111 protein-coding genes, 2 tRNA genes and 1 pseudogene are annotated in these 110,201 nt (G+C 62.3%); 65 read left to right on the top strand and 49 right to left on the bottom strand.

Translation table 11 applies throughout. The features are described from left to right. The first annotated feature begins 424 nt into the window (after positions 1–424). The 10 genes from AC1DZE_RS21480 (at position 425) to AC1DZE_RS21435 (ending at position 8,033) form a co-directional block, all read left to right on the top strand. Positions 425–1,504: a pilus assembly protein PilP gene (locus AC1DZE_RS21480; protein ID WP_477700520.1), complete on the top strand. Its 1,080-nt coding sequence runs from the start codon at positions 425–427 to the stop codon at positions 1,502–1,504. 33 nt (positions 1,505–1,537) lie between these two features. Beyond that, the gene (locus tag AC1DZE_RS21475; protein ID WP_477673533.1) at positions 1,538–2,287 is read left to right on the top strand and encodes a 2-keto-4-pentenoate hydratase; all 750 of its coding nucleotides are present in this window, start codon (positions 1,538–1,540) and stop codon (positions 2,285–2,287) included. Positions 2,288–2,331: 44 nt separating this feature from the next. Next, a complete protein-coding gene (locus AC1DZE_RS21470) occupies positions 2,332–2,541 on the top strand; it encodes a hypothetical protein (RefSeq protein ID WP_477673534.1) in 210 nt (69 codons plus the stop codon). Positions 2,542–2,612: 71 nt separating this feature from the next. Next, positions 2,613–2,870: a hypothetical protein gene (locus AC1DZE_RS21465; protein ID WP_477673535.1), complete on the top strand. Its 258-nt coding sequence runs from the start codon at positions 2,613–2,615 to the stop codon at positions 2,868–2,870. A 127-nt stretch (positions 2,871–2,997) separates the two neighbouring features. Then, positions 2,998–3,270, top strand: coding sequence for a YkvA family protein (locus tag AC1DZE_RS21460; protein ID WP_477669462.1), 273 nt, complete (start codon positions 2,998–3,000; stop codon positions 3,268–3,270). Positions 3,271–3,334: 64 nt separating this feature from the next. Then, positions 3,335–4,021, top strand: coding sequence for an alpha/beta hydrolase family protein (locus AC1DZE_RS21455; protein WP_477673536.1), 687 nt, complete (start codon positions 3,335–3,337; stop codon positions 4,019–4,021). 158 nt (positions 4,022–4,179) lie between these two features. After that, positions 4,180–5,241: a L,D-transpeptidase family protein gene (locus AC1DZE_RS21450; RefSeq protein WP_477673537.1), complete on the top strand. Its 1,062-nt coding sequence runs from the start codon at positions 4,180–4,182 to the stop codon at positions 5,239–5,241. After that, positions 5,241–5,963 carry a M23 family metallopeptidase gene (locus tag AC1DZE_RS21445; RefSeq protein WP_477669459.1) on the top strand — a complete coding sequence of 241 codons (723 nt, stop codon included), beginning with the start codon at positions 5,241–5,243 and terminating at the stop codon, positions 5,961–5,963. Before AC1DZE_RS21450 ends, AC1DZE_RS21445 begins: the two co-directional genes overlap by 1 nt. A gap of 27 nt (positions 5,964–5,990) precedes the next feature. Then, positions 5,991–6,179 carry a hypothetical protein gene (locus AC1DZE_RS21440; RefSeq protein ID WP_477669458.1) on the top strand — a complete coding sequence of 63 codons (189 nt, stop codon included), beginning with the start codon at positions 5,991–5,993 and terminating at the stop codon, positions 6,177–6,179. A 252-nt stretch (positions 6,180–6,431) separates the two neighbouring features. Continuing rightward, entirely contained in the window at positions 6,432–8,033 is a 1,602-nt protein-coding gene (locus AC1DZE_RS21435) for a hypothetical protein (RefSeq protein ID WP_477700519.1), read from the top strand. A 60-nt stretch (positions 8,034–8,093) separates the two neighbouring features. On the opposite strand, the gene AC1DZE_RS21430 is transcribed toward AC1DZE_RS21435, so the two are convergent. After that, positions 8,094–9,515, bottom strand: a complete 1,422-nt coding sequence (locus tag AC1DZE_RS21430; protein WP_477673566.1) for a DUF2867 domain-containing protein — start codon at positions 9,513–9,515, stop codon at positions 8,094–8,096. A 17-nt stretch (positions 9,516–9,532) separates the two neighbouring features. Further along, positions 9,533–9,856 (bottom strand): metalloregulator ArsR/SmtB family transcription factor, encoded by a 324-nt coding sequence (locus tag AC1DZE_RS21425; protein WP_477700518.1) that lies wholly within the window; start codon positions 9,854–9,856, stop codon positions 9,533–9,535. Positions 9,857–10,000: 144 nt separating this feature from the next. On the opposite strand from AC1DZE_RS21425, the gene AC1DZE_RS21420 reads away from it, so the two are divergent. Further along, on the top strand, positions 10,001–10,459 hold the full coding sequence (locus tag AC1DZE_RS21420; protein ID WP_477673786.1) for an EVE domain-containing protein: 459 nt from the start codon (positions 10,001–10,003) through the stop codon (positions 10,457–10,459). A gap of 8 nt (positions 10,460–10,467) precedes the next feature. Here the strand turns inward: AC1DZE_RS21420 and AC1DZE_RS21415 are convergent, their stop codons facing one another. The 6 genes from AC1DZE_RS21415 to AC1DZE_RS21390 all read right to left on the bottom strand — a co-directional run bounded on the left by AC1DZE_RS21415 (position 10,468) and on the right by AC1DZE_RS21390 (position 15,561). Next, entirely contained in the window at positions 10,468–11,202 is a 735-nt protein-coding gene (locus AC1DZE_RS21415) for a Crp/Fnr family transcriptional regulator (protein ID WP_477669453.1), read from the bottom strand. Continuing rightward, the gene (locus AC1DZE_RS21410) at positions 11,177–11,926 is read right to left on the bottom strand and encodes a cupin domain-containing protein (RefSeq protein ID WP_477700517.1); all 750 of its coding nucleotides are present in this window, start codon (positions 11,924–11,926) and stop codon (positions 11,177–11,179) included. Before AC1DZE_RS21410 ends, AC1DZE_RS21415 begins: the two co-directional genes overlap by 26 nt. After that, positions 11,881–12,528, bottom strand: a complete 648-nt coding sequence (locus tag AC1DZE_RS21405; protein ID WP_477673789.1) for an SDR family NAD(P)-dependent oxidoreductase — start codon at positions 12,526–12,528, stop codon at positions 11,881–11,883. The genes AC1DZE_RS21410 and AC1DZE_RS21405 overlap by 46 nt, the downstream gene beginning before the upstream one ends. Then, positions 12,525–12,923, bottom strand: a complete 399-nt coding sequence (locus AC1DZE_RS21400) for an MAPEG family protein (protein WP_477673790.1) — start codon at positions 12,921–12,923, stop codon at positions 12,525–12,527. The genes AC1DZE_RS21405 and AC1DZE_RS21400 overlap by 4 nt, the downstream gene beginning before the upstream one ends. Before the next feature lie 211 nt (positions 12,924–13,134). Continuing rightward, positions 13,135–14,574 carry an N-acyl-D-amino-acid deacylase family protein gene (locus tag AC1DZE_RS21395; RefSeq protein WP_477700516.1) on the bottom strand — a complete coding sequence of 480 codons (1,440 nt, stop codon included), beginning with the start codon at positions 14,572–14,574 and terminating at the stop codon, positions 13,135–13,137. Positions 14,575–14,580: 6 nt separating this feature from the next. After that, the gene (locus AC1DZE_RS21390; protein ID WP_477674163.1) at positions 14,581–15,561 is read right to left on the bottom strand and encodes a Bug family tripartite tricarboxylate transporter substrate binding protein; all 981 of its coding nucleotides are present in this window, start codon (positions 15,559–15,561) and stop codon (positions 14,581–14,583) included. Between the two features lie 107 nt (positions 15,562–15,668). Between AC1DZE_RS21390 and AC1DZE_RS21385 the strand changes: the two genes are divergently transcribed. After that, positions 15,669–16,565, top strand: coding sequence for a LysR substrate-binding domain-containing protein (locus AC1DZE_RS21385; protein WP_477669448.1), 897 nt, complete (start codon positions 15,669–15,671; stop codon positions 16,563–16,565). A 20-nt stretch (positions 16,566–16,585) separates the two neighbouring features. Here AC1DZE_RS21385 and AC1DZE_RS21380 read toward each other — a convergent pair whose 3' ends face one another. Then, positions 16,586–18,331, bottom strand: coding sequence for a bifunctional protein-serine/threonine kinase/phosphatase (locus AC1DZE_RS21380; RefSeq protein WP_477673857.1), 1,746 nt, complete (start codon positions 18,329–18,331; stop codon positions 16,586–16,588). A 71-nt stretch (positions 18,332–18,402) separates the two neighbouring features. Continuing rightward, positions 18,403–19,215 carry a formate/nitrite transporter family protein gene (locus AC1DZE_RS21375; RefSeq protein WP_477669446.1) on the bottom strand — a complete coding sequence of 271 codons (813 nt, stop codon included), beginning with the start codon at positions 19,213–19,215 and terminating at the stop codon, positions 18,403–18,405. A gap of 439 nt (positions 19,216–19,654) precedes the next feature. Between AC1DZE_RS21375 and AC1DZE_RS21370 the strand changes: the two genes are divergently transcribed. Continuing rightward, entirely contained in the window at positions 19,655–21,250 is a 1,596-nt protein-coding gene (locus AC1DZE_RS21370) for an alkaline phosphatase D family protein (RefSeq protein ID WP_477669445.1), read from the top strand. Between the two features lie 98 nt (positions 21,251–21,348). On the opposite strand, the gene AC1DZE_RS21365 is transcribed toward AC1DZE_RS21370, so the two are convergent. Next, positions 21,349–22,251 (bottom strand): ketopantoate reductase family protein, encoded by a 903-nt coding sequence (locus AC1DZE_RS21365; RefSeq protein ID WP_477669444.1) that lies wholly within the window; start codon positions 22,249–22,251, stop codon positions 21,349–21,351. Between the two features lie 96 nt (positions 22,252–22,347). Next, on the bottom strand, positions 22,348–23,277 hold the full coding sequence (locus tag AC1DZE_RS21360) for a LysR family transcriptional regulator (protein ID WP_477673773.1): 930 nt from the start codon (positions 23,275–23,277) through the stop codon (positions 22,348–22,350). A 106-nt stretch (positions 23,278–23,383) separates the two neighbouring features. On the opposite strand from AC1DZE_RS21360, the gene AC1DZE_RS21355 reads away from it, so the two are divergent. Continuing rightward, positions 23,384–24,013 carry an NADPH-dependent F420 reductase gene (locus AC1DZE_RS21355; protein WP_477673774.1) on the top strand — a complete coding sequence of 210 codons (630 nt, stop codon included), beginning with the start codon at positions 23,384–23,386 and terminating at the stop codon, positions 24,011–24,013. 109 nt (positions 24,014–24,122) lie between these two features. Here the strand turns inward: AC1DZE_RS21355 and AC1DZE_RS21350 are convergent, their stop codons facing one another. Together AC1DZE_RS21350 and ompR are read right to left on the bottom strand one after the other, a co-directional pair. Beyond that, the gene (locus tag AC1DZE_RS21350) at positions 24,123–25,457 is read right to left on the bottom strand and encodes an ATP-binding protein (RefSeq protein ID WP_477700515.1); all 1,335 of its coding nucleotides are present in this window, start codon (positions 25,455–25,457) and stop codon (positions 24,123–24,125) included. Positions 25,458–25,467: 10 nt separating this feature from the next. Next, the gene (gene ompR / locus AC1DZE_RS21345) at positions 25,468–26,217 is read right to left on the bottom strand and encodes an osmolarity response regulator transcription factor OmpR (RefSeq protein ID WP_477674002.1); all 750 of its coding nucleotides are present in this window, start codon (positions 26,215–26,217) and stop codon (positions 25,468–25,470) included. A 280-nt stretch (positions 26,218–26,497) separates the two neighbouring features. On the opposite strand from ompR, the gene AC1DZE_RS21340 reads away from it, so the two are divergent. The 3 genes from AC1DZE_RS21340 to AC1DZE_RS21330 all read left to right on the top strand — a co-directional run bounded on the left by AC1DZE_RS21340 (position 26,498) and on the right by AC1DZE_RS21330 (position 28,430). Continuing rightward, a complete protein-coding gene (locus AC1DZE_RS21340) occupies positions 26,498–27,037 on the top strand; it encodes a hypothetical protein (RefSeq protein ID WP_477674001.1) in 540 nt (179 codons plus the stop codon). Between the two features lie 64 nt (positions 27,038–27,101). After that, positions 27,102–27,407, top strand: a complete 306-nt coding sequence (locus tag AC1DZE_RS21335) for an EF-hand domain-containing protein (RefSeq protein ID WP_477674000.1) — start codon at positions 27,102–27,104, stop codon at positions 27,405–27,407. 111 nt (positions 27,408–27,518) lie between these two features. Then, complete coding sequence (locus tag AC1DZE_RS21330) at positions 27,519–28,430, top strand: alpha/beta hydrolase (RefSeq protein ID WP_477700514.1); 912 nt, start codon at positions 27,519–27,521, stop codon at positions 28,428–28,430. A gap of 79 nt (positions 28,431–28,509) precedes the next feature. Here AC1DZE_RS21330 and AC1DZE_RS21325 read toward each other — a convergent pair whose 3' ends face one another. Beyond that, the gene (locus AC1DZE_RS21325) at positions 28,510–29,757 is read right to left on the bottom strand and encodes an extracellular catalytic domain type 1 short-chain-length polyhydroxyalkanoate depolymerase (RefSeq protein WP_477700513.1); all 1,248 of its coding nucleotides are present in this window, start codon (positions 29,755–29,757) and stop codon (positions 28,510–28,512) included. Between the two features lie 369 nt (positions 29,758–30,126). Here AC1DZE_RS21325 and trhO point away from each other — a divergent pair, with 369 nt between their 5' ends. The 3 genes from trhO (at position 30,127) to AC1DZE_RS21310 (ending at position 32,528) form a co-directional block, all read left to right on the top strand. After that, positions 30,127–31,074, top strand: a complete 948-nt coding sequence (gene trhO, locus AC1DZE_RS21320; RefSeq protein ID WP_477700512.1) for an oxygen-dependent tRNA uridine(34) hydroxylase TrhO — start codon at positions 30,127–30,129, stop codon at positions 31,072–31,074. 20 nt (positions 31,075–31,094) lie between these two features. Further along, positions 31,095–31,748, top strand: a complete 654-nt coding sequence (locus tag AC1DZE_RS21315; RefSeq protein WP_477700511.1) for a glutathione S-transferase — start codon at positions 31,095–31,097, stop codon at positions 31,746–31,748. A 300-nt stretch (positions 31,749–32,048) separates the two neighbouring features. Then, a complete protein-coding gene (locus tag AC1DZE_RS21310; RefSeq protein ID WP_477674743.1) occupies positions 32,049–32,528 on the top strand; it encodes a GNAT family N-acetyltransferase in 480 nt (159 codons plus the stop codon). Here the strand turns inward: AC1DZE_RS21310 and AC1DZE_RS21305 are convergent. Then, positions 32,525–32,956 carry an Lrp/AsnC family transcriptional regulator gene (locus tag AC1DZE_RS21305; RefSeq protein WP_477669432.1) on the bottom strand — a complete coding sequence of 144 codons (432 nt, stop codon included), beginning with the start codon at positions 32,954–32,956 and terminating at the stop codon, positions 32,525–32,527. The two genes, AC1DZE_RS21310 and AC1DZE_RS21305, sit on opposite strands and share 4 nt — an antisense overlap. Before the next feature lie 176 nt (positions 32,957–33,132). On the opposite strand from AC1DZE_RS21305, the gene AC1DZE_RS21300 reads away from it, so the two are divergent. Beyond that, positions 33,133–34,230: a saccharopine dehydrogenase family protein gene (locus AC1DZE_RS21300; protein ID WP_477674494.1), complete on the top strand. Its 1,098-nt coding sequence runs from the start codon at positions 33,133–33,135 to the stop codon at positions 34,228–34,230. Positions 34,231–34,968: 738 nt separating this feature from the next. Here the strand turns inward: AC1DZE_RS21300 and sbcB are convergent. From sbcB to icd, 5 genes are all read right to left on the bottom strand, one after another. After that, the gene (gene sbcB / locus AC1DZE_RS21295) at positions 34,969–36,438 is read right to left on the bottom strand and encodes an exodeoxyribonuclease I (RefSeq protein WP_477672652.1); all 1,470 of its coding nucleotides are present in this window, start codon (positions 36,436–36,438) and stop codon (positions 34,969–34,971) included. 20 nt (positions 36,439–36,458) lie between these two features. Next, on the bottom strand, positions 36,459–37,916 hold the full coding sequence (gene cls / locus AC1DZE_RS21290) for a cardiolipin synthase (protein WP_477669429.1): 1,458 nt from the start codon (positions 37,914–37,916) through the stop codon (positions 36,459–36,461). A 125-nt stretch (positions 37,917–38,041) separates the two neighbouring features. Continuing rightward, positions 38,042–40,378, bottom strand: coding sequence for an ATP-dependent Clp protease ATP-binding subunit ClpA (clpA, locus tag AC1DZE_RS21285; protein ID WP_477669428.1), 2,337 nt, complete (start codon positions 40,376–40,378; stop codon positions 38,042–38,044). Between the two features lie 69 nt (positions 40,379–40,447). Next, a complete protein-coding gene (clpS, locus tag AC1DZE_RS21280; protein WP_457280765.1) occupies positions 40,448–40,825 on the bottom strand; it encodes an ATP-dependent Clp protease adapter ClpS in 378 nt (125 codons plus the stop codon). A 162-nt stretch (positions 40,826–40,987) separates the two neighbouring features. Then, positions 40,988–42,247, bottom strand: a complete 1,260-nt coding sequence (gene icd, locus AC1DZE_RS21275; protein ID WP_457280764.1) for an NADP-dependent isocitrate dehydrogenase — start codon at positions 42,245–42,247, stop codon at positions 40,988–40,990. Between the two features lie 199 nt (positions 42,248–42,446). Here icd and AC1DZE_RS21270 point away from each other — a divergent pair, with 199 nt between their 5' ends. Continuing rightward, positions 42,447–42,752, top strand: coding sequence for a hypothetical protein (locus tag AC1DZE_RS21270; RefSeq protein WP_457280763.1), 306 nt, complete (start codon positions 42,447–42,449; stop codon positions 42,750–42,752). Between the two features lie 94 nt (positions 42,753–42,846). Continuing rightward, the gene (locus tag AC1DZE_RS21265; protein ID WP_477669427.1) at positions 42,847–43,341 is read left to right on the top strand and encodes a DUF192 domain-containing protein; all 495 of its coding nucleotides are present in this window, start codon (positions 42,847–42,849) and stop codon (positions 43,339–43,341) included. A 65-nt stretch (positions 43,342–43,406) separates the two neighbouring features. Here the strand turns inward: AC1DZE_RS21265 and AC1DZE_RS21260 are convergent, their stop codons facing one another. Further along, positions 43,407–43,988: a Fe-Mn family superoxide dismutase gene (locus AC1DZE_RS21260; protein ID WP_431096247.1), complete on the bottom strand. Its 582-nt coding sequence runs from the start codon at positions 43,986–43,988 to the stop codon at positions 43,407–43,409. Between the two features lie 54 nt (positions 43,989–44,042). Beyond that, positions 44,043–45,362: an exodeoxyribonuclease VII large subunit gene (gene xseA / locus AC1DZE_RS21255; protein ID WP_477669426.1), complete on the bottom strand. Its 1,320-nt coding sequence runs from the start codon at positions 45,360–45,362 to the stop codon at positions 44,043–44,045. A gap of 340 nt (positions 45,363–45,702) precedes the next feature. Between xseA and AC1DZE_RS21250 the strand changes: the two genes are divergently transcribed. From AC1DZE_RS21250 to adk, 6 genes are all read left to right on the top strand, one after another. Beyond that, positions 45,703–46,341, top strand: coding sequence for a MotA/TolQ/ExbB proton channel family protein (locus AC1DZE_RS21250; protein ID WP_477648746.1), 639 nt, complete (start codon positions 45,703–45,705; stop codon positions 46,339–46,341). After that, positions 46,338–46,766 carry an ExbD/TolR family protein gene (locus AC1DZE_RS21245; protein WP_457280760.1) on the top strand — a complete coding sequence of 143 codons (429 nt, stop codon included), beginning with the start codon at positions 46,338–46,340 and terminating at the stop codon, positions 46,764–46,766. The genes AC1DZE_RS21250 and AC1DZE_RS21245 overlap by 4 nt, the downstream gene beginning before the upstream one ends. A 22-nt stretch (positions 46,767–46,788) precedes the next feature. Next, positions 46,789–47,859 carry a tetraacyldisaccharide 4'-kinase gene (gene lpxK / locus AC1DZE_RS21240; RefSeq protein ID WP_477669425.1) on the top strand — a complete coding sequence of 357 codons (1,071 nt, stop codon included), beginning with the start codon at positions 46,789–46,791 and terminating at the stop codon, positions 47,857–47,859. Beyond that, positions 47,840–48,022, top strand: a complete 183-nt coding sequence (locus tag AC1DZE_RS21235) for a Trm112 family protein (RefSeq protein WP_122956562.1) — start codon at positions 47,840–47,842, stop codon at positions 48,020–48,022. The genes lpxK and AC1DZE_RS21235 overlap by 20 nt, the downstream gene beginning before the upstream one ends. 37 nt (positions 48,023–48,059) lie before the next feature. Next, the gene (gene kdsB / locus AC1DZE_RS21230) at positions 48,060–48,818 is read left to right on the top strand and encodes a 3-deoxy-manno-octulosonate cytidylyltransferase (RefSeq protein ID WP_477669424.1); all 759 of its coding nucleotides are present in this window, start codon (positions 48,060–48,062) and stop codon (positions 48,816–48,818) included. 186 nt (positions 48,819–49,004) lie between these two features. Beyond that, complete coding sequence (adk, locus tag AC1DZE_RS21225) at positions 49,005–49,661, top strand: adenylate kinase (RefSeq protein ID WP_477648743.1); 657 nt, start codon at positions 49,005–49,007, stop codon at positions 49,659–49,661. A 102-nt stretch (positions 49,662–49,763) separates the two neighbouring features. Here the strand turns inward: adk and AC1DZE_RS21220 are convergent, their stop codons facing one another. Then, complete coding sequence (locus AC1DZE_RS21220) at positions 49,764–50,720, bottom strand: asparaginase (RefSeq protein ID WP_477673916.1); 957 nt, start codon at positions 50,718–50,720, stop codon at positions 49,764–49,766. Positions 50,721–50,860: 140 nt separating this feature from the next. Here AC1DZE_RS21220 and lexA point away from each other — a divergent pair, with 140 nt between their 5' ends. Both lexA and AC1DZE_RS21210 read left to right on the top strand, forming a co-directional pair. Then, a complete protein-coding gene (gene lexA / locus AC1DZE_RS21215; protein WP_477669422.1) occupies positions 50,861–51,565 on the top strand; it encodes a transcriptional repressor LexA in 705 nt (234 codons plus the stop codon). Between the two features lie 675 nt (positions 51,566–52,240). Then, positions 52,241–53,248 carry a D-2-hydroxyacid dehydrogenase family protein gene (locus tag AC1DZE_RS21210; RefSeq protein ID WP_457280754.1) on the top strand — a complete coding sequence of 336 codons (1,008 nt, stop codon included), beginning with the start codon at positions 52,241–52,243 and terminating at the stop codon, positions 53,246–53,248. A 69-nt stretch (positions 53,249–53,317) separates the two neighbouring features. Here AC1DZE_RS21210 and AC1DZE_RS21205 read toward each other — a convergent pair whose 3' ends face one another. Continuing rightward, a complete protein-coding gene (locus tag AC1DZE_RS21205; protein WP_477700510.1) occupies positions 53,318–55,453 on the bottom strand; it encodes a type IV pilus assembly protein FimV in 2,136 nt (711 codons plus the stop codon). A gap of 56 nt (positions 55,454–55,509) precedes the next feature. Here AC1DZE_RS21205 and AC1DZE_RS21200 point away from each other — a divergent pair, with 56 nt between their 5' ends. From AC1DZE_RS21200 to AC1DZE_RS21180, 5 genes are all read left to right on the top strand, one after another. Continuing rightward, complete coding sequence (locus AC1DZE_RS21200) at positions 55,510–57,030, top strand: 3-hydroxyacyl-CoA dehydrogenase (RefSeq protein ID WP_477673615.1); 1,521 nt, start codon at positions 55,510–55,512, stop codon at positions 57,028–57,030. A 160-nt stretch (positions 57,031–57,190) separates the two neighbouring features. After that, positions 57,191–57,970 (top strand): oxepin-CoA hydrolase, alternative type, encoded by a 780-nt coding sequence (locus AC1DZE_RS21195; RefSeq protein ID WP_477669418.1) that lies wholly within the window; start codon positions 57,191–57,193, stop codon positions 57,968–57,970. 139 nt (positions 57,971–58,109) lie between these two features. Then, a complete protein-coding gene (locus AC1DZE_RS21190) occupies positions 58,110–58,835 on the top strand; it encodes a Crp/Fnr family transcriptional regulator (RefSeq protein WP_477669417.1) in 726 nt (241 codons plus the stop codon). 21 nt (positions 58,836–58,856) lie between these two features. Beyond that, positions 58,857–59,948: a phosphotransferase gene (locus AC1DZE_RS21185; protein ID WP_477669416.1), complete on the top strand. Its 1,092-nt coding sequence runs from the start codon at positions 58,857–58,859 to the stop codon at positions 59,946–59,948. A 49-nt stretch (positions 59,949–59,997) separates the two neighbouring features. Further along, positions 59,998–61,257 carry an acyl-CoA dehydrogenase family protein gene (locus tag AC1DZE_RS21180; protein WP_477669415.1) on the top strand — a complete coding sequence of 420 codons (1,260 nt, stop codon included), beginning with the start codon at positions 59,998–60,000 and terminating at the stop codon, positions 61,255–61,257. A gap of 90 nt (positions 61,258–61,347) precedes the next feature. On the opposite strand, the gene AC1DZE_RS21175 is transcribed toward AC1DZE_RS21180, so the two are convergent. Further along, a complete protein-coding gene (locus AC1DZE_RS21175) occupies positions 61,348–62,034 on the bottom strand; it encodes a hypothetical protein (RefSeq protein ID WP_457280747.1) in 687 nt (228 codons plus the stop codon). Positions 62,035–62,090: 56 nt separating this feature from the next. Between AC1DZE_RS21175 and AC1DZE_RS21170 the strand changes: the two genes are divergently transcribed. After that, positions 62,091–62,795 (top strand): glutathione binding-like protein, encoded by a 705-nt coding sequence (locus AC1DZE_RS21170; protein WP_477669414.1) that lies wholly within the window; start codon positions 62,091–62,093, stop codon positions 62,793–62,795. A 293-nt stretch (positions 62,796–63,088) separates the two neighbouring features. Here AC1DZE_RS21170 and AC1DZE_RS21165 read toward each other — a convergent pair. Continuing rightward, positions 63,089–63,165: transfer RNA gene (locus AC1DZE_RS21165), tRNA-Arg, on the bottom strand. A 239-nt stretch (positions 63,166–63,404) separates the two neighbouring features. On the opposite strand from AC1DZE_RS21165, the gene AC1DZE_RS21160 reads away from it, so the two are divergent. Further along, a complete protein-coding gene (locus AC1DZE_RS21160; RefSeq protein WP_477648732.1) occupies positions 63,405–63,848 on the top strand; it encodes a response regulator in 444 nt (147 codons plus the stop codon). Positions 63,849–63,956: 108 nt separating this feature from the next. Here AC1DZE_RS21160 and AC1DZE_RS21155 read toward each other — a convergent pair. Further along, positions 63,957–64,033, bottom strand: a tRNA-Pro gene (locus tag AC1DZE_RS21155). A 152-nt stretch (positions 64,034–64,185) separates the two neighbouring features. Here AC1DZE_RS21155 and AC1DZE_RS21150 point away from each other — a divergent pair. Genes AC1DZE_RS21150 through AC1DZE_RS21140 form a run of 3 tightly spaced genes read left to right on the top strand, consistent with a single transcriptional unit; the run spans position 64,186 to position 66,588 of the window. Further along, the gene (locus AC1DZE_RS21150) at positions 64,186–64,689 is read left to right on the top strand and encodes a C4-dicarboxylate ABC transporter substrate-binding protein (RefSeq protein WP_477673837.1); all 504 of its coding nucleotides are present in this window, start codon (positions 64,186–64,188) and stop codon (positions 64,687–64,689) included. After that, positions 64,686–66,152 carry a TRAP transporter large permease subunit gene (locus AC1DZE_RS21145; protein WP_477700509.1) on the top strand — a complete coding sequence of 489 codons (1,467 nt, stop codon included), beginning with the start codon at positions 64,686–64,688 and terminating at the stop codon, positions 66,150–66,152. Before AC1DZE_RS21150 ends, AC1DZE_RS21145 begins: the two co-directional genes overlap by 4 nt. A 49-nt stretch (positions 66,153–66,201) precedes the next feature. Further along, positions 66,202–66,588, top strand: coding sequence for a DUF488 domain-containing protein (locus AC1DZE_RS21140; RefSeq protein ID WP_477669411.1), 387 nt, complete (start codon positions 66,202–66,204; stop codon positions 66,586–66,588). 123 nt (positions 66,589–66,711) lie between these two features. Here AC1DZE_RS21140 and boxB read toward each other — a convergent pair whose 3' ends face one another. The 3 genes from boxB to AC1DZE_RS21125 all read right to left on the bottom strand — a co-directional run bounded on the left by boxB (position 66,712) and on the right by AC1DZE_RS21125 (position 70,878). After that, positions 66,712–68,136 carry a benzoyl-CoA 2,3-epoxidase subunit BoxB gene (gene boxB, locus AC1DZE_RS21135; protein WP_477669410.1) on the bottom strand — a complete coding sequence of 475 codons (1,425 nt, stop codon included), beginning with the start codon at positions 68,134–68,136 and terminating at the stop codon, positions 66,712–66,714. A 128-nt stretch (positions 68,137–68,264) separates the two neighbouring features. Beyond that, positions 68,265–69,959 (bottom strand): 2,3-epoxybenzoyl-CoA dihydrolase, encoded by a 1,695-nt coding sequence (boxC, locus tag AC1DZE_RS21130; RefSeq protein ID WP_477669622.1) that lies wholly within the window; start codon positions 69,957–69,959, stop codon positions 68,265–68,267. 22 nt (positions 69,960–69,981) lie between these two features. Beyond that, positions 69,982–70,878, bottom strand: a complete 897-nt coding sequence (locus AC1DZE_RS21125; RefSeq protein ID WP_477665943.1) for a helix-turn-helix transcriptional regulator — start codon at positions 70,876–70,878, stop codon at positions 69,982–69,984. Between the two features lie 134 nt (positions 70,879–71,012). Here AC1DZE_RS21125 and AC1DZE_RS21120 point away from each other — a divergent pair, with 134 nt between their 5' ends. The 10 genes and pseudogenes from AC1DZE_RS21120 (at position 71,013) to AC1DZE_RS21075 (ending at position 79,910) form a co-directional block, all read left to right on the top strand. Next, positions 71,013–71,504 (top strand): flavodoxin domain-containing protein, encoded by a 492-nt coding sequence (locus AC1DZE_RS21120; protein WP_477673302.1) that lies wholly within the window; start codon positions 71,013–71,015, stop codon positions 71,502–71,504. A gap of 96 nt (positions 71,505–71,600) precedes the next feature. Continuing rightward, positions 71,601–73,178 carry a benzoate-CoA ligase family protein gene (locus tag AC1DZE_RS21115; protein ID WP_477673303.1) on the top strand — a complete coding sequence of 526 codons (1,578 nt, stop codon included), beginning with the start codon at positions 71,601–71,603 and terminating at the stop codon, positions 73,176–73,178. A 196-nt stretch (positions 73,179–73,374) separates the two neighbouring features. Continuing rightward, positions 73,375–74,562 carry an ABC transporter substrate-binding protein gene (locus AC1DZE_RS21110; protein ID WP_477700508.1) on the top strand — a complete coding sequence of 396 codons (1,188 nt, stop codon included), beginning with the start codon at positions 73,375–73,377 and terminating at the stop codon, positions 74,560–74,562. A gap of 182 nt (positions 74,563–74,744) precedes the next feature. Next, positions 74,745–75,371 carry a LysE family translocator gene (locus AC1DZE_RS21105; RefSeq protein ID WP_457280737.1) on the top strand — a complete coding sequence of 209 codons (627 nt, stop codon included), beginning with the start codon at positions 74,745–74,747 and terminating at the stop codon, positions 75,369–75,371. Positions 75,372–75,379: 8 nt separating this feature from the next. Then, entirely contained in the window at positions 75,380–76,243 is an 864-nt protein-coding gene (locus AC1DZE_RS21100) for a branched-chain amino acid ABC transporter permease (RefSeq protein ID WP_477669408.1), read from the top strand. Further along, positions 76,240–77,262 carry a branched-chain amino acid ABC transporter permease gene (locus AC1DZE_RS21095; RefSeq protein WP_477669407.1) on the top strand — a complete coding sequence of 341 codons (1,023 nt, stop codon included), beginning with the start codon at positions 76,240–76,242 and terminating at the stop codon, positions 77,260–77,262. The genes AC1DZE_RS21100 and AC1DZE_RS21095 overlap by 4 nt, the downstream gene beginning before the upstream one ends. Beyond that, positions 77,255–77,773: pseudogene (locus tag AC1DZE_RS21090) on the top strand (ABC transporter ATP-binding protein); the annotation flags it as partial. The gene AC1DZE_RS21095 and the pseudogene AC1DZE_RS21090, both read left to right, overlap by 8 nt. Positions 77,774–77,788: 15 nt before the next feature. Continuing rightward, positions 77,789–78,004, top strand: coding sequence for an ABC transporter ATP-binding protein C-terminal domain-containing protein (locus AC1DZE_RS21085; RefSeq protein WP_477673711.1), 216 nt, complete (start codon positions 77,789–77,791; stop codon positions 78,002–78,004). Positions 78,005–78,118: 114 nt separating this feature from the next. Beyond that, positions 78,119–78,874: an ABC transporter ATP-binding protein gene (locus AC1DZE_RS21080; protein WP_477669405.1), complete on the top strand. Its 756-nt coding sequence runs from the start codon at positions 78,119–78,121 to the stop codon at positions 78,872–78,874. A gap of 187 nt (positions 78,875–79,061) precedes the next feature. Further along, positions 79,062–79,910: a DMT family transporter gene (locus AC1DZE_RS21075; protein ID WP_477700507.1), complete on the top strand. Its 849-nt coding sequence runs from the start codon at positions 79,062–79,064 to the stop codon at positions 79,908–79,910. Here AC1DZE_RS21075 and AC1DZE_RS21070 read toward each other — a convergent pair. Beyond that, positions 79,907–80,752, bottom strand: coding sequence for an IclR family transcriptional regulator domain-containing protein (locus AC1DZE_RS21070; RefSeq protein WP_477673730.1), 846 nt, complete (start codon positions 80,750–80,752; stop codon positions 79,907–79,909). The two genes, AC1DZE_RS21075 and AC1DZE_RS21070, sit on opposite strands and share 4 nt — an antisense overlap. A 126-nt stretch (positions 80,753–80,878) precedes the next feature. Here AC1DZE_RS21070 and pobA point away from each other — a divergent pair, with 126 nt between their 5' ends. Next, the gene (gene pobA, locus AC1DZE_RS21065) at positions 80,879–82,048 is read left to right on the top strand and encodes a 4-hydroxybenzoate 3-monooxygenase (protein ID WP_477669402.1); all 1,170 of its coding nucleotides are present in this window, start codon (positions 80,879–80,881) and stop codon (positions 82,046–82,048) included. 30 nt (positions 82,049–82,078) lie between these two features. Here the strand turns inward: pobA and AC1DZE_RS21060 are convergent, their stop codons facing one another. From AC1DZE_RS21060 to AC1DZE_RS21045, 4 genes are read right to left on the bottom strand one after another with little or no spacing between them, the layout of a single operon-like run. Beyond that, the gene (locus AC1DZE_RS21060; RefSeq protein WP_477669401.1) at positions 82,079–82,408 is read right to left on the bottom strand and encodes a TfoX/Sxy family protein; all 330 of its coding nucleotides are present in this window, start codon (positions 82,406–82,408) and stop codon (positions 82,079–82,081) included. A gap of 49 nt (positions 82,409–82,457) precedes the next feature. After that, positions 82,458–82,658 (bottom strand): hypothetical protein, encoded by a 201-nt coding sequence (locus AC1DZE_RS21055; RefSeq protein ID WP_477648716.1) that lies wholly within the window; start codon positions 82,656–82,658, stop codon positions 82,458–82,460. A 20-nt stretch (positions 82,659–82,678) separates the two neighbouring features. After that, the gene (locus tag AC1DZE_RS21050; RefSeq protein WP_092127875.1) at positions 82,679–82,894 is read right to left on the bottom strand and encodes a helix-turn-helix domain-containing protein; all 216 of its coding nucleotides are present in this window, start codon (positions 82,892–82,894) and stop codon (positions 82,679–82,681) included. Between the two features lie 33 nt (positions 82,895–82,927). After that, positions 82,928–83,497 carry a DUF2975 domain-containing protein gene (locus AC1DZE_RS21045; protein WP_477665937.1) on the bottom strand — a complete coding sequence of 190 codons (570 nt, stop codon included), beginning with the start codon at positions 83,495–83,497 and terminating at the stop codon, positions 82,928–82,930. Positions 83,498–83,711: 214 nt separating this feature from the next. On the opposite strand from AC1DZE_RS21045, the gene AC1DZE_RS21040 reads away from it, so the two are divergent. After that, complete coding sequence (locus tag AC1DZE_RS21040; protein WP_477669400.1) at positions 83,712–84,644, top strand: CoA transferase; 933 nt, start codon at positions 83,712–83,714, stop codon at positions 84,642–84,644. 76 nt (positions 84,645–84,720) lie between these two features. Here AC1DZE_RS21040 and AC1DZE_RS21035 read toward each other — a convergent pair whose 3' ends face one another. The 4 genes from AC1DZE_RS21035 to AC1DZE_RS21020 form a co-directional block, all read right to left on the bottom strand. Then, the gene (locus tag AC1DZE_RS21035) at positions 84,721–85,563 is read right to left on the bottom strand and encodes a hypothetical protein (protein ID WP_477669399.1); all 843 of its coding nucleotides are present in this window, start codon (positions 85,561–85,563) and stop codon (positions 84,721–84,723) included. A 153-nt stretch (positions 85,564–85,716) separates the two neighbouring features. Further along, entirely contained in the window at positions 85,717–86,262 is a 546-nt protein-coding gene (locus tag AC1DZE_RS21030; RefSeq protein WP_477669621.1) for an RNA polymerase sigma factor, read from the bottom strand. Beyond that, positions 86,262–86,720, bottom strand: a complete 459-nt coding sequence (locus tag AC1DZE_RS21025; RefSeq protein WP_477669398.1) for a YgaP family membrane protein — start codon at positions 86,718–86,720, stop codon at positions 86,262–86,264. The genes AC1DZE_RS21030 and AC1DZE_RS21025 overlap by 1 nt, the downstream gene beginning before the upstream one ends. A gap of 53 nt (positions 86,721–86,773) precedes the next feature. Next, the gene (locus AC1DZE_RS21020) at positions 86,774–89,173 is read right to left on the bottom strand and encodes a YgiQ family radical SAM protein (protein ID WP_477672371.1); all 2,400 of its coding nucleotides are present in this window, start codon (positions 89,171–89,173) and stop codon (positions 86,774–86,776) included. A 176-nt stretch (positions 89,174–89,349) separates the two neighbouring features. Between AC1DZE_RS21020 and AC1DZE_RS21015 the strand changes: the two genes are divergently transcribed. After that, entirely contained in the window at positions 89,350–89,766 is a 417-nt protein-coding gene (locus tag AC1DZE_RS21015; RefSeq protein WP_477700506.1) for a DUF2784 domain-containing protein, read from the top strand. On the opposite strand, the gene AC1DZE_RS21010 is transcribed toward AC1DZE_RS21015, so the two are convergent. The 6 genes from AC1DZE_RS21010 to AC1DZE_RS20985 all read right to left on the bottom strand — a co-directional run bounded on the left by AC1DZE_RS21010 (position 89,763) and on the right by AC1DZE_RS20985 (position 95,234). After that, positions 89,763–90,107 carry an antibiotic biosynthesis monooxygenase family protein gene (locus AC1DZE_RS21010; RefSeq protein WP_477672373.1) on the bottom strand — a complete coding sequence of 115 codons (345 nt, stop codon included), beginning with the start codon at positions 90,105–90,107 and terminating at the stop codon, positions 89,763–89,765. The two genes, AC1DZE_RS21015 and AC1DZE_RS21010, sit on opposite strands and share 4 nt — an antisense overlap. A gap of 22 nt (positions 90,108–90,129) precedes the next feature. After that, positions 90,130–91,296: a cytochrome P450 gene (locus tag AC1DZE_RS21005; RefSeq protein WP_477672374.1), complete on the bottom strand. Its 1,167-nt coding sequence runs from the start codon at positions 91,294–91,296 to the stop codon at positions 90,130–90,132. Positions 91,297–91,562: 266 nt separating this feature from the next. After that, the gene (gene fahA / locus AC1DZE_RS21000; RefSeq protein ID WP_477669393.1) at positions 91,563–92,840 is read right to left on the bottom strand and encodes a fumarylacetoacetase; all 1,278 of its coding nucleotides are present in this window, start codon (positions 92,838–92,840) and stop codon (positions 91,563–91,565) included. 5 nt (positions 92,841–92,845) lie between these two features. Next, the gene (gene hmgA / locus AC1DZE_RS20995) at positions 92,846–94,150 is read right to left on the bottom strand and encodes a homogentisate 1,2-dioxygenase (RefSeq protein WP_477669392.1); all 1,305 of its coding nucleotides are present in this window, start codon (positions 94,148–94,150) and stop codon (positions 92,846–92,848) included. Positions 94,151–94,210: 60 nt separating this feature from the next. Further along, positions 94,211–94,669, bottom strand: a complete 459-nt coding sequence (locus AC1DZE_RS20990; protein ID WP_477700505.1) for a MarR family winged helix-turn-helix transcriptional regulator — start codon at positions 94,667–94,669, stop codon at positions 94,211–94,213. A 103-nt stretch (positions 94,670–94,772) separates the two neighbouring features. Continuing rightward, a complete protein-coding gene (locus AC1DZE_RS20985) occupies positions 94,773–95,234 on the bottom strand; it encodes a CHRD domain-containing protein (protein ID WP_477674181.1) in 462 nt (153 codons plus the stop codon). Between the two features lie 216 nt (positions 95,235–95,450). On the opposite strand from AC1DZE_RS20985, the gene ku reads away from it, so the two are divergent. The 6 genes from ku (at position 95,451) to AC1DZE_RS20955 (ending at position 100,528) form a co-directional block, all read left to right on the top strand. Continuing rightward, entirely contained in the window at positions 95,451–96,392 is a 942-nt protein-coding gene (gene ku, locus AC1DZE_RS20980; RefSeq protein WP_477674182.1) for a non-homologous end joining protein Ku, read from the top strand. Between the two features lie 27 nt (positions 96,393–96,419). Beyond that, positions 96,420–99,095 (top strand): DNA ligase D, encoded by a 2,676-nt coding sequence (gene ligD / locus AC1DZE_RS20975; RefSeq protein ID WP_477700504.1) that lies wholly within the window; start codon positions 96,420–96,422, stop codon positions 99,093–99,095. Positions 99,096–99,272: 177 nt separating this feature from the next. Next, positions 99,273–99,545 carry a hypothetical protein gene (locus AC1DZE_RS20970; RefSeq protein WP_477673186.1) on the top strand — a complete coding sequence of 91 codons (273 nt, stop codon included), beginning with the start codon at positions 99,273–99,275 and terminating at the stop codon, positions 99,543–99,545. Between the two features lie 85 nt (positions 99,546–99,630). Continuing rightward, complete coding sequence (locus tag AC1DZE_RS20965; protein ID WP_477673187.1) at positions 99,631–99,906, top strand: hypothetical protein; 276 nt, start codon at positions 99,631–99,633, stop codon at positions 99,904–99,906. 92 nt (positions 99,907–99,998) lie between these two features. Further along, positions 99,999–100,193, top strand: coding sequence for a hypothetical protein (locus AC1DZE_RS20960; RefSeq protein WP_477700503.1), 195 nt, complete (start codon positions 99,999–100,001; stop codon positions 100,191–100,193). Further along, on the top strand, positions 100,190–100,528 hold the full coding sequence (locus AC1DZE_RS20955; protein ID WP_477673188.1) for a hypothetical protein: 339 nt from the start codon (positions 100,190–100,192) through the stop codon (positions 100,526–100,528). The genes AC1DZE_RS20960 and AC1DZE_RS20955 overlap by 4 nt, the downstream gene beginning before the upstream one ends. A gap of 120 nt (positions 100,529–100,648) precedes the next feature. Here AC1DZE_RS20955 and AC1DZE_RS20950 read toward each other — a convergent pair whose 3' ends face one another. Together AC1DZE_RS20950 and AC1DZE_RS20945 are read right to left on the bottom strand one after the other, a co-directional pair. Next, entirely contained in the window at positions 100,649–101,614 is a 966-nt protein-coding gene (locus tag AC1DZE_RS20950; protein WP_477673189.1) for a ferritin-like domain-containing protein, read from the bottom strand. Between the two features lie 335 nt (positions 101,615–101,949). Beyond that, positions 101,950–102,678, bottom strand: coding sequence for a glutathione S-transferase (locus AC1DZE_RS20945; RefSeq protein ID WP_477673190.1), 729 nt, complete (start codon positions 102,676–102,678; stop codon positions 101,950–101,952). Between the two features lie 218 nt (positions 102,679–102,896). On the opposite strand from AC1DZE_RS20945, the gene AC1DZE_RS20940 reads away from it, so the two are divergent. Further along, a complete protein-coding gene (locus AC1DZE_RS20940) occupies positions 102,897–103,238 on the top strand; it encodes a MoaF N-terminal domain-containing protein (protein WP_477669383.1) in 342 nt (113 codons plus the stop codon). On the opposite strand, the gene AC1DZE_RS20935 is transcribed toward AC1DZE_RS20940, so the two are convergent. Beyond that, positions 103,235–103,903 carry a DsbA family oxidoreductase gene (locus AC1DZE_RS20935; protein WP_477669382.1) on the bottom strand — a complete coding sequence of 223 codons (669 nt, stop codon included), beginning with the start codon at positions 103,901–103,903 and terminating at the stop codon, positions 103,235–103,237. The genes AC1DZE_RS20940 and AC1DZE_RS20935 overlap by 4 nt on opposite strands. A 268-nt stretch (positions 103,904–104,171) precedes the next feature. Between AC1DZE_RS20935 and AC1DZE_RS20930 the strand changes: the two genes are divergently transcribed. From AC1DZE_RS20930 to AC1DZE_RS20915, 4 genes are all read left to right on the top strand, one after another. Continuing rightward, the gene (locus AC1DZE_RS20930; protein ID WP_477700502.1) at positions 104,172–106,130 is read left to right on the top strand and encodes a PhoX family protein; all 1,959 of its coding nucleotides are present in this window, start codon (positions 104,172–104,174) and stop codon (positions 106,128–106,130) included. A 301-nt stretch (positions 106,131–106,431) separates the two neighbouring features. Continuing rightward, positions 106,432–107,481, top strand: a complete 1,050-nt coding sequence (locus AC1DZE_RS20925; protein WP_477669380.1) for an Ldh family oxidoreductase — start codon at positions 106,432–106,434, stop codon at positions 107,479–107,481. Positions 107,482–107,770: 289 nt separating this feature from the next. Then, positions 107,771–108,787, top strand: a complete 1,017-nt coding sequence (xylF, locus tag AC1DZE_RS20920; protein WP_457280705.1) for a D-xylose ABC transporter substrate-binding protein — start codon at positions 107,771–107,773, stop codon at positions 108,785–108,787. Between the two features lie 162 nt (positions 108,788–108,949). Beyond that, a complete protein-coding gene (locus AC1DZE_RS20915; RefSeq protein WP_477669620.1) occupies positions 108,950–110,080 on the top strand; it encodes a sugar ABC transporter permease in 1,131 nt (376 codons plus the stop codon). The last annotated feature ends 121 nt before the right edge of the window (positions 110,081–110,201 follow it).

The raw sequence follows: 110,201 nt of genomic DNA, 5'->3' as shown, positions 1-110,201 counted from the left end.
CTCTTACAGACCCATACAAGTGCAGAGTGTGGGCGTTCCCCACACTACTTGTGGTTTTCTCGCCCCCCGATGCCAATAGTCTGGGTGTGGTTCAAAAATCCTTACCCAATCACGTTGCGTACATTGACAGGAAGTTGCGGCGTTCTGTATCGGCTTGCAGCGCTGTGCGTGACCCGGTGGAGACCATCCGCTTGCGGGCGAACCGGTTGAGGGTGTGGAAGAAGGGCATGCTGTTGGCGGAGACAGCCGAAGTAGTGACAAAGTTGCGCATGAACGGAGACCGGGTGCGGGCGCGTTTTCACAGGCCTGAATCCAGCATCCGTAGATATTTCCCCTGTCTGCGGCGTGCTTTAACTATAAGATCAGCGCGATCACCAAAACAACAAGGTTGCAGCACAAGCCGCCTTCCGCCCGGGGACCAGAAGTGAAAACAGTGAAGAGCCTGACAGCACAAGCTTCGATCGTCAGGGGCCAATTTTCGCGGGTTCTGGTTCTTTGTGCCTTGGCCCTGCTGCCGGCGGCACGCGCATCCGCAGCGCAAAGCGCTGCGGATGCTTCTCGACACCCAGCCCTCTACCAGGTTGTGCAGGAACTTGATCAGGTTGCGCAACAACTACCCGGCTCCAGCAACCTGAAAAAAGCAGAGATACTGGAGGGCACTTTCAGGTTCGAGAGCGGCGTCAGTGCCGCCGACAGCGTCGCTCTGACCGGCAGGCTTGCACCGGATGCCAATCATTGGCTTGGCCCCTATACCCTCAAGCGCTTGCCCGGCGACGCGGACATGGAATTCAAGGCAGCTATCCGTCACGGCCTGCCCATCCCGGTTCCAACCCTGTCCTCACCTCGGCTGGGCGACACCTATATATTGCGCCTCCACGAATATGCAAGCCAGCAGAGCATCCGTTTCGATATCTTTAAAGCGGACCCGGTCGGCTCTCCGAACAGCGGCCTGTTTCGCTTCCATTTCAAGATCACCGCTCCTTACAAGGAAATGCTTGATTTTCTGGTCAACTCGCCTGTGCTCAGCGAAGCGCTGGTTGAGCGAATCAGTTTTGTAAAAAGCAACGCCGCATCCGTCACCGTGGAGGGCTGGGTCTATCTCGGCGACCTGGTGCTGGAGCAGGCGCAGGCCGTTGAATACCGCCAACAACTCGCCAAAGCAAGGCAAAGCGCCTTGGGCGCCAAGAACCCATTCACCGGCACAGACAGCGCCCAAGGCACGCGTGAACCGCTCGAGTCCGCATTGCTGGTGGACCTGGCCGTGGCGGGTGTTTTTGGCCAAGGAAGTGAGAAGTTTGCGCTGGTGATGCACAAAAAAACGCCTCCCCAACTCTACAGGGTGCGGGTCGGAAACTATCTCGGGCCCGAGCGCGGGAAGATCATCTCCATTACAGACAAGGAAATTGTGATCGTCGAGCAGGTTCAAGACGCGGAAGGCAAAAAAACCGAGCGTCGCTCCGCCCTCCCCGTCCCCGCTCTTGGCAAGCCGCCCTGGGCGCAATAGCAGCGGTCAGGTTCAATACGACAATCGGTCTTCATGGCCCCGCAAAACTCCGCGCAACGATTGACAACCGCGCGAACCGGCGGGCCCACCGTGCCTTGGCGCGACATGCTCCCGGCCGACCACGCCGGCGCCTACGCCATCCAGGACGCCACGCTCGCGGCCATTGGCCCCGTCGCCGGCTGGAAGGTAGGCGCCAAAGGCCCGCACGCCGAACCGCGTTGCGCTCCGCTTCCCGCATCAGGCATCCATGCGTCCGGCGTCACGCTCACAGGCCCCGCCTGGCGATGGCGCTGTGTCGAGCTTGAAGTCGCCTTCCGGCTTGGCCGCGACCTGGACCCCAAAGGCAGGCTGCTTGCACCCGCTGAACTGGCCGAAGCCTTTGACGCCGTGCAGCCGGCTATCGAGGTGGTGGAAAGCCGCTTGCTTGATGGCCAGACGGCCGACCCGCTGGCCCAGTTGGCCGACTTGCAATGCCACGGCGCCCTGGTGCTGGGCAGCCCGTCAGCTTTTGCGCCCGCTCGGCTGGACTTACGCACGGTAGAGGCATCACTAGACTTCGGCACAGCATCAGCAGCCCACACGCACGGCGGCAACCCGGCGCAAGACGTCTGGCGCCTGCTGTCGTGGCTTGCACGGCACTGCGCCCGGCGCGGCCAGCCGCTTCGCGCGGGCCAGATCGTGACCACCGGGTCCTGTACCGGCCTGCTGACCGCACCCCTGGACGAGACGGTGCGTGGTGAAATAGCGAGCGTCGGCGCGGTGGAGCTGCGTTTTGAACGCTAGGCGCAGGTAGCCAGTAACGCCAGTCAACCAGTAAGAGGTACCCCGTGAACTCATCCATTGCCCATGCCGAACTTATCGCCACTTTTAGAAGGACGGAAGCAGAGGCTGCCCACAAGTCCGGATTAATCAAGGCGGCTGCAGCCAAAGGCCCCAAGGCGATCCAGATGGCCGTCGAGACAGCAGACAAGGCAGCAAAACGCCGGGATGCGTACGCGAAAAAGCTCGCGGCGCTAGGGGTGGAGCTCAAGGTCTGAGCAATATCCGGCGCCCTCCCCGCGAAGGACAAGGGTTGGTTGCGGATAATCGGGATTTGGAGAGAAACCCGATGCAAACAGACGCACCAGAAGACGCACTGGACGAAGCACCCGACGACGAACCGGAGCCGATCGAGGAATACGTCCCCGGCGTCGCCAACGGCCGGCATTACATGGCCAGGCTGTGCCACCTCCCTGACGGTCCCTGGTACATCGATGTCGTACACGTTGAATCGCTGCCGCCCCTGCACGACAGCGACAGGACCTGGCCCACGCGTGCTGAAGCCGTTGAGGCGGCAGACAAGCTGGTTTCCAATCTGGCGCATTGACGGAAGACCCGGCGCCCCTCCTGGCGCGCAAACGTAACGGCGCGTTAGTGCCCTTGTAGCCCGGGCAAGCACCTCCATTTGAAACTCAGCAGCCCGCCGGGCCTGCATCTGCACCCAAGGAGCTTTCATGTTCAAACGTCTGACCCTGCTTTGGGTTGTGATACGCGGCGATGCCCGGCGGCTGTGGACTGCCCTGCGCCATCCCGAAGCGCCCGTTTGGCTGAAATGGGGTACAGCAGCGATTGCGCTCTACCTGTTCTCCCCCATTGATTTCATCCCCGACTTCCTGCCGGTCATCGGAATTGCTGACGATCTCGTGCTGGTTCCGCTGGCGATCCGGTGGCTGCTCAACCGCCTGCCGCCCGGGATCGCCGATCCGGCGCCGAAGCGTTCGGCCTGAGCACTGGCGATGCTGTAATGGGCATCCCAAGCCAGTTCGCCATTTCAGCTCGCCCTTTCTATTGATGCCCACACGCCCCGTTTCACTGAACATTCCGCTCCCTTCGGGCGGCACCACCTCCGGCCTGCTGCAAAAACCTGCCAGCGCCAAGGCGTGCTATGTGTTCGCCCACGGCGCAGGCGCAGGCATGAACCACGCCTTTATGGAGGCGATTGCTCAGGGCCTCGTGGAACGCGGCATCGCCAGCTTGCGCTTCAATTTTCTGTTCATGGAACAAGGCTCGAAACGATCGGACTCTCCCACCGTTGCCCATGCGGCGATCCGGGCGGCAGTTGCTGAAGCGGCGCGGCAAATGCCTGATGTGCTGCTGTTTGCCGGTGGCAGGTCCTACGGTGGTCGCATGAGCACGCAGGCGCAGGCGGCTGAGCCATTGCCCGGACTGAAGGGCCTTGTGCTGGTGGGCTTTCCATTGCACCCAGCCGGCAAGCCTTCAACCGAACGCGCCGCGCACCTGGACGGCGTGAAGTTACCGATGCTTTTTCTGCAAGGCACGCGCGACGGCCTCGCTGATCTGGACTTGATCACCCAGACCACGGCAAGCCTGGGCAAAAGGGCAAGCCTGCACATCGTGGATGGCGCCGACCACGCCTTCCATGTGCTGGTGCGTTCAGGCCGCACCGATGCGCAGGTGCGCGAGGAATTGCTGGACACCATGGCCACGTGGATGACGAAGCACCCGCGTGCAGCGTGATCATCAGCGCCCTGATGTACCGGGAGAGCCGCTTTGCGCTCTGTATGGTGTGTGAGGCAAGACAAATACCCGCTTAAACCTGACCGCCGCTAGGCATGGCTGCTGACAGGCGATGCGCCTTATGCCCCCCCAGACTGGCCTGACTACGAAAGCCCGTCATGCCGTTCGATACCCCTTCCTCTCTTCGCCCTGTAACCCCACAGCTTTCCCGGCTCTCCCGTCGCACCCTCGTCACTGCCTTGTGCCTCACCGGGCTGGGCCTGGCCGGCAACGGCGCATGGGCGGCCAAGCCCAAAAACACGGCGGCGGGCAACCAGCCCCTTGACACAGAAGCCTTCAACAACGCCACCGACAGTCCCTTGCTGCGCAGTGGCAGCAAAGGCGCAGCGGTAGCGCGCGCACAGATCATGCTGGACCGGGCCTGGTTCTCCTGCGGGGAGATCGATGGGCGCTTTGCCACCAACATGCAGCGCATGGTCAAGGCCTACCAGATCGCGCACGACCTCAAACCCACGGGCACCGTCACTGCGGAAACCTGGGCTTCGTTGCGCAAGGACGGTGCTCCGCTTCTGACAAGCTATACCGTGACAGAGAAGGACGCAGCCGGCCCGTTTGAAAAGACGCCTGTGGCGATGGACGAGCGCGCGAAGATGAAAGCGCTGGTGTATGAATCGGTGGAAGAAGCGCTGGCGGAAAAATTCCACACCAGCACCGGCTACCTCAAGCAGCTCAACGGCGGCATCAACATCGAGGCCGGCAAGCAAATCACCGTGCCATATATCGCGGTCAGCGCCATGCCGGTCAACGCGGTTTCCATCGAAATCGACAAGTCCGAGCGTGTGCTCTACGTGCTGGACACCGCCAAGCGGTTGGTGGCGGGTTTTCCCATCAGCATAGGCAATGAAAAGAACGACCCGCTGCCGCTGGGCATGATGGCCATCAAGAACGAGGTCAAAAATCCCGGCTTCACCTACAACCCTGCGCTGCTGAAAAACGCACCCAAGGATGCGCAAAAGGTCGACATCGCAGCCGGTCCCAACAACCCCGTCGGCACCATCTGGCTGGGCCTGACCAAACCGCACTGGGGCATTCACGGCACACCCAACCCTTCCAATGTGGGCCATTCCGAAACCAATGGCTGCATTCACATGACCAACTGGGACGCAGAGCGCCTCTCGACCCTGGCGAAAGCCGGCTTCAAAGTGAGTGTCAAGGCTTGATGGCATCCACACCCGCCCGCCTCAAGAGAACGGCGTTTGCCATCTGCGCGTTGCTGGCCGTGGCGGCAGGCGTGATGCTGGGCACGCGCAAGGAAGAGGCAGTTACACAAGTCATACAGCCCGCTACACCGCCAGCCCGCCAGGCGCTGGTGCCCGCCGTGCCGGCAAGAGAGGCCGACAAGCCACCGCTTGTGGTTCAGACCATAGAGGCAGCCGCGCCCTCACCTGCCCTGCCGCCCCCACCCGCATCTGTCGCCGATGACACGGACATTTCGCAGTTACGGCTACGCGTCCTGACACTTCCGGTGCAAGGCGTCATGCCCGCCCAGCTCAGCGACACCTACACCCAGGCGCGCGCAGCAGGAGCCCCGCATGAAGCCATAGACATCATGAGCCCACGCGGCACGCCAGTGCTCGCCGTCGAGGACGGCAAAGTGGCCAAGCTGTTCCTGAGCAAGCCAGGCGGCATCACGATTTACCAGTTCGACCCGGCCAGCCAGTACGCGTACTACTACGCACACCTGGACCGCTATGCCGAAGGCCTCAGCGAAGGCGCCAGCCTGCGCAAAGGCCAGGTCATCGGCTATGTCGGCAGCACCGGGAATGCATCTCCCGACGCACCGCACCTGCACTTCGCGATCTTCAAACTGGGGCCGGAGCGCCAGTGGTGGCGCGGCGCACCGCTGAATCCTTATCTTGTCTGGCGCGACGCCAGGCCGTAAACAACCCGGCCGATGACGTGCCGGCTCATGCTGACGCGCTATGCACTTGCCAGCCTGGCAAGCGCCTTCACCCCTGCCTTCCTGAACAGTCGCGCACCTAACCGCAAACCGCCGCAGGGCAGGCGGCTCCTTCACGACCTCAACGACCACGCAAGACCTGAACAACAGATGGTTGTTGTTATCGAGGCCGAGTGCATCACGCTTTCGCGGGTATAAATCCTGCATTGCCACCTATTTCTGCCGATAGTTGGCTTGAATATAAGATCGGCGCGATCACCAAAAACAAGCTTGCTGCGCAAGCCGCCTTTCATCGGAGGGAGACCGATACGTGAAAACAGCAAATACCCACGCAAAAGAGCGTGGCCCTGAAAACCAGAGGGTGGGTTCTGGTTTTTTGTGCCCTGGCCTTGCCGCCGTCGAGAAACAGGCTCACTCGTACCGCCCGGCAGCCCGGGCAGCGATACAGCCATGACACGAACCCTGCGCGCCATTCTCTGCAGCATGCTTCTGCTCCAGAACGGGGCTTTTGCGGCCAATGCCTCGTCCGTGCCGACTCCCTTCACCACTGCGTTGTACGGAACACCGGTAGGCAGCAATGCCGCGCAGGCCTACTTCCTCGTGAATGTCTTGCGCAGTGCCGAAGCGCCCAAGGCGGACTTTGAAGCCTTGCGCAACGAACTGCTGTATGGCTATGTGGCGCAGGTCACCGGCGCGGCGCCACCACCGGCCCTGGCTGTACCCGAGCCCAAGACCAGTGCCTGGAAGTCATTCCTGCGCCGATTGCCGGGCGGTACGAAAGCACCGGCAGACGATGTGGCCGTGGCCATCGCGCGCGGCCGGCAGCGCGACGACGTGATGGGCCCCGCTTTCCGCGCTACCTGGCAGGCGGCCTTCAACCAGGCACTAGCCCTGCGCTGGGAATCCGGCGCCGCGCGCGCGCCGCTCTTCACGCTGGATATGCGCGACATGCAGCCCATCGCGCCCGGCATCTGGGCTGCGCCTTCTGCCGAAGGCCAGGTACGCCTGATGCTGTCGCTGCGCCTGGCCAACACCAGCTCCGTGCCGCTGCCGCTCTACCGCCCCGACATCATCTTGCAAGGCACGCTGCGCTTTACCTGCGACTGGGACCGGGTGCGAGCACCACAAAGCGTCATGCGCGCCAATGAAGTCACCTTGTTGCAGCCCGGCGCCCAGTCCGAACCCCTGGCGTGCGAGGCCCCCCCGGTGGCCGGGTACTGGCGCGAGCAATTGGCTGCGCTGCAGGCGGCCAACGGCAAGGCAGGCCTGCAGACCGTGCTGGTACCGCATGACCTCGACAGTGCCCAGCGCCTGTACCACACAGAACTGGCATTCGCGAATGCATCGCCATTAAGAGTCAGCTGGAGCCAGCGCCAGCTGAAGGCCCGGCACGAGCCGTACCGCCAGTGGTCTCCCGCCAAAAATGCACTGGACCCACCCGAGTCGGGCAGCCTGACGGCTGCGCCGCATCACGGATGGGCGGCAACTGTCTCACTGCTGACGACCTTCCTCGGCGCCACCGTGTTGGCGCTCGGCCTGTTTGCCGGCGGCCGCACGGCGCGCAGCGCGGGCGTGCCGGAGGGCGTGGTTGCCGTGGTGACGGTGCTGGTGGTGGGCGGTGCGTGGATTCTGGCCACCATGAAAATGGGCAGCGGCGGCACGGGTTACGACCATCCCCTGTATCTCGGAATTGCCTTGGGGGCGGGCTTCGTCGGGCCGGTGGTACTGGGAGTGGTGGCCCTGCATGCCCTGCACAAGGTGCTGGACGACGAGGAGATGCAATGGTGGCAAGCCGTAGCCACCGGCTGGCGCCTCGCGCTGAACGTCACCGCGAAAACAAGCCGGGCCGAGTTCTGGGGATTCCTGGCGCATTGCGCCTGGTTATGGGCGCTGGCGCGCGTTTGCCTTATGCCGCTGGACCGCTGGATAGGTCTCGCCTTGCTGGTCCCGGTGGTGACGCTGACGGCCCGCCGCATGCTCAGCATGACGAGTCAGGAATGGCTCGAGATGGGGGTGATCTTGGTGTGCCTGCTACTGCTTGTGCTGATGTGAGGTGCTGCGAGGTGGTGGCGAAGTCGCGGCCGCCAAAAACAACGTTCCTGACTTGATCTCTCAGGCTGTCACCAGTTTGACGGGTACAGCCGACTCTTTCTCCTGAACGACCGCATATTCCACAGCCAGCCGCAGCATCGTGGGTGTGACGTAGTGGCGATGCACATAGTCAATGGCCGCCATGTAAAAGCGGCCAAAGGCATTCTTGCAATGAACCCGCGTACCCAGCATCACATCCACATGATGCTTGTCGACGATTTCCACGCTGACACAGGACCTGAACAGCAGATGTTTGTCATTGGCGCCCAGAATGACCTGCGCCTTGGTATCGGCTGTATTAACGCTTTGGTCAAGCACCGGGTAACGGTTGGCGAACAGGTTGCTGGTGTCCGGTGACAACAGCGAAGACACAGGGCAGCCCAATGGCGATGTACGCAGGCCCAGGGGCTTAACCAGAACATTGCGCAGCGCCATCAGATTGGACACACCGCTGGGCGCATTGAGCAGAAAGCCCTCCAGGACTGCGGCGAGCAGATTTCTGGCGCTGCTGTGCCCGAAGTTGGTACCGGTCACGCGCAGGCGAAAAGTGTCTTCATGATGGACGCGCAGTTCGGTCAGTTGCTGAAGCAACAGCGAATCCACTGGCGGGCTGCTGAGCTCCTTGACGCTTCGGGCGGATCCGCCATGTGACAGAAAGCCCGACGCCCCTTTCCACGAACCCCACAAGCCTCGCATCACGCCTGCGCCGCTGCGCACAGTGTTGCATACCACCCGGTGGAACGTCCCGGGCGGAGCATCCAGCGACAAGGTCGTGGTCGGCACGGTATCAGCTTTGAAGTCCTTGGCCTGAAGCAACGCCTTCACCTCGTCCGGCAGCAACTCCGTCAATGATGGGATGCTCGCCTTATTGGTCAGCACCTCCTGTTTCAATGACTCCGACAAATTCCCGCCCAGTTCATTCGTATGGCAAGACAACGCAAAGAACACAGGGTGCAAGGAATTACGCGAGAGCGGAGAAAACTGGTGCCAGGTTTCACCACCAAAACGCACGGTGAACATGCAGTCAGGCGGTATGTTCACAAAACGCAGGGCGCGGATGAAGTTCTGCGGGTCTTCCTGGATTTGTTGTTCCGACGCGCTGGAAAAGCGCAACTGGGCTCCACCGCTGCCCGATACCGCCGTAAATATGCGGTGCCCCGCATGGCGGTGAAACGGATGGCCTTTAGGCCCCACGACAAATGAATACAGCGACGTTGCGTCACCTTTGGGAAAGTTGGTCCCACCCAGTTTAGCTGATGGCTCATCCAACTCATCGACAAATGCGCTGTGCTGGCGCTGCCTGGATGCCACGCTGGCAAATAAATGGTTGCCTGCACCATGACCGATCTGGGCGATCAAAGACACCTCGACGGCCAAACCGCCCGATTCGGATGGAATGCGAACCGACGGAAACGTTTCAATCACCTGTGTGAGATTCAGCATGGGTCCCTCTCTCCTTGTTACCTGGCTTTTGGTGTTTTGGCCGCAACGCGTTCCCGTTTCAGGGGCCGCGCGACCGGGCATAGTTCGAATGCATAACCCGTGAGGCTGTTGACGAGGCTGTCACCGTTGAGCTTGTAGAGCACAAACTGGCCGCTGCGCTCGCTGGTCACCAAGCCGGCGTTTTCAAGCACCGACAGGTGGCGAGAAACGGCCGGCGTGCTCATGGCAAAGCGCTCGGCCAGCTCAGTGGTGCTGAGTTCTTTCTCGGTGAGGTACGCCAGAATTTGGCGCCTGGGCCTCGAGGCGAGCGCTTCAAATATTTTGTCAAGGGATGCAGGCATTGATGTATTAACTTATTTGTTAATAACTTTATTCAAGATGGTCCGTGCTGTCAAGCGGCTTCTGGCCTGAGGCCGGCGCTTTTCTTTGCCCCATCGATCCGCTAAGCTTTGCTTCGTCCCCACTTCAGGTACCAAGGCCACCCCATGACAAGCTACTGGCTCATGAAATCCGAACCCGAAGAATGCTCGGTCGAAGACGCGCTCGCGGCGAAGGACTCAACAGTCCCCTGGGTCGGCGTTCGCAACTACCAGGCGCGCAACTTCATGCGTGACGGAATGCAAGTCGGCGATGGCGTGCTGTTCTACCACTCAAGCTGCGCCGAGCCGGGCATTGTCGGCATCGGCCGGGTGGCATCTACGGCCTACCCTGACCCTACGCAGTTTGATGCGAAGTCGCCCTACTACGACCCCAAGTCAAAACCTGAAGAACCGCGATGGATGCTGGTGGATGTGCAGGTATTGCGCAAGATACCCAACATCACCCTGCCCGTCCTGCGTGCACGGCCAGAACTGGCAGACCTGCAGGTGCTGCGCAAGGGCAACCGCCTTTCCATCACGCCCGTCGAGCCGCAGCACTGGAAAGCCATCACCAGCAAAAAGTGAGAAACCTGTCAGGCGCCGGACTGCGGCAGGCTTTGCAGGCGGCGCAACCCGAAGAGGTCCTTGATGATGATCTGGCCGCGCTGGCTTTTCAGGAAACCTTCGGCCACCAGCCCCTGCATCAGCCGCGCCACCACTTCACGCGACGTACCCAGATGCCCTGCCAGCTGCTGCTGTGTCGTTTTCAGTACCCCGTCGGACGAGGCGTGCAGCAACACAAAATGCACAAGGCGTTGCCGGTGGTTGAAGGAATGAACGGCATCGAGTTCTGCCATCAACCTGAAAACAAGCGTCGAGAGCGCATGCAGCGTCAGGTCCTGGATGCACGCTTCCTGCTTGAAGAGCTGCCGGTACAACGGACCGGGGATGACGGCGACACGCGTCGCCTTGTCGGCCTGAACCCAGGCGGGATAAAGAAGATCGTTGAACAGGCAGTTGAGCGAGAGCACGCAGGTCTCGCCGGGCTCCACCAGATACAGCGTCGCCTCGGTGCCCGCAGGCGTGATGGTGTACACGCGCAGCCGGCCCGACAGCACGACATAGGCGCCGGAGGCAGGCTGACCCTTGTGAATGATGCCTGTTCCCGCCAGTGCACTCATTGGAACCGCACCCTGGGTTAACAGGTTACGGCCGTCGGCACTCAGGCGGCTGAAAGGCTCGAAAAGGGCAAGTTCACGTAAGACCTGCATATTGCTCCATTCGCGGCAACCTGCCGCACCGTCAAACCATCGGTGCCACGTGGCCACGCTTGATCCATAACAGGGCACCTTCAGAACTGGCCAGGGCGGGCTGCCTGGTGTGTGGATTTCGCAGCCAGCACACCGCGCCGAGGTCCTGCGCACCCGCAGCGCGTGCGTTCGTATCGTCGCCGGCTTCGACACGGACCGAGCCCTCGACGACAAGCATTTCCTGACCGCCATGCGCGTACTGCGCGGCCATGGTACACCCCGGTTCCAGCCGTTCGAGGAATGCGGTTTCCCTGGGGCCCTCGTACAGCAATGCACGCCGATGCCGGGCGATTCCGGCATCCACCCAGGGCCTGTCTGCTGCACGGATGACGACGCGGCGCTGTTCAAGCGGGTCCATCTGCCGCAGCTTGACGAAAATGGTACAGCCCTCGTCGCTGAAGGGCCTGTGGCTGGAGCCCGGCGGGTTGCGCACATAGGTACCGGGGCCGTACGAGCCGTGCTCGTCGGAAAATACGCCGCAAAGCACAAAAAACTCTTCGCCCAGCGCATGCGAATGCGCGTCAAACCGGCTACCAGCCGCATAACGCACGAGTGACGTTGCCAAAGCCACCTCTGCACCGGTACGCTCGAGCATGCGCCGCTCGACCCCGGGTTGCGGCGACGGCAGCCACGGCAGCGACCCGGCCCGTAGGAGGACGGGCTCCGTGCGGTCGGCGTTCACGTGCATCAGCTCCATCAGAACTTCTCCGACGCGGTTCGCAGGTCCAGCTCCTGCGTCCATGCCGTGCACGCCTGTTGCGCCAGCCACAGGAAATTGGCAGCCACGCCGTCGGGCGCCATCACCGGGGCTTCTGCTGCCGCGTAGCGGGATGCGGCAGCAGAGCCGCGAAGCATGCCGTCCAGCACGACGTGGGCCACGTGGATGCCCTGCGGCTGGAACTCTCTTGCCAGTGACTGCACGAGCCCACGAAGGGCAAATTTGCCCGCGGCCATGGCCGCGAAGCGGGCCGAACCGCGCAGCGAAGCCGTGGCGCCGGTGAAGAGCAGGTTGCCGCGCCCCACGGCCAGCATGCCCGGCAGCACGGCCCGGGCGCAGTGCGCCGCCCCGACAGGGCCGGCTTCAAGGCACTCGCGCAGCGCACTCGCCTCCAGTTCAAGAAAAGGAGCAACTGCCAGATGACCCGCGTTGTACAGCAGCGTGTCGATGTGCCCGTGGCGCTCAACCAGGGCCGCGACGGCTTGCGCCACTGCGTCACCATCCGCCAGATCGCAATCTGCGCGCCGCAGGCCCGCCACTTCGTACCCCGCCCCGCTGAACTGCAGCGCGAGCGATTCGCCGAGCACGCCACCGCTTCCCGCGATGAGTGCGAAGGGCCGGCTCACAGCACCCCCAGCAGGCGCCCGATCAACACCAGTGTGGCCGCCCAGCCCGCTGCCCAGGCAAGGGTGCGTGCGCCGGGAACACCAAGCGTGTAAACCAGGTAATGAACGAGCCGCGCAAAAAAGTAGACGGCGCAGGCGATGGCCGTCACCGAATCGGCTCGGCCGCTGGCCTGCACGGCCAGCACGGCCGGCGCAAAAATCACCAGGTTTTCGGTGGCATTGGCCTGGGCCCGCTGTGCGCGCTGGGCCCATTCGACAAGGGGTTTTTCTGTGGCGGTCGGGTTGGCCAGCGTACCGCCCAGCCCGCGCACGGCGATGCGATTGAGGACATAAGGCAAGGCGAACAACGCCGCAGCGGCCAGGGTCAATGCCAGCCAGTAGATTTCCTTGGACATGATGGGTTTTTCCTTCTTCGTGACATGCCGCAATGCGGGCACGAACGCGAAGATAGCCGCGCCGGGAAAAGCGTTCTGTAGCTTTTGCTACAGAGCCACAAAAATCTGGAAGACCTGATCATCCTGCGCAAGGGCAACCGGCTGTCCATCAAGCCGGCGGAGCCAGCGTTGGCGCGTGATTACCAAACTGCTGGCGAAGTAGCCCTCGCAATCAGGGCACGTCGCCCTGCCCGCGCAGCACCTGGCCCGCACCTGCGCATACGGTGTTGCCATCGCGGCAAGCGAGCTGGCCGTTAACAAAAACGGCATCAATACCTGAGCTGACCTCGGTCGGATGCCCATAGCTCGCGTTGGCGTTCACGCGGTCCGGGTCAAAGATGACGATATCGGCGTGATGGCCCGGCGCCAGCGTTCCCCGGCCTGTAAGGCCAAAGCGCCGGGCGCTGAGGCCGGTCATCTTGTAGATGGCTGTCTCGAGCGAAAAGAGCTTTCTCTCGCGCACGTAATGCCCCAGCACGCGGGGGAAAGTGCCCCACAGGCGCGGGTGCGGCCGCACGTCATGCGCCAGGCCGTCGGAGCCGACCATGGCCATCGGGTGGCTCAGGATGCGGCTGACATCGTCTTCACTCATGGCGAAGTAAATGGCCCCCGCCGGCTGCAAGGCACGGGCCACGTCTTCTTCGGTCTGGTTGCGTTCGCGCGCCAGCTCTTTCAGCGAACGGCCGGCCACACCCGGCTCGGGTTGCGACCAGGTCACCAGCACGTCGCTGGACTGCTTCACACGGGACGGCAGCAGCATGGTGGACGAGGCGTTGTAGGGGTAGCAGTCAAGGCACACCGCTTGCCCTTGCGCGGCCTGCTCCAGCAGAGCCAATGTCTGCACAGACCGGCCGTGGTTGGCCGTGCCGACCAGCTTGTGATGGGAGATCACGGTGCCCACACCCAGCTCGCGGCCAATGTGCAGGGCCTCGCGCAGCGCCTCGTCAATGGCGTCGCCTTCGTCGCGAATGTGCATGGCCACGATGCCTCCCGCCGCCTTGAGCTGTGCGCCTACGGCAATCACCTCTTCGGCCGTCGCGGCTTTTGCGGGCGGATAGTACAAACCCGTCGACAAACCAATGGCCCCAGCGTCTAGTGCGGCCGTGAGTTCTGCCGCCATGGCAGCAGCCTCTTCAGGCGTTGCGGCCCTTTCAAGGTCTGCCACGTGCTTGACCCGCAGCGTGGAATGGCCAACAAGGCAAGCCACGTTAACGGCCAGGCTGGACTGGGCCAGCGCGTCGAGGTAGGCCGCAAAACTTCGGTAGACCCAGCCGTCGGTTCCCAGAATGTCCAGCGGCGCTGGCGGGTTGGCGGTTTCCAGCGGGGCCAGGCTGACGCCGCAATTGCCCGCTATGACTGTCGTGACGCCCTGCGACAGCTTGGGGTGCGGGCCCGCCGTGGGCATCAGCAGCAAGCGGTCGTCATGGGTGTGTGTATCAATAAAGCCCGGCGCCACGATGCGCCCAAGCGCACTGACGCGCTCTGTTGCCGGTGCAGATGCCAGGTCGCCGATGGCAGCAATCTTGCCCTGGAATACACCCACGTCGGCACGCAGGCGGGGCGCGCCAGTTCCATCAATCACCTCGCCGCCTTCAATGATGACATCGAACATGCGCGTTCAATCCAGGTGGACGCCGGCGCGCTTGACGACATCCGCCCACATCCGCGTCTCCCGCATGGCGCGGTCAAACAGGCGGTCGGGTGGGCCCATGGTGGTTTCGAAGGAAATGGCGGCATAGCGTTCATTGACGGTGGCATTCCCCAGCACCTTGTTGATTTCGCTGTTGAGCCGCATCACGATGTCCCGCGGTGTACCGGCCGGCGCCACGATGCCGCCCCAGGCCGTCGTTTCATAGCCTTTAACGGACTCCCCGATGGTGGGCACGTCGGGCAACTGCACGCTGCGTGCCCGGCCTGAGACGCCCAGCGCCTTGACGCGGCCGCTCTTGATGTGCGGCGCGATGGACGACAGGTTGTCGAACATCAGGTCGACCTGGCCGCCCATCAGGTCCTGAATCGCCTGCGGGCTGCCGCGGTAAGGCACGTGGGTCATGAAAGTGCCGGTCATGCTTTTGAACAGCTCGCCCCCCAGGTGCCCGGTGGTGCCGTTGCCGGGAGACGCCATGCTGAGCTTGCCGGGCCTGGATTTGGCCAGCGCAATCAAATCGGCCACGTTATTCACGCCAAGGTCGTTGCGCACGACAAGCGCGTTTTGCACATAGCCGATCAACGCCACGGGTACCAGTTGCTTGTCGGGGTCGTACGGGAGTTTGGAGAAAAGGGCTTTGTTGATCGCCAGCGTGACCACGTTGCCGTAGCCCAGGGTGTAGCCGTCCGGTGCGGCCCGCACGATCTCCTGCATGCCGATGTTGCCGCTTGCGCCGGGCTTGTTGTCAATCACAAAAGGCTGCCCCAGCGTCTTCATCAACTCGCCGGTAAGGATGCGGCAAATGTTGTCCGGCGAGCCACCGGCAGAAGACGGCACGATCAACCGGATGGGCCGGTCGGGCCAGGCGGCGCGCGCCAGCAGGGGCGACGCTGCCATCGCCGCGGCACCCAGCGTGAGAAGCGCTCGCCGGCTTGCTTGAAATTCAGTCATGAAGGCCACCTTTAGGGTTGATCAATGAGAAAACTGAATGATGCTTGGACAAATCTTTGGCTACAAACGACAATTTGTCCGTCTTCCATGTTTTTTTCTCATGCACCATGATGCTACGCGCGCCTTCCACGATGTCCCTGCTGTGCCTTGAAGCCAGCGCGCGGCTGCGGTCTTTTACTGCAGCAGCGCAAGAGCTTCACCTGACACAAGGCGCAGTCAGCCGCCAGATCATGGCGCTTGAAAGCCGCCTTGACCTCAAGCTGTTTGTGCGGCGCCGGGATGCGGTGGTCCTGACGGAGGCCGGCCGCTATTACCTGGAAGAAGTCAGCGCCATTCTCCAGCGCCTTGAGCGCGCCACGGCCAATGTGATGGCACTCAAAGGGCGCGGGGGTTCGCTGACGCTGTCGGTCGGCGCATCGCTGGGCAGCTACTGGCTGATTCCGCGCCTGCCGGACTTCACCCGCGCGTACAGCGAAATCACTCTTAACTTCGCCACCCGCGTGGGCTCGGTTGATTTCAAGAGCATGCCGGTAGATGCCTCGCTCGAATTTGGCGACGGGAAACGGCCGGGCCTGCACAACGACTTTGTTTTGCCCCTGGCCATGGCTCCGTATGCCGCACCGGCATGGATAGCCAAAAACGGAAAGTCGCTGACGTCCCGAACGCCTTTATCCGCCCTGGTACACCACACAACGGTATTGGACGCCTGGCAAAAGTGGTTCGACTACGCAGGCATGGAAATCGGCACCGGGCAAGAGGGGCCACGCTATGAGTTGATGTCGATGGCCCTGAATGCCGCGGTGGTGGGCCTGGGCGCAGTGCTGCTGCCTGATTTCATGGCCAAGGATGCGGTCGCCACCGGCCGCTTGCGCCAGCTTTCGAAGAAACAATGGGTGTCTACGCGCGGCTACTACCTGGTATATCCAGAAGAGTCGGCCGGGCTTGAAGCCCTCAAGGTATTTCGCACCTGGCTGCTGGCGGAAGCGACAGCTGGGCAGGTCTGAGACAAGGGCAAGTTGCAGGCCTATCCGCCGGCAGACTTGAGCGCCACCAGCACCACAACGACCACAGCCAGAACCAGCGAAACACCCCGCCAAAACGCCACCGGGTTGCGCTCAAGCAAGGCCGGACGGGTCTTGTCCAGGAATGACTGGTTGGGGTGACGCAGGTCGTACAAGAACTCCGACAGCTCACCATAGCGCTTGGCGGGATCGGGGTGAACGGCCTTGCGCAGCACGCCGTCTATCCATGCGGGTATGTCACGGTCTTCGTACAGCACCGAGTCATAGCGCAGCTTGCTTTGCGCGGCCCGGGTCCGGCATTTGGCCACTTCAGCGCCGTAGGGCAGCTTGCCCGTCAGCATCTGGTAGGTGATGACCCCGAGTGAGAACAGGTCTGAGCGCGTGGTACCGCCCTCGCCCACAAAATACTCCGGCGCCGAATATTGGGCCGTGCCCAGGATGTCGTTGTGCCCGCCGGGCGCATCTGCTTCCACTAGGCTGGCTACGCGGGTTGATCCAAAGTCAATGATTTTCGCCGTACCGGTCTTGTCGATCATGACGTTCTCGGGCCGCAGGTCCTGGTGCAGCATCTCCAGCCGGTGAAACGCGCGCAGGCCTTTGGCGATTTGCTCCACCAGCCCACGCACGGCTTCCAGGCCGGGCCGGGGGTTGTCAATCATCCACTGGCTCAGCGTTTGCCCGTCGATGTATTCGGTGGCCACATACACATAGTGGCGCTTTCGGGTCGGTACATAGGGCTTCAGCACATGTGCGCTGTTGATGCGCCGGGCGATCCACTCTTCTGTCAAAAACCTTTCAAGGTAGGCCGCGTCGCCACCCAGGTCTATCGACGGGGTTTTCAGGATGACAAGCGCACCCGTTTCGTTGTCTGTGGCCAGGTAGATGTGGCTGCGACTGCTGCCGTGCACTTCGCGGATGATGGTGTAGCCGTCAAACTGCGTCCTGGCCTCCAGGATGGGCGGAAGCGGCAGGCCCGACAGCTGCTGGAGCAGCTCGCCGGCCTGCCCGTTGGGCAGCTCATCGACGCGGACAATTTGTGCCGTGAGGTTGTCGCCACTGCCTCGCTCCAGGGCTTTTTCGACGATGGACTTGGCTGCCATATCCAGCCCGCCAGGCTCGTCGGCACAGATGTGGATGAGGCCGGCCATGTCGTATTCGCTGACGTGTTCATACACGCCGTCGGTGGCCAGAAGAAAGATGTCGCCCTGCTCCACCTGCTGGGTCTGGTAGTCGATCTCAAGCTGCGGCTTGAAGCCCAGCGCGCGGCCCAGATAGCTTTGGCCCTGGGAAATCCACACACGGTGGTCGTTGGTCAGTTGTTCCAGCGCCTTGCCGCGCAGGCGGTAAATGCGTGAATCACCGACATGAAAAATATGCGCAGTGGTCGACTTGATGACCATGGCACTCAGGGTGCACACATAGCCTTTGTCCTTGTCGTAGCGGTACTGGCTTTTCTGTGTCTGCGCATGCAGCCAGGAGTTGGTGGCGCTCAGGATCCGCTCGGCCGATGTCTTGACCGACCAGGCTTCCGAGGTGCAGTAATAGTCCTCAAGGAAACCGGTGACGGCGTACTGGCTGGCCACGTCGCTGACGGCACTGCTGCTGATGCCGTCGGCCAATGCAATGGCAATGCCCTTGGCGCTCAGTTGCGGCTCTTTGGGTACATAGATGCCGTGGAAATCCTGGTTGGTTTCCTTGCGGCCCTTGTCCGAATACTGGCCTGCCGATATCTTCAGTTCACTGGACATGTGGGGTACCGGCAAAGCCCCCGCGCATCTTTGTATCTTGCATGCGCGGGAGCTTTTGTTTTGAAAGCAGATTATTTAAAGGAACGTGACGGTCCGGTTTTAATGTGCGTGGCATACAGCGTCAAGCCGGTGAAGGCCAGGCCGCCCACCAGGTTGCCCAGCACCGTCGGAATTTCGTTCCAGATCAGGTAGTCCATGATGGTGAAATGCGCGCCCAGCAGCAGGCCGGACGGGAACAGGAACATGTTCACGATGGAATGCTCGAACACCATGTAGAAGAACAGCATGATGGGCATCCACATCGCGATCACCTTGCCGCTCACCTGGGTGGAGATCATCGCCCCCACCACGCCGGCCGACACCATCCAGTTGCACAGCATGCCGCGCACGAACAATGTGAGCATGCCGTTGGCGCCGTACTTCTGGTAGCCCAGCGTGCGGTTCTCGCCCACAACGCCGATGGCCTTGCCCACGGCGTTGGGCTCGGTCGAAAAGCCGTTGGTGACGTAGATTGCCATCATCACGGCCACCGTGAAGGCACCCAGGAAGTTGCCGGTGAACACCAGGCCCCAATTGCGCAGAACGCCCTTGACCGTGACGCCCGGGCGTTTGTCGATCAGCGCCAGCGGGCACAGCACGAACACGCCGGTGAGCAAGTCGAAGCCGAACAGGTAGAGCATGACAAAACCGACCGGAAACAGCACGGCGCCCAGCAGCGGCTGGCCGGTTTGCACGTTGATGGTGACGGCGAACCAGGCCGCCAGCGCCAGGATGGCGCCGGCCATATAGGCCCGGATCACGGTGTCGCGGGTAGACATGAAGATTTTGGATTCACCCGCATCCACCATCTTGGTCACAAATTCCGAAGGCACTAAATAAGCCATACGATCCCTCTAAATCCTGTTTTGCCAAAAAAAAATCCACTTCGAGATCTTCAAAAAGATTGAAGACCGAAGTGGACGCCGTTATCCATTCAGATCGATTGGGCACCGCGAAGCTCGCTTTACCCTGCGCAGGCCTTCGTCAGCCTGACCTCAGGGATGCAAGCACATACCGTGCCGCTAGCAAAACACCGCGGATCCGGCCTTGCTGGCCCCCGGAGGCACTGCGGAGGCGATTGCGTCGCCCCAAATTTGTGCATTTCAACGCCATTGACAAATATTTTGGTGCCAACCGTTACATCGTCTGGCCACCCAGGCGCTGGCTTGGACGATGCGCACCCGGCAGCACCACAGCTTTTCGACGGGCAGATGATTCATGAAGCTGACATGTCCTGCCAAAAGAATAGGCGCTCCAACGCCACTACTTTTTCTGGAGAAACCCATGGATCGCCGACAATTTGTTAATTCGACTGCTGCCGTGTTGGGAGGCTCGGCCATGGTGCTTCCCCGCCTCGCCAAGGCGCAGTCAGCCCCTGCCCTCATCACGCGCGAAGCCATGCGGCCCCAAATGGCCCACGGGGTTCAAAGTGGCGACCCAAAAGCGGACGGCGCGGTGATATGGACCCGCAGCGACCGGCCTTCACGCCTTTGGCTCGAGTGGGCAACGACCGCCAGTTTTACCAATGCCACGCGCGTGCGGGGCCCTTACCTGATGGACGACACCGACTTCACCGGGCGCGTGGACCTGACGGGCCTGCCGGCGGGCCAGGAAATTTTCTACCGGGTGGTGCTGCAAGACCTGCATAACGAACGTGTGCTGTCTGAAGCCGTGGCCGGCCACCTGCGTCTGCCTGCCGGCGCAGGGGCCAAGGCTGTACGCGACGTGCGCTTCACATGGAGTGGCGATACGGCCGGGCAAGGCTGGGGCATCAACGAGGCATGGGGCGGCATGAAAATCTACGAGCAGATGCGAAAGGTCAACCCTGACTTCTTCCTGCATTGTGGCGACACGATTTACGCCGATGGTCCCATCACGGCGCAGGTCAAGCTTGCTGATGGTTCCCTCTGGAACAACGTGGTCACCGAAGAGGTCAGCAAGGTCGCGGAAACACTCAACGAGTACCGCGGCCGCTATCGCTACAACCTGATGGACACCAATGTGCGCCGCATGGCAGCTGAAGTGCCGCAAATCTGGCAATGGGATGACCACGAGGTGGCCAATAACTGGTCTGACTCCAAAGACTTCGGTGCCGACAAGCGTTACACCGAAAAGAATGTGCCCTTGCTGGTGGCGCGCGCCACCCGGGCCTTTCATGAATTTGCGCCCATACGCCGTACCGCCGACGTGGAGAGTGAGCGTGTGTACCGCCATTTGCCCCAAGGCCCCCTGCTGGACATGTTTGTGGTCGACATGCGCAGCTATCGCGGTCCCAACAGCCATAACCTGCAAACCAGCGAAACCGAAGAAAGCGCCTTTATGGGCCGCCCTCAAGTTGCCTGGCTGCTGGACGGCCTGAAGCGCTCAAAATCGGTCTGGAAAGTGATCGCCGCCGACATGCCCATCAGCCTGCATGTGGACGATGGCAAAGACAGCGACGGCCGCAGCCGCTGGGAAGCCATCGCCAACGGTGACGATGGCGTCCCCCTGGGTCGCGAAATCGAAATTGCGCGCCTGCTGCGCGAGATCAAGCGTGCCGGCATCAAGAATGTGGTGTGGCTGACGGCCGATGTTCACTACACCGCCGCGCATTATTTCGACCCGGCCAAGGCCAGGTTCAATGATTTTTCGCCATTCTGGGAGTTTGTGTCGGGTCCGCTCAACGCCGGTGGATTTGGGCCCAACAAAACCGACGCCACCTTCGGCATGCAGGTGATGTACCAGAAAGCCCCCACCGAAGTGAACGCGCCACCCACCAACGGCATGCAGTTCTTTGGCCAGGTCGACATCGACGCGAAAACCAGGGCCATGACAGTCACCTTGAAAGACCTGGCCGGCGCGTCGCTTTACACCAAGACACTGGCGCCGCAACGCGCCTGACCGGCTGAAACACGAGGCCGCGTCAAAGCCGCGGTAGCGCAGTCAGCTTCGCTGCGTCGGCAGTGCTCTGGTGCACTGGCCGGCAGCAACTGAATGCGTCACTTGCCTTCCATTAACTTCACCAGCGCCCACAACACCCGGTTCGCCGGCGTGGCCACACCCAGCGCTTCACCGCGCCTGACGACCAGCCCGTTGAGGTAGTCGATCTCGGTGGGTTTGCCGCGCGCCAGGTCTTGTGCGGTGGATGACAACTGGTTGGGCATGCTGCCGGCCAGCTTGTCCACGGCCAGGTGCATGTCGCCCTGCACCTGCACGCCTTCGGCCTCTGCCACGGCCAGGCATTCGGCCACCACGTCGCGCATGACGTCTTTCACGCCCTCGCCCTGCACGGTTTTGCCGTACGGCAGCTGCGCGATGGCCGAGACGGCGTTGTAAGCGCAGTTGAGGATGAGTTTGGCCCACAACGCGCCGCGCACATTGCTGGAGATTTCAACCGGCACACCGGCTGCGATGAAGGCCTGGGCCACGGCCTCGCTCCGGCTGGCCGGCTCAATCACCAGCTCGCCGCGGCCGTGGTGCCTGACGTGGCCGGGGCCGGCCATTTCGGTAGCGACGTACACCACGGCGGCAGCCACTGCATGCTGCGGCAGCACAGTGCGCAGGCGGTCGGCGTTGTCGACGCCGTTTTGCAGGCAGAGCACCAGCGCATCCGGCGCCAGGTGCGGCCGGATCAATGCACCGGCCGCTTCGGTGTCGGTGGACTTCACGCAGAACAGCACCAGGCCGGCGCCCTGCACGGCGGTGGGTTCGCTGCTGGCGGCCAGGCGCACGTGTTCGTCGAAAGTGCGGGTTTCCATGTGCAGGCCGTCACTCTGAATGGCGTCAGCATGCCGGGGCCGGGCGATCAGCACCACGTCAAGCCCCGCACGGGCCAGCATGCCGCCGTAATAACAACCAACGGCGCCTGCGCCCATCACGGCGGCTTTGAGGGATTGGGTCATGGGTGTCTTTGCCTTCAATGAGATACGGAAACGGAAGGGGAAACGTAAAAAGGAATTGTGGGCGAAGTCTGCCGCCCTTGCCGGCGACCGGGCCTCTTAGCCCGGGCCGCCGGTAAAGCGCCGGGCCAGTTGGTCGCGCTCGAAGGCCTCGACCACAAAATCGATGAACACCCGCGTCTTGACAGGCATCTGGCTGCGCGTGGCGTAGTAAATCGAGATCACGCCGGCATCGACATACCACTGCGGCAGCACCCTGACGAGTTCACCGCGCTCCAGCAAAGGCAGTACATCGGGCAAAGCCACGAGCGTCACGCCCAGGCCCAGCAACGCTGCCGCGCGCATGGCCGTCGGGTCGTTCACCACCACCGAATCCATGAAACCTGCCGGAACTTCCGCGCCGGCCGCATTGCGCATGACCCACTGGCGAACCCGGCCCGTTCCGCTGGAACGCAGGGCGATGCCTTTGAGCCCGGCCAGGCCCGCGGGGTCGGCCGGGGCCTGCTGGCCTGCCATATAGGCGGGCGATGCCACGGCGACCAGGTGGATCGGGGCCAGTGCGCGCGACACCACGCCTGGCGACAGCTCAAAGCCGCCGCCGATGGCCGCGTCATACCCCTCGGCGATCAGGTCGACCGGGCGGTTTTCAAAGTACCAGTCAGGACGTATGAGCGGATAACGGTCCAGGAAGGCCGGCAGCAGCGGCACGATGTAGTCGATGCCAAAGGTGGGCGACATGCTGACCTTGAGTTGACCTGCGGGGGCGCCGCTGTCGCTGGAGATGGCCGCGATGGCGGACTGCAGCGCGTTGAGGTTGCCGCTGATCGAGACCAGGAAGCGTTCACCGGCTTCGGTCAGCGTGAGTTTGCGGGTCGAGCGCTGAAACAGTCGCACGCCCAGGTTTCGCTCCAGCATGGCGACGTTGCGGCTGACGGCGGCAGGCGTCAGGGCCAAGCGCCGTGCCGCCTCAGAAAAGCTGCGGCCTTCGGCGCTGCGAATAAACGATTCGAGGTTGGCCAGGGTTTCCATTTCCCCATCTTAAAGCAATGATTGAAAATAATTCAATCAATTACCTGCTTATCAAAAGGCAATCAAAAACCCATCATTCACCCATCAACAACCAAGGAGTGAATTTATGTCTACCCCCTCAACCCCATCCAGCACCCCCAGCATCGGGATCATCGGTGCCGGCGCCATCGGCACGGCATTTGCCAAAACCCTGGCCCGCCAGGGCATCCATGCCACGCTGTCCAACAGCCGCGGCCCGGACTCGCTCAAAGACATCGTGCGCGAACTCGGCCCCACCATCCACGCCGGCACCGTCAAGGAAGCCGCCACAAAAGACATCGTGCTGGTGGCCGTCAACTGGGGCCGCCTGCCTGAAGCGCTGGCCGGTTTGCCCAACTTTGGCGGCCGTGTCGTCATTGACGCCAACAACGCGGTCGAAGGCCCTCCTCTCCGGCCCGTTGAGTTGAACGGCCGCGCCTCCAGCGAAGTGTTTGCCGAGCTGGTGCCCGGCGCGCGCGTGGTGAAGGCCTTTAACCACCTGGTCGCCCAGTTGCTGGCCACTGACCCCGCCGACCAGGGCGGCAAACGCGTGCTGTTTTTCTCGGGCGACGACGCCAAGGCAAAGGCGACCGTGGCGGCACTGATCAGCCAGCTCGGGTTCTCGGGAATCGACCTCGGCACTTTGGCCGTGGGTGGACGCCTGGCGCAGTTTCCCGGCGGCCCGCTGCCCATTCTCAACCTGGTGCAGTTCGGGTGAAGCCGCAGCAATCGCTATCAAATCAATAGCTGCTTGCGCTCGTCTCTATTGGCCTGCAGCCCGTTTTGACACTCAAAAAAGGCCTTTCGAGGCCTTTTTTTGGGGTGTTTCAGGCCCGCGGCAGCGTGATCCGGGCGCAGAGGCCCCCGCCGTCGGCAGGCAGCAGCTCAAACTTGCCGCCGTGCGCGCGCACGATGCGGTCCACGATGGCCAGGCCCAGCCCGGCGCCCGGCGGGCCGGTGCGTGTGCTTTCAGCGCGGCGAAAGGGTTGCTTCAAGGCCTCGGCCTGCCCGGCGTCAATGCCGGCGCCGTGATCCGTCACCGCTATCCAGACCGAATCGCCCTGCGTACCGGTGGCCATCGTGACCGGCGGCAGGCCATGGCGCCAGGCGTTTTCAACCAGATTGGTGAGCACGCGGCGCATCGCACGCGGGCGCAAGGGCACCGGCGGCGGGTTGCCGCCCTGCAGCGCCACCGGCATGCCGTGGCCGGCCGAGGCGGCCGCCACCTCAGCCGCCAACACATCCAGCGCCACCGGCGCCAGCGCTTCGCTTTCGGTGCTGCGGGCAAAGTCCAGGAACTGGCTGATGATGGCGTCCATTTCTTCCACGCCGCGTGTCATTCGGGCCATCAGCTCATCGTCGCCTTGACCGGCTTTTTCGGCCTTGTCGCGCAGGATCTCGATGCCCAGGCGCAGCTTGGTCAGCGGTGTGCGCAGGTCGTGCGACACCCCGGCCAGCATTAGCGCTCGCTCGTCGTCGGCCTGGGCCAGGCTGCGCACCATCTGGTTAAAGCTGCGGCTCAGGTCGGCGATTTCCGTGGGGCCGTCTTCGGGCAGCGGCTGCGGGCTGGTGCCGCCCGCCAGCGTGTGCGCCGAAGCCATCACGCGGCGCAGGGGCTGGTTCAGGTAGCGGTGAATCAGCAGCGCGCCCAGCAAGGCCAGCAAGGCGCTGGCGAGCGATGTCACGACCCAGGCGCCGGTGAATTCACGCGCCGGCAGCACGCCGGGCAGGTTGACCCAATGGTCGGCGCCGTCCAGGCGCAGCCGCACCGCCAGGCTGCCGCCGGCTTCGCGGCGCCAGATGATCTCGGAGCCCTCGCCTTCCAGCGCGATGCCGCGCGAGGCTTCATTGACGAAGCGCCGCTCAAGCCGGCTCAGCAGCCGGCGTTCGCCACGTCCGTCACCCTCGTCGTCATCGGCAATGCCCTGCATGGCGCGGCGGTTGAACTGCGCGACAAAAGCCTCGCGCTGCGCGGGCGACATGGCGGCCAGGCCGGCACGGATGGAACTGACATTGCGCGCCACCGCCACCGAGAGCTGCGCCAGTCGGGGCTTGATGATCAGCTGGCGCACCAGCAGCGCGCTGGCCAGCTGGCCCACCACGATAAGCACCACGATCAGCAGCACATTGCGGCCGAACAGGCTGCGCGGAAACAGCTTCATGGAAATAGCCTCACGGCTTGCCCGCCTTGCCGCTTTTTGCCGCACCGCCTTCCGGCACAAACACATAACCCACGCCCCACACGGTCTGGATGTGCGCCGGCTGGGAAGGGTCTACCTCGATCAGCTTGCGCAGGCGCATGACCTGCACGTCGATGCTGCGGTCGGTGGCTTCGTGGTCGCGGCCATAGGCCAGCTCGATCAGCCTGTCGCGGCCCAGCGGCCGGTTGGGGTGCAAGGCCAGCGCCTGCAGCAGGCTGAATTCACCGGTGGTGAGTGGCACGTCTTCGCCGTTTTTTTCCAGCCGGCGTGCTTCCAGCTTTAAGGTAAAGGCGCCAAACTGCACCGTGCCCTGGCCGGGCAACGGGCCGCTGTGCGCGCCCAGCATGCGCTGCCGGCGCACCAGCGCCTGGATGCGGGCCAGCAGCTCACGCGGATTGAAGGGCTTGGGCAAGTAGTCGTCAGCGCCCATTTCCAGCCCGACGATGCGGTCCACCGGGTCGCCCCGAGCGGTGAGCATGACGATGGGAATGGTTTCACCCTGTGCGCGCAGACGGCGGCACACCGCCAGCCCGTCTTCGCCCGGCATCATGACGTCGAGCACCAGCACGTCAAAACGTTCGCGCGCCAGCAGGGTGTCCAGGGTTTTGGCGTCTTCGAGTGTGCGCACGGCGTAACCCTGGTCGCTCAGGTAACGCTGCAACAGGCTGCGCAGGTCGGCCTCGTCGTCGACCACCAGGACCCGGGCTAGCGGCTCGCTCATTGTGAAGGGCCTGTTTGCAAAAGCGCGCTGAAAACAACCATAAGAAAACACCCCGCCGCAAGAAAGATGCCCCATGGTAGCGGCCCGCGCGGGGCCACCGGCCCGGCAAATCATGACAAACGATGACAAAGCCGGGATTTGTTCATGCCTTGTCATCAAGAGGCCGCTTGCAGCCATGCCTGGCTCACATCTGGCGGCCACAGTGGCATCACGGCGCTTGCAATGCGGCCGGAACCTCAAGACGCTTCACCGTTCAACGTCAACCTTCAAGGAGTTCACCATGAAAACCATGTTCTCTGCTACTGTCCTGACCGCCCTTACATGCACCCTGCTGGCGGCAGGTTTTGCCACCCCCGCCGAAGCGGCCAGCCGCCACGTGGTGCGGACCAGTGCCGATGGCAGCGCCACCGCCACCAGGGCGATCACCCGCGAGGGCCCGCAAGGCGGCACACGGGTGCGCAACCGCAGCACCACCGCCGACGGGCAAGGCAATGCCAGCACCGTGGGCAGCGCCTCCACAACAGGCCCCAACGGCGCCACCGCCGTGCGTAGCGGCCAGGCCAACCGCAGCGCGGACGGCTCGGCGCAGCGCAGTGGAGAGTTTGCTGCCACCGGCGCCAAAGGCAGCGTGCAAAGCAGCGGCAGCAGCAGCAAGACCGCCGATGGCGCCGTCAACGCCAGCCGCAACACCACCGCCACCAGCGCCGCCACCGGCAACAGCGTGCAAAGCACGGCGTCCTACAACCAGGCCACCGGCGTTACCCGCAGCACGACCTGCTACGACGCCGCCGGTGCGGCGATGAGTTGCCCGTCGCGCTGAGCGGGGCTGGGCTTTTTACCGAATTCAATTTTCAAAATTTTCAACCTTCATCTGGAGCACTCTCATGACCCCTTCGTTCAATCTCCGCGCACTTTCAATCATTGGTCTGCTGGCACTAGGTACCGCAGCCCATGCCCAGGCACCCAACGCCGCCCGACTGGAAAAGGCCCGCACCGAACTGCAAAAACGCTTTGAAGCGGCCGACACCAACAAGGACGGCAAGCTGACCCGCGAGGAGGCGCAGGCAAAAATGCCCAAGGTGTACAAAAACTTTGACGCCATCGACGCCAGCCATGCAGGCACTATCTCGCTGACCGACATCGAGACCTTTGTGACATCGAAAAAAGGCTCGCGCAAACCGGCTGGCTAATGACTGCGCATCGCGCCGCCCGAATGCCTGACCCATCGTTGACGCACAAGGTCAGAGGCGGGCCGGATATGCTGTCCGGCCTGCCCGCCGCAATACCACTGGAGCCATGACATGTCCCTTGCCCCTCGCCTCCTCACGCACTGGCCGACGCTTGCGCTGGTGCTCACCGCGGTTCTCTACGCCGGGCCGGCACCTGCCCAGCAGGACAGCGGCCGCCTGGCGAGAAAAACCGCCAGATCCACCGTACCGGCCGGTGTGCGCCAAATCCCCGATATCGCCTACGGCACAGACCCGCGCCAGCGCATGGATGCCTACCTGCCGCAGCAGCCGGCAGCCAACGCACCGGTCATCGTCATGGTGCACGGCGGTGCCTGGATGGTGGGCAACAAGGCGATGGCCAACGTGACCGACAACAAGGTGGCCTGGTGGGTCAAACAGAAGGGCTACATCCTGGTGTCGGTGGGCTATCGCCTGTCGCCGCAGGTTGACCCGCTGGTGCAGGCGCGCGATGTGGCCAGTGCCCTGGCCAAGACGCAGGCCATGGCCGCCTCGTGGGGTGGCGATCCGGCCAAGGTCATTCTTATGGGGCATTCGGCGGGCGCACACCTGGTGGCACTGCTGGGTGCCTCGCCGGCATTGGCCTATACGTCAGGCGCCAGGCCGTGGCTAGGCACTGTGGCACTTGACAGCGCCGCGCTGGACCTTGAGCGCATCATGAAAGCGCGGCACATGCGGTTTTATGACCGCGTATTTGGCACTGACCCGGCCTACTGGCGCACTGTGTCGCCCACCAGCGTGCTGGCGGCTGACGCCACGCCGATGCTGCTGGTCTGCTCGACACAACGGGCGGATGACCCCTGCGCACAGTCGCGTGACTTTGCTGCGAAAGTGACGGCCAAAGGCGTGCGGGCCAGCGTGCTGCCGCAAGACCTGACGCACGAACAGGTCAACACCACGCTGGGCCTGCCCGGCGGGTATACCGATGCGGTAGACGGCTTTATGGCGGGGCTGCTGCCGCGCTGATGGATTTAAGTAAATACAGGCTGCAGCCCGCAGTAAACGGGCGCAAGACGCTATTTATTTGATAGCGAATCAGGCTCAGCTACTTCGCCGCACCAGGCTCTGCCGCGGCCGGAGCGGCATTGCGGCGGTGGTAGGTGAAAAACGTCCACATCATCAGCGTGGCGTCGGGGCCTTCAGGCTCGCTGTATTCCATGCTGGCGTCTCCGCCGCTCCAGGCGTGGCCCAGGGCATCTACGTCGCACTTCACCAGCTGCGGCTTGCGGCCGGCGTACCAGGTCGTGGTCTGGTAGGCATGGCGTGGCCGCCTGCCGCTGCGGCGCTCGGGGTAACGGCGAACCACCGGCTCGAGGCGGGCCGCATTTTGGGTAATGACCGGGTTGTTGATGATTTCGAACTGCTCGGCCAGCTGCTCGGCGTTCACCCGCCGCACCACGGCATCGTTGTCGCCATGGATCAGGATGGCCGGCATGCCCGGGAACGCCGGCTGGTCGCTGGCAAACAAGCGCGCCACCGCATCGTAAGACGAGCCCGAGCCGTGTTGCATGGCCCGGTAGGCGCTGAAGGGCGAGTGGGTGGTGCCGAACACGGGTGCGGAATGCATGCCCACGGCCGCGATCAACTCCGGGTGGCGCAGTGCCACGATGGCCGCCAGCGCGGCGCCGGCCGACAGGCCCGCCACGTAAGTTCGTGAAGCGTCAAGCCCGTGTTTTTGCTGCACCTGGGAAATCATGGCGGCGATCACGCCCACATCGCCCTCCCCGTTTTGTGTGGCCCGCTTGTACCAGTGCCAGCAGCGGTGGGCGTCGGCCGCACTGGATTGCTGGGGGTACAGCACCGCAAAACCCTTGCGCTCGGCCAGTTCGTTCATGCGGCTGCCCGCTGCAAAGTCAGCCGCCGTCTGCTGGCAGCCGTGCAACATGACCACCAGCGGGCGCGGTGCTGCAGGGGCATCGGGAACCCCGGCAGTAATGGCCGTAGTGGCCGTAGCGGCCGCGGCAGGAAGATACAGCCAATACAGCATGCGCCGGGAATCCGTCAGCAAGCCGTCCCCGGGCAAGGTAAACCAGGCCTTGCGCCAGGTGCCGGGCAACCCGGCTGCGGCGCGGGCCTGTGCCGCCGTGGGCCGGCGGGCTTTTTTGGCGGGCCGGACAACCACCGGTTTCAACAGCTTGACCCCGGGCCTGCGCCGGCGCGGCGTTGTGGTGGCAGGCAACGCCGGCGTGACCTTGGGAAGCAGGCTTTCAAACAGCCGCAAGCCCTGCGCCTGCTGGGCCTTGCCCATGCGGCGCATGCTTTTAAGCCAAAGACTGCTTATGCTTCTGGACATGGTTTGACAAAAAGTGGTGGGGCCATCTGGGGTCGGTTCGAGGTCTGCGTCTACTTTGATTTCCAGGAAGGGATTTGCGCCAGATCAATAAGTACACGGTCATTTTGCTGCATTGCAACAAAATGTCTACCAGCATGGCCATAAAACATTGAATTCGGCGCTTTCCGTCACAAAATCGGGGTTACAAAATGCTAAAACCCGAGCCGCTACGATGGAGCCTGGGAGCGCTTGTACCATTTCGGCGCGTTATCAGCGCCATTTCAGCGCGTACACGCACCATTTAGAGTCTTTTCGTGCTTTCCGGCCTTTGCCCTGTTTGCCCTCTTTTGAACGACCGCACATTTCTTTTCGCTTTTCGCCTGTTTTCTCATGCCCGAATTCCTGACCGCCGCCCTTTACCAGTTCGTTGAGCTGCCCGATTTCGCCGAGCTGCAGGCGCCGCTGCTGGCGCAGTGTGAGGCCCATGGTGTCAAGGGCACGCTGCTGCTTGCGGCAGAAGGCATCAACGGCACGATTGCCGGGCCGGAAGGCGGCGTGCGCGCGGTGCTGGCCTATCTGCGCAGTGACCCGCGCCTGGCGAAGCTGGAGCACAAGGAAGCATGGGCTGAGTCCATGCCCTTCTACCGGATGAAGGTGCGCCTCAAGCGAGAGATCGTCACCATGGGTGTGCCGGAAGTCCACCCCGCGCTGATGGCCGGCGAATACGTCAAGCCGCAGGAATGGAATCAGCTGATCAACGAACCGGGCGTGGTGCTGGTCGATACACGCAACGACTACGAGGTGTCCATCGGCACCTTCCACGGCGCCATCAACCCGCACACCAGCAGCTTTTCAGAGCTGCCCGGCTGGGTAGAGCGCGAAATGGCCGAAGGCGGCAAGCTGGCGGCGCATGACGGCAAAAAGCCGAAGGTGGCCATGTTCTGCACCGGGGGCATCCGCTGCGAAAAGTCCACCGCGCTGCTGCGTTCCAAAGGCTTTGAAGAGGTCTACCACCTCGAAGGCGGGATCCTTAAATACCTGGAAACCGTGCCCGAGGCGCAAAGCACCTGGGAAGGCGAATGTTTTGTGTTTGATGAGCGTGTGTCCGTCGGCCACGGCCTCAAGCCCGGCGCCTTCACGCTGTGCCGCTCGTGCCGCGATCCGCTGAGCGAAGAAGACCGCCAGTCGCCGCTGTACGAGCTGGGCGTGAGCTGCGCGCACTGCCATGCAAAGACCACGGAAGAACAGAAAACCGGCTACCGCGAGCGCCAGCGCCAGGTCGAGCTGGCCGAAGCGCGCAATGCCGCGCACATCGGCGTGCGGCAATCCGGCACCTGAAGTACCTGGTGTCTCAGGCCATGAACAGCTCCCTGCCCGTCCTGTATTCCTTTCGCCGCTGCCCGTATGCCATGCGCGCGCGGCTGGCGCTGGCCGTGAGTGGCGAGCCGCACGAGCTGCGCGAAGTCGTGTTGAAGAACAAACCCATGCCAATGCTGGCCGCGTCACCCAAAGGCACGGTGCCCGTGCTGGTGCTGCCCGGCGGCGAAGTCATTGATGAAAGCCTGGACGTGATGCTGTGGGCACTGCGGCGCAATGATCCCGAGGGCTGGCTCTCACCACCCAAGGGTTCCATCGATGACATGCTCGCGCTGATTGCCGGCAACGACGGTGCTTTCAAGCGCAGCCTGGACCGCTACAAATACCCGAATCGCTACACCGAAGAATCCGCAGGCAATACCGAGGCTTTTGCGCAGCTGCAGCGCGGCCTGGGTGCGGCATGGCTGCTCAAGCTGGACGGCATGCTGGCAGGCGGGTGGCTGTTTGGCGCACGCGCCAGCCTGGCCGACATGGCGCTGCTGCCATTTGTGCGCCAGTTCGCGCATACCGACCCCGCCTGGTTTGCAGGCCAGCCCTGGCCGCAACTGCTAGCCTGGCTGGCGCACTTTGAAGCCAGCGCGCTATATGCCGGCGTGATGGACAAGCATGCGCCATGGCAGGCGGGCACAGCATGAAGCTTCAGTCGCTATCAAATCAATAGCTTCTTGCGCTCGCCTTCATTGGGCTTGGCAGCAATTTTGTGCCTGAGATTTGGGGGAATCGGAAAAAACTGCTGCCGGGGGCTTGCGGTTTGATTTGCCTTTTGCAGGCATGTACCGGAACAAGGACTTTCAACGTAAAGCGCAACCAAAACCTTGCAAAACCGCTGGATCGCGTGGGGGCTGCTCCTGCAGACTGTGAGGAAGCAACAGCAGCAACAAACAGTCAGCTCTGCCGGTTTCCCTTTCGCCACTTCACGACGCCAGCCACTCACCATGCACATCCGAATCGCCACCCCGCAAGACGAGCCAGCCATCGTGGCCATGGCCGTCGCCTTTCGCAACCATCTGGAGCGGCACACGCCCTCGGACGCCCAGTTTGGCGACAGCGTCCGCAAGTTGCTTGGGTCGCAAGACGCGGAATTCTTCATCGCCATGGTTCACGGCCAAGCCGCGGGTTACGTGCTGCAACGCTATCGCCATTCCATGTGGGCCAGCGGCACCGAGGCCACCATTGAAGACCTGTTTGTTGACCCGTCCGTTCGCAGGCAGGGTACGGGCAAGGCGCTCATCGAGTTCGCACTGGCGCATGCGTGCCAGGCCGGCTGCGCCAGCGTGTGCCTGGACACGAACGAGTTCAATGCGGCTTCGACCAGAATCTATACGGGCCTCGGGTTTAGCGCCATGTCAAAACGCTGGAACGGCCGGCAGATTTTCTTTCGCAAGTCAGTTGAGGGTCGGCTTCAAGCGGCCTAGCGGTGAATCCGCGTAGACAGCACCACTGAGGTATTGGTGCGCTCCACCCCGTCGAGCAGGCCAATGCCGTCGATCAGCGCGTCCAGCCGCTCGATCGAGCCGGCCTGCACGATGGCGATCATGTCGAAGGTGCCGCTGACCGAGAGCAGTGAGCGGACCTCGGGGATCTTGCGCAGCGCCGCCTCGACCGGGCCCGACAGCTTGGGGCCGACGGTGAGCATCACGTGGGCGGCTACCTGCGATTGCTCATAGGCGTCGCCGGTGCGCACGCCGTAACCGGTGATGACCTTGTCACGCTCCAGCCGCTCTATGCGGGCCTGCACTGCCGTGCGCGACAGGCTCACCTTGCGGGCGAGCAAGGCCACCGGGCAACGCGCGTTTTCACGCAGCTCGCTGAGCAATATCTGGTCTATGGCGTCAAGGTTCATGCGTTGGGGTGGGCCGCGCCCTGTTATGGGAGATGAATAGTCAAATAGAAGGTAGAAATCTTCTATTTGTCTAAATTATCGCTTCTATTTGTATAAATTGATACTACCAACCGCCGGTACTGCGTTCCACAATCACTCAAGGCCCCTCGCTTGGAGGGGCCCCCAAAGGAGCTGATATGAAAAAGATCATGGTGGTAGGCGCAGGCAAAATCGGCTCAACCATTGCCGCCCTGCTGGGCGCCAGCCAGGACTATGCGGTCACGGTGGTGGATGCATCACAGGCCGCACTGGCAGGCATGAAGGCCAGCGCCGGGGTTCAATTAAAAGTGCTGGACGTCACCGACCCTGTCGCCCTGCGCGCGGAGCTTGAAGGGCAGTTTGCGGTGCTCAGTGCGGCGCCGTTTCATCTCACCACGTCCATTGCCGAAGCTGCCGTGGCAGCCGGTGTGCACTACCTGGATCTGACCGAAGACGTGGCCAGCACGCGGCGCGTACGTGAACTGGCCGCCACCGCGCGCTCGGCGCTGATCCCGCAGTGCGGCCTGGCGCCGGGCTTTGTGTCCATCGTGGCGGCCGACCTGTGCCGGCGGTTTGACAGCCTGCACAGCGTGCGCATGCGCGTGGGCGCCCTGCCCCAGTACCCGTCGAACGCGCTGAACTACAACCTGACCTGGAGCACCGACGGCGTCATCAACGAGTACTGCGAGCCCTGCGAAGCCATTGTGGAAGGCGTGCTGCGCGAGGTGCCGCCGCTGGCCGAGCACGAGGAGTTTTCGCTCGACGGCGTGACCTACGAGGCCTTCAATACTTCAGGCGGCTTGGGCACCTTGTGCGAGACGCTTCAAAGCAAGGTCACCAACCTCAACTACAAGACCATCCGCTACCCCGGCCACGCGGCCATCATGAAGGCCCTGCTCAACGACCTGCGCCTGCGCGACCGCCGCGGTGTGCTCAAGGACATCCTGGAAAACGCCCTGCCCACGACGATGCAGGACGTGGTCATCGTGTTCGTCACCGTGAGCGGCCAGCGCGAGGGCCGGCTGATGCAGGAGACCTACGCCCACAAGGTATACAGCCATGTGGTCGGCGGCGTGCTGCGCAGCGCGATCCAGATCACCACGGCGGCTGGTATTTGTACGGTGCTGGACTTGCTGGCTAACGGGCGGTTGCCTGCGCAGGGGTTTGTGCGGCAGGAGGATATTGCGTTGGGGGATTTTCTGGCCAACCGGTTTGGTAACGCTTATGCGCCTTTGGTGGAGCGGGCTGTGGCTTGAGGTTTTTTGGAAAACAGGCGTTGCGGTTAGTGGGGATGAGCGCTGGATGCTATTGAATTGATAGCAGTTCTCTTTTGGGGTTGTTGTTGATTTGATGGGCGCGCTCTTCGCTGAATTTTGCTGGCCGGGGGTTGCCCGGCGGCAAGTCACTTTCTTTTGCTTCGCCAAAAGAAAGTAACCCAAGAAAAGGCGACCCGCAGTCTGGGTCCCTACGCTGCGCTACGGGCAACCTGCGGTGCTCGAGGCAAGCGGGGTCTCGCTCGAACTCGCTACGTTGCACTTCGCTCAGACAATCGCGATCCCTGATCCGCTTGCCTCTGCGCTCCTCGGCCCAGCCAGGACGGGGAAGTCCGAATTCGAATACAAAAAACCAAATCCAATACCCACAAGGACACGCCATGGCGTGTCCTTGTTTCTTCAGGTATTCGGAGTTTTGTCTTCGGCTGCTTGGTATTCCTTCTCCCCACCCCTTCTGTATGCGCCGAGGAGCGCAGGTTCAGGCGGATCAGGGATCGCGATTGTCTGAGCCGAAGGCGAGTTCGAGCGAGACCCCGCCTGGACCGAGCACCGCAGGTTGCCCGTAGCGAAGCGGAGGGACGCAGACAGCAGGGTCGCCTTTTCTTTGCTTACTTTCTTTTGGCGAAGCAAAAGAAAGTGAGTAGCCGCCGGGCTACCCCCGGCCAGCAACCCTCAGACGAGAGCATCCAAGCCAGAACAAGCCCGATCAACAAAAACCACCTAAGACATCTCAGGCGCAATCATCTCCGCATACTCATAAAGCGCCCCAAGAACCGCCTCCCCCCGCTCATCCGCCGTCTCCGCCAACACATCAATCTCGGCAAACAGCGCATCCACATTGCGCGCCCCGCCCTCACCTTCGAGCAGGCGCGCAGCGCGGTGCGCCTCCCAGCGTTCCGCGTCTTCGGGCGACAGGGTCTCGGCAAAGTTGCGTGCCCGGTAACGAAACACCAGCTCCCCGAGTCGTTCGTCGTCAAAGCCGATGCGGGCGTGGGCCAGCTCGGCGGGTGACAAGGCGCGCAACTGGTTCAGGCGGCGGCGGTCGGTGTTGTTGATGAAGCCGCCGTACAGGTCTTCGTCGACATCCGGCGTGGGCTCTTTGGGCCGCTGGAAGACTTCGGGCCAAATGGCGCTCATGTCGGGCAGGCTGGCCGCTTTCTCGGCGTTGGCCAGGGCTGCGGGGATGTCTACATTCCATTTGGCCGCCATCTCCGGCGACAGCGTGGCGAGCTTGCGCACGACCATGGGTGACTTGTTCAGGTGAACCGATTTGATGGGCAGGCGCAGCACACCTTCGGGCAGCTCGGCCGATTTGCTGAAGAGGCGTTGCCGCAGCGTGGCAACGTCGAGCAAAGGCAGCTCACTCGGGTCTTGCGACAAGTCCCAGGCCAGCAGCTCGTTCTTGTTCGTCGGATGCGTTGCCAGCGGCCACATGACGGCCAGGCAGCCGCGCTCTGGCGGGAACATGCCCGAGACGTGCAAAAACGGCTGGGCCGTTTGCGGGCTGGTGGGCAGGCCCAGCTCTGCGGCCACGCGGTCTTTTTTATGCAGGCCCAGGCAAAAATCAAAGAGCTTGGGTTGCGCTTTGCGGATCAGGCGGGCCAGCGCGATGGTGGCGCGCACGTCAGACAGGGCGTCGTGCGCCGACTCGTGCATGAGGCCGTTGGCACGCGCCAGGTCTTCGAGCTTGAAGCTGGGGCGTACGGCGCTGGCGTCGTCCGGCCTGCGTTCATCGGGCTTGAGCGGCCAGGCGATGCCTTCGGGCCGCAGCGCATAGGCCATGCGCACGACATCGAGCAGATCCCAGCGGCCGCAGTCGTTTTGCCATTCGCGCGCATACGGGTCAATGAGGTTGCGCCAGAACAGGTAGCGCGTGACTTCGTCGTCGAAGCGGATGGTGTTGTAGCCCACGCCGATCGTGCCGGGCTCGGCCAGCACGGCTTCGATCTGCGCGGCGAATTCGTGCTCGGCCACACCACGCTCCATGCACAACTGGGGAGTGATGCCGGTGAGCAGGCAGGACTCTGGATTGGGCAGGTAGTCGTTGGCCGGCTTGCAATAAATCATCAGCGGCTCGCCGATTTCATTGAGCTCTGCGTCGGTGCGAATGCCGGCAAACTGCGCGGGCCGGTCACGGCGCGGGTTGATGCCGAAGGTTTCGTAGTCGTGCCAGAGGAAGGTGTGGGGCATGAAGAACTCGAAGTAGGTAATTAGAGCAAGGGGGAAAACAGCCGCGCCGTGGCATCGAGCAGGCGCATCAAAAAATTCTGGGGGCGATGTGCGCGCACAGGCGCGGCGCTGAGCAGGTCGGTTTCAAACTGCGCAGCGAGCGGCCCTGCCAGCGCGGGGCCGTAGACCACGGCCATCACTTCAAAGTTGAGGCGAAAACTGCGGTTGTCGAAATTGGCGGTGCCGACCATGGCACAGCTGTCGTCGACGACCAGTGTTTTGGAGTGCAGCATGCGGGCCTTGTACTCCCAGACCTTGACACCGGCAGCGATCAGTTCGTCGAAGTAGGAGCGCGCCGCGGCGCTGACAATAAAGCTGTCGCTGCGGCGCGGCACCAGCAGGCGCACGTCGACGCCGCGCAGCGCGGCGCTGGTCAGCGCCATCAGCGCGGGCTCTCCCGGCACGAAGTAAGGCGTGGTCAGCCAGGCGCGCTGGGTGGAGGCATTGATGGCGGCCAGGTGCATGCGGTGAATCGGCTCCAGCATGTTGTCCGGCCCGCTGGTCACCACCTGCACCGGAATGTCGCCGGCTTCTTCGTCGGGCACCAGGAGGGGCAGCAGGTGCGGAAGGGTCCCGTCCGTGTCGGCTATCGATTCGCCGGTGGCGTAGGTCCAGTCTTCCAGGAAGGTGGTCTGCAGCCATCGCACCGCGCTGCCTTCAATGCGCAGGTGCACATCATGGTAGGCATCGGCGCGGGTACGCCGGTCTTCTTCATCGGTGATGTTGACGCCGCCCGTGAAGCCGACGCGGCCGTCGCAGACGACGATCTTGCGGTGGGTACGGTAGTTGGTCACCGGGCGCAGGCGGCGGCCTATGCGGGTATCGTGAAAGAACGCAATCTCGACGCCGGCAGCCTCCAGTGGCGCCAGAAACCGGCTCCCAAGCCGCTTGGAGCCGAGCGCATCGACCAGCAGCCGTACCTTGACGCCCTGCTCAGCCCTTTCGGCCAGCAGGTCACGCAGGGCAGTGCCGATGCGGTCGGGCTCAAAAATATAGTACTCGAGGTGCACATGATGGCGGGCGTCGCGGATCGCGTCGAAGATGCTGTCGAAGGTATGCGCACCCCCTGAAAGCAGCTGGACGCCGGTAGCACTGGACACCGGAAGACCGCAGGCGGCGGTTCCCAGGGCGGTCATCTGCCGCAGGGCCGGAGGTGCTCTTTCGGCCACGCCCTGCAACTGGGCCAGATCGGCATCGCCACGCGCGCCGGCGCGGCTGCGCAGCCGCTTGAGGCGCTGCTTTTTGAGGCGCTGGGGACCGAGGAAGTAGTAAATCACGAAGCCGGCAAACGGCAGCAAGGCCAGCGACAGGATCCAGCTCATGGTGGAGACCGGCGCGCGCTTTTGCATCACGATCCAGACCGACAGCACGGCAATGTAGGCACTCCATGCCAGGGAGAGGCCGGTTTTCCATTCTGAGCTGAGTTCGGGAAGGGTCAAGGCGGGGCGTCTTTTGTTTTAGGAAGCGCGGGTGAAATGAAAAAAGGCCGATAGCGTGATGCTACCGGCCTTTTTTGGGTGCGCGGAACTATCCGCTCCGCTGGATTGGTGGATCCGCGAAATGGTCAGTTGGTCTCTGCCGCTTCGGCTTCCGGCTTGGCTTTGCCTTCCTTCTTGGGCAGCGGCTGGATGTCGAGCTGGACTTCCCCGGTCTCAACGCCCTTCTCGTCCGTCGTGACCTTCATGTCCACCGTCAGGCGGCCACCGTCGGTCAGCCGGCCAAACAGCAGCTCGTCGGCCAGCGCACGGCGGATCGTGTCCTGGATCAGGCGCTGCATCGGGCGGGCACCCATCAGCGGATCAAAGCCCTTCTTGCCGAGGTACTTGCGCAACGTGTCGGTGAAGGTGACTTCCACCTTCTTCTCGGCAAGTTGCGTTTCAAGCTGCAGCAGGAATTTGTCGACCACGCGCAGGATGACGGTTTCGTCCAGTGCCTTGAAGCTGACAGTCGCGTCCAGGCGGTTGCGGAACTCGGGCGTGAACAGGCGCTTGATGTCGGCCATCTCGTCGCCGGACTCGCGCGGGTTGGTAAAGCCGATGGTCGCCTTGTTCATCGTCTCGGCACCGGCGTTGGTGGTCATGACGATGATGACGTTGCGGAAATCGGCCTTGCGCCCGTTGTTGTCCGTCAGCGTGCCGTGGTCCATGACCTGCAGCAACACGTTGAAGATGTCCGGGTGCGCCTTTTCGATCTCGTCAAGCAGCAGCACGGCGTGCGGCTTCTTCGTGATGGCCTCGGTCAGCAGGCCACCCTGGTCAAAACCGACGTAACCCGGAGGTGCGCCAATCAGGCGGCTCACGGCGTGGCGTTCCATGTACTCGGACATGTCGAAGCGGATCAACTCGATGCCCATGATGTAAGCCAGTTGCTTGGCAGCTTCCGTCTTGCCGACGCCCGTGGGGCCGGAGAACAGGAAGGAGCCGATCGGCTTGTCGTCCTTGCCCAGGCCGGAGCGCGCCATCTTGACGGCCGAGGCCAGCACTTCAAGGGCCTTGTCCTGGCCGAAGACCACGCTCTTCAGGTCGCGCTCGAGCGTCTGCAGCTTGCCGCGGTCGTCGTTGGAGACATTGGCGGGCGGGATGCGGGCGATCTTGGCGACGATCTCTTCGACCTCAGCCTTGGTGATGATCTTCTTGCGTTTGGACGCGGGCAGGATACGCTGGGCAGCGCCGGCTTCATCGATCACGTCAATGGCCTTGTCGGGCAGATGGCGGTCGTTGATGTACTTGGCGCTGAGCTCGGCAGCAGCCTGCAGGGCGGCCACGGCGTACTTGACGCTGTGGTGCTCTTCAAAGCGCGACTTCAGGCCCTTGAGGATGTCGACCGTTTCCTGCACGGTAGGCTCGACCACATCGACCTTCTGGAAGCGGCGCGACAGGGCCGCATCTTTTTCGAAGATGCCGCGGTATTCGGTGAAGGTGGTCGCGCCTATGCACTTGAGCTGGCCGCTGGACAGCGCCGGCTTGAGCAGGTTGGACGCATCCAGCGTGCCACCCGAGGCCGCACCGGCACCGATCAGGGTGTGGATTTCGTCGATAAAGAGGATGCCGTTGGGTTTGTCCTTCAGTGCCTTGAGCACGCCCTTCAGGCGTTGTTCGAAGTCACCGCGGTACTTGGTGCCGGCCAGCAACGCGCCCATATCGAGCGAGTACACATTGGCTTCGGCCAGGATCTCGGGCACGTCTTTTTGCGTGATGCGCCAGGCCAGGCCCTCGGCAATCGCGGTTTTACCCACACCGGCCTCACCGACCAGCAACGGATTGTTCTTGCGGCGGCGGCAGAGAATCTGAATGACGCGCTCGACTTCATACTGGCGGCCGATCAGCGGATCGATTTTGCCGTCCCTGGCGAGCTGGTTCAGGTTGACGGTGAATTGCTCAAGCGGTGAGGCTTTTTCGTTCTTCTCGCCGCCCTCTTCGTTCTCGGCGGCGCTCTCGCCAGCCTTGGCTGGTTCGGGCGGGTCGCTCTTCTTGATGCCGTGTGCAATGAAATTCACCACGTCCAGGCGGGTTACGCCCTGCTGGTGGAGGTAATACACGGCGTGTGAATCCTTTTCACCAAAAATGGCGACCAGCACATTGGCGCCGGTGACTTCCTTCTTGCCATTGCCGGTGGACTGTACGTGCATGATGGCGCGCTGGATCACGCGCTGGAAGCCCAGCGTGGGCTGCGTGTCGACATCGTCGGTGCCGGCGACCTGCGGGGTGTTGTCCTTGATGAAATTGGCCAACGACTTGCGCAAGTCGTCCACATTGGCTGAGCAGGCGCGCAATACCTCGGCCGCACTGGGGTTGTCCAGCAAGGCAAGCAAGAGATGCTCAACGGTGATGAACTCGTGGCGCTGCTGACGCGCCTCGACAAACGCCATATGCAAGCTGACTTCTAGTTCCTGGGCAATCATTGATCTTCCTTTCGGCTTGCTTGGGTTAACTCTACTGACTTATGAAGGGAATATTGGCCGGATTTACGATTATTCAATGGGCTCACTGACACACTGCAGCGGATGGCCGTTTTTCCGGGCAGCTTCGGTCACCTGGTCCACCTTGGTCGCCGCTACGTCCCTGGAAAACACGCCGCAGACGCCTTTGCCGTCCAGATGGATCTTCAGCATGATCTGCGTGGCGGTGTCATGGTCCTTGTTGAAAAACTCCTGGATTACCACCACCACGAACTCCATGGGGGTGTAGTCGTCGTTGAGCAGGACCACCTGGTACATCTGCGGGGGCTTGGTCTTTTGCGGCCGGCGCTCCAATACGACCGACTCTCCCCCATTGCCGTTATCAGGCTTGATAGCCGGGACTGGGGGCTGCACCGGAGAGTTGGGGGATTTGGGAGACTTGGTTGCCATGGAATTCATTCTAGCCACCGATGTAGTCCAGTGCGCCTGATAGGGAAATTGGTGGCGGGAACGCGACATTCAAGCGTGATTTTTTTCCTTTTCTGCGGCCAAGAAAAAAACCGCCGCGGGATTGCTCCCGGGCGGTTCTCGGAAAAACCGGCTGAGCCAGCTTTACATGTGGTCGATCATGACCTGGCCAAAGCCGGAGCAGCTGACCTGGGTTGCGCCTTCCATGAGGCGGGCGAAGTCATAAGTGACCTTCTTGGAGTCGATGGATTTTTCCATCGAGCTGATGATCAGGTCGGCAGCCTTGGTCCAGCCCATGTGGCGCAGCATCATTTCGGCCGAGAGGATTTCGGAACCGGGGTTCACGTAGTCCTTGCCGGCATACTTGGGCGCAGTACCGTGGGTGGCTTCAAACATGGCGACAGTGTCGCTCAGGTTGGCGCCGGGAGCGATGCCGATGCCGCCGACCTGGGCAGCCAGCGCGTCGGACACGTAGTCGCCGTTCAGGTTCAGGGTAGCGATCACGCTGTATTCAGCGGGACGCAGCAGGATCTGCTGCAGGAAAGCATCGGCGATGCTGTCCTTGACGGTGATTTCCTTGCCGGTCTTGGGGTTCTTGAACTTCATCCATGGGCCGCCGTCGATTTCCACAGCGCCGAATTCCTTCTTGGCCAGGGCATAAGCCCAGTCACGGAAGCCGCCTTCGGTGAACTTCATGATGTTGCCCTTGTGCACGATGGTCACGCTGGGCTTGTCGTTGTCGATGGCGTACTGGATGGCCTTGCGCACCAGGCGCTCGGTGCCTTCGCTGGAAACCGGCTTGATACCGATGCCGGAGGTGTTCGGGAAGCGAATCTTCTTGACGCCCATCTCGTCCTGCAGGAACTTGATGAGTTTTTTGGCCTTGTCGCTGCCGGATTCGAACTCGATGCCGGCGTAGATGTCCTCCGAGTTTTCGCGGAAGATGACCATGTGGGTCTTTTCAGGCTCTTTGACGGGCGAAGGAACGCCCTTGAAATACTGGATGGGGCGCAGACAGACGTAAAGATCCAGCTCCTGGCGCAGCGCAACGTTCAGGCTGCGGATGCCGCCGCCCACAGGGGTCGTCAGCGGACCCTTGATCGACACGACGTAGTCACGAACAGCGTGCAGGGTTTCTTCTGGCAGCCAGACGTCCGGGCCATAGACCTTGGTCGACTTCTCACCGGCAAACACTTCCATCCAGTGGATCTTTTTCTTGCCGCCGTAGGCTTTGGCAACAGCAGCATCAACCACTTTCAGCATAACCGGCGTAATGTCTGCGCCGGTGCCGTCGCCTTCAATGAACGGAATGATGGGTTCGTCAGGTACGTTCAACGAGTTGTCGGCATTGACAGTGATTTTTTGGCCTTGGGAAGGCACCTTGATGTGCTGATACATGAACAAAAGTCTCCGGTAAGCGCAAGGCGTCCAGGGGCACGCCACGCAACAGTTAGGTAAAAACCCCTAAATTCTAGCCGTAAAACCATACAGCAAAAGAATTTGGGGGCATCGTGTCAACGGCTTTGGAACCGGCCTCGTTACGGTAGGGCCTCCGAGAAGTTCGGGGTATTTTTTCCAATAACGTTATCAAAGGAAATTCCAAATGAACAAAATCCTCGCTGCTTTGATCGCTGGCCTCTTCGCTGCTGGTGCTTTCGCACAAGCTTCCGCTCCTGCGGCTACTCCAGCCAAGCCAGCTGTTGCCGCAACGCCAGCCGCTCCCGCTGCAAAAGCAGAAGCCAAAGCTGAAGCCAAGCCAGCCAAAATGACCAAAGAAGAAAAAGCTGCTGCCAAGGCCGCAAAGAAAGAAAAAGCTGCTGCTGACAAGAAAGCAAAAGCTGAAGCCGCTGCAGCCAAGAAAGCCGAAGCTGCTGCCGCCAAAAAAGCAAAAGCTGAAGCCAAGAAGTAATTCCTGGTGACTTCGGTCAAAATGCCCGCCGCGTGCGGGCATTTTTTATGCGCGTCGTTTATGCTGGCCGATCAACTTCATGCGTGGTGACTCTATGTTTTTCAAACCCGGTACCGTCTTGTTTCGTGGGGCGTTCAAGGGCCTCACCCAGATGCTGGCTGTTGCCGCCCTGTTCGTGCCCCTGGGTGCTTCGGCGCAGGACGGCCCCCAGATGAATTTACAGCGCGTCAAGCTGTCGGCCGGCATGCACCTGATTGATGCGCAGGTGGCCCTCACGCCGGAACAGCGGCAAATCGGCCTGATGTTCCGCAAGGAAATGCCGCAACAGGAAGGCATGATTTTTATCTTCGAGCAGCCAGCCCAGCAGTGCTTCTGGATGAAAAACACCTTGCTGCCGCTGACCGCCGCCTTTGTGGCGGATGACGGCACCATCGTGAACCTCGCCGACATGAAACCTCAAACCACAGACCCACACTGCTCTGCCCAACCCGTGCGCTTTGTCCTGGAAATGAACAAGGGCTGGTTTGCGCGAAAACGCATCAAGGCCGGCAGCAAACTGGGCGGCCCGATTTTCGAGGCGAAGCGCTGATTTCTCGCTTTTAAAACAAAAAAGCCGACTCATGTCGGCTTTTTTGTGGGCGAAGGCCTCTCGCCTCAGGCGAAGTTGGCCTCGGCAAAACTCCAGTTCACCAGATTGGAGAGGAAGGTCTCGACAAATTTCGGACGCAGGTTGCGGTAGTCAATGTAGTAGGCATGCTCCCAGACATCCACCGTCAGCAAGGCCTTATCGGCAGTGGTGAGCGGGGTACCTGCCGGGCCGGTGTTGACAATATCAACCGTGCCGTCGGCTTTTTTTACAAGCCACGTCCAGCCGGAACCGAAATTGCCAACGGCCGACTTGACGAAAGCCTCTTTGAACGCAGCGTAAGAGCCAAACTTGGCATTGATGGCTGCAGCCAGTGCGCCGCCAGGCTCGCCGCCGCCAGCGGGCTTCATGCAGCTCCAGAAGAAGGTGTGGTTCCAGATCTGGGCAGCATTGTTGTACACACCACCACTGGATTTCTTGACGATCTCTTCGAGCGTCATGGCTTCAAACTCAGTGCCCTTTTGCAGGTTGTTGAGGTTCACCACGTAAGCATTGTGGTGCTTGCCATGGTGGTATTCAAAGGCTTCCTGGCTGTAATGCGGCGCCAGGGCGTCGATCGGGTACGGTAGCGGGGGGAGTTTGTGTTCCATGATTTTTTCCTCGTGGTGATGAATAAACTGCTTTTAACGATGTCATTGTAAAAACTAAATCAGTCTGCGCGCAGAAACTGTCAAATCGACCTCGCCGTCGGCAAGGGTAGCGCGTACAGGTTGCCCCACATGGGTCTTTTCGCGGCTTGTAATGGGTTGCCCCTGAAGGTCGGCAAGCCAGGCGTAGCCGCGCTTCAGAACCAGTTTGGGGTCCAGCAACTCAAGCCTTAACTGCGCGCGCTCGATGCGCTGCCGGCCGCGCTGCAGGCTGCCTTGCACTTCGTGCGGAAAATTGCTGCCCAAGACCTGTAGCTTGCGCTGTTCGTGCTGCAGTGCCAAACGCGCTGCATGGCTCAGGCTCTGGCCGAGCCCGGCCAGGCGGGCATGCTGCCTGGTAACCAGATGCGACGGCCGGCTAATCCGGGAAGCCGCCCAGTCCAGGCGCTGGTTGTGCGACTCCAGCTGGCGGTCTACGCCGTTTTGCAGCCGCGACACGGCCATGTCGAGCGCACCCAACCACACCGCTTGGGGCTGCGCGCAGAGTTCTGCCGCGGCGGTCGGCGTGGGCGCACGCACGTCAGCGCAAAAATCGACGATCGTGAAATCGGTTTCATGCCCTACCCCGCTAATCACTGGCATGGGCGATTCCACCAGGGTTCGGGCGAGCTGCTCATCATTAAAAGCCCACAGGTCTTCCATGGCGCCGCCACCGCGTACCACCAGCAAGACATCCACGCGGTCCTGGGATCGCCGCTGATAGGCTTTGAGCAAAGCGGCGCGCAATTCGCCGGCTGCCTGGCTGCCCTGCACGCTGGCAGGATAAATAACCACGGGAATATGCGGCACACGGCGCTGCAAAGCACTCGTGACATCGTGCAAGGCGGCGGCACCCAGCGAAGTCACCACACCAATGGCGCGGGGCAGCAAAGGCAAAGGCCTTTTACGGCCTGGGTCGAAAAGGCCCTCAGCTTCAAGTCTGGCCTTGAGCAGCAGGAACTGTTCAAAAAGATTGCCCTGGCCTGCCTGGCGCATGGACTCGACCACCAGTTGTAGTTCACCGCGCGGCTCATAAACACCCAGCCGTCCCCGCAGCTCCACCAATTGGCCGTCGCGCGGGGAAAACTCCAGCATCGTGGCAGCGCGGCGAAACATGGCGCAGCGAACCTGCCCCTGTTCATCTTTGAGCGAAAAATAGCAGTGGCCGCTGGCTGCACGCGAAAACCCGCTGATCTCACCCTGCACCGCGACCGGGTTAAATCGGGCTTCAAGGCTGTCCGAAATAGCCCTTAGCAAAGACCCGACGGGCCATACCCGGATGCCCGCGTCGCGCGCTCCCGCTTGCGGCTTCTCGGAAGGAGCCGATGCATCAAACACCCCTAAATCCCTTGGTAATCCGGGTGTAATACTCCACAGAGAGCCGTCCCTCAAGGCTCGACCCCCTGGTTTCGCGCGGATATCGAGATAAATTCGTGTAACTCATTGATTTTGAATAACTTAATTCTGCTCAAAATTTCATCGTTCTGTCACATGCACGATTTGGCGCGGCTTGCAGGCCGCTGCGCCACCACTTGCTAACAAAGTTATCCACAGCTTCTGTGGGCTACGTCCGACACGCGATCACGTTGCGAACATTTAACAGATCAGGCTCAGCCGCAACGAGATGGCAGTTTCTGTAAGCCATAATCCACCACAACTTACTGCCTGGAGATGTGCATTGTTTTCGATCATACAAGCCGCAGGTTGGCCGATTTGGCCCCTGGTTGCCTGCTCTGTCTTGGCCCTTGCTCTGGTTATCGAGCGTTTTACCAGCCTTAAAACCCGAAAAGTCGCCCCCGCCAAGTTGCTTGACGAAGCCATCACCGTCTCCCGCGCCTCCGTCCCCTCACCCGATGTCGTGGCGCAGCTTGAACAAAACTCGCTGCTCGGCGAAGTGCTTGCCAGCGGTTTTCGCGCCCTGAACACCAATCCAAGGATCAGCGAGGATGACCTGCGTTCCACGCTGGAAGGCGCAGGACGCAAGGCGGCCCACAAGCTGGAACGATACTTGGCAGCCCTGGCGACCATCGCCTCTGCCGCCCCCCTGCTCGGCCTATTGGGCACAGTCATCGGCATGATCGAGATTTTCGGCTCCCAGGCAGGTGGTGGAGGTGTGAGCAATGCCGCTGGCGGCAACCCTGCCCAGTTGGCGCAAGGCATTTCGATTGCGCTCTACAACACGGCTTTCGGCCTGATGGTGGCCATTCCCTCGCTGATTTTCTGGCGCTATTTCCGGGCGCGAGTGGACGGATATCTGCTGACGATGGAGCTGGCGGCCGAGCGTTTTGTACGCCACCTCAATACCCTCAGAAAATGAACTTCCGCCCCCATCCTCATGACGAGCCGGAGATCAATCTGATCCCCTTCATCGATGTACTGCTCGTGGTGCTGATCTTCCTGATGCTGTCCACCACCTACAGCAAGTTCACCGAACTTCAGGTCAAGCTGCCGATCGCCAACGCCGAACAGCAGCGCGATTATCCCAAGGAAGTCATCGTCGCCGTGAGCAGCGACGGCCGCTACATGGTCAACAAGACTCTGGTGGAAGGCCGTGGCATCGAAGTGCTGGGAGCCGCGCTTGCCGAAGCAGCGAAAGCCGGCAAGGAAAGCGTCATCATCATCAGCGCCGATGCCAACGCCACGCATCAGGCCGTTATTACGGTCATGGAGGCCGCACGCCGCCAGGGGCTGACACAAATCACATTTGCAACGCAAAGCGCCGCAACGGCCGGGGCCAGATAGGCCAGGGCCGGTTGCCCATTCCATGCAGCCTTCGCGGCGAAATGGCAGTCATCACGTGAAACAGATTTTGCAGAATGCCTGGCGCAAACGGGGTTGGCCGGCATGCCTGCTCTGGCCGCTGGCCCAGGCCTATGGCCTGGTCGTGCGGCTGCGGTGGGTGCTGTATCGCCGTCACATTCTCCGGTCCGAACATTTCGGCGTTCCGGTGATCGTGGTCGGAAACGTCATTGCCGGCGGCGCCGGAAAAACACCGCTGGTGATTGCCCTGGTGAAACATCTGCAGGCGCAACAGATACGGGTGGGGGTGGTGTCGCGGGGTTATGGACGGCACGGCACCGCCTGCCTGGAGGTGGTCCCCGGCGCATCCCCTCACCTCACAGGCGACGAGCCGGCCCTTATCAAGCGCGCAACGGGTGCGCCTGTTTTTGTTGCCGGCAAGCGTGCAGACGCCGTGCGCGCATTGCTTGCGGCATATCCGGGCACGGCTGTAGTCGTGTGTGACGACGGTCTGCAGCACTACGCCCTGCAGCGCGATATCGAGATTGCCGTGTTCGATGACCGAGGTGTGGGGAACGGCTGGCTGCTACCGGCAGGTCCGTTGCGTGAGCCCTGGCCCGCACGCGAACGGGTTGGCTTGAATTTTGTGCTGCACACCGGGCAAAAACCGGCATTTGAAGGGTTTGTTTCCAACCGGAAACTGAGCAACGAAGCTTATTCCGCCCGGGACGAACCGGTCTCGCTGGCGAGCCTGCGGGGCCGGCCTCTGGCGGCACTTGCGGGCATAGCCAATCCTGAAGCATTTTTCGGAATGCTGAGGGAAACCGGCCTGACGCTGCAGGCCACAACGGCCCTGCCCGACCACCATGACTTCACCGATCAAGACCTGGAAGCGGAGGAACTCAAAGGGCGTGTGGTGCTGTGCACTGAAAAAGACGCCGTCAAGCTTTTTGCCCTGCAGGGCACATCACAAAAGGAGGTTCTGGCCGTACCTTTGGTGTTTACGCCCGAACCAGCGTTCTTTGCCGCACTCGATGCCCGGCTGGCCCCGCTGATTTCTCCCTTACCATCAGGCCATGGACACCAAACTGCTTGAACTGCTGGTCTGCCCTGTGACCAAAGGCCCGCTCGACTACGACCGGGAAAAACAGGAACTTGTTTCCCGCAGCGCCCGCCTCGCCTACCCGGTGCGCGACGGGCTTCCCGTGCTGCTGGAAAGCGAAGCGCGGACCTTGACTGATGAAGAACTCGGTCTGTGAACGGCGCCTTGAAAAAAACAAGCAAGACCCCGAAAGCATGAGCTTCACCGTCCTCATTCCGGCCAGGCTGGCCTCTACACGCCTGCCCAACAAGCCGCTGGCCGACATCGGCGGTGCACCCATGGTCGTGCGTGTTGCGCAGCGCGCGATGCGGAGCACTGCCCTGCGCACCGTCGTCGCAACCGACAGTAACGAAATCATCGAAAAATGCGCGTCTTTCGGCATCGCCGCCGTGCTGACACGAGAAGACCACCCCAGCGGCAGCGACCGGCTCGCGGAAGCCTGCAGCGTGCTGGGACTCGCGGACGACGACATTGTGGTGAATGTGCAAGGTGACGAGCCGCTGATTGACCCGGCCTTGATCGACGCGGTCGCACGCCTGCTCATCGAGCGCCCAGACTGCGCCATGAGCACGGCGGCGCATGCCATCCAGCAGCTGGCCGACCTGAACAACCCCAATGTGGTCAAGGTGGTGCTTGATGCGCGCCATACGGCCCTTTACTTCAGCCGCTCACCCATTCCGGCCGCGCGCGACTTTACCGGCAAGGCGTGGTGGGAGGCCGGCAGCAGCCTGCCCCGGCCACTCCGGCACGTAGGCATTTACGGCTATCGGGTGGGATTTCTGCGGGAGTTCCCGCGCCTTCCCCAGTCGCCACTCGAGCAACTGGAGTGCCTTGAGCAACTCCGGGCGCTGTGGCACGGCCATCGCATCGCCGTGCACATCACTGGCGACGCGCCTGGGCCGGGCGTTGACACGCCGGAAGACCTGGACCTCGCCCGCAAGCTGTTTTCCTGACCTGCCCTCCCCGGCATGACGCGGGCTCGTAAGTTGCTGTCAGGGGTGCATGCTATCCTTGGGAAAAACACAAGTGTGAGGCCTGCAGGGCGTGCCGGCAGCCCTCCATACCTGTCAAGCAGCCCCTGCGGAAACCGGCCGGCGGTTCGGGCTGACTTCAAGAATTCATAAAATCCGAGGACATCCATGAGACTGATTTTGTTGGGCGCGCCTGGCGCGGGCAAGGGGACGCAAGCGACCTTCATCTGCCAGAAGTACGGCATTCCCCAGATTTCCACCGGCGACATGCTTCGTGCGGCCGTCAAAGCCGGCACGCAGCTGGGCATTGAAGCCAAAAAAATCATGGACTCGGGTGCACTGGTCAGCGACGACCTGATCATCAATTTAGTCAAAGAGCGCATTGCCCAGCCCGACTGCGCCAAGGGCTTTCTGTTTGACGGCTTTCCGCGCACCATTCCGCAGGCGGACGCCATGAAGTCTGCCGGCGTCAAGCTGGACTACGTTCTTGAAATCGACGTCCCCTTCGACGCCATCATCGAGCGCATGAGCGGACGCCGTTCGCACCCCGCCTCAGGCCGCACCTACCACGTCAAGTTCAATCCGCCCAAGGTTGAAGGCAAAGACGATGTGACCGGCGAGCCGCTGATCCAGCGCGATGACGACAAGGAAGAAACTGTCCGCAAGCGCCTGGAGGTTTACAGCGCCCAGACCCGTCCGCTGGTTGAGTACTACTCCAGCTGGGCAAAGTCAGAGCCTGAACTGGCCCCGAAATACCGTGCCATCAGCGGCATGGGCGGTGTTGACGAGATCACCGCCCGGGCATTTAAGGCGCTGGCGGGTTGAACCGGCCTAACGCGAGTCCACTTGCCCCAAAAAAGCCGTCAGCCCGACGGCTTTTTTTATTCCGGCTTCCGGACCTGGTGGACTGCAATTGCAAGCGCGGCTTCAACTCTCCGCCAGCAACTCGAGCATCATCGCTATCCTCGCCTTCACGGGACTCAGCCCCTGCGAATCAGAAAACAGATCCCCCGGTGTGGGCAAGACCCGGCCATTGAAGCATCTTGTCGCACGGACGACCCGAACCCCCGCAGACCGCGCGCGAAGCAAGGCCGCCTCCAGCGCGTGGTGCAAGGTGCCATTACCCGTGGCAGCAACCACCAGCCCCTGGACACCCTGTGCCAGCAACGCGTCCACGATCGCACCACTGGCGCCGGCATGGTTCATGACAATCTCAACGCGCGGCCACTGGAGCGGAATCATGGAATTCGCTATTATTTTTATAGCTGCTTGCGCCCGTTCCACATGGGTTTCCGGCCAATTTCTCACTAACCTGAGGAATCCTTCCTCCACATAGCCAATCGGCCCCGCATCACCGGAGTCAAAAGCGTCAACCCTGTAGGTATGCACTTTCTGCACGTCCAGCGCGCTGTGGATGGTTCCGGCACACACCGCGACAACACCCATTGCCCCAGCATGACGCGCCACCGCCATGGCATCCAGCATGTTCTGGGGGCCGTCAGGCACCAGCGCAGTCGCCGGCCGCATGGCACAGGTCAGCACCACAGGTTTATCGGGGCGGCACACCGCATGAAGGAAATACGCCGTTTCTTCCAGCGTGTCCGTGCCGTGCGTGATGACAATGCCCTGCACGTCCGGCTGGGCCAGAAAGTGATTGACCCGACTGGCCAGCCGCACCCATACATCGAAGCTCATGTCCTTGCTGTCGACCTGCGCGACCTGCTCGGTCATCAAGGGGCCGAACCTGGCCAAAGGCGGGACCGCCGCCACAAGTTGCTCAACGCCCACCTGGGCAGCGGTATAGCCGATGTTGTCCGACGCACTCGCAGCCTGCCCGGCAATCGTGCCGCCGGTGCCCAGAATCACAATATTTTGAGGATGCATAAAACGTAAACTTGCAATCTTTTAAAAACTGGATGAAAATACAGTTACTGGATATTAAAACAGCTACGGCAACGTTGCGTACCCAAAGCCAGCAGGCAATACGCAAGCGGGCTGAAGCAGTGATTCAAGGAGCAACAGTGATGAGCACACTCGATAACTTTTCGCATTTTCCCTCTGAGGCTCCCAAGCTCACTGCGCGCCAGCAGCAAATTCTGGAATTGATCCAGAGCGCCATCGCGCGCACGGGCGCCCCGCCCACCCGTGCTGAAATCGCCGCTGAGCTTGGCTTTCGCTCTGCCAATGCCGCCGAGGAGCACTTGCAGGCGCTGGCCCGCAAAGGCGTCATCGAGCTGGTCAGCGGGACCTCACGCGGCATACGTTTGCGCAATGACGCCCTTCGCAGCCTGAACGAATCCAGAATCAAACAGTTTTCCCTGCCGTTGCAAAGCCTGGCCCAACTCGCCCTACCTCTGGTGGGGCGGGTTGCTGCTGGCAGCCCGATTCTCGCGCAGGAACATGTCGAGCAAACCTATTATTTTGAAAGCAGCCTGTTTCAGCGCCAGCCCGACTACCTGCTCAAGGTCCGCGGCATGAGCATGCGGGACGCAGGCATCATGGATGGCGACCTGCTGGCCGTCAAGCAATCCAAGGAAGCCAAGAATGGTCAAATTGTCGTGGCCCGGCTGGGTGATGAAGTGACCGTCAAGCGCTTTCGTCGCAACAAGCACCTGATCGAACTTCTGCCCGAAAACCCGGACTTTAAAACCATTGTGGTCGAGCCCGGCGAGCCTTTCGAACTGGAAGGCCTGGCCGTCGGCCTCATTCGCAACACGATGCTGATGTAGGCAGCTCACCTGGCCACGCACCAGGTGGCGGGCGTTTGGCCGTTGTGATGGCCAACACCCTGGTGTCGGGGCCTTCCTGGCAATTTGCCAGTTTGCAATCCTGCCTGTGTAAACCTCTCTCATACAGGAGTTCATCATGGGAATCATCAGTTTTTCACATTCACCAATGTCGTCAGTCCTGCTGGCACCCGTGCAGGCATTGGTGTCATTGTTTTTGCCGGCGCAGGGTATGACTGGGGCAAGCCGTTTTTCCGCGCCAGCCGGCGCACAGCCCAGATCTCACCAGCTTGCGCTACCCTTTGCTTCCGGCGATTTCGCGGCAATGCGCGGCCCGTCTGCCCGCGCCACTGGTGCTCTTGCCGTCCAACGCTCTGTCAAGGCGTCCCGACCCAGCCGGCTGCGAGTTGTCCGTGAGTTTGACTCCAATGTCGGCCCAGCGTGCGCTGGCCGCATGGTGATATCCGGCCGCATGGCCGACGTCTGCGCGGAACTTGAGCGCATGAGCCAGCGAGAAACCTCTTTGAGATAACTGGTACGGCAAGCATCCCACCAGAAGTTCAGCCCGGGCCTATGCGCTTTGCGGCGCCGTCTGGTGCGTTTCCTTGAGATACAAAATCCCCAGTCGGAAGTGACCCCGGCGGCAAGGAAGAAAAATCTTGCAGGCACAATATCGGCATGAATATTGTGATCCTCGACGACTATCAGGACGCGGTGCGGAAATTGAACTGCGCAGCCAAGCTGGAGGCCTACCCTGCCAAGGTCTATACCAACACCGTTAAAGGCATCGGCCAGCTGTCCGTCCGCCTCAAGGATGCCGATGTCATCGTCCTGATCCGGGAGAGAACCCAGCTCAACCGGCAAGTTATTGAAAAGCTGCCCAAACTCAAGCTGATTGCCCAGACAGGCCGTGTCGGAAGCCATATAGATGTCGCGGCTTGCACAGAACGCGGCATCGCGGTTGCCGAGGGCATTGGGTCTCCTACGGCACCCGCGGAGCTGACCTGGGCACTGGTAATGACCGCCATGCGCCGCATTCCGCACTATGTAGCCCACTTGAAGCATGGCGCCTGGCAGCAGGCAGGGCTCAAGTCAGCTTCGATGCCACCCAACTTCGGCATTGGCTCCGTCCTCAAGGGCAAGACATTGGGGGTATGGAGCTACGGGAAGATCGGGCAAATTGTGGCTGGCTACGGCAGGGCCTTTGGTATGCGTGTCGTGATATGGGGCCGCGACGCATCACTGGAGCGGGCACAGGCCGATGGCTTTGAAGTCGCGGCCAGCAAAGCCGAATTCTTTGAGCAAAGCGATGTACTGAGCCTTCACCTGCGGCTCAACGCAGAGACACGCGGTATCGTCACGCTGGAAGACCTGTCGCGCATGAAAACCACGTCCCTGCTGGTGAATACGTCAAGGGCGGAGCTGATCGAACCGGAAGCATTGATCGCCTCCCTCAATCGCGGGCGGCCCGGCCTGGCGGCCATCGATGTTTTTGAGTCGGAGCCCATCCTGCAAGGCCATGCGCTGCTCCGCCTGGAAAACTGCATTTGCACGCCGCATATTGGCTATGTTGAACAGGACAGCTATGAGCTGTACTTTGGCGCGGCGTTTGACAACGTCGTCAACTTCATCAAGGGCACGCCCACCAATATCGTCAACCCGGGGGCCTTGCAAGTACGGCGCTGATGTGACACGCGCAGCCTGATCAAGTGCGCGTAAACCCGGGATTCCCGGCGAGCCAGGCTCAAACTTCGCTCAAGTTTTCTGCGTCGGCCCCGAAGAATCCGGAAAGTCGAGGTCAAACTCGATGAGATTGTTGGCAGCGGATTGCGGCGGCTGCGCACCTGCATCGATTGATGGAAACGGGGCCAGGTCCGCCCCCTCGCCTGCACTCAAATCAATATCAAGACCAAGCCGGGGGGAAGCGGGAGGCTGTGTCGGGTCGGTTGCACCTGCCACGGCAGGAGATGGCAAGGGCGCCACGATCTGGAACCGGGCTGACAGTGGCTGGATGCTGGTAGGCCCAAAACCTGCAACGCCAGGGAGCGTGTCCGGCATGGTCGGAACCGAAGGTGCGTCCGACAACCTGACCGGTGCTTCGGCGTCGCCGGGCGGCCGGCTAACAATCCTTTTTGCGATAGAGTGGAGGAGCAACAGCTCGCGGTAGGCGGCCAGGCTGAAGACCTCTCCCCGCGAATCCGGTTTGCGGAATATGGACTCTTCAAGTACGTCGAGCACCTTGGGAGTTGGCCAGAGGGCCTCAATCCGCGAGAGGGCCTCCGTGTAATACTCCAGATCGTGCGTATCCGCCGCGTATTCGTCGAATGCCGGCACCTTGGCATTGAACATCTTGTTGAAGTCTGTGCGCAACGCGTCGTAATCCTCGCGGCGGCCCAAGCTGTGATAGAGGTCAAACAGGTCGAGATAGACGAGCGCGCTTGTTTCCACGTTGTCCATGATGTGGTGACGCAGAACATCTACCGCCTTGTCGGGCCGGCCGAGCGACAGGAAGAAATCGGCCTGTTGCTGCACATCAAACAGCTCTTCGGCATTCACAATCCGCGGCATGCTGCTGATACCGCTCAGGCTAGGCAGAAATTCCGAGGGGAATCTGGATTCGGCAACCCTTGGGCGCGCCACGGCGCTTGAAGCCGGCGTATTTTTCGGCGCCTCGAAAAATGGTTCGCTGGGATCGAAATCAACCAGCGAATCGGGCAAAGGCCCGGCGCTCACCGATTCAGCTTCTGAGGCCCTGCGCAAGAAGGCTTTCCCGGTGTTACCCGTACCTTCAGTCACATAAGGCGCGCTGTCTTCGGCAAACCCTTTGCCCCACCAGGATCCCCGGCTGACACGGCTTTGCTGTCGGCTACGTATCCATAGTGCCAGGATCGCAAGAAGGGAGGCGGCCAGCAAGGCGTAAAGGGCGTATACGAGCCAGTTGTTATAGCGTTCACCGCGCGCCTGCTCAAGCTGGCCGCGCATTTCCATCACGGCTTTTTCGGTTTTCTGGCTTCGCGCGAGCATGCCGGCAACATCGGCTTCCAGGGATTTCAGGCGCTGGCTGTCGCGCACCATGTCTTGCGGCTGTGCATTAAGCGCCTGCCACAGTGCGGCGGCGGCAGCGCGCTGCTGGGCGTCTGTTGAGGGCTCCGTCAGCAGCTCCGGCGAAGACCGGAGCACAGGGTCGCGCTCGGCCGCCAGGTCAATGGGGTCAAGTTTCAGGCGAGAACGGAGCTTGCCCGCTGGCCCGGATGCGGACTTGCCAGCCCCGCGAACAGCAGGCGTTGCCTGCAGCAACCCAACTGAGGTAGCCGATCGCAATTCACTGCCTCCGACAGGCGGGACTTTTCCGGACCTCGCTCTTGGGGCTTTTCCCGGGCTGGAGGGCGCGGAGCCTGCCTGTGCCTTTGCGGCGTTACCGCCGGCGCCAGCAACTCCAGGCATCTGCGCCACCAGAGGCGCAGTCGCAACGGCTTCTCCGCCGACAACGGGAACCGGGCTGGTGTTTTCTCCGGCCACTTCCGCCAGCAGCACATACTTGCGCGTGTTTTTCTGCAGGCATCCTTCACGCACATAGAGTGTCACGACCGGCTCATCGACGCCGGAGCTTGTGCGGATGCGGATCAGCGCTTCACCGGAAGCGCCTTGCGACGTGATGACACGTACCTTGTCCTGGGCAACCTGGCTGTCGCCAAAAAACACATCTGCCGCCACACAGACTGCAGACAACCCTTCCGTGCCGTCCAGGTGCGCCGACAGGGTGACATCAAGGGGGCGTCCGACAAGGGTGGCGCCGCGCATGCGCCCCAGCGACAAGGCCACGCTGTGGACGGCAACGCCCATCAGCAGAACGCCAAGGAGATATTTGACAGGCTTCTTGGCAAGTTTCATGGGGTGGGCAATTTTGACACGGTACCCTGCCAAATACGGTCAGCCATAATTCAGGCATGGAAGTAAATTACACGAATGTGGGAATAGTTGGCACCGGCGCCATGGGGCGCGGCATTGCGCAGATCGCCGTGCAGGCCGGCAGCACCGTCAGGCTGATGGACGCGCAGGCAGGCGCCGCGGAAAAAGCGCGCGAAGCCATCTGTGCCCAATGGGACAAGCTCGTTGAAAAAGGCCGCATCGACGCAGCCGCGGCAGCCGGGCACAAAGACCGGCTTGTGCTGGCCGCCACCCTCACCGACCTGGCGGCCTGCGACCTCATCATCGAAGCCATCGTGGAGCGGCTGGAGGTCAAGAAAGCCCTGTTCGCCGAACTCGAGACACTGGTACCTGTGCACACCATTCTGGCCAGCAATACCTCCTCGCTTTCTGTAACGGCCATCGCCGCAGACCTGAAGCACCCCGAACGCCTTGCCGGTTACCATTTCTTCAATCCCGTTCCACTGATGAAAGTGGTGGAGGTCATCGCCAGCCTGAAGACCAGTCCCGCTGTGTGCGAAGGCCTGAGCCAATACGCCCGGCAAATGGGCCACACACCCGTGCAGGCCCAAGACACGCCCGGCTTCATCGTCAACCACGCCGGCCGAGGCTACGGCACCGAAGCGCTGCGCATCGTCAGCGAAGGCGTCGCCGACTTCGCCACCATAGACCGCATCCTGCGCGACCAGGCCGGCTTCAAGCTGGGTCCTTTCGAGCTGATGGACTTGACCGGGCTCGACGTCTCCCATCCCGTGATGGAGTCAATCTACCACCAGTACTACCAAGAAGCCCGCTACCGCCCCAATGTGATCACGGCGCAGCGCCTGGCCGGCGGAGTGCTGGGCCGCAAGACCGGTGAAGGCTTTTACCGCTACACCGACGGCACCATGCAAGTTCCGCCCGAGCAGGCCGTCCCTGGTGTGACCGAACTTCCGCCGGTGTGGGTGTCGCCGCGTGCTTCGCGCCGCTCGGAGCTGTTGCAACTGCTCAAAAACCTGGGCGCCAAAATTGAGACCGGCGCCTCCGCATCGCCGCAGGCCCTGATGCTGGTGGCGCCCCTTGGCTTTGACATCACCACCGTCGCCGTCGTGGAGCGGCTGGACCCGGCCCGCACCGTGGGCATCGACATGCTGATCGACGACGCAGCCACCAAGCGGCGCGTACTGGCGACCAACCCGGCCACCCGTACCGACATGCGCGACGCCGCCCATGCCCTCTTCGCCCGCGACGGCAAAGCGGTCAGCGTGATCCGCGACAGCGGCGGCTTTGTCACCCAGCGCGTGGTGGCCACCATCGTCAACATCGCCAGCGACATTTGCCAGCAAGGCATTTGCAGCCCGAAAGACCTTGAGACGGCTGTGACGCTGGGCCTCGGTTACCCCTTGGGCCCGCTGGCCATGGGTGACCGCTACGGCCCCACCAATGTGCTGGAAGTGTTGTTCAACATGCAGACCGTTTACGGCGACCAACGCTACCGCCCTTCCCCCTGGCTGCGGCGGCGCGGCGCCATCGGCCTTAGCCTGTTACACCAGGAGGAATAACACCCCCTTCGGATGCTCACTTCGTGTAGCACCTTCCCCCCTCGAGGGGGCGGCGCCTGCGGCCTGGCGAAGCCAGTTCCGCGGCCCCCACTGGCAAGGGGATCTGTACGGGGACTTGGTCCCTGCCTATTTCTTATTTCGATGCATTGGAAAAACTAGCATGGCAGGCGCAATCAAAGGTACGAGCGAGGGTCAGACCCTTATCCTGACGATCAGCAACCCCGAGTTCAAGAACGCGCTCGGCCCCGATATTTACGCTGCGGGCATTGAGGCGCTAAATGCTGCTGAAAACAACCCAGACATCCGCAGCGTGGTGATCACCGGCGAAGGTGCCATGTTTTGCGCTGGGGGCAACCTGCAGCGACTGGAAGCCAACCGCCGCGAGGCGCCGGAGGTGCAAGCCCAGAGCATTGAAGGCCTGCACAACTGGATCGACTCGATCCGGACTTATCCCAAGCCGGTGATCGCCGCCGTGGAAGGTGCTGCCGCCGGCGCGGGTTTTTCACTGGCGCTGGCCTGCGACTTCGTCGTTGCAGCGGATAACGCTGTGTTCGTGATGTCTTACAGCACCGTGGCACTCTCACCCGACGGTGGCGGCAGCTGGGTCCTGGCGCGCGCCTTGCCGCGTGCGCTGGCCAGCGAATTGCTGATGGCCGGCGAACGCATAGGCGCGCGCCGACTGCACGATTTTGGCCTGGTGAACCGCGTTGCGGCCCCGGGTGAGGCCTTGGCCCAAGCGCTTGAACTGGCCGAAAACCTGAATGCGCGCGCGCCCAATGCGCTGGCCAGCATCAAGGAACTCATCAACGACGCAGCCGGCAGCACGCTGACCGAGCAGCTCACCCACGAACGTGATCACTTCGTGCGCAACCTGCACGACGCCAACGCGGGTGAAGGCATAGACGCCTTCCTGAACAAGCGCACGCCGCACTACCGCTAGGCGGCAGGCAGCCAGTCGCGGGCTGCCCAACCGACAATCCAGGCCTCCGGCCGGGCGACACCCATGCGACAGCCCACTGGCGCCGGGCGGGTCCCTCAAGCGACAATGGTCGTCTTGTTAGTCACTCAAAAGACAGACCATGGACGATCCCATTCTTACGATAGAGGAACGAGAGGCCATTAACAATGGCCGCTGGTTTTCATCCCTGTCCCCATCCCTGAGGCACGACATACTCCGATGCGCCTACGTCAAACGCTACAAAGACGGCGAACTCATCAGCGCGCGCGGCGACGTGCCCGAGGAATGGATCTCTTGCGCACGTGGGGCCATTCGTGTCAGCTCGACCTCGATTTCGGGCAAGCAGGTCACGCTGACCTATGTGGAGCCCGGCCTTTGGGTCGGCGATGTGGCGATCTTCGACGGAGAGCGGCGTACCCACGACTCCTATGCCCATGGCGAGACCACCTTGCTGTGTGTCTCGCGCGCCGATCTGCGCAAGATCCTGAGCCAGCATGTCGAACTCTACGAGGCCCTGTTGCGCCTGCATGCACGGCGCATACGGCAGCTCTTCGGTCTGGTGGAAGACCTCAACACCCTGCCCTTGCGGGCGCGGCTGGCCAAGCAGCTGCTGCACCTGGTGCGCAGCTACGGTGTGCCCAGCCTGGCGGACAGCGGCGAGGTGCGAATCGGCCTGCAGCTGGCACAAGAGGAATTGGCGCAACTGCTGGGCGCCTCGCGCCAGCGCGTCAACCAGGAGCTCAAATCCATGGAGCGCGAAGAAGCCATCCGGATCGAGCCGGGAGGCCTGGTGGTGCGCAACCGCACAACCCTGATGCGCATCTCTGAAGCTGAAATTGACAAATAAACAGAGACAACACGTTTGAGCATGAGCAATTTCGATCACTTTGTCGGTACACGGGCTGTTTCGGGTGCGCACGCTTTTGATCTCGAAGCCCTTGCCGCTTATCTCGACAAGCACCTGCCTGGCTTCCAGGGCCCGCTGACCGCGGAAATCTTCAAGGGCGGCCAGTCCAACCCGACGTACAAGTTGATCACACCCACCGCTTCTTATGTGATGCGCGCCAAGCCGGGACCGGTGGCCAAATTGCTGCCGTCGGCCCATGCGGTGGAGCGCGAATTCAAGGTCATGCAGGGGCTGCACGGCACCGACGTGCCGGTACCCAGGATGTATTGCCTCTGCGAGGACGAATCCGTGATCGGCCGCGCTTTCTATGTAATGGAATTCGTCGAAGGCCGCGTGCTATGGGACCAGTCACTTCCCGGCATGACCAGCGCCCAGCGCGGGGATATCTACAACGAGATGAACCGCGTGGTCGCCGCACTGCACAAGGTGAAGTTTACCGAGCGGGGCCTGGCCGACTACGGCAAGCCCGGCAACTACTTTGAACGCCAGATCGGCCGCTGGAGCAAGCAGTACGCCGCATCCATCACCCAGCCCATCGCCGAGATGAACAGCCTGATGCAGTGGCTGCCGGCCAACATCCCGGCCAGCGCGCGCGACGACAGCATGGTCTCCGTCGTGCATGGTGATTTCCGGCTGGACAACCTGCTCTTTCACCCCACCGAGCCGCGTGTGCTGGCCGTGCTTGACTGGGAGCTCTCCACCCTGGGCCATCCACTGGCCGACTTCAGCTACCACTGCATGGCCTGGCACATTCCGCCGGGCGCTTTCCGCGGCATTGGCGGGCTGGACGTGGTCAGCCTGGGCATTCCCACCGAATCCGACTACATACGCCTTTACTGCGAGCGCACCGGGCTGACCACACCCGAGGCGCTCAAGGTCGACTGGAACTTCTACATGGCCTACAACCTGTTTCGCATCGCGGCCATTCTGCAAGGCATTGCCAAGCGCGTCGAGGCCGGCACGGCTTCCAGCGCCCAGGCCGTCAGCTCGGCCGCCGGCGCGCCGCTGCTGGCCAGGATGGCCTGGGGCTTTGCCCTGAAAAGCCAGGGCTGAACGACCGCTGTCTCATAACAACATCGCCTCACATCTTTCTGGAGATTTCATGGACTTCAACTACACCCCCAAAGTACAGGAACTGCGGGCGCGCCTGCTCAAGTTCATGGACGAGCATGTTTACCCCAATGAGGCCCGCTTTTTCCGCGAAATCGCCGAGAACCGCGCCAAGGGCAATGCCTGGATCCCGACCAGGCTGGTCGAGGAGCTCAAACCCAAGGCGCGTGCCGCCGGCCTGTGGAACCTGTTTTTGCCGCACTCGCCGCGCGCCCCTGAAGGTCTGTCCAACCTCGAATACGCGCCGCTGTGCGAAATCATGGGCCGCGTGCCCTTTGCGGCCGAGGTGTTCAATTGCTCGGCGCCCGACACCGGCAACATGGAAACCATCGCCCGCTACGGCTCCGAAGCCAACAAGGACCAGTGGCTGGATCCGCTGCTCAAGGGCGAGATCCGTTCTGCCTTCCTGATGACCGAGCCGGAAGTCGCTTCGTCCGACGCCACCAACATCCAGTGCCGCATCGAGCGCGACGGCGACGACTACGTCCTCAACGGCCTCAAGTGGTGGTCATCCGGCGCGGGCGATCCGCGCTGTGCCATCTACATCGTCATGGGTAAAACCAACCCCGACGCCGGCCGCCACGAACAGCAGTCCATGATCCTGGTGCCCGCCAACACGCCCGGCATCGAGGTCATCCGCCCGCTGTCGGTCTTCGGCTACGACGACGCCCCGCACGGCCACATGGAAGTGCGCCTGACGAATGTGCGCGTGCCCGCCGCCAATTTGATGCTGGGCGAAGGCCGTGGTTTCGAAATTGCCCAGGGGCGCCTCGGGCCCGGACGCATTCACCACTGCATGCGCAGCATCGGCATTGCCGAGCGCGCGCTGGAGCTGATGTGCAAGCGCCTCAATACCCGCGTGGCTTTCGGCAAACCGATCGCAAGCCAGTCGGTCTGGCACGAGCGCATTGCCGAAGCCCGCTGCATGATCGAGCAGGCCCGCCTGCTGACGCTCAAGGCGGCCTACATGATGGACACCGTTGGGAATAAGGTTGCCAAGGCCGAGATCGCCATGATCAAGGTGGTGGCGCCCAACATGGCCTGCCAGATCATCGACTGGGCCATCCAGGCCCACGGCGGAGGCGGTGTGTCGGACGACTTCCCGCTGGCCTATGCCTACGCCAGCCAGCGCACCCTGCGCCTGGCCGACGGCCCGGACGAGGTGCATCGAGCTTCTCTGGCCAAGCTTGAGCTGGCCAAGCACTTGCTGATGCCCGGCGAAATCGAGATGCCCATAACGCGTGGCGGCTGATACGCTCAAATTTTGCTATTAAATCAATAGCTACTCGCGCTCACCCCATACGGCTAAAGTGCCAATTTCACCCTGAAAATGGCAATGCGATCAGAGCGTGATGTCGTTGGACAGGCCTGCAATGGCCGATTCGCAGGCGCTCGTGAAGATCTGGGCCGCATGTTCCAGCGTCGGCATGTCGGCGGGGGTGTATTGCATGCGCAGGTAAGCCTTGCCGCGCAGAATCATCAGGATAAAAGGCACTTGCGCATCTGGTGATGGCTCCGGCCAGTTCATCAGCAAGTCGACCAGGTGGGTGTCCAGCCAGGCCTGCGCATGCACACGCTGGTCTGCCATGACTGCGTAGCGCTGCCAGAACGGCTTGGGCAGGCTTTCCCAACCTACTTCCGAATACATGGCCAGCCAGCGCACCTCTTCCGGCATGCTCAGGTCTGCGGTGGTCTGCAGGGTGTCGGTATAGGCCTGGTAAGCACGTTTTTCAAGTGAATCCTTCAGTGCCCGGTTCATGACCAGCACCGTGACGTCGTCGTTGACCTTGATCTCACCGCGGGCGCGGAGTTCTTCGCCGCGGATGTAGTCGCGCGAGGCCCGGCCACGCTCCATCTTCCAGGGTTTGCCACTCACGGAACCTTTCAGGGCAAAACCCTTGCCTTCCCCCAGGCCGGTATAAGAAAAGCCGCGGGTACCGGCCCACTCGGACACGGCATCGTCGGAGGCGCCGGCGTCGCCCGCATCCCCCTTACCCCCGACAAAGACTTTCTTCAACCGCTCAAACATGGTTTTGGCTTTTCTCTTAAAGTGCAGCAACCTCATGTTAGTCCAAGGAAGCGCCAATGATCAATGTTTACTCCTGGCCCACACCGAACGGCCACAAGGTCCACATCATGCTGGAAGAATGCGGGCTGCAGCTGGACCGGGACTGGCAAGCGATTCCAGTCAATATCGGCACCGGCGACCAGTTCAAGCCCGAATTTCTGGCTATCAGCCCGAATAACAAGATTCCTGCGCTGGTTGACCCGGTCGGCCCCGACGGCAAGCCGATCCCGGTGTTTGAATCCGGCGCCATCCTGCTGTACCTGGCCGCAAAAACCGGCCAGTTTTTGCCAAAAAGCGACCGCCTCAAATTCCAGGTGCTGCAGTGGCTGATGTTCCAGATGGGCGGCGTCGGCCCCATGATCGGGCAAACCCACCATTTCCGGCAGTACGCGCCCGAGAAAATCGACTACGCCATCAACCGCTACACGAATGAAACGAAGCGGCTTTACGGCGTGATGGACAAGCAGCTTTCCACCCACAAGTTCATCGCCTGCGATGAATACACCATCGCCGACATCGCCATCTTCCCCTGGCTGCGCAATTGGCAAAACCACGGCATCGACTGGGCCGACTACCCTCACCTCAAGAAATGGTTTGACCTGATCAGCGACCGCCCCGCCGTGCAGCGTGGCGTCAAGGTACTGGCCGATCTGCGCAGGCCCATCACCGACGACAAGGCGCGGGAAATCCTGTTTGGCAAGACGCAGTACGAAAAACGTTGAGTCCGGCGGCGATCCGATACCAGGAGCGTTGTCCCCCGATTTGGGATCAGATCGCGTAGCGAGAACGCGTCAGCAAGCCCGAGCCGCACCGGAAGAGCCGGAGCGGTAAGTAAGGATAAAAGCGCATCGAGCTGACGCCCAGACAAGAAAATCGGCCGATAGCAAGCGTAGCGAGGACCCGTCAGCAAAGCCAAACCGTACCGCAGCGACCGGAACGTACCTTCGGGTACGTGAGGATCGCGAGGAACGTATTGGCTTTGATCACGGGTCCGCAGTAGCTTGAAGCGGTCGATTGGCCTGCCCGGAGGGGATCGAACCCCCGACCCTCAGCTTAGAAGGCTGATGCTCTATCCAACTGAGCTACGGGCAGTCTGTATGTGTGTCAGCGCGGCGGAGCCGCAAACGTGCGAACTGCAGGATTCAGTTCGTCGCGAATCATACCTTCAAACGCCTGCCGGATACCCCGGGCAACAGGGTCGGACATGTCCGGCACGCAGTGATTCGGACACGGCGGTTTGTTGTGGTTCTCACACACCGCAATGACTCACCTATGGCTGGCTCCCTGTCAGGGGTATATTGTCTACACGAAAGAAACGCAAAGGCACGCACATGACCCGACCAATCCTGCTGCTGGTGGAAGACAACCCTGCCCATGTAGAGCTCACCACGGTGACATTGCAGGAAAACGGTGCGGACCATGAAATCATCGTTGCCCGCGACGGCACGGAAGCCCTGGAATACCTTTTCTGCGAAGGTGCTTACAGCAACCGGCCCAACGACCATCCGCCCGAACTCGTCATGCTGGACCTGAATTTGCCCGGCCTCAGCGGGCTGGAAGTCATGCAGCGCATGCGGGCCGACCCCCGCACCTTCTTTGTACCCGTCATCCTCCTGACGTCCGAATCCAAATACTCCCCGGTGGTGAAAGAGCTCCAGGGCGGGCTTAACAGCTACGTGCGCAAGCCGCTGCACTTTCGGGATTTTCAGGAAAAACTGGAACAGGTGCGCGAATACTGGCGCACATCCAACTTTGGGTCGTTACTCAAGCCCTGAAAACGCCGCCGTTGGCGAGACTGAGGGCTGCCAAGGCCGAACTGGCGAGGCGCCCCAACAGACAGGCGTGAAAAAGCCCACATAAGTGGGCTTTTTGCTGGGAATTTTTGGTCGGAGTACAAGGATTCGAACCTTGGACCCCCTGGTCCCAAACCAGGTGCGCTACCAGACTGCGCCACACTCCGACTAGTCAAATATTATAGCCTGAACCCGCTACACTTTCCCGCACCCCTCCTCATTTTTTCCATTCACTGGATTACCCAATGAAACTTCGCCTCGTTGCCCAGCCTGATCCGCACCGGCCCGAGGGGAAGGCTGGCAGCAGCCTTGCCGCCGCATGATGATGCGGGCCGCCGCCGGGGCCGTGTCCTGGATCGACAAGGGTCTGACACGCATGACAGCAGTATTCGGGCTGCTGGTGCTACCGCTGGCGGCACTGCTGCTGGCCCAATGGCCGCTGCGCGAACTCGTCCAGGCCTACTCACGCCAGGCCAATGATGCGGCGCAAGTGCTATTCGCACTGTACGTGGCTGTAGCCGTGACCGCGGCCTCCAGAAGCCATACCCACCTCGCTTCCCTGCAGCCGCACCCTTCCGGCGCACCCCGCCCGCGCTGGCATTCCTGGGCGCTGCTGGTCTGCATCGCGCCCTGGGCGCTGTTCATGCTCTGGGCCGGCTGGCCACTACTGGTGGCTTCCGTGGCTACTTTCGAACGGTTCGGTGAAACACTCAGCCCGGGTTACTTCGTGATCAAGATCGCGATGGTGTTGATGCTCTTGCTGGTGCTGGCGGAAGGCCTGCTCGAACTCCTGCCGCACGGCCGCGCGCCGGGCTCGCCATGAGTTTCACCGGCCCCCTCGCGGGCTTGTGGATGCTTCTGCTCCTGGGCGTGCTGATTCTCGCCACCGGCCTGCCGGTCTGGGCCTTGCTGATCGGCGTCTCCAGCTTATTCGCCACGTTGGGCCTGGCCGCAGGCGCTTTTGACCTCCAGATCTTGCAGGCCCTGCCCGTGCGAACACTGGGCCTGCTGGAAAACGATTTGCTGCAGGCTATGCCGCTGTATGTCTTCATGGGCGTGTTGCTGCAGCGCCTGACAGTGGCCGACGCCCTGTTCTCCGCCTTGCTGCGGCTGTTCCGGCCCCTGGCCGGCGCGCACGCCCTCTCGGCCCTGGGTGTCGGCGCCCTTATCGCGCCCATGAACGGCTCGGTCGCTTCCAGTTCGGCCCTGCTTTCGCGCCTGATAGCACCGCGCATGGCGCACCTGGACACCGCGCAGGCCATCTCCATCATCAGTGTGGCCGCCACCATAGGCGTGGTAGTGCCGCCTTCTCTGGTCTTGCTGCTGCTGGGCGATGCCATGATGCTGGCGCACCTGGAAGCCAGCCGGCTGCCGGGCTACCTGCAGGCCGGCCAGCGCATCATCAACACCCAGGACGTGATGCATGCCGCGCTGTTGCCCGCCCTGTGCGTACTGGCGCTCTGGGCCCTAGTGGCCTGGCGCCAGGCGCGAAAGCTTCAGGAAAAGCCGCAGCACACCCCGCTCAGCCGTGCGCAGGTGGCAGTCGCCCTGCTCGCGGGCGGCACCATCGTGCTGCTGTTGGCCGGCGTCTTTACCGGCAAGCTCTATGCGGTGGAAGCGGCGGCCACGGGTGCCATGCTGCTGGTCGCAGCCGCCCTCGCGGGCCGCTCGATTTCGGCGGCAGGCTGGCAAGCGGTGCTGGCCGACACGCTCAAGCTCAGCGGTGCCCTGTTTGCACTCCTGGTGGGTGCCACTACCTTCAGCCTGGTCTTCCGGGTGTTCGGCACCGACCGCTGGCTCAACGGCCTGCTGCTGGGCTCCACGCTACCGCCGGGCGTGACGGCGGCCCTGGTACTGCTGCTGGTGGCCTCGTGCGCCTGGGTGCTGGATGCGTTCGAAATGATTTTTGTCATCGTGCCCATCGTCGCGCCGGCGCTGATCGCGCGGCTGGGCGATGCCCAGCAGGCGGCAGTGTTGCTGCTGCTGGTGCTGCAGCTGAGTTTCCTGATACCGCCCATGGGCTATGCCGTGCTGATGGCCCGGGCCCGCTCGGGCCTGCCGGCCGTTTCGAGCCGGCGCCTGTTGGGCGCGCTATGGCCCATGCTGCTGGTGCAGGTGGCGCTCACGGTGGTGGTGTTCGCCTTTCCGGCCGCGGTGCATTGGCTGGACACGCCGGCCCCTGTGGCTTCTGAGAAAGCGCCAATGGCCGAAGATGAGATCGCGCGCCAGATGCGGGAGATGTCGCGCGTTGAGTCCCCTGAGCCGGGCACCGCCGCCGCGCCCTGAGTCGTTCCAGAACAGGGTTCTTGAACCGTTCGCCAAAAAGGAGACCGTAATGGCCATCAGGATCGTCAGGCTGGGCACGGCGCGAAGTGCCAACGAAGGTTTGCGCATAGGCACGGTGCGAAGACCGCCGCGCGGCGTGCCGAAAACCGAGTTCGCCTCGCAGGACTGGTATGACGTCTGGTACCCCAGCCTCGCGCCCAGCGTGGAAACCATGAAGTTGGGCCAGTCGGTTAACTCCGACAAGGACTGGGCAGCCTTCAGCAAAAAATACCGGGCTGAAATGAACGAACCCGATGCCAGCCGCAACCTGGACCTGCTGGCGGCGCTGTCACACCAGGCGAATTTCGCCATGGGCTGCTATTGCGAAAACGAGGCGCGTTGCCATCGCTCGCTACTGCGGGACTTACTCAAAGAACGCGGCGCAAATATCGCCTGAGGCTGGTGAAGCGGTCACGTCAAATCAAGCCGGGGCCGCGGGACTGGCTTTGCCAGACCGCAGGCGCAGCGGCCCCTCGGGGGGCAGGGAACTACACGAAGTGAGCGACCGTGGGGGCCATATTCACAATTTGACGTATTCGTACTCCAAGGGGTTGGCGTTGATACCGCGGTCCGGCGGCGCGATCCAGGCGGCCATCTTGCCGGGTTCGGTAACTCGGTTCATCAGGCTTTTGACAAATGCCGTATCGGCCGGCGTGGGCAGCCACTGGTCTTTTTTCGCTTCGAAATCGGCGGCGCTGATCGGGTTGCCCTGCGGGTCGGTGAAATTACCGGCCCAGGCGCCGACCGCGCGGCGAAAACGTGTGGACGGCAGGGTCAACTCAAAATCCACACCCGCGCGCTTGATGCCCATGTTCCAGCGCGTCACGCCGACATTGCAGTCCTTGACGTACTCGAGGCGCGTGATCTCATTCATGCCGTTGCGGGTCGAGATCGTCTCGTTTTTGAGACCGCCCTGCCCGTTCGGCACCACGATGCTCATCTCGGTTTCGAGTTCCACGTGGTCGGCGAACTTGGCTTCGTCCGGCCGGCCCTTGATGCCGTTGCTGAAGTAGTTGGCGGCGTTCGACGACGCTTCCGAGCCGAACAGGTCCAACGACGACGTGAACCAGAAGTTCATGAATTTCTGCACCGTGGGCAGGTCGATTACACCGGCTTTGCGCAGTGTGGCGACGTCGTCGGTGTCCAGCTCTTTCATCACTTCCAGCGTGCGTTTGATGACACGGCCAACCCCGGTCTCGCCCACGAACATGTGGTGGGCTTCCTCGGTCAGCATGAAGCGCGTGGTACGCGCCAGCGGGTCAAAGGCGGATTCTGCGAATGACTTGAGCTGGAACTTGCCGTCGCGGTCGGTGAAGTAGGTGAACATGAAAAAGCTCAGCCAGTTGTCCATGGGCTCGTTGAAAGTGCCCAGGATTCGCGGCTTGTCGGCATCGCCGCTGTGGCGCATCAAGAGCTCTTCCGCTTCTTCGCGGCCATCGCGGCCGAAGTGCGCATGCAGCAAATACACCATGGCCCAGAGGTGTCGGCCTTCCTCGACGTTGACCTGGAAAAGATTGCGCAGGTCATACAGCGACGGCGCGGTGTGGCCCAAGAGGCGCTGTTGCTCGACAGACGCCGGCTCGGTGTCGCCCTGCGTCACGATCAGACGGCGGAAGGTCGAGCGGTATTCGCCGGGCACGTCCTGCCAGACGTCTTCACCCATGTGGTCGCCAAAGCCAATCTTGCGACCCTCTTCCTTGTCAGCCAAAAAGATGCCCCAGCGGTAATCGGGCATGGGCGTGTAGCCGTAGCTGGCCCAGCCTGATGCATCCACGCCGACAGCAGTGCGCAAATAGACTTCCTTGGCCTTGAAGTCGCTGGGACCCATTTCGTCCCACCAGTTCAGAAAGGCGGGTTGCCAGTGCTCCAGCGCGCGCTGGAGCTGGCGGTTTTCGCCCAGGTGGACGTTGTTGGGGATGAGGGCTTGCAGATCTATTGAGCTCATGGCGTTCTTCCATCAAATAAGTTGCGAGGCGGCAGCAGCAATGTCAGTACCAGTGCCAGCGCGGAACCGGCTTTGCCGGGCCGCAGGTGGCGCCCCCTGGGGGGAGGCGCCGCAGGCGCTTCGGGGGGTTACACCCTCTTCCAGTCGAACTTGGCTTTCTTGCCCGTGCCGAAAAGTTTCAAGGCACCGTCCTCACCCACCGCATTCGGACGAATGAAAATCCAGTTCTGCCAGGCCGAGAGCCGCCCAAACACGCGCGTCTCCATCGTCTCTTTCCCCGGGAAGCGCAACGAGGCTTCCATGCCGGTCATGGCGTCGGGCGAGAGCGAAGCACGCTCTTCCAGCATGATGCGGATCTCGTCTTCCCAGTCAATGTCGTCGGGCGTCAAGGTCACAAGGCCCAGCGCCAGCGCCTGATCAGCGCGCAGCGGGCTGTCGCCGAGTTTTTGCAACTGTGCAATGGTGGCATCGTCTTCGCAGAATCGGGTTTGCAGGCGCGTCAGGCCATTGACGGCGGGGAACCAGCCGAAGTTGGCCGGACTCAGTTGCAGCGCAGGCGCGGCGTCTGGTGAATCGGGCAAGTCCAGCATGTAGATGCGGTCGCAGGCCAGAGCCAGTTCGTAGAAAGTGCCGGCAAAGCACGAACCCGCATCGACCAGCGCAATCAGCGAACGGCTGGTGACGTCCAGCCGGGCCAGGGTGCGGCGCAGCGCACCCGTGGTTTCCTTGACCAGCCAGTGGTCTTTCAGTTTGGCCAGCGTTTCGTCCATGCGGATCACCTGGCCGGCATCGCCTGTGGTCTTGATGACCCAGGTGCCGACTTCCAGTTCGTTGGTGCGCAGGTTGAGGATGGCGTCATCCAGTTCGCGCTGCAATTTCAGCGGGTACCAGTTGGCGCCTGCGGCTTCGATGGCATCGGGCGTGGACTCAATGGCTGCGGCTGGCGCCTTCACCGTGATGGTGGCAATGCGCTTTTCACGGTCGACCTGCGCATCAACGAGGCTGTATCGGTAGCCGGCATCATCAATGACGGCCTTCAGCGGTGTGAGTTCAATGCCTTTTGAGGCTGCAGCCCTTGTAGACTGTGCGCGAAGTGCTTCAATTTCTGTAGCAAGCAGATCGCCAAACTGCTGCGGCTTGGCGTGGGCGTCGATCAGTTTCCAGTCCTTGGCGCGGTCGGCGCGCACGCCTTCGCTGGTGGTGCAGAAGATGTCTGCCAGATCGCGGCGCACCTTGCGCTTGTCGGTCACGCGGGTCAGGCCGCCAGTGCCGGGCAACACACCCAGCAAGGGCACTTCAGGCAGGCTGACGGTGGAAGAACGGTCGTCCACCATGATGATACGGTCACAGGCCAGGGCCAGCTCGTAGCCGCCGCCGGCACACGCGCCGGTCACGGAGGCAATCGCCTTGAGGCCGTCATGGCGCGAGGAGTCTTCCAGGCCGTTGCGGGTTTCGTTGGTGAATTTGCAGAAGTTGACCTTCCAGCCGTGCGTCGACAGGCCCAGCATGTAGATGTTGGCGCCCGAGCACCAGATCTTTTCCTTGCCCGACTCGAACACCACCACCTTGACGGCCGGGTGCTCAAAGCGCACACGGTTGATCGCGTCGTGCAGTTCGATGTCCACGCCGAGGTCATAGCTGTTGAGCTTGAGCTTGTAGCCGGGCTTGATGCCGCCGTCTTCGTTGATGTCCAGCTTCAGACGCGCGACGTCACCCTCCACGCTCAGCGTCCAGTGCTGGTATTTGCTGGGGTGGGTGGAGAAACTCACGAGCTCGCGCTCCTGGCCTTCGATGACCTGTTTGAATAAAAGCGGTTCTGTCATGGCGTTCATGGGGTGTCTCCGGTTATGCCCGTTCGACGGTGTCGCGGACGGTTGTTTTGGGAACGGCGCGTTCCAGGTCTTTGAGGCTTTGTTTCAGTGTGCGCGCAGCGGTATCAACCACGGCGTCGGCGCGGGCATAGAGCGCTTCGCGGCTCGAAAGGATGCGGCGGATGTCTTCCATCGCCTCGTCGGTCGCGCCGCGGGTCGTGTCGAAAGGCCGCATGTCGCCCTGGGCCACCACGCGGGCCATGTGTTCTTCGGGGCTGGCTTTGAGCCAGACGCAGTAAAAACGGCTTTGCAGCAAATCGAAGGTTTCGCGCTCGCTCACGATGCTGCCGCCCGTGGTCATGACAACGCCATCCGGGTGGTCTTCGGCGATGCGGAACAGCGCGCGGCGCTCATAGCGCCGGTAGCCGGCCTGCCCATGCAGCAGCAAAATTTCGTTCATGCTGGTACCGGCTTCGCGTTCAATCTCGCGGTCCAGCTCGATAAAAGGCACGCCACGCTCGGCCGCCAGCTGGCTGCCCAAGGTGGACTTGCCGGCGCCACGCAGGCCGATCAGCGCGACCCGCTGCTCGCGGCCCAGTGAGTCGCTGAGGCCGAAGGTGCTGCCGAGCAGGCTGTAGGCCTGGTCCAGTTGCGAATCATCCAGCCGCGTCAACAAGCCCTGCACACGGGCCAAAGCCGGCCGCGGCGCGTCCTGCAGCAGCTCAAGGATAGAGATGTTCAGCGCGCGGGCCGCGGCTTCCAGGGAATTGATCGAAACGTTGCCCTTGCCGGTTTCCACATCGGCCAGAAAGCGTTCGCTCAGGCCAGAGTCCGACGCCAGCTGTTTGCGCGTCATGCCCCGGCGCGCGCGCCACGCACGAACGCGGGCGCCCAGTTCACTGAGCGTGGCTTTCGATTCCTGTTCGGACATGATTTCCAAGAAGCACCTGTGTAAAAAGTCGCCCTTTCAGGGCTTTGCCAGTTGCATTTCGTCTAAATTGCAGTATACTTCAGGTTAAATTGATGTCAAGCAGTTTAGTGCATCTTTTATTTGGAGACTTCTTGATGAAACTCAAAATCCTTGTAGGTACCATGACCAGTACCGCCGACTATGTGGCACAGGCCATCCAGATGGATTGCGCAGACCTGGTCAACGACATTGAAGTCGAACTGATGGACAACCTGGACATCAGCGTCTTCGACGCTTCAAAGGCAGAAGATGCACTTTATCTCATCTGCAGTTCCACCTACGGCTCCGGCGATGTGCCCGACAACGCCCGCGCCCTCTATGAATCATTGAACGCCAACCCGCAGTTCCTGGGCCATGTGCGCTACGGCGTCATCGCGCTCGGCGACCGCACCTATATGCAGACCTTCTGCTTCGGCGGCAAGAAATTTGACGAACGCCTGACCGACCTGGGCGCCCAGCGCATCGGCGATATCTGGTGCCACGACGCCAGCAGCGGAACCATGCCCGAAACAGAAGGCACTGAGTGGTGCCGCCAGTGGCTCACCGGCGCACTGCAGACGCTGGGAGCAAGCCCGGCCACCGCTTGATCTGCATCATGAATTTATAAGAAATCGGCCCGTAGCGCTTGATGTGCATGCGCAAGCAGCTACCAAAATAATAGCAAGAGCAATCTGGAGACAAGCATGCAAGCAAGCACCGCAGACCATTCGGCAAGCCCGCCACGGGTAACCATTCCGCGCAATTACAACGCCGCGCACGACCTGCTGCAGCGCAATGCCGGCCGTGCGGGCAAGGTCGCCTTCATCGATGCCACCACCGGCGAGGCGCTGACTTACGGCGAACTCATCGACCAGGCCCACCGTTTTGCCAACGCCTTGCGTGCCCAGGGGGTGGCCCCTGAAAGCCGCGTGCTGCTGGCCATGCTGGACACGCCGCAGTGGCCCGTCGCTTTCCTCGGCTGCATTCTTGCGGGTGCGGTGCCCGTGGCGGCCAACACCCTGCTCACACCTCCCGACTTCGAGTTCATGCTGCGCGACTCGCGGGCACAGGGCCTTATCGTCTCCAGTGCCCTGCTCCCGGCCTTTGAGCCACTGCTCAAAAAAATGGACACGCTAAAAACCGTGATCGTCGCCGGCATTGAAGAATCCCCGCGATATCCCACGCTGAGTGGCGTCCTGCGTGCGCAAGAAGCTACCAAAACCATAGCAGACACCTGCGCCGATGGGGTCTGCTTCTGGCTTTACTCCAGCGGCTCGACCGGTGCACCCAAAGGCACCGTACACCTGCACAGCCACCTGATCCAGACGGCCGAGCTGTATGGCCGCGGCGTGCTTGGCATCCGGGAAGAGGACGTGGTGTATTCCGCTGCCAAGCTCTTTTTTGCCTACGGCCTGGGCAACGCACTGACTTTTCCCATGAGTGTGGGTGCCACCACGGTGTTGCTGCCCGCGCGGCCCACGCCTGCTGACGTGTTTGCATTGCTCAAAAAATACCAGCCCACGATTTTTTATGGTGTGCCCACCTTGTATGCGGCCCTGCTGGCCGATCCGGCCCGGCCGGCGAAGTCCGAGTTGCGCCTGCGCGTGTGCACCAGCGCCGGGGAAGCCCTGCCCGCTGAAATCGGAAAAAAATGGACCGCGCAATACGGCTGCGAAATCCTGGATGGCATCGGCTCCACCGAGATGCTGCACATCTTTTTAAGCAATCGTCCCGGCCAGGTGCGCTACGGCACAACCGGCCAGGCCGTGCCGGGTTACGGGCTGCGCATCATCGGCGACGACGGGCGTGAATGCGCCGACGGGGAAATCGGAGAGCTGCAGATCAGCGGGCCCAGCGCGGCCATCATGTACTGGAACAACCGCACCAAGACCAAAGCCACCTTTGCCGGCGAATGGACCAAGAGCGGCGACAAATACACCCGCGACGCTGACGGCTACTACACCTACGGCGGGCGCAGCGACGACATGCTCAAGGTCGGCGGCATTTACGTCTCGCCGTTTGAAGTCGAAGCCTGCCTGATGACGCACCCCGCCGTACTGGAAGTGGCGGTGATCGGCGTGGCCGACGCTGACGAACTCATCAAGCCCAAGGCCTATGTGGTGCTCAAGGCCGGGCAGGCCGCCACCGTGGACGAACTCAAGGCCCATGTGAAGCTGCAGCTTGCACCCTACAAATACCCGCGCTGGATTGAATTTGTGAGCGAACTGCCCAAGACGGCCACCGGCAAGATCCAGCGCTTCAAGCTGCGCCAGCCGCACTGACATGGAAAACCCCGGGAAGCAGGCAGCCGGAAAATACCCTGCGCCGGCGGGCCGAAAAAATGCGCAAATCGGGCACGGCTATTGCTTTAGGTGTAAACAATTTAATCTTCAATCTCGGGTTTTACACTAGGGCTGCATACACAACGCACGCTTACTATTCGTCTCACTGTCTTCAGTCTCAACCAGGAGCTATTCCATGACTTCACGCCGACTTGTATTGACCCGCAGTGCTGCCGTTATCGGTGCCGCTTCCACCGGCCTTTTGCTGCCCGAAATCGTGCGTGCGCAGTCCGCCAAGGTGCGTGTGGGTTTCATGCTGCCCTATACCGGCACCTTCGCCCAGCTCGGCGTCGCCATTGAAAACGGCTTTCGCATGGCCATCAACGAACAAGGCGGCAAACTCGGCGGCCGCGAGATCGAATACTTCAAGGTCGACGACGAGTCCGAACCTTCCAAAGGCATTGAAAACGCCAACAAACTGGTGCAGCGCGACAAGGTCGACGTGCTCGTCGGCACGGTGCACTCGGGCGTGCAGATGGGTATCCAGAAAGTCGCCCGCGACTCCGGCGTGCTGAGCCTGATCCCCAACGCCGGCGTGCACGCCGCCACGCGCAGCCTGTGCGCGCCCAATGTGTTCCGCGCGTCCTTTACCAACTCGCAGCCCACACGCGCGCTGGGCAAGGCCATGGTCGACCGCGGCCACAAGAAAGCCGTCTGGATCACCTGGAAATATGCCGCAGGCGACGAGGCCTTTGAAGGCTTCAAGGAAAGCTATACCGCTGCGGGCGGCACCATCGTCAAGGAGCTCGGCCTGCCCTTCCCGCAGGTCGAATTCCAGGCCTTGCTGACCGAAATCGCCGCGCTCAAGCCTGACGCCGTGGCCTGCTTCTTCGCCGGCGGCGGCGCGGCCAAATTCATCAAGGACTACGCCGCCTCGGGCCTGAAGGAAAAAATTCCCCTGTACGGCTCCGGCTTCCTGACAGAAGGCGTGCTCGAGGCCGCCGGCCCCGCTGCCAACGGCATCATCACGACCATGCACTACAGCGACTCGCTACCGACGCAGCGCAATGGCCAGTTCCGCCTGAGCTACGCCAAGACCTTCCGACTGCAGCCCGACGTCTACGCCGTGCAGGGCTACGACACCGGCCTGCTGCTGATTCAGGGCGCCAACGCGGTGAAGGGCGACCTGAGCAGCAAGCCGGCCCTCTACAAAGCCCTGGAAGGCGCCGTCATCGACAGCCCGCGCGGCAAGTGGACCATGAGCCCGTCGCACAACCCTGTGCAGGACATGTACCTGCGCGTGGTCGAGAACAAGGAAAACAAGGTGATTGGTGTGGCAGCCAAGGCGCTGGCCGACTCGGGCGCCGGCTGCAAGATGGCCTGAAGACGTGGCCCCCACGGTCGCTCACTTCGTGTAGCTCCCTGCCCCCCGAGGGGGCCGCCCGCCTGCGGTCTGGCAAAGCCAGTCCCGCGGCTCATGCTGGTATGAAGTCACATGGGCCGCCCCGCCTCATTCTTAGGTAAAACTGGTATGAGGTGTGCTTTCTGTCTTGTAGCATCCTCACCATGACGCTCACTACCTACCTCCTCTACGTCGCAGCAGTCGCCCTGCTGATCCTCACACCCGGCCCGACCATGCTGATGTGCATGACGAATGCGCTCAACCATGGTCCGCGCAAGGCCATGACTTCGGTGGCTGGAAGCGTCAGCGCGGTGCTGTGTGTGATGCTGCTGTCGGCCATGGGACTAGGCGCGTTGCTGGCGGCGTCTGAAACCGCCTTTACCGTAGCCAAGGTGATTGGCGCTGCATATCTGATCTGGTTGGGGATCAAGACCTTCCGCAGTGAAGCGGCTGTCTTTGATCCTGCCGCAGGTGAAGCACCAGCCCAGCGCCGTTCGTTTTTCCTGCGCGGCTTCCTGGTCGGCGCCAGCAACCCCAAAGCGGTCCTGTTCTTTGCCGCGTTCTTCCCGCAATTTTTGAATCCGGCCGCGCCCTTTGTGCCGCAGTTCGCCATCCTCGCCCTCACCTTCATGGCGTTTGAGTTCACCGTGCTGACCGGCTGCGCCTTGGGCGTGGCGCGCATCGCACCGCTGCTGAGATCCAGCCGGGCCGTGCGCTGGTTTAACCGCGTCTCCGGCGGTTTATTCACCCTGATGGGCAGCCTCTTGTTATTCACACGCCGTCACACCTAATCGGATTTATGGATCTCGCCAACTTCCTCATCCAGTTGCTCAACAGCGTCCAGTACGGCCTGCTGCTGTTCATGCTGGCCGCCGGCCTCACGCTGATTTTCGGCATCATGGGTGTGGTCAACCTGGCTCATGGCAGCTTCTACATGCTGGGCGCCTACCTGGCCTGGTCGCTCAGCACGCTGACAGGAAGCCTCACGCTGGCCATCCTGCTGGGCGCGGTGCTGTCGGTCGTCTTCGGGCTGGCTTTGGAGTGGTTGCTGTTTCGCCATTTCTACCAGCGCGACCACCTGGACCAGGTGTTACTGACCTTCGGCCTGATCTATATCTTTGAAGAAGTGCGCTCCATCCTCTGGGGCGACGATGTCCATGGCGTCACGATTCCCGACCTGCTGGGCGCCTCGATCCCGCTCACCGACAACCTCTCCTACCCGGTCTACCGCCTCTTCATGTCAGGCGTGTGCATCGCGCTGGCACTGGGCCTTCATTTCATGATCTCCAAAACCCGCCTGGGCATGAAGATACGCGCCGGCGCCTTTAACCGCGACATGGCCGAATCGCTGGGCATCAACATCAAGCTGATCCACGCCGTGGTGTTCGCGTTGGGCGTGGGCTTGGCCGCAGTGGCCGGCATGATCGCCGCGCCCGTGGCCAGCGTCTATCCCAACATGGGCTCGCAAGTCCTCATCATGTGTTTTGTGGTGGTGGTCATTGGCGGCATCGGCTCGGTGCGCGGTGCGCTGATTTCCGCCTTGCTGGTCGGCCTGGTCGATACCTTTGGCAAAGTGCTCCTGCCTTCGATGGCGGGCATGCTGGTGTATATGTTGATGGCAGGCGTGCTGCTCTGGAAACCTGAAGGTCTGTTCAAGCAATGAGCTCTGCCAAAGCAAATCTCGAAATCCTGCCGCGCGGCGTGCAGGTGGCGCTGGGCCTGGGTCTGATCGCGCTGGTCGCCTTCCCCTTCGTCGGCACCGACTTCTACACCCAGATGGTCACGCGCATGATGATCATGGCGATCTTTGCCATGAGCCTGGACCTGCTGCAGGGCGTGACCGGTCTGGTGTCGCTGGGCCACGCGGCTTACTTCGGCCTGGCCGGCTATGCGCTGGCCTTTTTAACACCCGCCGGCGAGCCTGTCAGCCTGTGGTGGACCTTGCCTGTGGCCGTGGCGGCCTCTGGCCTGGCCGCCCTCATCATCGGTTTCTTTGTAGTGCGCACGCACGGCATCTACTTCATCATGGTCACCATGGCCTTCGCGCAAATGGTGTTCTACCTCTTCTTCGACAACAAGGCGCTGGGCGGCTCTGACGGGCTGTACGTCAACTTCAAGCCGAGCGCAGCCATCTTCGGCTGGGTGCCCTTCGACCTCGACAAGAAGGTCACGCTCTACTACTTCACGCTCGCGGCCGTGCTGCTGGTTTACGCCTTCTTGCGCCGCCTGCTCTGGAGCCCGTTTGGCCGCACGCTGGCCGGCATACGCGTCAACGAGCACCGCATGCGCGCCATGGGCTTCGGCACCTTCGGCTACAAGCTCTCCGCCTTCACGCTGGCCGGCGCGCTGGCGGGTCTGGCGGGTTACCTGTGGGGTGCGCAAACGGGCTACATCAACCCCGAGCTCATGGGCTTTCACATGAGCGCGCACGCGATCATGATGGTCATTTTGGGCGGCATGGGCAATTTTGCCGGTGCCATCGTTGGCGCGTTCGCCTTTGAGTATTTGCTGCACGTCTTCAAGGACCTGCCGCAAATCGGCAGCGTCAACCTGGGCAAGCACTGGCAGCTGTGGATGGGCCTCTTTATCGTGCTGCTGGTCACGTTTGCGCCGCGCGGCATCCTGGGCTTGGTCGAAAAATTCACCCAGCGCAAGAATAAGGCGGAGGCTGGCCATGAGTGAAGTCCTCCTCAGTGCAAAGAACCTGACAAAACGCTTCGGCGGGTTGGCTGCCGTCAACGACGTATCGGTCGATCTCTGGCGCAACCACATTCACGCCGTCATCGGCCCCAACGGTGCCGGCAAATCCACGCTGACCAACCTGCTCTCTGGCGACTTGCCGCCGACCTCGGGTACGGTCACGCTGGGCGGGCATGACATCACTGGCTGGACACCCGAAAAAATCTCGGGCAAGGGACTGGGGCGCAGCTACCAGAAGACCAATATCTTCCTGCCCTTCAGCGTCTGGGAAAACGTGCGGCTGGCGTCACAGTCGCGTGCGCCGCATGCCGCGCACTGGCTCAAGCGTGCCACGAACTTCGCGGCAGTCAACACCCGCGCCGAAGAAGCGCTGGAACTGGCTGGCCTGCAACACCGCAAGCACAGCATCGCCGGCACTATCAGCCACGGTGAGCAGCGTCAACTCGAAATCGCCATGACCCTGGCCACCGAGCCGCAGGTGCTGCTGCTCGACGAGCCGCTGGCCGGCATGGGTGTGGCCGAAGCCGAGCGCATGGTCGCCCTGCTGCAGGCCATCAAGAAAAACCACGGCATCCTGCTAGTCGAGCACGACATGGACGCGGTGTTCGCGCTGGCCGACAAGCTCACCGTGATGGTCAACGGGCAGGTGATCGCCAGCGGCACGCCCGCGCAAATCCGCGCCGATGCCGGCGTGCAGGCTGCCTACCTCGGAGAGGAACACTGAGAATATGGCCCCCACGCTTTTCACTTCGAGCCTGCGGCGCGCTGCCCCTTTCACTTCACCAGGGGCTGGCCTTGCTTGGGGCGGCCCGGCGCTGCGGCCCCGCCTGGAGACCTTATGAGCATGGTTGAGAAACAGATCGACATCCTGATCGGCGCCCAGGACATTCACACCTATTACGGCGCCAGCCACGTACTGCGCGGCATAGACTTTCACGTCGCGCGCGGCGAGACCATAGGCCTCATGGGCCGCAACGGCATGGGCAAGAGCACGCTGCTCAAAAGCATCATGGGCCTCGTCAAGCCACGCTCGGGCTCGGTCGCAATCAACGGCAGGCCCATGACGGGCGCCCCGCCCTACGAAATCGCCCGCCTCGGCATCGCCTATGTGCCCGAAGGCCGCGGCATCTTCGGCAACCTCAGCGTGACCGAAAACCTCAAGATGGCGGCGCGCGCCGGCAGACCAGGAAGCGCCGCAGACGGCGTGGGCCGCAGAAACGACTGGACCTACGAGCGCGTGCTGGAGACCTTTCCGCGCCTGAAAGAACGCCTGAACCACGGCGGGCAGCAGCTTTCCGGTGGCGAACAGCAAATGCTGACGATCGGCCGCGCACTGATGACCAATCCCGACGTGCTGATCCTCGACGAAGCCACCGAAGGCCTGGCGCCGCTGATTGCGCGGGACATCTGGCGCATCTGCGGCCTGATCCGAGAGACCGGCATCAGCAGCGTGATCGTCGACAAGAACTGGAAACACGTCACCCAGATTACCGACCGCAATGTCATCCTGGTCAAGGGCCAGGTGGTATTTGAAGGCAGCTCGGCCGAGCTGCACGCCAAACCCGAACTGCTGGCGCAATACCTTGGCGTATGAGCCGGGAGTCACCATCCTGGCATGACTGAAACTTTGGCCGCCCAGAAATGTCCAAGCGCTTTTCCGTCAGTCCCTAGCCGCCGCTGCGGCCGGCTGGCAAAAGTTGGCAAGCCCAAGCGCAGGGCGCCGACGGGCGCACGCAACGCGGCGTCGGCCTGAACGCACAGTTCGCCCGGGAGCGGTCACCATGAAAGTATCACCGGCCACCTCAACGCTGGGCCTCACCGTGCTGGCCATGCTCGCCTTTGCGGGCAACTCGCTCCTGTGCCGCCTCGCACTGCGCAGCACACCGATTGACGCGGCCAGCTTTACAGCCCTTCGCATCGCTTCAGGTGCGCTGGTGCTCTGGCTTTTCATGTGGCGGCGTGGTGTCACGGCGACCGGCAACTGGCCGTCGGCCGGTGCGCTGTTCGTGTACGCTGCCGCATTCTCGCTGGCCTACGTCAGCCTGCCGGCAGCCACGGGCGCGCTGCTGCTGTTCGGCTCGGTGCAACTCACGATGCTGGGCACCGGGCTGGCCCTCGGCGAACGGCTGGACGCCAGGCAAAGCGCCGGCCTGGTAATTGCCGTGGCGGGCCTCATCGCGCTGTTGCTGCCCGGCGCCGCCGCACCAAGCTTGCCATCGGCCTTGCTGATGTTGCTGGCCGGCATGGCATGGGCGGTGTATTCGCTGCGCGGAAAACACGCCGGTGATGCGACGCAGGCCACCGCAGGAAACTTCCTGCGCGCCACACCACTGGCACTGTTGTTGGCCTGTTTGATGTTCCCGCAACTGATCTGGGACATGCGCGGGGCGGCGTATGCGGTGACCTCTGGTGCGATCACTTCCGGGATGGGCTACATCATCTGGTACGCGGCGGTGAGGCGGCTTCCCGCCACTACGGCGGCCTCGGTACAACTTTCAGTGCCGGCCATTACCGCACTGGGCGGCATCGTCTTTCTTGGAGAGCCGCTGGGCTGGACGCTCGCCGCTAGTTGCACGGCCATTCTGGGCGGCGTCGCGCTGGCCGTGCGCCCTTCGCCACCCAAAAGCTAAAGCAGCGAACGCAGCTCCCTCGCGGCATCCAGCAGCAAGGGCAGCAATTCGCGCCGCATGGCCTCCGGCCTCAGCCGCTGCGGCGACGACACCACATTGAGCGCGGCCACCGTGTGCCCCTGCATGTCACGCAGCGGCACGGCCAGGGCGTGGACGCCCAGCTCATGCTCTTCGCTGGCCACGCAGAAATCGTCAAGTCGCACCTGGTCCACCAGCGCCCTGAGCTTGCGCGGGTCGGTGGTGGTGTGCAGGGTCAGCCGGGCCAGGTTACCTGTGTCGGTCCTGGCTTTCAGCCATGCATTGAACCCGGTTTTAGTCTTGGCAGCCAGCAGCACGCGCCCGGTGGAAGTCGCATGCGCCGGCAGGCGCGCACCGAGGTGCAAGCCGTAAGCCAGCACGCGCGCCGGCGTCGCCCTGCCGCTGTCTGCCGGTGACTTCCACTCAAAACCGCTGCGGCCAATGATGACAATCTCGTCGCCGTCCAGCACTGCGACGGAAAACGACTCCTGCGTTTGCGCGGCCAGCCGGTTCAGCGCGGGTTGAACAGCGCGCGGCAGGCGTGCGGTGGCCAGGTAGCTGCCTGAAAAGCGCAGCACCTTGGCAGCCAGCCAGAAATAGCTGCCGTCGGTTTCCAGGTAACCCAGGTGTGTGAGCGTGAGCAGGTGGCGGCGCGCGGCCGCCCGCGTGATGCCCGCGCGTTCCGCCGCCAGCGTGGCGTTCAGGCGCTGGCGCTGCGTGTCAAAACTCTCGAGCACGGCCATGCCTTTGGCCATGCCTTCAATCATGTCGGGCTTGGCGATCGGGAAAGCGCCGGTTTTCAAAGCGGTTTTTGAGATGACCATTGCGCGATCATCGCACAAGTGAGCCGGACATCGTGCAAAGCCGCGGCCACGCGCTGGGCGCGGCGCACGCAGCCGCATAACCTTCTCGCTTGGGGCACATTGCCCGACAAATTGAACGGAGACACCATGCGCGTACAGGTAGCCATCGTGGGCGGCGGCCCCGCCGGGCATTTGCTGGGCCAGCTGCTTCATAAGGCCGGCATCCATGCCATCGTGATTGAGCAGCGCAGCAAAGAGTATGTGCTGGGACGCATACGCGCAGGCGTGCTGGAGCAAGGTACAACCGACCTGCTTGACGAGGTCGGTGTAGGCGGCCGCATGCACAAGGAAGGGCTCGTGCACGGCGGCTTTGCCCTCGGCTTTGGCGGCACCCATCACCGCATTGACCTGCAGCAGCTGACCGGCGGCAAACAGGTGATGGTCTACGGCCAGACCGAAGTCACGCGCGACCTGATGGACGCGCGCGCCGCAGCAGGCCTGGCAACCGCGTATGAAGCCGAAAACGTGAGCCTTCATGACTTTGACGGGCCACACCCCAAGGTGCGTTATGTGCAGCACGGCGTGGCGCACGAAGTGGAATGCGACTTCATCGCCGGCTGCGACGGTTTTCACGGCGTGAGCCGCGCCAGCGTGCCGGCCAATGCGCTGCAGACCTTTGAGCGCGTCTATCCCTTCGGCTGGCTGGGCGTGCTGTCAGAGACGCCGCCCGTTTCCCACGAACTCGTCTACAGCAACCACACGCGCGGTTTTGCCCTGTGCAGCATGCGCAGCCACACCCGCAGCCGCTACTACGTGCAATGCCCGCTGGACGACAAGGTGGAGAACTGGAGCGACGACGCCTTCTGGGACGAACTGCGCCGCCGCCTGGCGCCCGAGCTGGCGGAAAGCCTGGTCACAGGTCCCTCTATTGAAAAAAGCATTGCGCCGCTGCGCAGCTTTGTCGCCGAGCCCATGCGCTTCGGCCGCCTCTTCCTGGCAGGCGACGCGGCCCACATCGTGCCGCCCACGGGCGCCAAGGGTTTGAACCTGGCGGCCAGCGATGTGCGTTACCTGGCACGCGCGCTGACAGAGTTTTACGACGGTAGCGAGGCCGGTATCAACAGCTATTCAGACACCTGCCTGCGCCGCGTCTGGAAGGCTGTGCGTTTTTCCTGGTGGTTCACGTCACTCATGCACAAGTTTCCCGATGCAGGCGGCTTCGGGCAAAAGCTCCAGGAGGCAGAGCTGGATTATTTGATCCATTCGCAGGCTGCTTCAACGGCGCTGGCCGAGAACTACGTGGGCCTGCCGCTTTAAGCAGCCCTTTTCTGCGGGCCTTTCCTTTTGTCAGGCCGTGCTCGCCGCACTGATCGCCTGCCGGGCCCACACCAGCAACTGCGCCGGGTCATCGAGCAGCTCCGCAGGCGCGGCGTAGTACTTGCGCACCTGCACCACACCGTTCTTCGTCGAGTAGCTGAAGGGCTTGGAGCCCTTCTTCTCATATGCCGGCCGCGAGGCGTCGTCCACCCGGAAGTACAGGGTGTTGCCCATGACCATGGCGAACTGCTTTCCACGGTGCTTCATCGCATGACCACCAAAGAACTTTCCATCGCGGATGTCTCCCAATGGCACCAGTAGCTCCTGCACATAACGGACGAATTCGGCGCTGGCGCTCATGCTGCCCGCCCGGCTGCAGAGATTTTTTGTTTGATTTTCATGAAGGCCATTATGGCGATGGCCGCCTGCCGGCCGTCAGGCATTGCGGGTCATTGAAGGTGGCCGGATTGGCGCGGTCACAGGGAATGCTGCAATTGCCCGCACCCCGGCAAGCCGACTTGACGGATTCCTTGGCAGTTTGTTCCCAGTTGATATCAGCGCAGGCGCTGAGCAGGGCGACCAGGGCCGCGGCGATGGCAAGGCGTTTCATGAGGAAGCTCCGAAGCAGGATCAGGTGGTGTCGTCCGGCCGGGAAACCAGCAGGTCCCCCGGCTGGCAGTCGAGGAATTCGCAAATGCGCATCAGCGTGTCAAAGCGCACGCCCTTGACCTTGCCCTGCTTGAGCAAGGACAGGTTGGCTTCGGTGATGCCGACATACGCGGCCAGGTCTTTGGACCTGGCCTTGCGTTCAGACAGCATCACATCGAGCTTGACAACGATGGGCATGCGGCAAGCGGTGATCTGTGATCGGCGAAAGAGTCAGACGAACTGCGCGTTCTCTTCGGCCAGTGCCACTGCCCGCGCCATCACGGCGGCGATTTGCCAGACCATGCCGGCAAACAGCAGCGTCAGCAGTTCATTGCTGCCCATGCCCAGGGACAGCGCACGTTGGCCGGCCGGTGCGCCGGATGTCAGCACCAGGGTGATCAGCGTTGAAGACACCACGCTGGCCACCACCGACGCAAAAATACCGGCGGCAAAACCGCGCAGGTATTTGACAGTGCGCACACTGAAATATTCGGCCTGCGAAAAGCCGGAGAAGCAGCGCATGGCACACACCAGCCCGTACGACGCGCAGCACACCGGCAGCACGCCCAACAAGGCAGCAAAGCTTTTCTGGGCCAGCGTGACGTCAAGCGCCGCAGCCTGCGATGCCGACAACACAACCCCGGCGCGCAACAACAGGCTTTCAACGGGCGTACTGAGCAGGTGGTAAGCCACCGCCAGCGGCAATGCCACCGCCAGCAAGGCACAAGCCCAGGCCAGCACGCTGCTAATACCCTGAACATCCGGCCCGGCGGGGGCCATGGGAGTTGCCGTATTTTTCAAGGGAGCACCTCTTTGCCTTGTTTAAAGGCTTCCAGTGTCTCAGATTAATTACTGTTAAACAATAATTAATAGTCATAAAACAGAAATTTTCTTCCCCTCCAACCAACCGGCAATGACACCTGTGAAGCCGCCACTCAAGGGTTTGAGGTAAATTGACCCCACAACCGCCCGGTGCCCGACGCTTTGCGGCCCCCACCCGTTCACAGTGACCTCCATGCCGCCCTCACCCTCCAAACCCAACCCCGCCAAAGCGCTCCAGCCGATGCAGTCACTCAAGGGCGTGCGCGTGCTGAGCCTGGCGCTCAACCTGCCGGGCCCGGCCGCCCTGATGCGCTGCCGCGAGATGGGCGCCCGCTGCATGAAGCTGGAACCTCCGCCGCACGAAGGCGCGCCGGCCGGCGCATCGGGTGACCCGATGAAGCTCTACAACCCCACCGCCTATGCAACCCTGCATGCGGGTGTGCGCATCGCCACAGCCGACCTGAAAACCGAACGCGGCCAGACACTGCTGCACCGCGAACTGGCCCAAACCGATGTGCTGCTCACGTCGTTCAGGCCGGCGGCGCTGGCCAAGCTGGGGCTGACATGGAAAGCACTGCACAAACAGCACCCGCACCTGAGCCAGGTCGCCATCGTCGGCAGTCCGGGGGAACGGGCTGACGAGCCGGGCCACGACCTCACCTACCTCGCGCAGAACGACCTGATCACCGGTGTGGACCTGCCCGCCACGCTGTACGCCGACATGGGCGGCTCACTGATGGCCGGCGCAGCCGTGCTGCAGGCCGTGATGCACCAGCGGGCGAAGGGCAAAGGTGTTTTTCTGGAAGTGGCCCTTTCCGGCGCAGCGGCTTACCTGGCCCTGCCCCGCGCCTGGGGACTGACCCAGCCCGGCGCGGCAGTGGGCGGCGGACATGCGGGCTACCGCGTTTACCGCTGCAAGGACGGGCGCGTGGCACTCGCCGCGCTGGAGCCGCACTTTGCCGCGAGCCTGTGCGCGGCGGCTGGTATGGCGGCCTCCAGCATGAAGGCCATGTTTGCGCCCGCCATGCATGCGGCTATTGAGGCCTGGCTTCTGGGCAAGACGCGCAAGGAGCTGGACAAGCTGGCGCAGGACCAGGACATCCCACTGCATTCGCTATCAAATTAGGAGCTTCTTGCGCTTGTCCTTATTGATCAAACGGCCGATTTGATGCACGAACCGGATGCGCCGGTACCCTCGCGCATCAACATAGGGTGGAGGCTGCCGGCCGCCTTTGCCAGCGCTGCCCCAGCAACACCTGCCTGACGAAACCGTACAGGGCCCACAACAGCAGCAAGGGGATCACCAGCGTCTGCAGCACAAAAATCACAATGAGCCGGACGATGTGTTCGGTGGCCTGCTCGGCCGCCCGCTTAAGGTTCTCGAAGTGTTTTGTCACATCGCCGTTTTTTGCCAGCCAGTCTTTCAGGCTGTCCACCAGGCCGCGGTTGTCGGGTGCTGCGGCAGCCGGCGAATTGAGCTGGCTGGCCTTGCCGGTGGCGCTGTCGATCAATTGCTGGCTGGCGGCGTAGTCGGCCGCGAGGAATTTTTGCCACAGTATGTCGGTGCCCAGCGTGACCACCGGAACCGCAAAGCGCAGCATCAGCAGGATCACCAGCAGCCTTGACAGCCACAAAGGCACGTGCGGCCTGCGCAGGTAACACCACCACCAGCCCAGCACCGTGGCACTCAGCGCCAGCGATACCGGCCAGTAGCTGCCGATGCTGATCAAGGCTTTTTGAACGCCGAACGCGACACTGGCCGCCAGCATCAAATGCGAAAACTGCTCCACCAGGTCGTTGACCGGATCCAGGATTTGCCCCGGCGCAAACGTGACACCCACGCCGAAAGGCTGCACCGAAGCTTCGGTCCCCTGCGCCACCGAAATCACGCCGTTGAGCAGCCTGGCCGTGGCAAAACTCAGCAGCGCCCTTTTCAGGCCGGCATCCACCTGCCGCATGGCGGGGGCATCCAGCGGCGCCAGCCATGCGCAGGCCAGCACGGCGGCCATGGTGAAAGCGGCAAGTGCTTTGCGGGCAATGTCCATGGTGTCTCCAGAAGGTGTGAATGAAGCCAGGGCCAGTGGAAGGTCTGAGGCCTGGCGGCTTGCCTCCACTTATCTTGCCAGAGAACCCCATCACATGCGGCCATAACTACCCTCTCCTGCTGATCGCAAGGAATCCATGACGGTGAAGCGGCGTCATGCACCGGTCTTCACGCGGACAGCTCCATCAGGCCGCAGGTATTCACGCACCATCGCACGCGCCCGGTGAATGCGGCTTTTGGTGGCTTCGCGGGTGAGCTGCAGGCGCTGCGCTATTTCGGTGATGGTGAGCTGCTCCATGTCGCGCAGCAAAACCACCTCGCGGTACATCAGCGGCAGGGACTCCAGCGCACGGACCAGGTCGATGCGCAGTTCGTCCTGCGGCATCTGCGCAAAGTACTGGTCCTTGTCGTAGTCGGTAAGCGCCTGGGTGCCGCGCATCAGCGCAAGCGCCGGCAGCATGCACAGCCGCGCGATGATCTTGAACATCCAGCCGCCCAGGGCTGCGGCGTCGCGCACGGTGCCGACGCGGCGGTAGATGATGATGAGCGCCTCCTGCACCACGTCTTCGATGGCCGAGCCGCGGTGGCATTGGTAGCGGGCGTAACGGCGGGCATCGGGCTGCAGCTGCCGCAGCAGCGAAGCCAGCGCGGCCGGGTCACCGGCCTGCGCTGCGGCAAAAAGCGCCGTTTCAATGGCCATCACCAAGGGCCCGGCTTTTCCAGCTTGCGGCCCACCATGGCGCAAGCCGGGCAAAAACCCAACAGCCCTGTCAGCACTGCGACCACGCCGGCGCAGGCCGCGAGCAAACCAAGCGGCGTCACACCCAGCACCAGCAGGCCGCAAACGACCATCAAGGCGCCGGACACACCACGCGCCCACCGCTCTTTGGGCCCCACATTTTTGCGATAGAACATGAACTTTCCTTTAGCTGCCGTCAAAACCGCGGCATCGCTGCAAGGAGAGGTCATGCGGGCAAAAGGATTCACGTTGGGGAAAATATTGTTGAAATATTTGCTGGAATATCGTTCGCATGAAGAACCGGCCAAGCTTAGCCGGGCATGCCGGAGCTGCCGGGCTACTAATTCGCGCATTCCGGGGCTATCAATTCGATAGCTGCTCGCGCATGTTCCTATTGGGTCAGAAGCCAATTTCGTCATAAAAAAGGCTCCATCGGAGCCTTTTTACCTCGAAATGCCTGCGTTGGCAGCGCCTAGCGGCCCTTGCGGCCACCGGGCTTGCCACCGGCGCCCTGCGCCAGCGGCGGCAGGCCGGTGTGGCGCGTCAAGAGGCGCCCCTTGACCACCGGCGAAGCTTTCACCGTGGCGGCAGTGCCGGTCGAGTTCTTGCGCCGCGCGCTGGTGTAGCTGCCGTCGGTCATCGGCTGGAAGGTCGGAATCAGGTGGTGCTTGCCGTTACCGATCAGATCCGCCCGGCCCATGGCCTTGAGCGCTTCGCGCAGCACCGGCCAGTTGTTCGGGTCGTGGTAGCGCAAAAAGGCCTTGTGCAGCCGGCGGCGGCGCTCGCCGCGCACGATGTCCACCGTCTCGCTGTCGCGCGTGATCTTGCGCAGCGGGTTCTTGTTGGTGTGGTACATCGTCGTGGCCGTGGCCATCGGGCTTGGGTAAAACGTCTGCACCTGGTCGGCGCGGAAGCCGTTTTTCTTGAGCCAGACCGCCAGGTTCATCATGTCTTCGTCGCTGGTGCCCGGGTGGGCGGCGATGAAGTACGGAATCAGGAACTGCTTCTTGCCGGCTTCCAGCGAATACTTGTCGAACATCTGCTTGAACTTGTCATAGCTGCCGATGCCGGGCTTCATCATCTTGGTGAGCGGGCCCTGCTCGGTGTGCTCGGGCGCGATCTTGAGGTAGCCGCCCACGTGATGGCTGACGAGCTCCTTCACGTACTCGGGGCTTTGCACGGCCAGGTCGTAGCGCAGGCCCGAGCTGATGAGAATCTTCTTCACGCCCTTCAAGGCCCGCGCGCGGCGGTACATCTTGATGAGCGGGTTGTGGTCGGTGTTGAGGTTGGAGCAGATGCCCGGGTACACGCAGCTTGGCTTGCGGCAGGCAGCCTCGATTTCGGGCGACTTGCAGCCGATGCGGTACATGTTGGCAGTCGGCCCGCCCAGGTCGGAGATCGCGCCGGTAAAGCCCTTGACGGTGTCCCGGATGGCCTCGATCTCACGGATCACCGAATCTTCAGAGCGGCTCTGGATGATGCGGCCTTCGTGCTCGGTGATGGAGCAGAAGGTGCAGCCGCCGAAGCAGCCGCGCATGATGTTCACGCTGAAGCGGATCATCTCCCAAGCCGGGATCTTGGTGGCGCCGTCATGGCCGCCGTTTTCGTCGGCGTAGCGCGGGTGCGGTGAGCGCGCGTAGGGCAAGTCGAAGACGTAGTCCATCTCGGCCGTGGTCAGCGGGATGGGCGGCGGCGTGATCCACACGTCGCGCGCCGTGGCGCCCTCGCCGTGGGCCTGCACCAGGGCGCGGGCGTTGCCGGGATTGGTTTCGAGGTGCAGCACGCGGTTGGCGTGGGCGTACAGCACTGCGTCGCTCTTGACCTGCTCGTAAGACGGCAAGCGGATCACGGAGCGGTCGCGCGGCGGAACCTTGATCTTGCCTTGCGCGGTGTGCACCGTGGACGGCAGGTTGGGGTTGGCGACGAAAGTCAGCGGCTTGATGGCCGGGTTGGCTGCAGCGGCAGGCTTGGCTGCCTTGGCGACTACAGGCGAGCCTTTCGCTTCTGCCTCAACCGCCACTTCAGCGGCTTCATCTTCCCGCGCGCAAGTAGCGCCCTGCTCGCGCGCCTGGTCGGAAATCATCAAATACGGGTTGACATGCGCTTCGACCCGGCCCGGTGCATCCACGCTGGTGGAATCGATTTCAAACCAGCCGTTGGCGGTTTCGTCGCCGCTGCGGCGGATGAAGGCCGTGCCGCGAACGTCGGTGATGCTGGCGACTGGCTCTTTGGCGGCCAGGCGGTGGGCGATTTCGACAATCGCGCGTTCGGCATTGCCGTACAGCAGCAGGTCGCATTTCGCATCGACCACCACGCTGCGGCGAACTTTGTCGGACCAGTAGTCGTAATGCGCGATGCGTCGCAAGGACCCTTCAATACCGCCCAGGATGATGGGCACGTCTTTGTAGGCTTCGCGGCAGCGCTGCGAATACACCAGGGCCGCTCGGTCGGGGCGCTTGCCGCCGATGTCGCCGGGCGTATAGGCATCGTCGCTGCGGATCTTGTGGTCCGCCGTGTAGCGGTTGATCATCGAGTCCATGTTGCCGGCAGTCACGCCGAAGAACAGGTTGGGCTTGCCCAGCACGCGGAAAGGTTCGGCGCTTTGCCAGTCGGGCTGGGCGATGATGCCGACGCGAAAGCCTTGCGCCTCCAGCATGCGGCCAATGACGGCCATACCGAAGCTCGGGTGGTCTACATAGGCGTCGCCGGTGACGATGATGATGTCGCAGCTGTCCCAGCCGAGCGCGTCCATTTCGGCCCGCGTGGTGGGCAGAAATTTGGCCGTACCAAAGCGGGCCGCCCAGTACTTGCGGTAACTGGTGAGCGGCTTGGCGGCGCGCGTAAAAAAGGAGACGTCGACAGGGGCGTTCATGGACTTGAGGTAACCCTCTTGGGTAACCCTCCATTGTAAGGTTTACCCTGAGTTTTGCCTCTTTATTCGGCATTTAAGCCCTACAAACACCTGTCCATGCGCTATTGGCATGTTTAAAGTGGCCTCATGACCACGAATGGCCACGAATTACCCCGCATCCTTACTCCATCATGCCCATGAGCCCTTTCACTGCGGCCCTACTTGCCGACTCCATTCTGGTGCTGCACGTGGCGATCGTCGCCTTTGCCGTGCTCGGCCAACTGCTGTTCATGGCCGGCGGCTGGCGCGGCTGGGCCTGGGTTCGCGCGCCGTGGGTCAGGCTCACGCATCTGGCGTTGATCGGCTTTGTGGTGGCGCAAAGCTGGCTGGGAGAGGTCTGCCCGCTCACCATTTGGGAACAGGCCCTGAGGCTGCAGGCCGGGCAAGCCAGTTATGGCGGCTCCTTCATTGAGCACTGGCTGTCGCGACTGATCTTTTTCGACGCGCCCGCCTGGGTGTTCATGACGGCCTACACCGGATTCGGCGTGCTGGTGCTGCTGAGCTGGTGGTGGTGGCCGCCCCGCTGGAAGCGCGCCAGGCCCCGCAGCGCCTAGCCGTGCTGCTCGCGGCTGTCCGCCGGCGCCTCGTCGCGCTCATTCAGCCCGTAGTCACGCAGCACGTGGGCCACGCGCAGGCGGTAGTCCTCAAACACGCCGCCGCGCCCGCGGCTTTGCGCCTTGCGGTGGGACTCAAGGCGGCGCCATTCCATCACGGCGGCTTCGTCCCTGAAGAATGAGAGCGATAGCAGCTTGCCCGGTTTGCTCAGGCTTTGAAACCGTTCAACGGAAATAAAGCCGTCGATTTGCTCAAGCTGCGGTTTGAGCGCTGCGGCAATATCAAGATAGGTTTGCATGTTGCCCCCGGCGGGCTGCACTTCAAAAATGATGGCGATCATGTGGCGCTTTCAGTCGTGGTACTCAATCAGAAAAAACCGGGATGCGGGCATTCAGGGAGGGCCGGTGGTGCCAGCCTCCCGGTTTCGGCAACCGCAGCTTGCCTGAATCCAGCAAGGCCTGGACGGCCGCGGAAGCAATGATGCAGGCCAGCGACTGCCCCGGGCACTGGTGTGCGCCCCTGCCGAAGCCGGGCACCTCACGGCTTGCGCGGTCCAGCAAAAACCGTTCGGGCTCCGGGTTGCACAAGGGGTCGCGGCCGGCGGCCGCCAGAACCACCAGGATGGCATCGCCCGCCTTCAGGGAAACCCCCGCCACCTCCGTTGCCTCTGCCACAAAACGGCGCGTGTTGTGGATGGACGGGTCGTGGCGGCTGACCTCGTTCACCATCTGAAGCAGCTTGCTCCTGTCCTGCCCCATGGTTTCGGCCAGGCCCGGCTGCGTGGCCAGGGCCACCAGGCTGTTCCCGACAAGGCCGGCAGTCGCCTCGCAGGTCTGCGACAGCAGGCCGACCAGGTTGGCGAGCAACGCTGCGGCGTCATTCCAGCCCGCCTTCTGCGCTTCCAGCCGGACACGGGCGACGGCGCTCTCCGGGTTTGCCTCCGCCTGCACCAGCACCGAGAACCTTGCCAGCAAGGCCGCTGCTGCATCACCCGCCGCAGCCAGTTGCTCCGGCGTGCTGAGCGGCGAGAGGCAGGCCACAAAGTCGCGCGTCCAGCCCGCAACGCGCGGCAGCTCGGCCTGCGCAAAACCCAGGGCATCGGCGACTGCCATCACAGGCACATCAAAAGCCCATTGCGACAACGCCGCTCCGCGCAGGGGTTCGCCACCCATGGCCTTCGCCGCAATCAAGCCGGTGCGCTCGCCAACACGGTCCAGATCCAGCGCGGCCAGGAAACGCTGCAAGGCCAGTTTGGGTGCGTCGTGCCGGATGCCGTCGTTCATGCGAACCAGGTGGCCGAACACCTCACCCGCCGCCGACCCGACGATGGCCTGCGGCACGGGCTCAGCCGCAGGCCGTACGCGGCACGCCGGGTTGCGCAGCACGGCATTGACCGCGGCCGCACTGGTGGCGACCCAGAGCTTGCGTGCTGCGTCAAACACCAGCGGCGGGCCGGCCACCAGCGCGGCGTAATAAGGATAGGGGTTGGGGTGGCTGGGCGCCGCGAGGACGTGTTCGGGATGCTGCATGAGCGCCATTTTTGCCCAGGTGGCCGGCGGGATGCTTCGTTGCGGGGCGAAGTGTTGGCAGTTGCCCGCCGAATGCTTACGTGCGGGGACATGGATACAACCTGCCGGCAGGGTTAAAGAGCTTCGAAGCAGCTGTTTGGGGGATTCACCGGCCCTGAAATGCTAAAAATCAGCATTTTCAGAACGAAAAGTGCCGACAGCCCTTATGTAACAAGCGCGAGCAGCTATCAACTTAATAGCAAAACGCATCTACAACACAAGGTGCCTTACAGGCCCCTGGCCGGCAGCACCTGCCCACGGCACTCGCCAAAACCAATCCGCCGGAAGCCTTCGCGCACGCAGCTTGCACGCAGGATGACGGCGTCCCCGTCCTGCAGGAAGGTGCGCTTTTCGCCATTGGCCAGGGTCAGCGCATTCTTGCCGCCCGAGCTCAGCTCCAGCAACGAGCCGGCCTGTTCCGGCGCCGGGCCTGACAGCGTGCCCGAGCCCAGCAAATCGCCGGGCTGCAGGTTGCAGCCGTTGACGGTGTGGTGCGTGAGCAGCTGCGCCACCGTCCAGTAGGCGTCACGAAAGTTCGATTGCGACAAGCGCTCGGGGCCCCGGCCAGCTTCCCGCATGGCCTCGGTCTCTATCCACACTTCCAGCGCCACATCCATACCACCCAGGCGGCGGTTGCCTTCCGAGTCCAGGTACGGCAATGGCTGCGGGTCGCCTTCGGGCCGCACGAACGGTGCGCGAAACGGCGCCAGCGCCTCCATCGTGACGACCCACGGCGAGAGCGTGCTGGCAAAGTTCTTGGACAGGAACGGTCCGAGCGGCTGGTATTCCCAGGCCTGCACGTCACGCGCCGACCAGTCGTTCAGCAGCACCATGCCAAAGGCATGTGCTTCAGCTTGAGCCATGGCGATGGGCTCGCCCAGCGCGTTGCCCTGCCCCACCAGCACGCCGAGTTCCAGTTCGTAGTCAAGTCGCTGGGTGGGACGCAACACAGGTGCCGCGTCGTCCGGGCCTTTGGTCTGGCCCATCGGGCGGGGAAAGGCCTGGCCGCTCACACCGATGGACGACGCGCGGCCGTGATAGCCGATGGGAACCCACTTGTAGTTGGGCAGCAGCGGTGCGTCAGGCCGAAACAGCTTGCCGACGGTGGTGGCGTGGTGGATGCCGGTGTAGAAGTCGGTGTAGTCGCCGATGCGGCAAGGCAGGTGCAGGGTGACCGAATCCTGGGGGGACAAAAAGTTCTTCCACTCAGCTTGCTTTGAGCTGCCCTCTGCGAGGCCTCGCGAGATCGCCGCTCGCAGCGCACTGATCGTCGCCGGGTTTTGTGCCATCAACTCATTCATGTCACCGGTATCGAGCAGCCCGGCCGCCCGAACATCCAGCACCTGGTCGCCAATGGCCACGCCAATCTTCCGCTCCCCGCCCGGCCCATGGCTGTAGGTGCCAAAAGGCAGGTTCTGGATCGGAAAGTCTGTTCCCGCGTCATTCGCAGATGCGACCCAGCTGCGCAGCTCAGGGTCGTGGGTGGCGTTGAGGGACTGGTTCATGCGCGTCAGCCCTTGAACTGGTCTTTGAGCCCGGCCCAGCAACTGCTGTAGCCGGCATCCAGTGCTCCGCCCTCTATCGCATAGGCCGTGGGAATGAAGCGGTAGCGGCTTTCAAACATGAAGGCCAGCGTGTTGTCCAGCTTGTGCGGCGCCAGCGGGGCCGTGCTGGCTTTCTCGAAGGCTTCGGTGTCCGGGCCGTGCGGCACCATGCAGTTGTGCAGCGACGCGCCGCCGGGCTTGAAGCCTTCGGGCTTGGCGTCGTACTGGCCATAGACCAGGCCCATGAACTCGCTCATGAGGTTGCGGTGGTACCAGGGCGGGCGGAAGGTGTTCTCGGCCACCAGCCAGCGCGGCGGAAAGATCACGAAGTCGCAGTTGGCCGTGCCCGGCGTGTCCGAGGGCGAGGTCAGCACGGTGAAGATGGACGGGTCCGGATGGTCATAACTGATGGAGCCGATGGTCATGAAATGAGCCGTGTCGTACTTGTAAGGCACCAGGTTGCCGTGCCAGGCCACCACATTGAAGGGGCTGGCGGCTTGCCTGGCCGACCACAGGCGGCCGCCGAATTTCTTGACGATTTCAAAGCCGCCCTTGGGTGCAGGCGCGCTGTCGAACGCCGCCGTGGGTGCCAGGAAGTCACGCGCGTTGGCCAGGCCGTTGGAGCCGATGGGGCCGAGTTCCGGCAGGCGAAAGTGCGCACCGTAGTTTTCACAGATATAGCCGCGCGATGCGCCGTCGGGCAAGGCCACGCTGAAGGCCATGCCGCGCGGTACCACGGCGATTTCCCCGGGCTTGACATCCAGGATGCCCAGCTCGGTCGTCACCACCAGCCGGCCCTGCTGCGGCACCAGCAGCATCTCGCCGTCGGCATTGACCAGCGCGCGTTGCGACATGGAACGATTGGCGACATACACCTGCGCGGCCATGCCCGTCTGCGCTTCGGCGTCGCCATTGGCGGCCACAGTGCGAATGCCGTCCACAAAATCCAGCGGCTCGGGGGGAATGGCGAATGGATTCCAGCGCAAGGGATCGGGCGGCACGGCGCAGCCGCCCGCCGCGCCGGTCGTCCACTGCGGCTGTTCATACGGCTTGTAGCCACCCGCCATTACCGAAGGCTGGCGGCGGTACATCCAGGTGCGGCGGTTCTCGGCGCGCGGTGCGGTGAAGGCGGTGCCGGAAATCAGCTCGGTGTACAGATCGTGCGGCGCGCGCTGCGGGCTGTTGCGCCCTTGCGGTAGCGCGCCGGCAACCGCCTCGCTGGCAAATTCATTGCCGAAGCCGGACTGGTAATGCAAGGTGTTGGTGCTCATGGACGTTTCTCCCGGGAATCTGCAATGTTCAGAAAAGTTCAGTTCAACGGCTCAATGCCATCAATCTTCGGCATCGTCAGGCTCACCGCCACCGGCCCTGGCCTTCTCGATCAACCTGTCGAACAAATCACTGAGCTGCGTGCGCTCGGCCGCGCTCAGCACACCAAAAATGTCCTGGTTGCGCTGCCCCACCACGTTCATGGTGCGCTGCCATGCTTTCTTGCCTTTGGGTGTGAGTGTCAGCACCACGCCGCGCCCGTCCGTCGGGCTGGCGGCCTTGACCACCAGACCCTGATCAACCAGGGACTGGGCTGCCCGGCTGGCCTGGCCTTTGTTCAGATTGGCTTTTTGCGCGAGGTCGTTCACCGACAGCGGCGCGAAGGTGCCCACGGCCGTGAGGCAACGGGCATCACTCATCGACAGGCGCGCGTCCGCCACATAAGCACGCTGGCTTTCAATGTCCGTCAGCTTGTGCAGAAGGTGCAGGCGATAGGTCAGGGTTCTGTCGAGCTTGATCATGTAGCGACCGGGTAAGTTTATGGTTGCGCCCGCAACTATAAACCGATCCGGTTGCGCCCGCAACCATCTATAAAGGCCGGCCCGGGGGCCTCTTCAGAAGGCCCTAGTTACGCACCATCGTCATCTGGCCACGCACTTCCCCTGCGGGATAAGCGGCCGTGTGGATGTTGGCATACCAGCGGCCCGCCATCAGGTCGGCGGCCTGGGCCGCCGTCAGTGTGGCGCTGCCGTCCATAGGGGTACGGAGGGGGCTGGCCCACCCCAAAGCAACACCGGCGTTGGCGCCAATGGCGGCCGGGCCGTGAAAGTGTCCCGCAGTCGCCGGGCCGGTCAGACGGGTGTAATTGACTTTCCAGCGCAGCAGGTTGGTACTGGTATCGAAAACGGCATCGACCGAGCCGCTACCGGTGCTGGCATTGGCGGGCACCTCATTGGCGCCGCGAAGCTGTGTGGTGAAGGCGACCAGGGGGGATTGCTTGTTCATCACGCCGCAGCCCGTGATGGCGGCAGCGGCTACGGCCATCGCGGCAAGGGAAACTCGGGTGGCGGTGCGGCGTGAAAGCATGGGTCAGCTCCTTGAAAAGTTGCAGCCGATTGTGCGTGCTGCACGCTGGTCAAACCCGTAGGACAAACCCCATGCGAACAGTCGGTTCCGGACGACGCCCGTACCCCATCGCACACCGACACGCCTGCCTGCGCGCGGGCTGGAGACTGGCCTGATAGTTGTGGCCTGCATCCTTCCCCAGGCCAGCCCGCAATCCTCAGTAGAAAGACTCACACCATGGCATCGCGCGTTTTATGGAAAGGGGCCATCAGTTTCGGCCTGGTTCACATCCCCGTAGCGCTGCATTCGGCCACCTCGGAGAGCGGCATTGACTTCGACTGGCTGGACAAGCGCAGCATGGACCCTGTGGGTTACAAGCGCGTCAACAAGCGCACGGGCAAAGAAATCACCCGGGAAAACATCGTCAAGGGCGTCGAATACGAAGACGGCCAGTACATCGTGCTGTCGGAAGAAGAGATCAAGTCCGCCTACCCAAAGACCACCCAGACCATTGAAATCGAAAGCTTTGTGCCCAACACGGAGATTCCCTTCGTTTACCTGGAGCGGCCCTACTACATCGCCCCCATCAACAAAGGGCAAAAAGTCTACGCACTGCTGCGCGACACCCTGCTGAAAACCCAACGCGTGGGCATCGCCCGCGTCATCATCCAGACCAAGCAGCACCTTGCCGTTCTGGTGCCTTCAGGCCCGGCACTGATATTGAACCTGCTGCGCTGGGGCGCCGACATCCGCTCGCTGGAAGAACTGGACCTGCCGCCTGTCGGCGCCAAGGCCGCGGGCCTGTCTGACAAGGAACTGGCGATGGCCAAACAGCTGGTGGACGACATGACCGGCAAATGGGACCCGGAGCAGTTCTCCGACTCCTTCAGGGACGACATCATGGCGCTGGTTAAACGCAAGGCGAAAGAAGGCAAACTGGAAAGCGTGGTGCAGCCGGAAGAATCCGACGAACCCGAAGCCCGCTCCGGCGCCAAGATCATTGACCTGACGGAGCTGTTGCAGCGCAGCCTGCGCAAAGGCGGCGGCGATGCCTCCAAAACCAGGGCAGCCGACAAAACCACAGCGAAAACCAGCAAGACTGCAGCCAAAAGCCCGGCGCGCAAAAAACCCGCCGCGAGGGCGCGCGCGCATGCTCCCGCCAAACGGCGCGCCGCCTAGCCCGTTGCTTACCTGCAGGCTGACGACATGGGCGCCCGCGACCTGCTGAAACCCTACCGCGCCAAGCGCGATTTTTCGCGCACACCCGAGCCGGCGCAAGGCGGCACGCGCTCAGACAAGGCGCTGAGTTTCGTGATCCAGAAACACGACGCACGCAACCTGCATTACGACTTCCGCCTGGAACTGCAGGGCACGCTCAAGAGCTGGGCAGTTCCCAAAGGGCCCAGCCTGGATCCGTCCGTCAAGCGCATGGGCATGCATGTGGAAGACCATCCCATTTCCTATGCAGGTTTCGAGGGCAGCATTCCATCGAAGCAATACGGCGCGGGCGACGTGATTGTCTGGGACCGTGGCCTGTGGACGCCGCATGGGGACCCTGTCAAAGGGTTCAAGGATGGAAAACTCAAATTCGAACTGCATGGCGAAAAACTCAAGGGCGGCTGGACGCTGGTGCGAATGCATGGGCGCGGCAACGCCAAGCAGGAGCCGTGGCTGCTGATCAAGGAGCACGACGGCTACGCCCGCCCGGAAACGGAGTTCGACGTACGCGAGGCCCTGCCCAACAGCGTGCTCTCGGGCAAGCCACTGCCACGCGACACCGCGGAAAACTTCGGCAAGGCGGGCGCTTCGGCCGGCGCTGCCGTCAAGAAGGCAGCCGCCACCCGAAAGACCGCCAGGAAGATTGCCAAACAGGAACGCAGAAGCACACCCGCTACTGACATCCCCGAAGGCGCCGTCGCGGCAAAGCTGCCGCAGACACTGGCTCCGCAACTGGCCACCCTGGTCGCACGCCCTCCGGCCGCCCCGCAAGGCTGGGCCTACGAGATCAAGTATGACGGCTACCGCCTGCTGGCCCGCATCGACGGGCCGTCGGTTCGCCTCATCACGCGCAAAGGCAACGACTGGACCAGCAAGCTGCCCAAGTTGGCCAACGCCGTGGCCGCGCTGGAAATTTCCTCAGGCTGGGTGGATGGCGAAATCGTCGTGATGAACGAACACGGCGTGCCAGACTTCGGCGCGCTGCAAAACGCGTTTGACCATGCCAGCACGGCCCGCATCATTTTTTACGTGTTCGACCTGCCCTACTTTGACGGACTGGACCTGCGGCAACTGCCACTGGCACAGCGCCGTGAAATCCTCTGCGCGCTGGTCACCCGCAATCCGCAGGACACCATCCGTTTCAGCGATGCGTTTGACGAAGCACCGCAAGATCTGCTTGAGTCGGCCCGGCGTGTCGGGCTGGAAGGCGTGATCGGCAAACGCGTGGACTCGGCTTACGTGTCACGCCGCTCGCCGGACTGGATCAAGCTCAAGACCCAGCTGCGCCAGGAGTTCGTCATCGGCGGTTACACCGAACCCAAGGGTTCGCGCGCCGGCCTGGGTGCGCTGATGCTGGGCGTGCATGACAGCGAAGGCGGGCTTCTTTACGCCGGCAACGTCGGCACCGGCTTTAACGATGCAACGCTCAAGGACCTCAAGGCGCGGCTGCAGAAGATCCACGCCGAACGCAGTCCTTTTACCAAGGTGCCCGCCGGGGTCAAGGGCCAATGGGTCAAGCCGCGTCTGCTGGCCGAAGTGGCCTTTGGCGAATGGACCCATGGCGGCCATATCCGCCACTCCGTATTCCAGGGCCTGCGCACCGACAAACCCGCAACGAACATCCTCCGTGAAAAACCCGCCGTCCTGGAGCGCGGCAAGAAAGGCGCCACCGTGAATCCCGCCAAAAAAACCTCCACCGAAAAGCCCAACGCGAGGGGTAGCTTGAACGTCCCCGAAAAAAGGACCGCGAAGTCCGCCCCTGCAGCGCTGAAGTCCCTGCGTGTCACGCATGCTGACCGGGTGATCGACAGCAGCACCGGCTTTACCAAACAAAACGTGGTCGAGCACTACGCACAGGTCGCGTCGCTGATGCTGCCGCACCTCAAGGCCCGTCCCACCGCGCTGGTGCGCGCGCCCTCGGGCATCGGTGGTGAGCTGTTCTTCCAGAAGCATGCCGAGGCTACGTCAATTCCCGGCATCAAATTGCTGGACCCCGCGCTGGACCCCGGCCATGGTCCGCTGCTGGAGATTCCCTCCACAGCCGCCCTGCTGGCGGCCGCGCAGATCAACGTGATCGAGTTCCATACCTGGAACGCCACCACGCGCGCCATCCACAAGCCCGACCGCATGACGTTCGACCTGGACCCGGGTGAAGGCGTTGCCTGGCCGCAGGTTCAGGAGGCTGCGCAACTGGTGCGCGCCTTTCTCGACGAACTGAAGCTCGCGAACTTCCTGAAAACCAGCGGGGGCAAAGGCCTGCACGTGGTGGTGCCGCTCAAGCGGCAATACGACTTCGACACCGTGAAGGATTTTTCGCATGCCATCGTGATGCACCTTGCCGCCGTGATTCCCCAGCGCTTTGCCGCCAAGAGCGGCCCTAAAAACCGCATCGGCAAGATTTTTCCGGATTACCTGCGCAATGGATTTGGCGCCACCACCGTCGCAGCGTGGTCAATGCGTGCCCGGCCGGGCCTCGGCGTGTCCGTCCCTGTCAATTGGGATGAACTGGCCTCACTGACCGGCGGCGCACACTGGACGGCGCAAACCCTGGGCGGGCGCCTGGCAATCGGCAACCAGCCCTGGGAGGCTTACGAGGCATCACGCAACGGGCTTGCCAGCGCCATGAAGCAACTCGGCTTCAAGGCACCGGCGGCTGCGAAGTAATGCCTAATACCCCGCCAAACGTCCCCTCCGCGCAGTGTCGTCCGGTTCCTACAGGTCGAGGGCGGATGGCCCGACATGGAAAAGACGGCGCGGCATCTAAATTGACATAACGGCGCAAGTTTTCGTTTGCTTCGCCTCTTCTCAGGTCCCATTCTTAACTTCATCAAGGAGAAACTCATGGCATCCAACCAGAACGATCCGAAAAGAAACCAGTCGCAGGACAACCAGCAACAACAAGGCCAGCGCAACCAGAACCAGCCCGGCCAGCAGGACAGGCAAAACGCCAACAAGGCCAGCGACGCCCAGCTCAACCAGGGCGGTAACCAGCAGCAGCCCGGTCAGCAACACCAGCACGGTAGCGCCCAGCAATCGCGTAACCAGGCCGAACGTGACGACACCATGGATTCCGGCAACGCTGGTAGCAGGCAACAAGGCCGCAGCAACAAGTGATCGGTTGTGAGCGGATCTTCTATTCATCAAACGGAGGCATATGCCTCCGTTTTTTTGCAACACTGCAGCCACCAGAACCCCCACCATGAAGCAACTCGATGAAATGGATCTGACGCTTTACCTCCAGACTGAAGGCCGGCGCATGGCCGCGGAATTGAGAGGCAAGGCATTGGCGGAAAATCGCTCCCCCACGCCATCTGCCCCGCACCCGCCCGCCTCTGCGGCCCAGCGCCCGCCTTCCCTCCAGCCGCTCCAGCAGCAATGCGGGGCCCCGGCCGCTGGCACCCAAAAGCCGGCACGCAGCCTGAGCGAGGCCTTGCAACGCATGGGCGTGGCGGGTTCGCACCCGCGCCGGATGTAGGCCTTCGCCGCGACTTGGGGCCGAAGGACTGGCTCTGCGTGCGGCCGCGTCCTATCATTCAGGTAGCGCCACAGAACGCGCCTGGAGACATCATGAAAACCCATCTACCCCTCACATTGGCGATCCTGCTCTTCTTGTCCGGATGCCCCGACAACAAGGTTCCCAAAGCACCGCCCAAGGCCCCGGAACCGAAAGCGGACACCGCCCTGTCTTCACCACCAACTGCCGCGATTCAGGCGGCTCTTGCAGCCCAAACCCCGGCAAGCCTGCCCGGCCACACGGCATGAACGGTCGCGCGGGGGTTCGAACGTTATGGCCGGTATGGGTATTCGCGTCAGCCTGGATAGCCGGATGTGCCGGCATGGGTGCGGCGGACCCGCCGTCACACCGCGTCACCGTAGAAGGGCAAACCTACCTTATCAGCCAGTTGACAGCCAGCACATGGACGGCAATTGCCCCGGGGCCCAAAAACGGCAGCGCCACATCGACCCCTTCGGGCCGCGCGGCATTGCTGCAGGCGATTGAACTGCGCTCCGGCTGCAAGGTCACCGATGCTGACTATTCACGCAACGGCGTACAGCTCGACGCCCAGGTGGATTGTGCGAGCAGCTTGAAGAACTAACGAGGGCACTCCCGACATGAAGGAATAAAAAAAGGGGCGACAAATGCCGCCCCTTGGTTTGCCGAGCCTCGAGTGCCGACAAAAAACAATTGATTCCTGTGTGAGCGACAGTCCTTGCGGTTATGAAGCAGTCTTCAGCGCATCGCGCAGGGCTTTCACCTGGTCATGATTGCGCTGTGCGCCCTGGGCCTGGCGTTCCACCACGGCTCTGATACCGGCGGGGAAATTACGCTTCAGGGCTTTGCGGTAGCGTGCCACTGCAGCGTCTTCGCCGCGCTCGCACTCGTTGAGCATCGCCTGGTCGCTCAACGCGCTCAGCGTGGCCCGCACGGAAACCCATCCGCGATGCAATGCACCGCTGACCGAGCCGCCTTCGTCGGGTTTCCCGCCGAGCTGGCGAATCAGGGTTTGCAGCTCCAGGCCCGCAGCCCGGCATTCATCGGCATGGCGAAGCAGCAGTGTCTTGATGTCCTGCGCCTTGGTGTGCTCGGCGCATTCGCGGAAACCATACTCCCCGTCACGGCAGGATTCGAGCAGGTCGTTCAGGTTTTCGATGATGTCGTCATCGCCGTCCACTGTTGCATCGCCTGTTGCGGCGGCATTGTCAAAAGCACCCGGGTACAGGCTCTCAACCCGGGTCCATGCCGCGCGGCTCGCCTCCCTGGCCTGTGGCCAGGTCAACGTCGAACGCTCTCTTTTTGTATCCCAGTGGGTCCGCAAGCGGCTTTCGGTTTCGTCAAATGAACCCGTATATTCCTGCCGGCCATAGAGCCCCAGACGATAGGCCGGCGCATAGTCGTCAAAGGGCCGCCCGTCTTCGTAATAGCTTTCACGGTTGTAGTTGCCGCGCCAGTAGGCTTCTTCTGCAGTCGGGTCCAGTGCTTCGGCAGCTTCCTTGCCGCCCAGCCCGCCAGCCACGGCGCCTGCGATGCCGCCCACTACCGCACCCACCGGTCCGGCCACCGTTCCGGCAGCCGCGCCGGCGGCGATACCGCCTGCCGCAGCGCCAATACCTGTTCCGACCGGATGGGCACCCGGCTCCTTGCTGATGGGATCAAGATTCTGATCGTGCTGTTCCTTTGCCATGGTGTACTCCTTTGTCTCTTGCTGCGTTGTAAAAAAACCGCCCGGATGTTTGCTCGCACCATCGTGATGTGATGATCATTGCCAGGCAGGTAGATTGATGGTGCAACCCAGAGATGTACGGCGCGGTCAGGCAAGCACAGCCTCCTTTGTAGGAGAACGCCGCGCACGTCCCGGCCAGGTTGTCGCGTCAGAAATTTGCGGAATTTCGCCCTGTGGGCCTTTCAGGACAAGCGCAAGCAGCTATCAAAACAGGAGCAACAACAAGGAAGAAGACCTGGACTTGGGCGTGCGCAGGCGATGGCAACAGCACTGCAACTGAAGACCCGGTCCACCACTCAGGCATCGAGCTCCGGGTAACGGCGAAAGATGCCGTCTTCGTTGAAGGGAATGCGCCGCTCGCTCGCGAGATAGGCTGCCACGCGCCGGTTCTGGGCCACGCTGTCGTGCAAGGCTACAACGCGCGGTACGGTTTTCAGTGCGCGGCGGGCCGCCTTGGGAAACGCATACAGCAGCCCTTCCACCAGCTGGAACAGGGAAAGGTCGGCATAGCTCAGCCGGCCCCCCACCAGATGCGCGCTGCCGCGCGGGTTGCGCTCCAGCACGGTTTCAAACCAGCCCAGAAATTTCTTCACGCGCGCCGTCCTGAATTCTTTTGCGCGGCGCAGCGCTTCCTTTTTCTGGTCTTCGTAATACAGGCCGGTTCCTACCGGATGATGGGTGTCGTGCGCCTCGGCCACGACGTCGGCAATCGTGAGCTGCACCTGGTGCGTCCACAGGCGTTGAGCCTCGCTCTTGCCCACCAGGCCCAGGCGCGGACCCAGGTAAAGCAGGATGGCTGCCGACTGCCCGACGATGGTTTTTCCGTCCACCAAAAACGGCGGCGCGAAGGGCGGGTGCGGCACGTCCGCGCTCTCCATGAAGTGCATCATGGCGGGAATGCCCTGGCCGTCGCCCTCGCAGCCACGCGCCACGTCGAGGTAATCAGCGCCTGCGGCCTCCAGCGCCAGCCGGACAAATTCGCCGCGCCCCTGGATGGTGGGCCAGTAGTGAAGCTCGTAAGGCATGAATGACAACTCCTGCGCTTGGCGTTTCATTTTGCGTGAAACCCGGCCTTGAATCCACCGCGAATCCATGGCAAATGCCAATGCGTCCGCTTGTCCTACACCCGATTAACCCACGTCCCACAAATATCTTCCTGTGCGGCAGCTAAGTTGAAATTGTCGGCAAGCGAGCCCGCCTTCATTCAGTCGCGCTGACGTTACTTTTTACTTTTGGAGCTCCCATGACAACCGCCCTCAACGAATCCCTGCATGGCAAGACCCTGCGCTGGAGCTTCAAGGACGGCCCGACGAAGGGCCTTAGCTTTGAGCATATTTTTTCGGGCGACGGAGGGGTGACCTGGCGCAGCACCGGTCCGGGTTCAAAAGACCACCACGAAAGCGCCAGCGCCGCCGTGAAAGTGTCGGACGACGTGCATGTGGTGTCTTATCTCTCAGCGGAAAGCGGCTACACGATCACGGTAGCGCTCAGTCTCAAGACCGGCACAGCCACAGGGTTTGCATCCAACGGCAAGGACTGGGTCCAGCAGTCGGGCACTTTTGAAGTGCTGGGCGCGAGCCGTTAGCCGGCCGCGGCGATCTGCCGCAAGGCCTGTTCGAACACCTCAGCAGGCTGTCCACCGGAGATCAGATGGCGGTCGTTGATGATGACGGCCGGCACGGAATGAATGCCCTGCGTCAGGTAGAACTGCTCACGCTCGCGCACCTCTGCCGCATATTCGCCTGACGCCAGCACCTCCCGCGCGCGGGCTTCATCCAGGCCCGCTTCGGCAGCCGCTTTCGCCAGCACCTCGTGTGAAGCCGGGCTCTGGCCGTCGGTGAAGTAGCGCTTGAACAGCAGTTCCTTCAGCGCCTTTTGCTTGCCCACCCCTTCCAGCTCGGCCCAATGCAGCAGGCGGTGGGCGTCAAAGGTGTTGTAGATGCGACTGCGACCGCCGCCGGGCTCATCGGCCATGCTGAACTTGAAGCCGACCTGCGCGCCGCGCGCGCGGATGTTCTCGCGGTTGGCCTGGGCCTGTGCGGGCGTGATGCCGTATTTCTCGGTGATGTGCTCGGTGATTTCCTGGCCTTCGGGCGCCATCTTCGGATTGAGCTCAAAGGGCTGAAAGTGCAGCTCGGCCTGGATGTCGTCGCCCACGCGCTCCAGCGCCTGGTCCAGGGACTTGAGGCCGATCACGCACCAGGGGCAGGAAACGTCGGACACAAAATCGATTTTGAGTTGGGTGGTCATAGGGGCCTTGAGGGTTGCTGTTCTGGCAGACCGATTTTGGCCCGCAGCAAAGCAGCTTGCGGTTCGCCCGGGGATATTCAAGTACCGGGCGCGAGGTTAATCAGCGGGGGCCGCCCCTGCCTGGGGCCGTCTGTGGCAGCCCTTTTCAAGAAACTGTCACACAAGCTTCCTAAGATTCCCGCAGCGCAGCCCGACTTGCCCCGCCGGAGTGCGCGGCCAGGGCTGCGGCTTCACGACCACTCCACCTGAAACACTGGAAACCATAACAATGTCCGACCTGGCCACCCCCTCCCTTCCCTCCCGCCGCACGGCCCTGAAATTCCTGGCGACCGCGCCCATGCTGCCGCTGGGGGCCCTGGCCTCCAGCACCCTGCTGTCGGGCTGCGCCACCGGAAGCGGCCCTGCCGCAGCGGGCAATTACATGGCTTCCAGCTTCACGTCCATGGCCGCCCCAACGCTTGCTGATGCGGCCGCCATGGCCACCACCACTGTGGGCTCCAGCCTGCAGGTCCGCCTCAAAGACAACAGCACGCAGAGCTACAAGCTCGCCTACCAGCCCTTCTTCGTCACCGGCGACATGGTGCCGGACGGCAAGGGCGGCACCATCCTTGCCGGCGGCTATGTGGACATCAACAACCGGCCCATCATCGACCGCTCGGTGCCGGGCAAGGAACGCCAGATATTCTCCGACTCGCCCGACGGCACGTCGCTGCTCGGCCTGCCGGATGCCAACGTTCCCGGCATCAAGGGCAAGGCGGTGTTCGCCGTGGTGCAGTTTGAATACACCACACGCGACCAGGCTGGCGCTGACGCTTACGGCAACCTGCCCTCACCCATCGCCGTGCTGACGCTGGACCAGGACCAGGCCACCGGCAAGCTCAGCCTGGTGAAGTACCACAACGTCGACATGTCCAGGGCGCACGGCCTGTGGATCACCTGCGGCGCCAGCCTGTCGCCCTGGAACACCCACCTCTCCAGCGAAGAGTACGAGCCCGACGCACCTTTTGCCGCCGAAAGTGCACAGTTCAGGAAGTTCAGCAAGAACGTCTACGGCGACGAAACCAAAGCGAACCCCTATCACTACGGCCACCTGCCTGAAGTCACCGTGCATCCCGACGGCACCGGCACGGTCAAAAAGCACTACAACATGGGCCGCATCTCGCACGAGCTGGTGCAGGTCATGCCAGACAACCGCACCGTGCTGATGGGCGACGACGCCACCAACAGCGGCCTCTTTGTCTTTGTGGCCGACCGCGAAAAAGACCTGTCTTCCGGCACGCTGTATGTGGGCAAGCTGGGCACCGGCTTCTCGGTCAACCCCGCCGATCAGGGAGCGAAGATTTCCTGGGTCAAGCTGGGCCACGCCACCAGCGCCGAGATCGAAAAAATGGCCGACACGCTCAAACCCGCCGACATCATGACGGTATCGAAAACAGACCCCGGTGATGCGAGCTTCACCAAAGTGTTCTACGGCGGCAATGCCAACTGGATCAAGATCAAGCCCGGCATGGAAAAGGCTGCCGCCTTCCTGGAAACGCACCGCTATGCCTACCTGATGGGCGGCAGCATGGGCTTTTCCAAAATGGAAGGCACCACCGTCAACATCAAGGACAAGGTCGCCTACTCGGCGCTGCAGAACATGCAGGACTCCATGGTCAAGACCGGCAAGGGGTGGAACGCGGCCAGCGGCATCGCACTTGACAAGGCCCTGATCGCCGGCGGCGTGATGGTGCACAAGCTGGACGGCGGCCAGAAAGACCTGGCCGGCACCGCCATCAACAGCGAATGGATGCCGGTGCACACCAAGGCCCTGCTGGTCGGCGAAGACATCGCCGGCGATGCACTGGGCAACAAGGCCAACCCCAACAAGGTGTCCAACCCCGACAACCTGAAGTTCTCCGAAAAAATGCGCACACTCTTCATCGGCGAAGACAGCAGCACCCACGTCAACAACTTCATCTGGGCCTACAACGTCGACACCCAACAGCTGTCGCGCCTGATGTCCATGCCTTCGGGCGCCGAAGCCACCGGCCTGCATGTGGTGGACGACCTCAACGGCTGGACCTACATCATGAGCAACTTCCAGCACGCCGGCGACTGGATTCCGGCGCTGCATGGCAAGGTGCAGGCCACGCTGGACCCGCTGGTGCGCGCGAACTACAAGGACCGCTTCGGCGCGGCTGTCGGCTACCTCACCGCAGACCCCAGCAGCATCAAGCTGGGCTGACTGACGGCATAGCCATAAACATGGTTACAGGCACCGGCTTCGGTGCCTCAGGCGGAAAGCGGGCTCATGGCCCGCTTTCCGCTTTTTGCCCCGTATGAAATGCCGCGCACGGGTTGTGCGATGTGCGACCTTACGTGTTCGTCCCTAGAATGTTCAGGACAGCGACGGCCGGCCTGACGTGGCCTGACGCGTTGGGTTATGTGCATAAAAAGCCCATCTAACCCATACAGGACGGGCGCAAGCGGCTATCAAAAACAGAGCATCTGCAGTGACAACACTGAAACAGCACCGAGACAAATCCATGCGATACGCCCAGATCGATCTGATCAACTACGCCCGAACCCTGCTGACCACCGCCGGGCTGGAGCACGACAAGGCCGCCGCCGTGGCCGACATCCTGGTCCAGGGCGACCTGATGGGCCATAACACCCACGGGCTCGCCCTGCTGCCGGGCTACCTGGCAGAGCTGGAGTCTGGCGCGATGGAAAAACTCGGCACCCCAGCCGTGCTGGCCGACCATCCGGCCGCCGTGACATGGGACGGCCGCCGCCTGCCCGGCCCCTGGCTGGTTCTGCAAGCGATGGCATTGGCCACTGAGCGTGCCGCCACCCAGGGCACCTGCACTGTTGTGATTCGCCGCAGCCACCACATCGCCTGCCTGGCCGCCTATCTCCAGCGCGCCACCGATCAGGGCCTGATGATGCTGCTGACCTGCTCGGACCCGAACACGGCCAGCGTTGCCCCCTTTGGCGGCCTGGACCCGGTGTTCACACCCAATCCGGTTTCTGCCGGCATTCCCACCAACGGCGTTCCGGTGCTGATGGATGTGTCTACCTCGGCCACGACCAACGGCATGACCAACCGGCTGCACAAGGAAGGCAAGCGGCTGCCTGCTGCCTGGGTGATGGACGGTCACGGCGTGGCCAGTGACAACCCTTCGGTGCTGTTCGACGAACCCAAGGGCACCATCCTGCCGCTGGGTGGCATGGACTCGGGCCACAAGGGTTATGGCCTCACCTTGCTGGTAGAGGCATTAACCGGCGGCCTCGCAGGTCATGGCCGCGCCGACCCGAAGGAAGGATGGGGCGCCACGGTCTTCCTGCAGGTGATTGACCCGCGCGCTTTTGCGGGCCTGGACGCATTCACGCGCCAGACTGGCCATGTCACGGATGCCTGCCGTGCATCACGACCCGCGCAAGCAGGGTCTGCCGTGCGCACTCCGGGGGAAAAAGGCATTGCGCTGGCAGCCGGGCAAATGGAATCGGGCGTGGAGCTGTATCCCTCCATCCTGCCCGCACTGTCAAGCTGGGCCATCAAGCTTGGGGTGACAGAGCCGTCTGCCGCCCACTGAAGCGCGGCCTTTCCAGCGGAAAACCGATCCGGCCAGCCGTTGCCGCTGACGGATTTTCTGCTTGCTGCGCCTGCTGATCAGCCTTTGGTATTACAGAAACCATCAAAAATTTAAAGCGACCCCCGCATACCCGGGGTTTGTCCCTAGGCGGGGAATTTTTCAGGTCCACATAATTAGTGCGTCGTTCAAACTAATTCTGAAGTGCTGCGTTTGCAGCGGAACGATTACCGGGATTCAGCTGGGTTTTCAAAACTACACGCCCGACTGGGCAGAACTATCGGAGACATTCATGAAACTAAAAAATTCCCTCACCGCAATGGCACTCAGCCTGGCCGCTGCCGGCGCATTTGCGCAGGTCACTGTCGGCGTCAGCTGGTCCAACTTCCAGGAGGAACGCTGGAAAACCGACGAGGCCGCCATCAAGACGCAACTTGAAAAACTGGGCGCCAAGTACATCAGCGCAGACGCAGCGGGCTCCCCTGAAAAACAACTGGCGGACATTGACGGCCTGATGGCCAAGGGTGCCAAGGTCCTGATCGTGCTGGCCATGGACAAGGACGCCATCCTGCCCGCCGTGAACAAGGCCACCAAACAAAAAGTGCCGGTTATTGCCTACGACCGCCTGATCGAGGCTCCCGGCGTGTTCTACATCACCTTCGATAACAAAGAAGTCGGCCGCATGCAGGCCCGCGCGGTGTTCCAGGCCAAGCCCAAGGGCAACTACGTGATGATCAAGGGCTCCCCCACCGACCCGAATGCAAATTTCCTGCGCGAAGGCCAGCAGGAAATCATTGACGCTGCCGTCAAGAAAGGCGACATCAAGATCGTGGGCGAGGAATACACCGAGGGCTGGAAGCCCGAAGTCGCCCAGAAAAACATGGAACAGATCCTGACCAAGAACGGCGGCAAGGTCGATGCCGTGGTGGCTTCCAATGACGGCACAGCCGGTGGTGTGGTGGCGGCTCTGAGTTCCAAGGGCCTCAAGGGCGTGCCGGTGTCCGGCCAGGACGGTGACTTTGCCGCCTTGAACCGCGTAGCCATGGGCACCCAGACCGTGTCGGTATGGAAAGATGCGCGCGACCTCGGTAAACAGGCGGCCAGCGCCGCTGTCAATCTGGGTGCCGGCAAAAAAGTCGACGGCGCGACTTCCTGGAACGGTGGCGAGAAAAAGATCGCCCTGCAGGCCCAGTTCCTCAAGCCAGTGCCCATTACCCGCGACAACCTCGACGTGGTGGTGAAGGCCGGCTGGATCAAGAAAGACGAACTCTGCAAGGGTGTCACGGGCAACGTCGCGGCCTGCAAGTAATACAGGCTTTAATACAGGCGTTCAACCACCTGCTCCCCATTCTGCGCAAGCAGGCAAGGCAACCGGCCTGTAGGTTGCCTTGGGGAGTGCCGCATCCTCAAGACCATGCAATTTCCCGTTCGATTCCTGCGCAACGCTGCTGTCGACTGGCGGCTGGTGTTCATGGGGGGCGTGCTCGCCGTCCTGGCGGGCGTATTCCAGGTCCTGTCGGGCGGCATTTTCCTGTCGCCTGAAAATCTCTACAACATTGCCCAGCAAACCGCGGTGGTGGGCATCGTGTCCACTGTCATGGTGCTGATCATTGTGGCCCGGCATATTGACCTGTCGGTCGGTTCGGTGATCGGTTTTGTCGGCGTGCTCATCGCCTATCTTCAGTACACCCTGGGATGGTCCTGGCCGGCGGCGTCACTCGCCGGGCTGGCCGCGGCGCTGGTGGTGTCGGTGTACCAGGGATGGCTGACCGCCATGCTCGGCGTCCCTTCTTTTGTGGTCACGCTGGGAGGGCTGATGTCCTTGCGCGGCGCGGCTTTTCTGGTGGCCGACGGCAAGACGCAGCCCGTCAGCGACGAGACTTTTCTGCAACTCGGCGGCGGCTATGACGGCGGCATCGGCGTGACCGCCACCTGGGTCCTGACCGCCTGCGTGAGTGTGGTGCTGGTGGTTCGCATGCTGCTGCGCCGCCGTGCCTCCACGCGCCATGAGATGCCCAACCAGCCCGTGTGGGTGGATGTACTGCTGGTGGCGGCACCGGTGGCCCTGCTGGCCGCGTTCGCCGCGACCATGAACAGCTACCTGGTCACCAACAAGGACGCCCCCCAGGGCATCCCGATTCCGGTGCTGATCTGGGCGGCCGTGGCGGTGGTGATGTCATTCATCTCCCAGCGCACCCGTTTTGGCCGCTATGTTTACGCCATGGGCGGCAACCCCGACGCCGCGGTACTGGTCGGCATACCGGTCAAGCGGGTAACGCTCATGCTGTTTGCCCTGCTCGCCGTGCTCATCACCATCGCGGCCATCGTGTCGGTGGCCCGCCTGAACGCAGGCACCAACTCGCTGGGCACCGGGATGGAGCTCTTCGTGATTGCCGCCGCAGTGATCGGCGGCACCGCACTGGCCGGAGGCAGCGGCACCATCATCGGCTCGGTCCTGGGTGCGCTCATCATGCAGTCGCTGGACAGCGGCATGCTGCTGCTGGATGTCTCCATCGGAAAACGCATGATCATCATCGGGCAGGTGCTGATTGTGGCGGTGGTATTTGACGTGCTCTACCGCAAGTGGGCACAGGAAAGCTAGGATGAAACACCCCCGAAGCGCCTTCGGCGCCCGGCACCTCCGCCAGAGGCGGAGGCCCTTCGAAGCCGTCCAAGCCTGCGCAGGCAGGCTTGGAGCCGCGGCTCTCAGCCCCTCAAGGGGG

This window comes from Polaromonas sp. P1_F1 (assembly GCF_056405795.1).
This window is presented reverse-complemented; position numbering and strand designations above follow the sequence as displayed.

Excerpts from the sequence above, each read along its gene's own strand:
- AC1DZE_RS21475 (WP_477673533.1), top strand. The coding sequence starts at position 1,538 with ATGGCCCCGCAAAACTCCGCGCAACGATTGACAACCGCGCGAACCGGC.
- AC1DZE_RS21465 (WP_477673535.1), top strand. The coding sequence starts at position 2,613 with ATGCAAACAGACGCACCAGAAGACGCACTGGACGAAGCACCCGACGAC.
- AC1DZE_RS21460 (WP_477669462.1), top strand. The coding sequence starts at position 2,998 with ATGTTCAAACGTCTGACCCTGCTTTGGGTTGTGATACGCGGCGATGCC.
- AC1DZE_RS21455 (WP_477673536.1), top strand. The coding sequence starts at position 3,335 with ATGCCCACACGCCCCGTTTCACTGAACATTCCGCTCCCTTCGGGCGGC.
- AC1DZE_RS21450 (WP_477673537.1), top strand. The coding sequence starts at position 4,180 with ATGCCGTTCGATACCCCTTCCTCTCTTCGCCCTGTAACCCCACAGCTT.
- AC1DZE_RS21445 (WP_477669459.1), top strand. The coding sequence starts at position 5,241 with ATGGCATCCACACCCGCCCGCCTCAAGAGAACGGCGTTTGCCATCTGC.
- AC1DZE_RS21440 (WP_477669458.1), top strand. The coding sequence starts at position 5,991 with ATGCTGACGCGCTATGCACTTGCCAGCCTGGCAAGCGCCTTCACCCCT.
- AC1DZE_RS21435 (WP_477700519.1), top strand. The coding sequence starts at position 6,432 with ATGACACGAACCCTGCGCGCCATTCTCTGCAGCATGCTTCTGCTCCAG.
- AC1DZE_RS21430 (WP_477673566.1), bottom strand. The coding sequence starts at position 9,515 with ATGCTGAATCTCACACAGGTGATTGAAACGTTTCCGTCGGTTCGCATT.
- AC1DZE_RS21425 (WP_477700518.1), bottom strand. The coding sequence starts at position 9,856 with ATGCCTGCATCCCTTGACAAAATATTTGAAGCGCTCGCCTCGAGGCCC.
- AC1DZE_RS21420 (WP_477673786.1), top strand. The coding sequence starts at position 10,001 with ATGACAAGCTACTGGCTCATGAAATCCGAACCCGAAGAATGCTCGGTC.
- AC1DZE_RS21410 (WP_477700517.1), bottom strand. The coding sequence starts at position 11,926 with ATGGACGCAGGAGCTGGACCTGCGAACCGCGTCGGAGAAGTTCTGATG.
- AC1DZE_RS21400 (WP_477673790.1), bottom strand. The coding sequence starts at position 12,923 with ATGTCCAAGGAAATCTACTGGCTGGCATTGACCCTGGCCGCTGCGGCG.
- AC1DZE_RS21395 (WP_477700516.1), bottom strand. The coding sequence starts at position 14,574 with ATGTTCGATGTCATCATTGAAGGCGGCGAGGTGATTGATGGAACTGGC.
- AC1DZE_RS21390 (WP_477674163.1), bottom strand. The coding sequence starts at position 15,561 with ATGACTGAATTTCAAGCAAGCCGGCGAGCGCTTCTCACGCTGGGTGCC.
- AC1DZE_RS21385 (WP_477669448.1), top strand. The coding sequence starts at position 15,669 with ATGATGCTACGCGCGCCTTCCACGATGTCCCTGCTGTGCCTTGAAGCC.
- AC1DZE_RS21380 (WP_477673857.1), bottom strand. The coding sequence starts at position 18,331 with ATGTCCAGTGAACTGAAGATATCGGCAGGCCAGTATTCGGACAAGGGC.
- AC1DZE_RS21375 (WP_477669446.1), bottom strand. The coding sequence starts at position 19,215 with ATGGCTTATTTAGTGCCTTCGGAATTTGTGACCAAGATGGTGGATGCG.
- AC1DZE_RS21370 (WP_477669445.1), top strand. The coding sequence starts at position 19,655 with ATGGATCGCCGACAATTTGTTAATTCGACTGCTGCCGTGTTGGGAGGC.
- AC1DZE_RS21365 (WP_477669444.1), bottom strand. The coding sequence starts at position 22,251 with ATGACCCAATCCCTCAAAGCCGCCGTGATGGGCGCAGGCGCCGTTGGT.
- AC1DZE_RS21360 (WP_477673773.1), bottom strand. The coding sequence starts at position 23,277 with ATGGAAACCCTGGCCAACCTCGAATCGTTTATTCGCAGCGCCGAAGGC.
- AC1DZE_RS21355 (WP_477673774.1), top strand. The coding sequence starts at position 23,384 with ATGTCTACCCCCTCAACCCCATCCAGCACCCCCAGCATCGGGATCATC.
- AC1DZE_RS21350 (WP_477700515.1), bottom strand. The coding sequence starts at position 25,457 with ATGAAGCTGTTTCCGCGCAGCCTGTTCGGCCGCAATGTGCTGCTGATC.
- ompR (WP_477674002.1), bottom strand. The coding sequence starts at position 26,217 with ATGAGCGAGCCGCTAGCCCGGGTCCTGGTGGTCGACGACGAGGCCGAC.
- AC1DZE_RS21340 (WP_477674001.1), top strand. The coding sequence starts at position 26,498 with ATGAAAACCATGTTCTCTGCTACTGTCCTGACCGCCCTTACATGCACC.
- AC1DZE_RS21335 (WP_477674000.1), top strand. The coding sequence starts at position 27,102 with ATGACCCCTTCGTTCAATCTCCGCGCACTTTCAATCATTGGTCTGCTG.
- AC1DZE_RS21330 (WP_477700514.1), top strand. The coding sequence starts at position 27,519 with ATGTCCCTTGCCCCTCGCCTCCTCACGCACTGGCCGACGCTTGCGCTG.
- AC1DZE_RS21325 (WP_477700513.1), bottom strand. The coding sequence starts at position 29,757 with ATGTCCAGAAGCATAAGCAGTCTTTGGCTTAAAAGCATGCGCCGCATG.
- trhO (WP_477700512.1), top strand. The coding sequence starts at position 30,127 with ATGCCCGAATTCCTGACCGCCGCCCTTTACCAGTTCGTTGAGCTGCCC.
- AC1DZE_RS21315 (WP_477700511.1), top strand. The coding sequence starts at position 31,095 with ATGAACAGCTCCCTGCCCGTCCTGTATTCCTTTCGCCGCTGCCCGTAT.
- AC1DZE_RS21310 (WP_477674743.1), top strand. The coding sequence starts at position 32,049 with ATGCACATCCGAATCGCCACCCCGCAAGACGAGCCAGCCATCGTGGCC.
- AC1DZE_RS21305 (WP_477669432.1), bottom strand. The coding sequence starts at position 32,956 with ATGAACCTTGACGCCATAGACCAGATATTGCTCAGCGAGCTGCGTGAA.
- AC1DZE_RS21300 (WP_477674494.1), top strand. The coding sequence starts at position 33,133 with ATGAAAAAGATCATGGTGGTAGGCGCAGGCAAAATCGGCTCAACCATT.
- sbcB (WP_477672652.1), bottom strand. The coding sequence starts at position 36,438 with ATGCCCCACACCTTCCTCTGGCACGACTACGAAACCTTCGGCATCAAC.
- clpA (WP_477669428.1), bottom strand. The coding sequence starts at position 40,378 with ATGATTGCCCAGGAACTAGAAGTCAGCTTGCATATGGCGTTTGTCGAG.
- clpS (WP_457280765.1), bottom strand. The coding sequence starts at position 40,825 with ATGGCAACCAAGTCTCCCAAATCCCCCAACTCTCCGGTGCAGCCCCCA.
- AC1DZE_RS21270 (WP_457280763.1), top strand. The coding sequence starts at position 42,447 with ATGAACAAAATCCTCGCTGCTTTGATCGCTGGCCTCTTCGCTGCTGGT.
- AC1DZE_RS21265 (WP_477669427.1), top strand. The coding sequence starts at position 42,847 with ATGTTTTTCAAACCCGGTACCGTCTTGTTTCGTGGGGCGTTCAAGGGC.
- AC1DZE_RS21260 (WP_431096247.1), bottom strand. The coding sequence starts at position 43,988 with ATGGAACACAAACTCCCCCCGCTACCGTACCCGATCGACGCCCTGGCG.
- AC1DZE_RS21245 (WP_457280760.1), top strand. The coding sequence starts at position 46,338 with ATGAACTTCCGCCCCCATCCTCATGACGAGCCGGAGATCAATCTGATC.
- lpxK (WP_477669425.1), top strand. The coding sequence starts at position 46,789 with ATGCAGCCTTCGCGGCGAAATGGCAGTCATCACGTGAAACAGATTTTG.
- AC1DZE_RS21235 (WP_122956562.1), top strand. The coding sequence starts at position 47,840 with ATGGACACCAAACTGCTTGAACTGCTGGTCTGCCCTGTGACCAAAGGC.
- kdsB (WP_477669424.1), top strand. The coding sequence starts at position 48,060 with ATGAGCTTCACCGTCCTCATTCCGGCCAGGCTGGCCTCTACACGCCTG.
- adk (WP_477648743.1), top strand. The coding sequence starts at position 49,005 with ATGAGACTGATTTTGTTGGGCGCGCCTGGCGCGGGCAAGGGGACGCAA.
- AC1DZE_RS21220 (WP_477673916.1), bottom strand. The coding sequence starts at position 50,720 with ATGCATCCTCAAAATATTGTGATTCTGGGCACCGGCGGCACGATTGCC.
- lexA (WP_477669422.1), top strand. The coding sequence starts at position 50,861 with ATGAGCACACTCGATAACTTTTCGCATTTTCCCTCTGAGGCTCCCAAG.
- AC1DZE_RS21210 (WP_457280754.1), top strand. The coding sequence starts at position 52,241 with ATGAATATTGTGATCCTCGACGACTATCAGGACGCGGTGCGGAAATTG.
- AC1DZE_RS21205 (WP_477700510.1), bottom strand. The coding sequence starts at position 55,453 with ATGAAACTTGCCAAGAAGCCTGTCAAATATCTCCTTGGCGTTCTGCTG.
- AC1DZE_RS21200 (WP_477673615.1), top strand. The coding sequence starts at position 55,510 with ATGGAAGTAAATTACACGAATGTGGGAATAGTTGGCACCGGCGCCATG.
- AC1DZE_RS21195 (WP_477669418.1), top strand. The coding sequence starts at position 57,191 with ATGGCAGGCGCAATCAAAGGTACGAGCGAGGGTCAGACCCTTATCCTG.
- AC1DZE_RS21190 (WP_477669417.1), top strand. The coding sequence starts at position 58,110 with ATGGACGATCCCATTCTTACGATAGAGGAACGAGAGGCCATTAACAAT.
- AC1DZE_RS21185 (WP_477669416.1), top strand. The coding sequence starts at position 58,857 with ATGAGCAATTTCGATCACTTTGTCGGTACACGGGCTGTTTCGGGTGCG.
- AC1DZE_RS21180 (WP_477669415.1), top strand. The coding sequence starts at position 59,998 with ATGGACTTCAACTACACCCCCAAAGTACAGGAACTGCGGGCGCGCCTG.
- AC1DZE_RS21175 (WP_457280747.1), bottom strand. The coding sequence starts at position 62,034 with ATGTTTGAGCGGTTGAAGAAAGTCTTTGTCGGGGGTAAGGGGGATGCG.
- AC1DZE_RS21170 (WP_477669414.1), top strand. The coding sequence starts at position 62,091 with ATGATCAATGTTTACTCCTGGCCCACACCGAACGGCCACAAGGTCCAC.
- AC1DZE_RS21160 (WP_477648732.1), top strand. The coding sequence starts at position 63,405 with ATGACCCGACCAATCCTGCTGCTGGTGGAAGACAACCCTGCCCATGTA.
- AC1DZE_RS21150 (WP_477673837.1), top strand. The coding sequence starts at position 64,186 with ATGATGATGCGGGCCGCCGCCGGGGCCGTGTCCTGGATCGACAAGGGT.
- AC1DZE_RS21145 (WP_477700509.1), top strand. The coding sequence starts at position 64,686 with ATGAGTTTCACCGGCCCCCTCGCGGGCTTGTGGATGCTTCTGCTCCTG.
- AC1DZE_RS21140 (WP_477669411.1), top strand. The coding sequence starts at position 66,202 with ATGGCCATCAGGATCGTCAGGCTGGGCACGGCGCGAAGTGCCAACGAA.
- boxB (WP_477669410.1), bottom strand. The coding sequence starts at position 68,136 with ATGAGCTCAATAGATCTGCAAGCCCTCATCCCCAACAACGTCCACCTG.
- boxC (WP_477669622.1), bottom strand. The coding sequence starts at position 69,959 with ATGACAGAACCGCTTTTATTCAAACAGGTCATCGAAGGCCAGGAGCGC.
- AC1DZE_RS21125 (WP_477665943.1), bottom strand. The coding sequence starts at position 70,878 with ATGTCCGAACAGGAATCGAAAGCCACGCTCAGTGAACTGGGCGCCCGC.
- AC1DZE_RS21120 (WP_477673302.1), top strand. The coding sequence starts at position 71,013 with ATGAAACTCAAAATCCTTGTAGGTACCATGACCAGTACCGCCGACTAT.
- AC1DZE_RS21115 (WP_477673303.1), top strand. The coding sequence starts at position 71,601 with ATGCAAGCAAGCACCGCAGACCATTCGGCAAGCCCGCCACGGGTAACC.
- AC1DZE_RS21110 (WP_477700508.1), top strand. The coding sequence starts at position 73,375 with ATGACTTCACGCCGACTTGTATTGACCCGCAGTGCTGCCGTTATCGGT.
- AC1DZE_RS21105 (WP_457280737.1), top strand. The coding sequence starts at position 74,745 with ATGACGCTCACTACCTACCTCCTCTACGTCGCAGCAGTCGCCCTGCTG.
- AC1DZE_RS21100 (WP_477669408.1), top strand. The coding sequence starts at position 75,380 with ATGGATCTCGCCAACTTCCTCATCCAGTTGCTCAACAGCGTCCAGTAC.
- AC1DZE_RS21095 (WP_477669407.1), top strand. The coding sequence starts at position 76,240 with ATGAGCTCTGCCAAAGCAAATCTCGAAATCCTGCCGCGCGGCGTGCAG.
- AC1DZE_RS21085 (WP_477673711.1), top strand. The coding sequence starts at position 77,789 with ATGGGTGTGGCCGAAGCCGAGCGCATGGTCGCCCTGCTGCAGGCCATC.
- AC1DZE_RS21080 (WP_477669405.1), top strand. The coding sequence starts at position 78,119 with ATGAGCATGGTTGAGAAACAGATCGACATCCTGATCGGCGCCCAGGAC.
- AC1DZE_RS21075 (WP_477700507.1), top strand. The coding sequence starts at position 79,062 with ATGAAAGTATCACCGGCCACCTCAACGCTGGGCCTCACCGTGCTGGCC.
- AC1DZE_RS21070 (WP_477673730.1), bottom strand. The coding sequence starts at position 80,752 with ATGGTCATCTCAAAAACCGCTTTGAAAACCGGCGCTTTCCCGATCGCC.
- pobA (WP_477669402.1), top strand. The coding sequence starts at position 80,879 with ATGCGCGTACAGGTAGCCATCGTGGGCGGCGGCCCCGCCGGGCATTTG.
- AC1DZE_RS21060 (WP_477669401.1), bottom strand. The coding sequence starts at position 82,408 with ATGAGCGCCAGCGCCGAATTCGTCCGTTATGTGCAGGAGCTACTGGTG.
- AC1DZE_RS21055 (WP_477648716.1), bottom strand. The coding sequence starts at position 82,658 with ATGAAACGCCTTGCCATCGCCGCGGCCCTGGTCGCCCTGCTCAGCGCC.
- AC1DZE_RS21050 (WP_092127875.1), bottom strand. The coding sequence starts at position 82,894 with ATGCCCATCGTTGTCAAGCTCGATGTGATGCTGTCTGAACGCAAGGCC.
- AC1DZE_RS21040 (WP_477669400.1), top strand. The coding sequence starts at position 83,712 with ATGCCGCCCTCACCCTCCAAACCCAACCCCGCCAAAGCGCTCCAGCCG.
- AC1DZE_RS21035 (WP_477669399.1), bottom strand. The coding sequence starts at position 85,563 with ATGGACATTGCCCGCAAAGCACTTGCCGCTTTCACCATGGCCGCCGTG.
- AC1DZE_RS21030 (WP_477669621.1), bottom strand. The coding sequence starts at position 86,262 with ATGGCCATTGAAACGGCGCTTTTTGCCGCAGCGCAGGCCGGTGACCCG.
- AC1DZE_RS21025 (WP_477669398.1), bottom strand. The coding sequence starts at position 86,720 with ATGACGAAATTGGCTTCTGACCCAATAGGAACATGCGCGAGCAGCTAT.
- AC1DZE_RS21020 (WP_477672371.1), bottom strand. The coding sequence starts at position 89,173 with ATGAACGCCCCTGTCGACGTCTCCTTTTTTACGCGCGCCGCCAAGCCG.
- AC1DZE_RS21015 (WP_477700506.1), top strand. The coding sequence starts at position 89,350 with ATGAGCCCTTTCACTGCGGCCCTACTTGCCGACTCCATTCTGGTGCTG.
- AC1DZE_RS21010 (WP_477672373.1), bottom strand. The coding sequence starts at position 90,107 with ATGATCGCCATCATTTTTGAAGTGCAGCCCGCCGGGGGCAACATGCAA.
- AC1DZE_RS21005 (WP_477672374.1), bottom strand. The coding sequence starts at position 91,296 with ATGCAGCATCCCGAACACGTCCTCGCGGCGCCCAGCCACCCCAACCCC.
- fahA (WP_477669393.1), bottom strand. The coding sequence starts at position 92,840 with ATGAACCAGTCCCTCAACGCCACCCACGACCCTGAGCTGCGCAGCTGG.
- hmgA (WP_477669392.1), bottom strand. The coding sequence starts at position 94,150 with ATGAGCACCAACACCTTGCATTACCAGTCCGGCTTCGGCAATGAATTT.
- AC1DZE_RS20990 (WP_477700505.1), bottom strand. The coding sequence starts at position 94,669 with ATGATCAAGCTCGACAGAACCCTGACCTATCGCCTGCACCTTCTGCAC.
- AC1DZE_RS20985 (WP_477674181.1), bottom strand. The coding sequence starts at position 95,234 with ATGCTTTCACGCCGCACCGCCACCCGAGTTTCCCTTGCCGCGATGGCC.
- ku (WP_477674182.1), top strand. The coding sequence starts at position 95,451 with ATGGCATCGCGCGTTTTATGGAAAGGGGCCATCAGTTTCGGCCTGGTT.
- ligD (WP_477700504.1), top strand. The coding sequence starts at position 96,420 with ATGGGCGCCCGCGACCTGCTGAAACCCTACCGCGCCAAGCGCGATTTT.
- AC1DZE_RS20970 (WP_477673186.1), top strand. The coding sequence starts at position 99,273 with ATGGCATCCAACCAGAACGATCCGAAAAGAAACCAGTCGCAGGACAAC.
- AC1DZE_RS20965 (WP_477673187.1), top strand. The coding sequence starts at position 99,631 with ATGAAGCAACTCGATGAAATGGATCTGACGCTTTACCTCCAGACTGAA.
- AC1DZE_RS20960 (WP_477700503.1), top strand. The coding sequence starts at position 99,999 with ATGAAAACCCATCTACCCCTCACATTGGCGATCCTGCTCTTCTTGTCC.
- AC1DZE_RS20955 (WP_477673188.1), top strand. The coding sequence starts at position 100,190 with ATGAACGGTCGCGCGGGGGTTCGAACGTTATGGCCGGTATGGGTATTC.
- AC1DZE_RS20950 (WP_477673189.1), bottom strand. The coding sequence starts at position 101,614 with ATGGCAAAGGAACAGCACGATCAGAATCTTGATCCCATCAGCAAGGAG.
- AC1DZE_RS20945 (WP_477673190.1), bottom strand. The coding sequence starts at position 102,678 with ATGCCTTACGAGCTTCACTACTGGCCCACCATCCAGGGGCGCGGCGAA.
- AC1DZE_RS20940 (WP_477669383.1), top strand. The coding sequence starts at position 102,897 with ATGACAACCGCCCTCAACGAATCCCTGCATGGCAAGACCCTGCGCTGG.
- AC1DZE_RS20935 (WP_477669382.1), bottom strand. The coding sequence starts at position 103,903 with ATGACCACCCAACTCAAAATCGATTTTGTGTCCGACGTTTCCTGCCCC.
- AC1DZE_RS20930 (WP_477700502.1), top strand. The coding sequence starts at position 104,172 with ATGTCCGACCTGGCCACCCCCTCCCTTCCCTCCCGCCGCACGGCCCTG.
- AC1DZE_RS20925 (WP_477669380.1), top strand. The coding sequence starts at position 106,432 with ATGCGATACGCCCAGATCGATCTGATCAACTACGCCCGAACCCTGCTG.
- xylF (WP_457280705.1), top strand. The coding sequence starts at position 107,771 with ATGAAACTAAAAAATTCCCTCACCGCAATGGCACTCAGCCTGGCCGCT.
- AC1DZE_RS20915 (WP_477669620.1), top strand. The coding sequence starts at position 108,950 with ATGGGGGGCGTGCTCGCCGTCCTGGCGGGCGTATTCCAGGTCCTGTCG.